Raw genomic sequence first — 114161 nt, 5'->3', positions numbered from 1 at the left:
AACTATCAGTTTTTTGTCAAAATATGCACGAAGAGCGAACCCAAAAAGAGATAAAGAAAAAGGACGATTAAAATGCGGCCTGAATCCAATTATCTCTTAATGTCTAACCTATGAGCACAGCCTAGGTGGGCACAAGAGATCTCTCCTATAAGTTTGCCATTTATATTTGAAACATTAAAAACACAGCAAAATGAAGTGATGATTTTTGTAAATAACGATGCCGCAGTACAAATATATTCAGGTACATTAACTAACTTAAAACAAGCAGGACCTTGGTATAACGTACTGGATGAGGACTTTAATTTACATATTAAAAGTGATGATTTTGCGCGTGCGTTTGTTGTAATAAAACCAACTGATAATGGCGAAACACTTGTTCATTCTATTGAGTTTTTTGATGAGCAAGGAAACACAGTAATGACTTTATTTGGTCGAAGGGTTGAAGGTAAAAAGCAATCAACTGATTGGGTTGAGTTATGCGAGCAACTTAAAAAAAAGAGCTTAGCTGCTTAGTTTTAACGTAATAATTATGACTTAAATATAGCGATAAATGAGTGCTGAAATTAAGCTTCGGTGCACCTTAAATTAAAGGTTGTGATGTTTATTGCTATATTTTTACTTATATTTATAAAATATTAGCTTACGAGAGATTGAGCTTACTAAGTTAAAGCCTCCCTTGTATGAAAAACATTTCCCTTAAAAGATCTACACCTTTAAAATATATGGCTAAGCTTAAGTTGTGTGTAAAACCTTAAGCTTAACTATTTTTAAAGGAGTAACAATGTTGTTCTTATAGATGAAATTTAAAGCAAAATATATTTACATAGTATACATATCTAATTAAATCGAATATGGAAACCAGCTGTGTGTAAACGAATGTAAATCCCCATTCCTGCAATAAAAAAGTATTGTGAGTAATTCACTTAGTTTTATAGAATATTGATAATGTTGTTTTGTTTTCATTAAAGTTGTTTTAAATCAATTTCTAACATGTTTTTTCTTGTGTTTTATTTTTATTCTATTTTGCTTTTTTACTAATATACCTCTTGTTTTTTTTCATACTAAAAATTAGAACTCTCATGATTCCCTATAAAAGCCTATGCACACTGGATTTACATTTTAATGACATGTGTTATCTTTCGAAAATAACCTCATTTATTTATTTTAATTTAAATCCACTTAAATTTTTTAAATAAATTATCAAAAAATAATAATTAAATGCGTATAAAAGCGCAAGGAGTGTTCAGTGAAGACCCAAGTAGCATTAGCTGTTTCAGCAGCATTATTAACAGTATCATTAAGTTCTGTAGCCGGCGGAAGCAGTGTTCATCAACAAATAGCACTCGCAAAATCAGCAGTTGATAAAACTAAAGCATCATCTAGCTCAATTACTAGCGTAGTTAAAACAGCAAAAAAAATTGTTGTTGAATCAGACCTAGCATCAGGCGAATACACTTATATTGTTCGTTTAGCCGATCTTCCTTTAGCAACCTACGATGGTAGTGTTGTTGGTTTTGCCGCTACAAGCCCTAAAATAGCTAAAAAAGAACTTTTTTCAAAATTAGCTAATAGCAAAATGAGTTCGCAACAAGTACGTAATGAATTACGTTTAGATGTTAAATCTACAGATGCAGTTCAATACACTAACTACCTTGAAGATAAACAGCAAAACTTCCTTTCTAAAGCTCGCCTTTCATTGGGTAAACAAGCAAACGTTGTATATAAATATAAAAATGCATTCAACGGTGTTGCTATGCGCTTAACTCAAGAGCAAGCTGTAAAATTAGCTGCTTTAGATGGCGTAGAATATGTTGAACGTGAACGTATGGAAACAATGGACACTGATACAGGTCCTATCCATATTGGCGCTACTCAAGTATGGCAAGGCGAAGGCAATTCAGCTACTAACATGGGTGAAGGCGTTATTATTGGTGTAATTGATAGTGGTGTAAATACAGACCATGATTCATTTGCCGATATTGGTGGTGATGGCTACAACCATACTAACCCATGGGGCGAAGGTAATTATGTAGGTGATTGTGCCGCTGATTTTGTTGAACTATGTAACGATAAATTAATTGGTGTTCGTTCATACGCAAGTGTTACTGATAACTATGACGATGTAGAAGTGTTTGGTACTACACCGCCAGCTAAAAATGGTGAAGATTACGGCGGTCACGGTTCACATACTGCAAGTACAGCAGGCGGTAATATTTTAAAAAATGTACCGTTAATTGCACTAGAAACTGGTGTATTAGAAAGTGACGGTATTGTTAATGATACATTTTCGTTTGAACAAATATCTGGTGTAGCACCGCATGCTAATATTGTTGCTTACCAAATTTGTAGCCCTGGTAATGCTGATGATAAATATACGGGTTGTCCTGGGGCAGCTATTGTTGCAGCTCTAGACGATGCAGTTGCTGATGGTGTTGATGTATTAAACTACTCTATTAGTGGTGGCGGTAACCCTTGGGCAAGTGCTACTGAACTTGGTTTTTTAGCAGCACAAGAAGCGGGTATTTTTGCCGCAGTATCTGCGGGTAACGATGGTCCAGAAGCGTACACAACATCAAAAAATGCACCTTGGTATACTGTTGTTGGTGCTTCAACGCATGGTAGATCATTAGATAGCTTTGTTACATTTAACGATGAAGCGTTTGCATATTCAAACGGCACAGGTCCTGTGTTTACTGAAATTGTAACTGCTTCTCCTATTACCTCTTTATCTGTTGATGCAAATAACTTTGAAGGCTGTAGTGCTTTCGCTGCTGATTCATTTAAAGATGCTGTTGCTGTAATTAGTCGTGGTGCATGTGCATTCTCAGATAAAGTTGCTAATGCAACTGCTGCAGGTGCTGCTGCCGTTATTGTTTACAATAATACTGATGGTGATACACGTCTTACTATGTCAGGCTTAGAAGGCACAACTATTCCTTCTGTAGCTATATCTGAAAACTCAGGTAAAGATTTATTAGATGCATTAGCTTCTACTTCAGGCATGACAATTTCTATCGACCCTGCAATCACTTTGGTTGTTGGTCAAGCTGACGATATGGCTGACTTCTCATCTCGTGGTCCTAACAGCACTACTGCTGATATTATGACTCCTTCTGTTACAGCGCCAGGCGTATCAATTTATGCAGCTTACAATGACCAAGATTTTGGTAATGATGTAACGGCTCCTTCTCCAGGTGACTTTGCCTTTTTACAAGGTACATCAATGTCAGCACCTCATACTTCAGGCGCTGGTGCGGTATTAAAATCTGCACATCCTACATGGACACCAGATAACATTCGTTCAGCATTAATGATGACGGCTACAACCGATGTACGTAAAGAAGACGGTTCAACACCAGCTGACGTATTTGATATGGGCTCAGGTAGTATTCGCGTTAATTTAGCGACTAATACGGGTCTAATCATGGATGAAACGTTTGGTAACTACATGAAGGCAAACCCAGCAACGGGCGGCGTTCCTTTATCACTAAACATTCCTTCAATGACAAATACACAATGTATTGATACGTGTACTTGGACTCGTACATTTACAGCAACTAAAGATGCTAACTGGATTGCAACGCCAGTATCAACATCTAATAATATGTCATTAACTGTTTCACCAACTAGCTTTGATATTAAAGCAGGCGAAACACAAACAGTAACGGTAACTGCTGATGTAAGCGCATCTGCTGCAGATGTATGGAACTTTGGTAGCCTTGAACTAACTTCAGCCGGTTTACCAGATGCTCATTTACCGATTTTAGTGCAAGTAGCTGAAAGCAACTTACCAGCAGCATTATCGGTAGCGGCATCACGCTCAAGCGGTACTTACACATTTACAGATTTAATGTCTAAGAGTTTAAGTAATATTGAAGTTGGTGTGTTTGATAAAAGCTCTGACTTAGTTGAGCCACAAACAGTATTTGTTGAAGATGGTGATTTAGACTTTATAGTACTTACTTTTGATGAAGTTGTACCAAATGTTGTATTTAGTACTTCATCAGCAACTGCGCCTGATATAGATTTACGAGTTTTAGATGGCGAGTTTAATAACATTGGTAGCAGTGCTGGTCCTAACTCAAACGAGTCAGTTACTTTCCTTAACTTACCAGCAGATACTTACTACATTGTTGCAGACAGCTTTACTGCATCAGCACCAGATGCTATTGATGAAGTTGTAATTAGTGCAGCGTCAATCTTAACAAATGAAGATTCTAAGAGTGATACTGTTAGCGCTAGTGTTGAAGAAAGTAATGGTTCATTTGACTTAACGGTTACATGGTCTGATAACGTAAGTAGCAGCTCATTACTATCATTAAAATCAGGTGATGGCTCTACAGAAGTACAAATTCCATTAACAGTATCGTTTGCAGATGATGAAGTAATTGAAACTGTATCTGACGAGATAAAAGCTGAAAGCCAAGTAATAATGCCTGGTGATGCTCAATCTGTTAGCTTTGATATTGAGCCAAACTTTACCAATGCTGATAAGGTTTACACATTAAAAGCAATGGTTACAGAGGGACAAGAAATAGCTAACGTTGATAACGATGGCGTTGTAACTGAAAACACCGTTGAGTGGACTGTTACACGTGTAGCGGGTGAGTCAACAGAGACTATGACAGTGGGCTTTGATTTAATTCCTAGACAGTCAGGAACTAACAAAGAACTAGTGTTAACTAATACAATTGATGGCAGTACAGTTGAATCTACTTATAGCTTTGGCGTTGTAGAAGTAGCACCAGTAGCTGCAGCTAACGATGTATCAAGTGCACGAGAAGGCACTAGCGTAACTATGGATGGCTCTATCTCTAGCGATGCTAACAACGATGCATTAACTTACGCTTGGAAACAGTTATCAGGAACCCCAGTTAGCTTAAGTGGTAGTGATTCATCAATTAGCTTTGAAGCACCACAAGTTTCTGGTGATGAAGTAATTGCTTTCCAACTAGAAGTTAGTGATGGAAACGGTAACTCAGATACAACAGTAGCAACTGCAACTATTACAGAAAACAAAGGTAGTAGTGGTTCATTCGGTTGGTTAATAGCATTATTAACTCCTGTGTTATTTGCTCGTCGCAGAAAAAATAACTTATAATTTTTATTAATAAATAAAACTTTATAAACAAAAGCCATTAACATTGCGTTAATGGCTTTTTTAGTTTGCTTATCTTTAAATTTATTTATAGGTTTAAAAACTAAATGCAAAAATTTTACTCTATCTACTTATACAGCACTCAAGCGTGATCATTTACAAAGCTTCAAATTATTAATCAAATACATGTGTAACTTTAATGTTAATATTTGATGTGTAAATGTTCGCATAATATTATTTTAACCGTTATAATTGAATGTTTTATACACATTTATTAGCGTCAGTAACTTTAACTTCGCTTTGGAAGATAACACTTTGCGGTATAGACTATTACCTGCTTTAAACCTCCGACTTCTTATTTTACTTTTAGCGTTAACGGCTTCTTTGAGCACTCTTGTAAGTGGTTTTTATTCGACTTACCAAGTACAAAAAGAGCAATTAATAAATTATACGCTCAAAAGTAATTACGCTTACGCCAGAAAATTAGCCTCTGCAACTGACAGCTTTTTAGAAGCCGCAATGCAACAAGTCGCTTATTCTGCAAAAATAGTAGAACAACAAATTGAAGACGATAATTTGTTAAAACAAGAAGTCATTCGGTTAAATCTCCAAACAAATAGTTTTAACTCTGTTGTTATTAATAAGGGCGGAATTGTTGTCGCTACTTCCCCTGAGCTTCCTGAACTAATCAATCAGCCTATTTCATCTACCGGTGCACTCCAGGCTGCAAAAGAAAAACGACCTTTAATTAGTAATCCTTATATGTCGGTTGCAGGAAATTTAATCATCTTTATTTCGCATCCATTATTTAATACCCAAGGTGATTATTTAGGTTATATAGGCGGGACTTTATATTTGAATGAGCCAAATACTTTAAATAACTTACTTGAGCAGCATTACTATCGACAGGGAACATACATCTATGTAATAGATGCGAATAAACGCATTCTTTATCACCCTGACCCTAAATATGTTGGTTTATATGCGGGGGATAACTCTATTATTAATAGCGTTATAGCAGGTAAGGCTGGTACTTCTGAGACGACAAACAGACAAGGTGAAGGAATGCTAGCGGGTTTTGCACCTGTTACGCGTGCAAAGTGGAGAATTGTAGCGCAGCGCTCTGTTAGAGCCACACTCACTTCGCTTGATTTACTGATAGTTGAAGTAATTAAACGTACCTTACCTCAAGCTATTATTACTTTTATTTTAATAGGCTTTTTTGCTCACTTTATTTCAAGACCGCTTAAACAACTTGCTGATAGAGTAAATACCCTTGATGATCCTGTAAGTTTTGAAAAGCTCAAAAATGTTAAATCGTGGTATTTTGAAAGCCAAAGATTAAAGCTTGCGATGCTTAAAGGTGTCAATATTTTACAAATGCAAATAGGGCAATTACGCCACGATGCAGAAACAGACCCTTTAACCAATACCCATAACCGTAGAAGCTTAAATGGTTTGCTTAACCAACTTATGGTTAAACAAACACCGTTTGCGCTTTTAGAAATTGATATTGATTTTTTTAAGCGTGTAAACGATACCTTTGGGCATGGCGTTGGCGACGAAGCACTTAAATCACTCACTAACATAATTAAAAACTTGTCACGAAAAGACGATATTGTTGCTCGAATTGGTGGCGAAGAGTTTGTGCTTGTTTTACCTAATGAAAGCAGTGAAAGTGCTTTAAAAATAGCTGAACGACTGCGCATGACCGTTGAATCAACAAATATGAAAACCATTGGCTTTATTACTATTTCTATTGGGATTGCAACATGGCCTAAGCATAGTAATGATATAGACCAAGTATATAAATGTGCAGATAAAGCGCTTTATCACGCAAAAGAGCATGGTCGAAACCGTTGTATAGTGGCACAAGGAGATTAAAGTTAGCCTTTTAAAGGTTTAATATTTTAATTAGCCCTGAGCTTAAATATTACTCTATAAGTACTTGACATACATTTTTAATTCTATATAGTAAGCCGCAGCTAGAAAGAAAGCATGTAAGCTATAAATCTCCATTTCGATGTTGTATAAGTAATACTTGTAGTACCGTCCTGAAGTTTTTAAAGTACCATCTCATTTTTTGCTACACCCGCTCATATGAGCATATTTTTTATTTTATATCAGGATATTACAATGTCTAACATCGTATCAGGTACAGTTAAGTGGTTTAATGAGTCTAAAGGTTTTGGTTTCATCGAGCAAGAAAATGGTCCAGACGTTTTCGCACATTTCTCAGCAATCAAAAGCGAAGGTTTCAAAACTTTAGCTGAAGGCCAACGTGTAGAGTTTACTCTTTCACAAGGTCAAAAAGGTCCACAAGCTGATAACATCACAGCTGTATAATTTTACTTTTTAAGTAAAATGAAAAAAAGCGCTTAAGGCGCTTTTTTTGTGTCTAAAATTTGACTGTTAGCTACCGGAGTCTATTATTTAAGGATATAAATTAACTCGGTAAAACTCCCATTCTCAAATGTATTCTTTTCCTCGTTGTTTTGTTTACGGCTCATACCTTAAAGGCTGAGAGTTTTAAACTTATTATCTACACAGAACACTTTGCACCTTATAACTTTAAAAATGACAGTGGTCAGCTCGTTGGTATTAATCTTGATATTATAAAAAGCGTGTGTGTATCAGCTCAAATAATATGCGAGTTCCAATTGTTTCCTTGGAAGCGGGCTTATAGCTCTGCTCAAAAAAATCCCCATTCTGCAATAATCTCAATAGCTAAAACCAATATTCGTGAGCCTTTATTTAATTGGGTTGGACCACTTGCATCTAGCCAAACTTTTTTCTATAAGCTAAAAACTAATCAACAACTCACAATGAGTAATTTAAAAGATGCAAAGCAGTACTCTTTAGGAATAGTTAGAGGTGATATATATGAATCGTTAGTAGATAAAATAGGTTTTAAAGTGGGTGAAAATTTACTAACATTTGGAGAAGAAAACCAATATATGAATTTGTTTTTAAAAAAGAAAATAGATCTTATTTTAGGTTCTGAATTTACTATTAAGTATCAACTCGAACCCTTTGGTTATAAAGTAAGTGATGTAGTGAGGCTTCAAGAGCTACCTATTCCTGAAGTAACAGGAAATTACATCGCATTTAATAAGTCAGTTCCTGATCATATTATAAAACGCTTTAACAAAGAGTATAAAAAGTTAAAAATGAAAGATAGTTTTGCAGTGTATAAGCACCGCTATATTTACTAACCTATTTTTTGTAAGGCAACTCTTTTGCTTGTTTTACTGACATAAATGCAGCTTGTAATGCTTTAATTAAATGAGGATCTGTTTGTTTATTTGCCGCCAGGTAGGCGTCTACAGTTAACTCATCTATTTTATAAATAAAGTTTAAATGCCCTTTTTTTAGTCCTAAGTAGTCGCTCATTTGCTGCATATAAAGGGGATCGTCTACAATTAAATCTACTTTTTTAGCGAGTAGTAAATCATATGATTTTTGAATGTCACTTGTTAGCACCACTTCAAAACCATACTTTAAAAGGGTTTGCGTAGAAAAGTCATTTCGTTGCATGGCGATTTTATAGCGCTTAGCTTGTTCTAGTGTCTCAACACTAATATCTAAACGCTCAGAAAGAGTAATAAAGCCCATATAAAACTTACCTACAGGTGCTATCCAATAAAACTCGTCTTCTCTTTCCTTAGTGCGTGCTAGGCTATATATAAAGGTGTTTTTTATCTCACTAGCAACCTTATAGGCACGTGCCCAAGGATACATACGAATGTCAGGTGTTAACTTTGCTGCGTCAAATAAACCTCTAACAGACTCTGTAACTATGCCGTTTACTTTACCATTAACCAAGGTTTGGTTAGGTGGAGATAATTCAGTAACAACAAGAAAAGTCTCTTTTGCCTGACTAAATACAGCGCTCACTAAACACATAAGATAAAAAAGATATTTCAAAATAGAGAGCCATTTTTAGTTAATATAACAAGTAATAAGTGTGGCTTAAAATATTAAAAACACAAAACAGAGAGAGTAATAAAATGAGTTCTATACGTTGATTTATAAAATATTGATACAGAGCAGAGGGTAGAGCGGTGCAGAGAGGATTGCTGAGAATAACCAAATAACGAAGTTTTTATCTTATTACATATACGATTTACTTACCTTAAAAAAGCACACTTAATTAAGCTAACTGGCATTAAAATATAAAGCCCTAAAACGATAAAAGGGCCTTGCGGCCCTTGGTGAAGTATCGTTCAAATCAGATAGTGCTTTAACCCCTTAAAGCGCTATCCTATTGTTTTGCAACACCGGTGTTCGTCTCAATAAGTTTCTAAGCTAGCGAGAGGAAAAACCCAGCAATTGCTGCGCTCATAAGGTTAGCCATAGATCCTGCTAACACTGCTCTGAGCCCTAAGCGTGCGATATCCTTTCGCCGACTAGGCGCCATACCGCCTAACCCACCTAGTAAAATGGCTATCGATGATAAGTTAGCAAACCCACATAAAGCAAAAGTAACGATTGCCTGTGTGTGCGCGCTTAACGTATCGCGATAATTTATAAAGTCTAAGTAAGCAACAAACTCATTTACTACTATCTTTTGACCAATAAAGCTGCCGGCTATAATCGCTTCATCCCATGGCACACCTAGTAACCATGCAACTGGAGCAAATACATAACCTAATATTTCTTGAAGCGTTAATGTTGGGTAATCAAACCACCCGCCAATACCGCCTAATAAACCGTTTAATAGTGCAATTAGCGCTACAAAAGCAAGTAACATTGCACCTACATTAAGTGCTAAATGCATACCGTTTGCAGCACCTGATGCAGCTGCATCAATTACATTTACAGGCTTATCTTCGTCATCTAAATCTAAATCAGCTAAGTTATCTCTAGGCGTTTCAGTTTCTGGCACAATCATTTTTGCCATTAAGAAACCACCTGGTGCAGCCATAAAGCTCGCTGCTATTAAATACTTAAGATCTACGCCAATAATTACGTAACCGGCCATTACAGAGCCTGCTACAGTGGCTAAGCCACCTACCATTACTGCAAACAATTCCGATTTTGTCATCGTTGCTATAAATGGCTTAACTATTAACGGTGCTTCAGTTTGGCCAACAAAAATATTTGCCGTTGCTGAAAGCGATTCTGTGCGAGAGGTCTTCAATAATTTTTGTAAACCACCGCCTAAAATCCTAATTATCCAATCCATAATGCCAAGGTGATATAACACAGCAACAAGCGCTGAGAAAAACACGATAACGGGCAAAACTTGAATTGCAAAAATAAAACCTAATGTGTCTTGTGAGGCGAGTGGACCAAATAAAAACCCAATACCATCATTAGCATAACCAATTACGGATGAAACGCCTTTCGATACACTTGTTAATACATCTTTGCCTGCTTCAAAAAACAGTACAAAACCGCCAATGATAACTTGCAGAGCAAACGCTATACCAACGGTTCTTAAATTAATTGCCTTGCGATTAGTTGACGCAGCAAAGGCAATGCTTAGTAGCACACACATGCCTACTAAGCTCATAAATGTTGTCATACAAATGTTTCCCGTTGTTATTCTTGTAGTAAATATTTAATTTTACTTTTTATTATATCAATCGCAACGCGGTTCATGCCGCCTCGAGTCACAACTAAATCAGCGTTATGCTTAGAAGGCTCAATGAATTGATAAAACATCGGTCTAACAGTTGCTTGATACTGCTCAACAACAGATTGTAATGTTCTGCCTCGTTGTTCCATATCACGTTGCATACGACGCATTAAACAAATATCTAAAGGTGTGTCTATAAACACCTTAATATCAAATTCTTTATTAAGCGCTTTATCACTCAATAGTAAAATACCTTCAACAATGAGTATTTTAGCAGCAGGCACTCGACGTGTAGTTGCGCTACGTGTGTGCTGTGCATAATCATAAGTTGGTACTTCAACTGAGTTACCACAACGAAGTTGCGTTAAATGCTCAAGCATTAACGCGTGTTCAAATGCATCTGGATGGTCGTAATTTGTTTGCGTACGATGAGCCATCGGCAAATGCGACTGATCCTTGTAATAAGCATCTTCTTCAATAATGGCGATAGCGCCTGGTTCAAGCTCATTAACCAGTTCATTGTAAATTGTTTGGCTAAAAAGAGATTTGCCCGACGCCGATGCGCCCGCAATGGCTATAATAGTAGTTCGTGTCACTAAAGTTCTCATCCACACAGAAAGATATATTGTTGGTAGATCACAATAGCAAAAAAGACACGATTAATCTCTTTTGCTTCGCTCAAGAGTGCAAATTTATAATGTTTAGGTTTTATGAAACAGGACTTTTGTCCTGTACGGAAAATTCCAAGAGCGGATAAAGTAACCACCTAGAAACAAAGTGAGGTCAAAATGGCAAGAGCAATTATTTTAATGGCAGATAGCCTAGGAATCGGTGCAGCACCAGATGCAGATAAATTCGGCGATCTTGGGGCTAATACATTCGCTCACTTATTAAAAGCATATTACGACGAAACAGGCAGTGCACTGTCGCTTCCTAATTTATCTAAACTAGGATTAGTGGATGCATGTGAAGCTGCCGGTGGAGAAACCTGTTTAGTATCTGACCGCCAAGCACCAGAAGGTGCATGGGGTTACGCTAAAGAAATTTCTAGCGGAAAAGACACACCATCAGGTCACTGGGAAATGGCAGGCGTGCCTGTATTGTTTGAGTGGGGATATTTCCCAAAAACACAGCCAAGTTTCCCACAAGAATTTATAGACGAGTTTATTGCTCGTACAGGTATTCCTGGCATTTTAGGCAATTGCCATGCATCAGGAACAACCATTTTAGAACAGCTAGGTGAAGAACACGTAAAAACAGGTAAACCAATCTGTTACACCTCAGCTGATAGCGTGTTTCAAATAGCCGCGCATGAAGAGTCATTCGGTCTAGAAAAGCTTTATCAAGTCTGCGAAATCGCACGGGCGCTACTTGATGAAATGAATATAGGACGAGTGATTGCGCGGCCATTTTTGGGTTCAAATAGTCAAGACTTTGCCCGTACGGGTAATCGTCGTGATTATTCAGTACTTCCGCCAGCACCAACATTGCTAGATGTACTAGCAAAAGACGGCGGCGAAGTAATTAGTATTGGTAAAATTTCAGATATTTACGCGCATCAGGGCATAACCCAAAAGCACAAAGCACCAGGGCTTATGAACTTGCTAGAAAAAACCAGCGAAGTAATGAAAAGCGCGCCAGATCACAGCTTAATTTTTACTAATTTAGTTGATTTTGATGAAAAATTTGGCCATCGACGTAATCCAGTAGGATACGCAAAAGCATTAAAAGAATTTGATGACTATTTACCAACTATACTAAGCCAGTTAAACGCAGATGATGTATTGTTGATCACTGCAGATCACGGCTGTGACCCAACCTTTCCAGGTTCTGAGCACACCCGTGAATACGTACCCGTTATTGCATACCAACCAGGTATGAGTAACACACCATTAGGTGAACGCAACAGCTTTGCAGATATAGGTCAAACACTGGCTCAGTGGTTTAACTTATCTGCGCTTGATTACGGCGATAGCTTTTTAAATAAGCTAACAACGCCAACTAAAAAGGAAAACAATTAATGAGTACTCCGCATATCAGTGCAAACGTTGGTGATTTCGCCGAAACAGTATTAATGCCAGGCGATCCGCTACGTGCGCAATATATTGCTGAAAACTTTTTAGATGATGCAGTACAAGTTACAGGCGTTCGTAACATGTACGGTTTTACTGGTACTTATAAAGGTAAACCAGTAAGCATTATGGGTTCAGGCATGGGCATTCCATCAATGTCTATTTATGCACGTGAGCTAATTGTAAGCTTTGGCGTTAAAAATATTATACGTATTGGTACGTGTGGCGGTATTGGTACCGACATTAAAATTCGTGACGTGATTTTTGCACAAGGTGCAAGCACCGATTCAAACGTAAACCGTGCACGTGTGCGTGGTTGTGATTTTGCAGCAATTGCAGACTTTGACCTACTTTTAAACGGCGTAAACGCAGCTAAAGAGCTTGGTATTAAAGCTAAAGTTGGTAACGTATTTACTACCGACACATTCTACCAAGCAGACGACTCGTTCTATAAAGATTTAGACAAGTTAGGTATGTTAGCAGTAGATATGGAAACAGCTGGTTTATACGGCGTTGCAGCTGAGTACGGCGCAAAAGCAATGGCATTATTCACAGTAAGTGATCATGTGATCACTGGCGAAGCAACACCAGCTGACGAACGTCAAAGCACGTTTAACGAAATGGTTAAAATTGCATTAGAGTCTATCTAATCTTAGCAATTGAATTAGCAAACAGTTCCTTGGTAACGTATTCACTAAGTTTTGGAGACACGCCCAAAGTGAAGTGAGACTAAACCTCCAAAGCCGCATTTATTGCGGCTTTTTTTATGCCTGAAGAAAATCATTTATTACAAACTATATTCCAAATTACATTCCAGATATAAAACCTCACCTACCAAAACACAAACACCAAACCCGTAGGTGTGATTTTACATCGCGCTCATGTAACGTGGCTTCAACGCTTAACGCCTCAATGCATTAAAAACGAGGTATAAAACCTCACCTACAAAAATGCAAACACCGACCCCGTAGGTGCGATTTTACATCGCGCTCATGTAACATGGCTTCAATACTTCAACGCATTAATAGCGAGGTATAAAACCTCACCTACTAAAACACAAACACCAAACCAGTAGGTGCGATTTTACATCGCGCTCATGTAACGTGGCTTCACGCTTTAACGCTTTAACGTCTTAAAGTAAAAGCGAGGTATAAAACCTCACCTACTAAAACATAAACACCGAACCCGTAGGTGCGATTTTACATCGCGCTCATGTAACGTGGCTTCAATGCACCAATGCATTAAAAGCGAGGTATAAAACCTCACCTACCAAAACATAAACACCGAACCTGTAGGTGCGATTTTACATCGCGCTCATGTAACGTGGCTTCAATGCTCCAATGCATTAAAAGCGAGGTATAAAACCTCACCTACCAAAACACAAACACCGAACCCGTAGGTGCGATTTTACATCGCGCTCATGTAACGTGGCTTTAATGCTTTAAAAGCGAGGTATAAAACCTCACCTACTAAAACGTAAACACCGAACCCGTAGGTGCGATTTTACATCGCGCTCATGTAACATGGCTTCAATGCTTCAATGCATTAAAAGCGAGGTGTAAAACCTCACCTACCAAAACACAAACACCAAACCCGTAGGTGCGATTTTATATCGCGCTCATGTAACGTGGCTTCACGCTTCAGCGCATTAAAAGCGAGGTATAAAACCTCACCTACTAAAACACAAACACCGAACCCGTAGGTACGATTTTACATCGCGCTCTTTACTTAATTTTCTCCTATAAGTCTCTATCACTTAATGCTAATGTTTAACTTATAAAATGCACCTCTAAAGTAAGCAACTTTATTGGATTTGAATAGCTGAACTCTGGAGTCAAATATGTCTAACTGGGTTGATGCAAAAGTAAAAAATGTAACATGGTGGAGTGAAACACTTTTTAGCTTAACGGTTCATGCCGATGTAGAGCCATTTAAAGCAGGGCAGTTTACAAAGCTTTCAATAATGGATGGCGACAAACGCATAGCGCGTGCTTATTCATACGTAAACGCGCCCGAAAATCCTGACCTAGAGTTTTATCTTATTAACGTAGCTGATGGACTTTTATCGCCTTGCTTAGCTAAATTGCAACCTGGAGATACCGTATTAATTGAACGCCGAGCCACCGGCTTTTTTACTCTTGACGAAATACCACAAAGCGAGCAGCTTTGGATGCTCAGTACAGGCACAGCAATTGGTCCATTTTTATCAATGCTGCAGCAACCCGAAGTGTGGGAAAAGTATCAGCATATAAACTTAGTGCATGGTGTACGCTTTAATAATGATTTAAGTTACCAAGCGCTTATTAACGAGCTTTTAAAAGTATATCCCGATAAGTTTAACTATATTCCTGTTGTAAGCCGTGAGGAGCCATTACAAGGGCTTAATGGGCGAATAACTAACGCTATTGCCAACAACACTTTATTTACGCACGTAAAACTAGAGCCAACACCTAATAATGCTCAATTTATGATTTGCGGCAACCCACAAATGGTAAAAGATACAACTGAGCTTCTTATAGGTAAAAACTTTAAACGAAACCGACGCAGAGAGCCTGGCCATATAACAGTCGAACAGTACTGGTAAGGGTTTTGTGCGTACATAATCACTACCCGCAAACTCTAAAATTTGCTATGTTGCACCACATTACGCGTTTAGTGTTTATATTAGGAAAGTTATGAAACCGTTACCAATTATTTTAGCTGCATTAATCACCACCGTAGCATTAATTACTTATGCCGCAGATCAGCAACCTGAGCCAAACGAGCCTGAACAAAAAAGTACAGAGCAAGCTGTTGTCCAAAAAGAAAATGTGACTAACGAAGATAAAAATACGCAAAACAGCAACACGCAAAGCGTTAGCGCAGAGGTTGAGAAACCTCAAAAAGTAGAATCGACTTCAGAACCCATAACTAAAAGCACTAATATTGATAAAACAGATGCTGATAAAAAAGTAGACGATAAACTAAATACAATTGAATACACAGCACCTGAGCTTAAAAAGCCTGTAATCGACACCACTAAAGCAGACGATTCAAAAGTATTAGGTAACGAAACACCAAAGCCAGTAGAAAAACCTAAAAATAAAATAGAAAAAGCAGTTGCGGTAGCCGAAGCTGAAAAAGCAGTTACACAAGCAAAAGAAGCACTCACCGTTAAGCAACAAACTAAAGCTAAACAATCACGCGAATCACTCGCAGTGGTAGAACAATTAGTTAAAGCATACAACGCACGTAACATAGAAGAATTTATTCGAGTATATGATGAGGACGTAGAGTTTTATATTTTCCCAGATGAGCTATTATTTAAAGGAAAGGAAAAACTAATAGCACGTTACGGGCTTATGTTTAAAAAACTAAAGTGTATTCACTCATCACCAATTAAGCGCATAGTGCATGGTGATATAGTAATAGATCACGAGCTATCAGAAACCTGTTCAACCGATGAAAAGGTGATAGATAAGCGCTCAGAACTCATTTCGAGCTATCAAGTTAAAAATGGTAAAATAATACGCGTATTATTTTTTAGATAAGGGTTAATATGCAAGTAAGCGACGAGAAAAAAATTCATTTAATGTACCGAGTCGAACCGGGCTGTTTGGGTCCTGATGGCGTAAACCATATTGAAGATTTTTGTCGCTTTGCTAATAAGCATATTAAGTCACCTTACTACAGTCAGTTTGTATTTTTACCGCGTTACGATAAACAAAAAAATGAACGTCAATATAGCGTAAATAGCCGTAACTTATCGCAAGTTCAAGCAAAGGCTTATTTAAATCACTTTGAAATACATATAGATCATTTTGAAGAACAACTAGACGAATTAATCGCTAAATCAATTGATTTATACTTTAAGCGTTAACGCTTAAAGTATTTTCATCACTTATACCTTTCTGCTAACCATCAACATCTATATTTACCCAGCGCGATATAAAATCGCACCTACAAAAAAAGGGCCTAAGCCCTTTTATGTTTATACTATTTTTTTGTATAGCTCAATTTAGCAAGCTAACAAAGCAATAATTTAATAGCGTGTTAAACCTGCTCGCCTTCAACAATAGTATTAAAGCTATCGTTGTCGTGTAAGCTTGCAAACGCACTTTCGTGCAATAGCTCATTACGTAAGTTAGGTGAGTAGTCTAATGCCATTTTTATATCGGCTAGTGCATCGGCATGTTTATGTGTAAGTGCATAAGCACAAGCTCGTTGCCAGTACGCATAACCATAGTCACTGTCTATATCAATAGCTTGGTTGCAAAGCTCAATAGCTTGGGCTGTCTCGTTTATTTCAAGTAATGCATCGGCTTTATACGCAATTGCTTCTACGTCTTCTGGCTTGCGTTTCAAAATTTCGTCAAAAATTTCAATTTTATTTGCAAAATCACTTTCTAAATTTGCACGCATCCACAATGAATGAACCTCGTTAGTAACCGAAATACGTTCTTGGTTGCTGAGTATTTCTTCAGAACGTACACGTAGTTTTTCTTCAAGAATTTTTAATCGGTCTTCATATTCATCAGTAATTACACTTACTCGTGTATTTACAATGTCTTCTACTTTATTTTTAACATCGCGCAGCGAGTTCCAACCAACTAATACCAAAATAGATGCAGTTGCGGTAATAATAAAAAATACATTATTAATAGTGTCGGTAGTGTACGTAATCGCACGATCGGCAGTATCTAGTTGCGCGTGGGTAACTTGTTTAGTTACATCTTCACGAAGTTTTTGCTGATCTTGGCGTACGGCTTTAAGTTCATCTAAAACATAACGCTCAAGAAGCGGTTTATACATAGGCTCTTTTAATTGGTCTAGGGCTTGTTGTTTGTCTTGTTCAGTAAGAGCGTCTGCTCTTTGCTCTGCTGCACTGGTAATGCCCGAAAAAAATGTAAAACAAATAAAAAGTAGTGATATGTAATAACGCATTCGTACGCCTAATTTAATTAATTGCAATAGCAACTTTAACATGCACGACCAAAAGTCACTAGAGCTGGGGGGCGTTTATATGTGTAAGCTAAATTAACTTGAGCGTGGTATTTATCGCAGAGGCAAAGTGATATAGCAAAGTTGGCTACATTTAATACGTTAATGCTTTAACATAAAAAATAAGCAAAAAAAAACCAGTTCAAAATGAACTGGCTAAAACTGCTTAAAACAACAAAAGTTGCAGGGATTCACAGGAGAGAAACTACATACTAACTAAATTTAGCTGAACAATTACTTAACTTAATTCAATTAGTTAAAAATAACGGGATACATTAAACAATGTGTAAAAAGTAAAGGTGCATTGGGCTTATTTAATGCACCTTTAATAACTACAATTTCATGGTGAAGGGGGGTATTCCAATGTGCGATTTGGTAAAACCAAAGCCACTTTCAAACCCTTCACATACCATTACGCCGGCATTTTCAAATTCGATCAGTCTTTATCAATAAGTAATTAAATAATGCAAAAGTATATCCGTAGGTGCGATTTTACATCGCGCTCATGTAACTGCATGTCACAGATCTTTATATCCAATTTTAAGAATATGATTTGTAGATACCATCTCTCATTTTAAGCTTCAAGGTCGTATTTAACTTTCTTGGAGCTTAAACGCTTCTTGGTTTTTTATTACACCAAAACATATATGAATTAGCTTTCGCATATTTGCACACACAGCTTGCATCGGTGTTTTACCATTATTTATTAACGTTAACTTATGTCGTTTTATTGTTTTATTCCATTGCCCAGCAACAATGGCTGCCATATAAAGTTTACATCGAATTCTGGCTGGCCCAAGTTTACTGATTGATGTTCGCCCTTTTAATTTACCCGATTCATTATGCCGTGGGATTAATCCACAATAAGCCGCCGCTTCTTTGGCTTTATTAAATTTTTTAGCCGCAAATAAATACGTCAGCTCTCTCGATAATACGGGCCCAATGCCAGGGATAGACTCAAGTAGTTTCCTGTTTCTTTTTAAATCAGGTTCATTATCTATGTGGTTATCAATGTCAGATTTAAGCTGTTTAATTTCATTATCTAAAAACGCGATTGTCACTTTTATCGATTGGCAAACACGCGCGGAAACGTTGCTGAATTCACTTGCTTCTAATCGGTTAGCTTCTCGTTGTCGGTTACTCTCAAGCGCATCTAAACGACGAATAAGGGCTTTAAGCTCTCTAATTTCTAATGCATCAGGTTGCCAATAATTAACGACTGCGTGCTTAGCACAGCCATAATGAGCGAGCATCGTTGCATCAGATTTGTCTGTTTTATGAATTATGTTTAAAGCGTCTGCATACTTTTTAGCTTTACCAGGATTCGCTAAAATAATATTAAAGCCTTGCTCGTGTAAAAAATACATCAGCGCCTCATGATAAACACCCGTTGGTTCGAGTGTGATAACGAGCTCACTAGCAGCGCTTTTTGTTGTATTTAAAAGCCATTTTTCTATTGCTAAAAAGTCTTGGCGCTTGTTTTTAAAGACTTTTGTTTTAATTTTATTTGTAAGCTGGTCTCTCAACCATGATAAATCAATCTTCTCTTTGCTAATATCAATGCCGATAAACATCATCTCTACTTACTCCCCTTGTACATACAGCATCTACTTAAATAAAAGTGTGCTTGGATACCATTCAGTTTCTGAGAATAGAAAGTCAGGGCTTTATCTACCGAGCAGTATTAAATACTAGACGTCGAGGCAAGCTCACTGACTTCGATGTGATAAATGATAGCTAATCATTTATCAATGAGAGATACAAGACGTCGAGCTTGCTCACGTTAGAAGCGTAGCTTCTCAGTGTTTAGGTATAGAGTTTTGTATATATAGTTTGATGTATATGTGGCTTAACAATTTTGTAAAAGCGTTGCTTTTAAATGCCAGCAAGCAGTGCATCACAGATCTTTAGACCAAAGTGCCTATTTTAATCACGCATAAAAAAACGGCGCTAAATTTAGCGCCGTTTTTATAAGTAATTAAAAAATGCTTACGCTTTTTTCTCTTCACAACTTGCAAGGTATTCGTCAAACGTACCTTGGAAATCGACTACTTTTTTATCTTTAATATCAATAATACGCGTAGCCAATGACGATACAAACTCACGGTCATGGCTTACAAAAATTAGCGTACCTTCAAAATCTTTAAGCGCGTTATTAAGCGCTTCAATGGCTTCCATATCCATGTGGTTAGTTGGTTCGTCCATAACAAGCACGTTAACGTCTTGCATCATTAACTTACCAAATAACAAACGGTTTTTTTCACCACCAGAACAGTTACGTGCTTTTTTGTTTGAATCGTCTGCTGTAAACAACAAACGTCCTAACATGCCACGTACCATTAAATCGTTATGGTTAACTGTGCGCCATTGCGACATCCAATCAAATAACGTTAAATCGTTATCAAAATCTTTAGTGCTGTCTTGCGGGCAATAACCAAAGGTCGCATTTTCAGACCATTTAATTTCGCCTTCATTACTTTTAAGCTCATCTACCAAACAGCGTAAAAAGGTTGTTTTACCAACGCCGTTTTCGCCAATAACAGCAAGCTTAGCACCAGCTTCAAGTAACAAATCGCCACCAGTAAATAACATTTCGCCATCAAAACCATGACCAATCTTGTTAACTTCAAGCGCTTGGCGATACATTTTTTTACCTTCGTCAAACGAAAGTGATGGGCTCATACGGCTCGAAGATTTAACTTCATCAAGCTTAATTTTATCCATTTTTTTAGCGCGCGAACTTGCTTGTTTAGCTTTTGACGCGTTAGCACCAAAACGGTTAACAAAGTCTTGTAGTTCGTCAATTTCAGCGCTCTTTTTAGCGTTCTCAGCTAAAAGCTGTTCACGTTGTAAGCCAGCCGCGTCTAAAAACTTCTCGTAGTTACCAGGGTAAATACGCAATTCGCCGTAATCTATATCGGCCATGTGTGTACATACCGAGTTTAAAAAGTGACGGTCATGCGAAATAATAATCATCGTGCATCTACGTTTATTTAGCTCGTTAGCTAACCACGTAATGGTATGAATATCCAAGTTATTGGTAGGCTCATCTAGTAGCAAAATATCAGGGTTTGCAAATAATGCCTGTGCTAAAAGCACACGTAATTTCCAACCTGGTGCTACGTTAGCCATTAATCCGTAATGGAATTCTTTATCGATACCCGCTTCAAGCAAAATTTCTTCAGCGCGGCTTTCTGCCGTGTAACCGTCCATTTCTGCAAATACGCTTTCAAGCTCAGCTACTTTCATACCATCGTCTTCGCTCATTTCTGGCAAAGAGTAAATACGTTCGCGTTCTTGCTTTACTTTCCAAAGCTCTACGTCGCCCATAATTACAGCATCAACTACGCTGAATTCTTCAAACGCAAACTGGTCTTGGCTTAGGTTACCTACTTTTAACCCTGGAGTAATAGATACATTACCCGCACTTGGTACAAGTGCACCGCTTAAAATTTTCATGAAAGTCGACTTGCCGCAGCCGTTCGCGCCAATTAAACCGTAACGGTTACCGTTACCAAATTTAGCTGAAATGTTTTCAAACAACGGCTCTGCGCCAAACTGCATAGTAATATTTGCGGTGGAGATCAAAAAAGGTAATCCTAGATTAGTACTGACAGGAGTACGCTGCAGCAACACGCCACAAACAAGAACCAGACAATAGGGTAAATTAGCTGGCGAATTATACAGATCAGCCACAACGAATGAAAGATAAAAGGAAGCTAATTTATAACCAAGCGTAAATAACCACCATTGTGGATATTAAGCCGCGCTGATTAATATCAACTAACGCGAATGTAATTGCACTATTAACGGCGCTAACTAATGATTTAAGAGCAGATTTAAGAACAAATTTAGATACGGTTTTAAGTATAAAAATAAGTATTTGTGGTGAGCTGTATAAAAGGTATGTTGAATATTACTTACCTACTAAAATTCATGAATTAATAAGCCTGATAAATTAACTCTATAGTCGCTAAGTTTTTTATAATTAATTTATTAATAGTCGCTACATCATCTAGGGTTAACGACTCCTTACTCAGCATAAAATGAACGTTGTTAACGTTAATAGGTGCAATAGAGTTTACTTTTAAAGTAGTATCGTATTTTTTAGTAAAGTACTGAGCAACTATCGAGTCTTCAATTACATAATCAATACGTTTTTTATCTAACATACTAAACCGGTTATTTGCTTGAGCTGTAAGCACTACTTGTTTGGCAAACATAGTTTTTAGTTGCTCAAACTCATCACCAAAAAAGCTTCCTCTATTAATGCCCGCCGTAAAGTGTTTATTAAAAAGATCAGACAAACTGGTTACATTAACTGAGTCTTTGTGTTTATAAAGCAGCATTATTTCTTCGCGATAAGGCAAACTAAAATGGGCATATTGTGCGCGCTGTTCTGTATAACTAGCTGCAAAGGTCATATCTACTCGTCCGTGCTTAAGCTCTTCTTGAACGCGCGATAAACTCGGAAAATAAACCCATTTAACACAAAAAGTCGAATTTTTAAAAACAGCCTTTACCAGCTCTACCTCAGTACCTAAAAACTCATCTCCCTTTTTAATAAGGTAAGGCGGCCAGTTGGTTTCGTTAGTACCCATCACTAACGTTTTAGAACATGCCAATGCATTAAATTGTATAAATAACAGCGGTATTAACGTTAATAATAAAGTTTTCATTACATTCCTTTACTGTTTATTCAAATAACGTTCTGAGGGCTGCTTTATTCTTTTTTATATGTGTATTTATTATCGCAATTTCTTCAACCGACACCGTTTTTTTGCTAAACATTAAATAAACATCGTCTTTATTTACAGGCTCAATATTGCTGACTAATTTTAAATAAGATCCTCGTTCACTAAAATATGCACCTACTAGCTCGTCTTCAATTGCAAAATCAATACGTTGTTTATTAAGCATTTCAAAGCGCTTACTAGTTGCACTTGTGTATTCAATTAATTTTTTATACGTGGTTTTATATTGCTCAAACTCTTCACCGTAATAACTTCCAAAATTAGCGCCAACGGTAAAACCCTGTTTAAAAATATCTTCTAAGCTTTTAACACTGTGTGGGTTATTTTTATTTTCGTATAAACGCATCACCTCAGTACGATAGTTATCAGTATAGTAAACATACTTAGCGCGCTCATCGGTATAGCTGCCAGCCCAGCCTAAATCAAACCGACCGTGTTTAATTTCAGTAAAAGCACGTTTTGAGTTAGGTAATAGTTCAACTTTGAAACAAAAAGGCGAGTCTTTAAAAATAATATTAAGCGCATCTACTTCAGTGCCTTTAAATACATAACTCATACCCATTACATAAGGCGGCCAAAAAGCATCGTGCGATGCAACGCTAAATGTTCTTTCGCATGCAAAAGCAATTAAAGGCGCAATAAACAGAATGTAAAAAAATAGGTTTTTCAGTTGCTTCATTGCGCCTCAAATTTAGCTATTTTGATGTAATATTAATACAGTATAAACTAGCCTGAATATTTAGCAGTGCCGATTGTATAAAGATGTTTATAGCTTATTAAACAATTTAATTTAGCAATAAGTAACTAAGCACTAGCAACGGCTCAATTAATTTAAACATGGCACTTATTTATAAAAAATTTAATAGTGGTATTGTCGGTAAAGTTATCAATCATTACACTAACAAAAAAATAAATATTGCAGGGCAAGTTATGTCACCAGCTAAAATGCGCAGTGAGGTTATAAAACTCAGTGAATTGAGCACTAAAAAACCAGATTATTACTTTATTCAAGGTTACTTAATGGGGTTAGGTGTATTACCGCAGATGCTCGCCCTGAGCGAGTGGCAACCAGACTTATTTGGAGAGATAAATCTTCAAAATAAGTCTGAACTTAAATATACACAAAGCTTAATGGCTCTGTATAACCAAAGCATGGATAAAGTAATTCAAAACGAATTAAAAATGCCAGCCAAATGTAGCTTATCTAAGCAAGACTACCGCGATTCACTAAAGCCGAATATGCCCCTACCAAACTACTGTAAAGGGGTATTACAGGCACTCAAACATATAAATAAACGCATGCTTGATACAGCGCAAAAACAAGCTTTTAATAACCTAAACAAAGTATTAAAAGCATTTTCTAATGAAAAAGCCGCTGCAAAAGAGTTTGGTGAATTTGCTCAATACAACGCTCAAGAATATAAACGTAATTATGTTTACTTTATGGCCGATTCTATTTTTGAACTTCGTTTTAGTAACGACCTAACTCTAAGCGCTGACGAGGAGGCTGAGTTTAACAACACCTTTTTAGACGAAGAACCCAGTGAATTAGATGAGCTTGATGAATTACTTGAGCTAGTACTCGCCGATACAGAACTAAAAGCACTTGAGCCAATACAAATGTTTTTAGACATAATGGAAAACGCGCTTATAACCAAGCAATTTATAAAAAACAACACAGGGCACTTTTGGGGCTTGCACGAAACCCGACCCTACATGATGCTACGTGCGCATAGAGCAACAATACACGCGCTGCATGGCTATACTCAAAAAGCGCAGTCAGAACTCGAAGCGCTATTAACGCTAAATCCAAACGACAACCAAGCAAACCGCTTTTTATTAATGAACTGCCTAATCATTAATAAAGAATGGGAAAAGTTAGATGCTCTATTAGCCGATTTTGATAGCCAAGAACTACACGCAACAGCAAGCCGTGCGCTGAGTGCGTTTGTAAAGCATGGTGATTCAAAACCAGCTAACGAATATAAAAAAATGCTTCAGCAGCAAAATAAGCACTTTACTAAAATACTCACCGGACAAGAAAAACTAAAAGAACAACAACCGCCATATTACAGCCCAGGCAGTAAAGATGAAGTAGGTGTTTATCTTGATTCGTTAGGTAAGCAGGCGTGGATTTCGGTGCCTGCCAGCCTTTTTTGGTTGAGAAAAAAGTAATAACAATTCGCTTATTTAAGTGATCTATTTTGAGGTAAGAAAATTGTGTAAATAACAAAGTAAAACTTCTGTTATTTAGTTGCTCTCGGTAGTTGTTTTCGGTAATTGATCCTGTACTTATGCAGTTATATATCAGTAGTTTTTAACGCAACTAGCGCCGGGTTTTATAGTGCGCTTAACATACCTCAATGACTGTTTTTTAAGTTTTTATTGAATAGTAGGGATCACACTTGTTAAGCGTGCAATGTCAATGTCGGTTATGTTCGCAAAGCGTTTAAAGTGCGTAGGCCATTGTTGCGTATATAATTTAACCTCATTTATTATTTTATTTGCTTGTGAGGTATTCAAACCAAAACGCTGTGTTTGAGACAATAAATTGTCAATGCTGGCATATCGTCCATCATCGCCTAAGCCAATACCGTGTTGTTTTGAATTATTAATTGGCGTTATGTCATAAGCAGGGCTCATACGCCATGCTTGCTCAGTAAAGCAATATAAAAAAGCATGGTTACGGGTATGGTCATCTGTATTACCTATAAACGCGTTAAATACCATACGCTTGTAAAGCTCAATCGAATCATCCGCAAATACCCCTGTATTGTGGCGAATAAACTCAGCAAGCTCCCCATACGAGTAATACGTAGCCAAATCACTTAACGCCACTTTAGATTTTTGTAGCAAGCTATTGGCACTTAAAAAGTGATGAGTCGGTAAACCTTCGCCTACATCAAATCGTTCAACTAGCAAAACATCACCATTTTTGGTTGCATGAACGCAGGTATTAGCAGCACGAATACCTAGCTCTTTTGCCATACACATGGTCGCGTGCTCTGCTCTTACTAAATTAAATAGATCGTCAGGGCGATTAAACTTAGCTAAATAAAGTTTGTTTTCAATTTGTACTGATGTTTTAGGCCTAGCGCCACCCATACTTTGACCAAATTCAAACGCCTTTTTAGCTTCATTCGAAATTGCTTTGTTTTCTAATAAATCATTTTTTGCTTGATCAAGTAATGCTAAGTCAGCCAAAGTATTTTTATTCGTTTTATGTTTTGATGCGCTACGCGACAAACTAAATACCAATGCGCCTACACCAAAACCCGAACCCGCCAGCAAAAACTCCAACTCGTTTTGTGGTTTAGTAGTGTGTAATGACAAAATGAGTTTACGCCCCCACGAATCAGCACCGGCATCACTTAATACACCAAATACTCCCTTGTTTGCAGAGTAATTAAATATGCCAGGCTTTAGCGGTAAGTGAATAGGGTCGAGCGCAAACGCATCTGCACGTGCTAAATAGCTTTTTCCGTAGTTAAACTCACCACGGCCTATTTTTGTATCTAATTTATAAAAGCCACAAATAACGGGCTTGCTTTCAAGCCCATCAATAAACACATAACATTCAGAAGTCATCGTTAATAACCTGCGCTTTATTGGTTTTACGTTGCCGTGTATTGTAGCCACCTACATCGGCGGCTAATTCATTAATTTCATCAAGGAGCGATCCTTGTAATTGCAACACAACTAAAGCTTCAAATAAAATATCGCTTTTAACTGTCTCGCCTTGCTCAAGTTTTTGCACCGTAGAACGCGACACACCAATCATTTTTGCAAAGGTGCTTTGCGTGTAATGCAAAGTGCGGTGCTGGCGTATTAAATCCCCTAATCTCTGCGCCATTTTTAAAGCTTGTTCCGATCTCATTAATGATTACCTAATCGGTCATTAAGGTGTTAATGACTATTTTAGCGGTATTTGGCTTGTTTGCAAATAAAAGTGATGATTTAAAGGTTATTGGTAATTTTTTTGTTGGTGTTTTTAATTTTATACCGCGTGTGTCACTCATTAGAGCTTAATAACAGCAGCGTACTAATTTAAAAGTATCTATTTATTAAGCCTATATTTTTTGTGCTTGTTCCTGTAGATTAAACAAATAATGAATGCAGCATTAACAGCGCCTTAGTTGTTAAATATTAGCCAAGGAGCGGTGAGTCTCGTGTCAAACACCACACTTACTTATTACAATCAAAATGCCAAAGCCTTTAGCGACTCAACACTTAACGTTGATATGTCGGCGATTTACGCTGAGTTTTTACCGCACGTTGCACAAAAAGGGCATATTTTAGATGCCGGTTGTGGCAGTGCTCGCGACGCCGCATTTTTTAAAACGCAGGGTTTTACAGTTAGTGCGTTTGATGCAAGCCCAGAGCTGGCAGAGTTGGCAAGTAGTTACTTACAACAACCTGTAGCGGTTAAAACATTCCAAGATCTAAATTGTGTAAACCAATACGATGGTATTTGGTGCTGCGCTAGTTTATTACACGTTCCAAAAGCTGAGTTACCGCAAGTATTTTTAAACCTACAAAATGCACTTAAACCAAATGGTGTTTTGTATGTATCGTTTAAATATGGCAATACAGAGCGTGTGCATAATAGTCGTGAATTTACCGATTTAAACGAAAATGCTTTAACTCATTTGCTTAGCCATACGCAGTTAAAAGCGATTAAGCAATGGCAAACTGTCGATCAACGCCCAGAGCGTGAAAGTGAAGTATGGTTAAATGCGCTTATTAAAGTAGTTCACGTTTTATGATTGGAGCAATGCAGCAACAGCTCGACTTTATTGCGTATATTCAGCGTTTATTAGTTGAAGGCGATTTTAGTGCTACTTATAAATATGCATTGTTACATGCAATTGCTGATGTGTGTGTAGAGCACCAAAATAGTAATCCCGTTGGTCCATTGGAAATTGAAATCGACACTCTGGTTGATAAATTTATTCAACTGTATTGGAATCATTCAGTGCCATATGCATCGGGCACAACAAATATAGTTACCAATACCGAAGATATGTTACTTAAGCAAAATAGCTCAGGGCAAGCAAAGTTCATCACAGAGATATTTAAGCTGCAAAATACAGGTATTAAAAGTTATAACGCGTTCAAAAATTATAACCAATACAGCAAAGTAATAAGCTCATTAAGGCGTACATTTATTGATGGACCCCTTTGGCGCTTGCAGCTACTTTCGGGAAAAGAAGAATGCTTTTTATACCCTCATACACTTTTAGGTAAAAGCAGAGAGCCAAAGCGAATTGTTTTAAATGCAGGTATAGCTCAGTGCTTTAGGCGTTTTTACGATTTGGTTGTGCATCTTAGTGTTACTGAATGGGTAGAAAAAGTACAAACAATAAAAGCGAATCAAACGTTATTGGGATCGCAAAGCCAGCTACAAGAATTTTTGTTTGGTACCAATAGAGCTGCTTTAAAAGTTGTTACCCCGCTACTTATAGATATTCAAAAAGGGCTTTGCTTTTACTGCCAAAAGCCAATGAATCTAAAAAACGAAAAAGAAACTAAAAAAACGCCAGAGGTCGATCACTTTATCCCTTTTAAGCGCTATCCAAACGACTTAGCACATAACTTTGTTGCTGCACATGCTGATTGCAACAACAATAAACGAGATCACCTTGCAGCATTTGCTCACCGCGACCGTTGGCTAGAGCAAAACCTCGATACTCATAAAGCTGAAATAACAAATAAACTCCAACCTTACTTTTATTGTGATTCAGATAAGTCACTTGCAGTAAGTAATTGGGCATATCAAGTAGCCGAATTAAGCAGTGCTAAATTATGGCTTGGCAAAAACAGTTTTGAAGAAGCAAAACCGAAAGCTGAGATTCTTAAATTTTCAAAAGTTGTAAATAAATCAGAGCAAACAAACTTGGCGGCTGAGCCGAAGGCTAATTTAAAAACTATCATTAATACATTGAAATTGCGTTACTTCCCAAATATTAAAATTGCATGTGGGCATTTTAAAACAGGCGATAGCAGCGATGTTGAATATTTAGATGCACCATATGGAGCTGGCAAGCTCGATCCTGAAGTTCATTTTTTAGCGCGAGCATCAGGTAACTCAATGAACGGCGGTAAAAATCCAATACACGATGATGATTTACTGCTACTTGAGCTGATAACGCCCGACAAAGCCGGATCGCTACGTGGTCAAATAGTCGCAATAGAGCGAGATGATATAGGCGGCGACGGGCAGTATTTACTGCGAAAAATTAATAAATTACCCAATGGGCAATATGAGCTAATCGCTCAGAACCCAGATTACGAAGTAATGATTGCAGATGAAAGCATGCGAACGTTTGCACGGTTTAAACAAGTAGTTGTGGAATAAGAGTAGGCGCGATTTTACATCGCGCTGTGTATTGTAGACGCGTAGCTTGCTGGCGTTAAAAGCGAAGCTTTTGAATGTGTAGGTGTGATTTTATATCACGCTTATAAATTGCTGTTTTGGTGTGGATTTAAGGGACTAAAAACCTCTATTCGAGGTTCAATCGCGTTGGCGATGGCAACCAAAGGGCGGCTGCCGCCGACCGCCCTTTGGAATCCCACGGCGCACCCGAGGATCACACTTTATCCTCAACTTACGTTAATGATGTGAACGTAACCAGCGTAGATAGGCCATCCATGGCCAAGCTACGCTTTGTACAGCATCCATGCTGTAAATTACTCATCATTAACTAAGTTTCAGGTGTGATCACGGGGAGTTGGAGTGTGTTGTTAGATTGTTGATTATGAATATAGGCTAGAGTCTTGTTTAAAAAAATATATTATAAAAAACTGAAAGTTAGTTAATTCGACTAACTTGTAATTTTAAGGGACTAAAAATGGCAATACAGCCAATTAAATTTAGTAAATCTTGTATAAAGACATTAACTGCCGTGGAAGCGGATGAAGCACGCTCAAATCAGCATGAATTTCAAGGAGTTGCTCCTTTAAAAGAAATGTTTGGTCATACCAGATTAACTACAAAAGCTACTTTTTCAATTCGAGGTAGTAGTGATTCATACTCAGTAGACCTAACATGGTATGACGCTAGAGAAGGTAAACCAAATCGTTCTGCAGAATATAGGTTATATTTTCAAAGCTCGCCTGTAATGGAGGCGGCTCAAGAAGGTGATGTAATAGCAATTGGGTATGATAATAATAATAATATTCACTGTGAACTTATCCAAAGCCAAAGAGTTACAAATCGAAATACTCAATGGCAGGTATCTCAGGGTACTGCATAGCTCTATTATGGATAAATACGTTTAATTAAATTAATTAGACATACTCCTAATTTTGCACTTAATAACGGCGGTACAGCATTACCTACTTGGGTATATTGTGGAACTTCAAATTTTCGCATTTGTCCGCCAGTTGTTATTTTCGAACGAAATTCGAATTGATCTGGAAATGATTGAATTCGTGCCATTTCCCGTACGGTCAGAACGCGAAGTTCATTCTTATCGTAATGACAAGCATCATCAGGTATTGAAAGTGCGGCAGGTGCAGGTGCATCTGCAATTAAAGCTTTTTGAGTCTGCTTTTTGGTTGGGTGCTCTAATAGGTATTTAACTAGGTCAAACTTGCTATTAAATTTAACTAATCGGTTTTGCTGATTTAAAAATTCTTTATCAAGTAATAAAGTTGCGCTTTCATTACTAAGGGTAGCTATACCTCTCTTGAGTACATTAAATACGTCTTTTGTGACCTGCTTATCATCTACATCTTGTAATATTTGATAAATTCTAAATCGTCTTTTTACAATGTCACTGTTTACTCTTTGTTCGTGGTTTTTAAGCTCGGTAACATTACCTAAAACATCTGAAAATTGAGTATTTAACTGTTTAATATAAGATGACTGTTTCGAGGGGTGACTCAATTTTAAATCATCAAGCGCATCTTTCACTGATGCTGTTTTATCTGCTATTAGGGAATTTAGAAAACTATTTTTAAATAACTTATGGTGCTCTGCTTTTGTTATATCAAAATAGGGGAGATCACCAAACTTTACAGTGTTAATACTCTTTTTAGCTTTTTTGAAAAAGGTAATTGATTGCTCAAATAATTCTGTTTCAGCTTCATTTAAATGTTTAAGCTTTTCAAAATAGTCCTCACGTATTGCAATCATGATAAAGCGAGGCCTGTTTTGAGCTATTCCGGCATATTTAGCATTAACGTGTAAACAAAGAGGAATATAATCTTTAGTTGCAAACACTTTTGCAACTTCATGCCACGCATGGAATTTTTCTCCTTCTTCGTCTTTAAAAGCACGTAAAATTCCCGTTACATTTTCGAGCATTGCAATTTTAGGCCGAACTAAAGATACGAAGGTCGCGAACTCCCACGGTAATGTATTTTTATCACAATCTTTTTTACGCATGCCCGCCATACTAAAACTTTGGCATGGTGGCCCGCCAGAAACGAGATCTAATTCACCTTTACCGAATGAATTATGAAGTTCATCGCATAACTTTGAGTTTGTAGTTAACAGTTTATTTAGCTCTACAATGCTGCCGACAATCAGCTTATTCTGTATGCTTTTTAGATCATATGGGAGGTCAGAGAATCCATTCTTATTATTAAACTCCGGGAAGCTAAAAGGATTTTCTCTTAATCTAGGTTTTAAATCTTTATAGTTACTATTTAACCACAAAGTACTTTTCGGCATTAATCCATCTTCAGCTAATTGCGCTAAATTCTCTTTAAAAAAATTATAAGCAAAAGTTTCTGCTGCCATAGGCGAAAGTTCATTAGCAAGTACAGTTTCAAAGCCGACACTTTCTAGCCCTAATGTTAAGCCACCGCAGCCTGCAAACAATTCTATATGATTCAAAACACATCCAACAATAAATGAAAACCATCGAATTTTACGGGAATCACTGTCAAAAGTCCAGGTAAGAATCAACTATTTTATGTATTGACTTAGGAACAAGAAAAGTATAATTTAATTAAAGGCTTATGAGAGTAGCCCTCCTTTCTGTAAAGACCCTTTGTGTCCTCTCTGTAGATAAAGTTGTGAATTCGCAGCTAGGTTTACAGTGTTCGGACTGAAATCAATTTATAACTCTAACTACACATATCTTCGGCGCGGGAAGCGCCATCCTGATTGTAGGAAAAGCATTAAGCATCACCCAATTAACCTAAATTTATTCTAGCTGCGGTGAATTCCAAAATCTTTGGTCCATCGAAAATGATAAATGAAAAAAGACTCAAGCAAGAAGCAAAGCTTTTAAAGAAAAATAATAATAGTTTAAACCAAGCACGAGCACTAGAAATTATTGCTCGTAAGTATGGTTATTCTAGTTGGCCTGATATTTCAAAAGAGTTAAAAAAGCAAGCTATAGAAGGTATTCCTATTCCCAGTATTTCAACCAATTTTGTTGAATACAATGAAGTTGAAATGTCAGATAAGGATTATGAGGTTTATGATCAAGAACGGGTTGGTGATTTACAGTTAGAACAAAAGTTATTACTGAGAAGTAATACAGTTGCTTTGACTAAGTTAGGCGTAGAATTCTCTCTTTTTGAGCCTACAAAAACAGGTTTAAATAAATCTATTCTGGATGCAACTCAGTCTGTTAGAGATCATTTTGAGTTAGAGAGATTTCATTACTACTTCCAACAAGAACAAGGTGTTATAAGGAAAGAAGTTAGTTATTTAGTTAATAAGAACGAAATAAAAGAAGTTGTTGGAAGTTTTTACCGCCCTAAAACTAAGCTGGGTGATCCAAGAATGTGGTACCGGCAATTACCCAAATTTGCCGACGCTGGTGAGCAAATTGCTATTATTATTTACCAAGGTTCCCCGCACCTCATTAACCTTAGCCAAGTTGATTTAGAAAATGAATTACAGAATCCCTATAGCCATATATATAAATTAATAAAAAGCTATATAAATAAAGAGTTTTCTTATTCTGCAGAGTTACTTACTAAGATAAAAGAATTAGCTATAAAACCTTTTAAAGCACTGCGAAGTGGTGATACTGCAATTGGTTTTACATTAGAGACTTTACTTGGTATTGAGGCAAATTCATCAAAAGATCCGGATTACCATGGTATTGAAATTAAGTCGGGTAGAGGCGGTAAAAATCGGACAACTTTATTTGCCCAAGTTCCTGATTGGAATTTAAGCCCTTGTGGGTGCAAAGAAATAGATTTTGCTAAAGGCTCTAGTGCAAAAATTTTGGAAAAATATGGCTATGAAAGAGAAGAGGACTTTAAATTGTATTGTACGGTCAGTACTCAACGTCAAAATTCTCAAGGACTACATTTCATATTTAACAAACAAAAAGACCAGCTTGAAGAATGGTATCGTAATGAGGAATTAGTTGCTGTTTGGTCAGCGAAGCTATTGAAAAGACGTTTAGTTGAAAAGCACTCTGAAACATTTTGGGTTCAAGCTAAGAGTTTTAAAGAAAGTGGCGAGGAATTTTTTCAATTAGAAAAAGTAGTACACACTAAAGCACCTGTTTTAAGCCAACTAATACCGTTGATATGTTCAGGTGTCATTACAATGGATCATCTAATAAAGCGTTCTGGCGAAACCGGTCGAGTTACAGAAAAAGGACCGCTTTTTAAAATAGATAAAAGAAACCTAGAGTTGCTTTTTCCTGAGCCGATAGAGATTAACTTATAAATTGAGCAGTAAAAATTGGGAGTAATTAACTGCTCGTAAATACCAATCTGCTGCATTAAACCCACTCCCTATTTGCGAGTAGTTAGTTTACTTAAATACGGTACAGCTACAATTATTAGTCGAGAGTGCAATTAAAGGATGATGCTAAGAAATTTCTCCTTTCGACTTCACCTATGAACAGATAATTAAAACGTGTATTTTTTTGGAAACGTAGATATTATTTAAGTTATTAGTAAATCAATTTAAAGGATTAAAGTGTGAGTTTATCGAATGTAGCAGTTGAGATACTGAATGATTTCAAAAGAAATACTGGGATCTTGTTGCCGATAACTAAGTTTATATTAAGCAATGCTGTATTGCTTGGTTTACTTTTGGTAGTACCATTCAAGATACTATTTTGGGTATATCAAATCGGTTACTTATCGACTTTCGGAATTAATTACGATTTAATTTTACGAAGTAGCTTTGAAGCTCAAGGTTTATGGGGGGAGATGTTTTCTTCATTTTTAGTGCCAGTTTCAAATGTTGTTTGGTTTTTTCTAATAATATTTTCTTTAGCGTCTTTTTTAGGTGTTTTTTATAGTAATTATTTATTAAGAAAGCGTCAAAAACGTCTTTATAAAGGTGATTGGCCAAGTCTATGTAAATATTTAAGGGTGGGTAATTTAATATTTTTTAAACCTATCAAAACGATATTTTCTAAGCTTCCTATGATAAAAATTAAAAGAAATAAGTTACTAAGGAGAATAGTGCTGATTGGTGAGATCGGAAAATCAAAGGCAAAAAGGATATTTTTCTTTGCTGCTACTTCCTATTATATGTCAGTTATATTTCTCGCTGGAGTATTAGTTTTTCTTATGGCGATTATGTTTATCCACGATAAGGGAAAGGAACGCGCTGAGCTACGACTAAATAATTTTTTAGAGAATGATATATGTAATGACGGTTGGGGGCAGTCAGGCTGCTATGAAATTAAAAAAGATAAAAAAACATTTAAAGGTTACATTGTTGCTATGAACGATAATAGTATTTATTTAATAACTAACAAAGAGTTATTGATATTACCTAGAGATAAAAATGTCATAGTATCGAGAGAATTTTTGCATAAAAGAAAAATGTCAGTAATTGAAAAAGATATGACTGATTAAATATACATAACTCAACTAAGAACAACAAACTTTGTATGAAGCTGTTGTAAGATAACTTCTCCCTTCAATTTCACCTGCAAACACATAATTAATGAGTAATTACCTCGCATGGCGGAATTTTGTTCCCGACAAATTCGAAGGGGGTCGGCGGTATCTGTTTTTTTGTCGTCATTGCCGACGTGATATTAAGTAAAAGCTACGCTTTTAAACGCCAGCAAGCAGCGCGTCTACAGGTGTTTAGGTCAGTTTTAGTTGTTAGCGTTGGCTGGGTGTTGTGACTACATACCTAAAGTTAAAAACCAAAGCGCGATGTAAAATCGCACCTACGGTTTTGTTGAGTGCGGTGTTTGCATTGATGTAGGTGAGGTTTTATCCATCCATGGCGTTTCATAAAAAACCGAGAGCAAAGCGCGATGTAAAATCGCACCTACGGTTTTGTTGAGTGCGTTGTTTGCGTTGATGTAGGTGAGGTTTTATACCTCGCTTATGCCTTTGTATACTTTAAAAATAAATATAAATACATCTACAATTTAAAGCTCAATTTTAAAATATTTAACCTAAAACACATTTAAATATTGAATAAAAACACTACTCAAGATTGATTTATTATCCAGAGTTTAGGTTAGTTACTAAGCGTAATAATTTGCCCCTGCAAACTGGGTTGCGTGGCTATGCAATCTTGAATTAACTCAATTAAGGTATTTGTAGAGCTGCTTGGTGTGCGTGAATGCGACCACAACGCATAAATAGGGCGAGAGGGTAGCGTTATATTTAAATCTACATACTCAAACTGATGTTTACTGGTTAGGCTTGCTATTTCGCTCATTGGTAATAAACCCGTTCCCACACCCGATTGAACGAGTTGGCGTGCAATGGTTATGTCGTAGCAGTAGGTTATATTTTCAAAACAGTTTTTTAAATCGCTAATAAGTGCCGGCGATAGTTGTTTGTTGGTGTAGGGTAAAATTAATCTGTTTTTAGATTCACTTTGTTTTTTAACAACTAAAGCGGTGGCAATTGTGCCTAAACGTTTTTGATAAAAGCTTGAGTCGTGCTGCTCTCCCACTCTTATAGCTAAGTTAAAGCGTTGCTGGCTTAGTTGGCTGTTCATGTTACTTGGGTAAATATGTAAATTTAGGTGCTTTTGAGTTGTTTGAAACGCTGTTATTGCGGGTATAAGCGGCCCAGAAATAATATTTTGTGGGCAGAGTAGGTAAAACTCTTCTACTGTATTTTGCTTATTAATTACCTGATTTACTTGCGATGAAAGTGATAATACATTTTCTGCGAGTGAATCGTAAATGTGTTGCCCTGCTGCGCTAAGCACTATTCCCCGAGCGCTACGTTGTAATAATGGTGTGCCAAGTTTTTCTTCTAGAGTTTGTATGCGCCTCGATAGTGTAGATAAATTTAAGTTAAGGTCTTTTGCTGTTTGGCTCATGCTTTTACGGCGGGCTAGTTCTATAAAAAGATATATGTCGTTTAGCATCTTATTTTCTCAAACTTAGTTTGCATATTGGTCACTATTTATATTGCCACTATAAAAATATAGTTACGCCCTCATTAGCATTAACTATTAGGAATCGAATGAAAGTTCATTTTACATTTACAGTGTTGTTTTCGTTTTGTATGTCGTTTTTACTTTCGGCGTGGGTAACGTACGTTAACTTAGGTTTTACGGTAACGTTTTATCATACTTGGTTCAATGCATTTGTTAATGCGTGGCCTATCGCTTTTGTTGTGGCGTTTTTAGTGGCTTCGCCAATTAGAGTTTTAGTCGTTAATTTTTTTAAAAATAGAGAGGCTTTATGATTAATATAGTGGCAAAAATAACCCCCAAAGCGCATTTGTTCGCAGAATGTAAAGCGCATTTACAGCATCTTTTAGTACCGACTTTAGCTGAGCCTGATTGTATTCGATTTGAGTTATATACCAATACTGAGCAGCAATGTTTGTTTTTAGTCGAACAGTTTTCTTCGCAAGCTGCGCTTGATGAACATTATTTACAACCGTATGTAAAAAGCGTTTTTTCTTTTTATGAAACAGCACTTGCTTGCCCTGTCGAAATAAACAAGTTAGTGGGGCTTGAGAAATTATAAATTTATATTTGGTCTATTTTAAGTAAATCATTTAGTTGGGTGGTTTAGTTATTAGAGCGTGCTTTGGTTGCCATTACCAGCGCAATATTAAGTAAAAGCTACGCTTTTAAACGCCAGCAAGCAGCGCGTCTACGGGTGTTTAGGTCAGCCTTGGTTGTTAACGTTGGCTGGGAGTTATAACTAATCACTTAAAGTTAAAAGCCAAAGCGCGATGTAAAATCGCACCTACGGGTTTGTTGAGTGGGGTGTTTGATGTTGTTTATTTTTTTGTAGGTGAGGTTTTATACCTCGCTTTGTATTGTGTTTAAGCTGTGCTTTGGTGGTGGGTGTTAGATGAGCGCGATGTAAAATCGCACCTACGGGTTTGTTGGGTGTGGTGTTTGTTGTTGTTTATTTTTTTGTAGGTGAGGTTTTATACCTCGCAGGTTTTTTTAATCTGTGCGTTGGTACGGGTTTGGACAAGCGCGATGTAAAATTGTATCTACGGATGCTTAGGTGGGCTATCGATCTCGAAATTTCATTAATTTATCATAAGTAAGTTATATTTTACTTATGATGTTTAGGTTTGATTTTATTGCCTATAAGTAAGTTGTGGTTAACTTATGGGTGATGAAAATACATTTAAGCTTAAAAGTAAGTTATATTTGACTTTTGGTTAGGCTAACTTAAAATAAATCGTATAAGTAAACTATGGTTGACCTTTAATGAGCGAATTACCAGCAAAAAAAACACTTGGAAGAGTTGTTAAACGCACTGAAATGCCTGATCTATCAAAGCCATTTTCGTCGGTGCGACTCGCTAAAGCGATTACTTCAAAGCGGACAGGCATGAAGCTTACGCTGGTTGATGTATCGCAAGCACTTAATATTTCAAAGCCCACGCTGATAAAAATAGAAAAAGGTGATGTTAATGTGCAGTTTTTTAATGTGCTTAAAGTGATGGAGTACTTGGGATTGTCGTTTAGCCTTGTTAGTGATGACGCGTCACACCACAATAACAGCGCAGAGGTGAGCGATGAGCAGTGGTACTAAGATTAACAGCTTAGATGTGTTTATTGGTAATACACAAAAGATAGGTGAGATAACTCTCAATGTAGGCTCTGAAAATGAAATTTCATTTAGCTATGAGCCCGAGTGGATTAATAAGGGGTTTGCTATTTCACCACACTTACCGCTCAATGGTCATTTTAACTCGCGTGCTGTGCGTAATTATTTACAAAATTTATTGCCAGAAGGCAAGGGCCTTGATGAGATTATAAGTAGTACTACTATCTCTAAAAATAATACGTTTGGTTTAATTAAAGTAATTGGCGAGGAAACATCAGGCGCTTTGTCGTTTAGAGTAAGTCGCAGGGCTTCAAAACAAACATCTTTTCGGGAAGTAACTCATGACGAACTAAGCCAAAAACTTAAACGGTTTAAACAAGTCGGCGAGTCAATCACCCTTTGGGATGGTCGGACTCGGCTCTCTGTTGCTGGCGTTCAAGACAAGCTAAACCTACTCGAAATCGATAGTAAATTAGGGTTTGGTGAAGGGGAGCTATGTTCCAATAAAATTTTTAAATTTGAAACAGGTACAGCTCCTTTCATTGCAGTAAATGAACTATTTACGATGCTTTTAGCAAAAGAGTCAGGGCTCAATGTTCCCGATGTAGAATTACGCACCTATGCAGATGTAAGGGTATTTGTAATAGATCGCTTTGATAGGCGCGTTACGCAAGATCAAAACCATGTATTACGTCGTCATATTATTGATGGTTGCCAAGCCACTAATTTACCTCCTTCTTATAAATATGAGCGTCAGCATGGTGATGAAGGGGAGGGTATTTATATTCGAGACGGCGTTTCTTTTGCTAAACTCTTTAATATTGAAACAACGAATGTACAGGCGTATGAGGCTCAGCTTATTCGCTGGATGACATTTAATATTTTAGTACGTAATTACGATGCACATGGCAAAAATATCAGTTTTTTTGTTGGTAAAAATGGTTTAGAGCTTACGCCGTTTTATGACTTGGTAAATATAGAAGCGATTATTGAGCAGGGAGGCATTGACTGTGATGAGGATTATTTACAGCCCCAAATTTCAAGGTGTTATGCTATGTCAGTGGGTGAGCATAATTCACAAAGTGCAGGCAATTTTACTAATGAGATTACGGCTTATATGTTAGCTGATTTTGCTGATGAATTTGCTATTTCACTACCACGGATGCAACTACTTATGAGTCAAACCGTTGACTCTGTATTAGCTGCAATAGATGCGGCTAAAGTTTCTGCCGTTAAAAATAACTTATCTACTGCTGAATTAGCACACATTGATTTATGCATAAAAATAATTAATGAAGCTGCAAATAAGCTGAGTGAGCAAATAATACAATTACCAAATATGGATGCATTTATTTAAGTTTGAAAAAGTAAATACATGCATTTTGAGTGAAAAATTTCTATCTTGGTTACCATTGCTAACCCGATATAGGTGTTTTAAATTACAAACCAAAAGCGCGATGTAAAATCGCACCTACGGTTTTGTTGAATGCGGTGTTTGTATTGATGTAGGTGAGGTTTTATACCTCGCTTTAAAATATATTTTTTATCGCAGAAAAGTGAATTATTGTTCTCGATGTAGCGAGCCGCAACTCTGTGCCCTTGGTGATAAAAAGTGCTGTTGCATGAGCGCTATATAAATTTGTGCCTACGTTTTTGGTGTATAAATTTATATAGGTGGAGCTTTATAACTCACATGGCGTAATTTTGCTCTTTAAGTTTTAATTACTAAAATGCCTTAGTTAACAGTAACAGTAACAGTAACAGTAACAGCCACTAGCCAGTTATATGTATAAATGAGGTTACTTTAAACAGGGTATTTTAGTTGTGTTATCAACGAGCCATATTCGGAGGGTACCAAATATGCCTTTAACCACTAAATTGTGAACTGAAAGGTTTGCGTTAATAAAGGCTGTATCTCTGCTTTTATTGGTATTGGTTTACCATTGCTGAATCGCGTTGGATCAACGCTAATGAATCCCCAAAACTGTAAGCAGCGATTTATAAATCGAGATTCTATTAATAAGCCCAGTAGAGTTTTTGAATCATGATATTCACTAGGCGTAAGTTGCAATAGTAGATCTGGAAATGCGGTAGTTACTTCTTCAATTAACCTTTCAATCGAACTGTGGCTTTGTATTCGCCAAAGCATGAATAGCCAAAAATCACGTAAATCCAAATCATCGGGAAAACTGTCGAAGTAAGCCCAATTATATTTTGTGGTTGCAGCTTCAAACATAGGTAAATAAAAGGCTTTAAGACCATGAGTTTGATACTGCTTTTGCGCTGTCTTTTTTATATGTAAACGCCCACTTTTATTGTAAATAATGCCTGCTGCAATCGCTAAAGTACGTGTGTAATGTAGCGCATTAAACTTATCTTCATTACTACCAGCAAACTCACTAATACTAACAGGGGTAGAGTATTCGGCAACTGCAAATTTAGGAAGTAACTCTGTAGCTTGTTTTACTAATTTAGCTGGTAAATTGCCTTTGCTTGTTGTTTTAAATGAACCACCTTGTTGCATGGCTTCGTCAATAATCAACGCTAAATAACACATTACAGGGGACGTTGATAAATCATCTGGAGTATTAATTATAACGCCTTCCAGTTCGCTAAAGGGGGCGTATATCCAATTGTGCATTTGGGCTGGCGAAAGCCCAGCAAAGTCTGCATTAGCTTTATTATTACGCTCTGTATTTTTATGCTGTACCACAAGGTTTAGTTCATCAAGGCTTAGCTCTGGGCTCATTGCTACAGTTTGGGCTATATCGTCAAATATTGAGGCATGCTGTTTTGATATATTATCCATACAGCAGTGTTTATATTTTTTACTGCTGCCGCAAAAACAAGGATCGTTTCTTCCTGGTGCCATTTAAAGTTACCTTTAACCCTGCTACATTTTTAATTATATTGACTTATTATACTCAAATCATTTAGTAATACCCAAGCCTCAATTTTAAACTAACCCTTACTTATCGATGAGTTATCAAACAGAGTTCTATACTTGGCAAACACCAAGTGCTTAATCTTTTTAGGTAATGCTTTTAAAAGCGATGCTTGGATATGAACGAGCTTTTATCGCGTTTAGATTTATATTAATTATTTGTTTAAAGATAAGTGAAATTGAGAGTTCTGGTTCCTATCGCCAGCGCAATATTAAGTAAAAGCTACGCTTTTAAATGCCAGCAAGCAGCGCGTCTACAGGTGTTTAGGTCAGCCTTGGTTGTTAACGTTGGCTGAGAGTTATAACTAATCACTTAAAGTTAAAAGCCAAAGCGCGAAATAAATTCGCACCTACGGGGTCGGTGTTTTCTGCTGGGGTTGGCATTTATTGTAGGTGAGGTTTTATACCTCGCTTTTACTTTAAAGCATTAAAGCCACGTTACATGAGCGCGAAGTAAATTCGCACCTACGGTTTTGTTAAGTGCGGTGTTTTCTGCTGGGGTTGGTATTTATTGTAGGTGAGGTTTTATACCTCGCTTTGCTTTTAAAGTATTAAAGCCACGTTACATAAGCGCGAAATAAATTCGCACCTACGGTTTTGTTGGGTGCAGTGTTTACGTTTTTGTAGGTGAGGTTTTATACCTCGCTTTTACTTTTATAGCATTAAAGTCATGTTACATAAGCGCGATGTAAAATCGCACCTACGGTTTTGTTGAATGCGGTGTTTATGCTGTTGTAGGTGAGGTTTTATACCTCGCTTTCACTTTAAAGCATTGAAGCCACGTTACATAAGCGCGAAATAAATTCGCACCTACGGTTTTGTTGGGTGCAGTGTTTACGTTTTTGTAGGTGAGGTTTTATACCTCGCTTTTACTTTAAAGCATTGAAGCCACGTTACATGAGCGCGATGTAAAATCGCACCCACGGTTTTGTTGAGTGCGGTGTTTACGCTTTGGTAGGTGAGGTTTTATACCTCGCTTTTACTTTAAAGCATTGAGCCACGTTACATGAGCGCGAAATAAATTCGCACCTACGGGGTGGGTGTTTTCTGCTGGGGTTGGTATTTATTGTAGGTGAGGTTTTATACCTCGCTTTTACTTTTAAAGCAGTGAAGCCACAATACATGAGCGCGATGTAAAATCGCACCTACGATTTTGTTGAGTGCGGTGTTTATGTTTGGTAGGTGAGGTTTTATACCTCGCTTTTAATGCAATTAAAGCCATGTTACATGAGCGCGATGTAAAATCGCACCTACGGGGTGGGTGTTTACGCTTATGTTTTATGTGTAAGTACCAAACAAAGCTATTAATACAGAGTGAGGCGAATAAAGTGGGTAATCGCCTTATTAAATAAGGCAATTACCGAATTTTAAACTTATTCTTTAGTTTGCATATTTTTAGCGCGTTCTTCTGCCTCAATTAATGCTTGAGATTTTGGGGCGCGTTTTTTCTCTTCTATTACTGGCTTTTCAGTTGATTCAGGATCCCAACTTGAGTCTAACGATAAGTTGGCAAATGGGTTGCTGTTGCCTACTTTAGCTGGCTCTGGTGTTTCTTCTATTTTTGTTTCTATTTGCTCAGTTTTAGTTGGCTCAGCTGCTGGCGTAGGTTTTACTTTTTCTCCAGGTAATGGTGCTTCTGGATCAAATACACGTACTTCAGGCTCTTTAAAGTCATGTTCACTATTAAATGAAGTTGCTTGTGGTGCTGGTGCATCATCTGGCGAGTGTAAATCTACTATTGGTTCATCAGGCGTTACTGGCTCTGGAGCACTAATAACTGGTTCTACAACTGGGGCTATGTGTTGTTTACGTTGCTTTTTAACAGGTAATGCTTCAGGGTCGAATTTACGCACTTCTGGCTCGTTAAAATCACTGGCGCTTTTTATGCGCTGTAAAGTGGTTTTAGCTGCCGCTTCAAATTCGGCTGTATTTGGTTCTGGTTTTTGCTTTGTTTTGGTAAACGTTGCGTCACTTGTTTTATCTAAAGCATTTGTTTGTTCTTCAATACTTTTTTGCTCTGTAGTCGCTATTTGAGACTCAGGCTCTATTTCGTCAATTTGATTTTTTGCCACAGCAGTTGTAACAACGTGTTCTGCTTTTGCTTCAACGTTTTCTACTTCAACATTTTGAGTAACATCGTTATTTAAGAGTGTTTTTTTAGCATCTGTTGGCTCATCAGTTACGTGTACTGTTTGCGTGACTGGCGTTATAACAGGCTCTGCAGGTGCTTGCTCTGTTTCTGGTTTATCAGTATGTGTATTTAAAGGCGCACTTTGTATTACTGGATCCGATTTTATTGGCTCTGGCTTTATTGGTTCAGGTTTTATAGGTGCTTTATCTTTTTGTAGATTAACCACCGATACTTTGGCGTTTGATGTTGCCGATGAATTTGCATCTGGCGCTGCAGTTGTTGGCTTAATAGGCACTGTTGTTGCAGGCGGCGAGGTGTCTTTATTTTTCTTGGCGCGACGTAAACGTACTATTACCATAGCGCCAATAAGTACCACTATAACCAGTATTAAAGTGGGTAAAAGTAATGAGCTCGGACTTTCGGCGATTGGTGCCGGCACCGGTGTGTAAACAGGGGCTGGCTTTACCGCCGGTTTAGGCGCTGGAGCTATATTTTCAATTGGCGTACTTTGTGTTTTTACCGGTTTATTTACTTGTTCTGATAGAACATCGTCTGACTTTACAGGTGGGGTATTTAGTTCGGTATTTTCTGTGCTTGTTTGTGTGTTAGCTGCGTTTAACTGCTCGATCACTTGTTGTTTTTGATCATCGGTTAGGTTTATAGCCGCATCAGTTGGTTGATTTGTTACTTGTGTTATTTCTGTTGTTAAAGTTGAGTCTATTTCTGGAATAGGTGCAGGCTCTACAATTTGTGGTTGTGGCTGCGTTATTATTATAGGTTTAGGTTCAACGATTTCTGGTTTAGGTTGAGTTTTTACTTCTACAGGCTTATTACAGTTTTTACTGTAATCGCGCGCTGCACTGCGGTATTTAGCGCTTGTTTTGTTATTACTATATTGCTGCATTTCTTGTTTTATAAGTATGCACATAGCTGAATTATAAGCAGCGCTGTTAAAGCTGCTTAATAAAGCAAAACAAAGGGTAAGGCGTGTTAATAAAGTTATCATAAAAGTTAATAGCACTTAAACATCAATAGTTTGATTTTAAGCGCAAAGTTAAAAATTATCTAGGGCAAGTTAACTTATGTTAGTTAGTCAATTACCATTAAGCTGCGATATTCATCGTAGGCAAATTGGTCGGTCATGCCGCTTATATAATCTTGAATTAATCTACAGCGGTAGTAAAACTCGTATGCCGCAAAATGATCGGGCTCTTCTTGCATGGCATCTATTGCGTGTTGGTAGCTATTTAAATGTTTTTTAGAGAGCTTTTTAACTAGGCGCGACTCTATTAATAAACGTGAGTCGCCATTGAGTGCACGCTTAAAGTCATCTTTGTTTAGTAGCAGTAGTGGTTTATAACAGTCGAGCAAACCGTTAATTATACGATACCCTTGTAGCTCTAATTTTTCGACTTCTTTGTTTGAAAATACATGCTCAAGCGCTACCTGCTTTAGTGTTTTAGTTACTGCATGTAGATGGCTTCTATCTTCTAAAAGCGCTTGGTTAAAATCGCCGTGGTAAATAGGTTCTATATTTTCGATAAAGCGTTTTGCGGCGTGATTTACTAGCGGATGTAGTAATGCAACGCGCAAATATATAAAAAATTCACTATTAAAATTATACGGTTGTGCTTGTGCGCGCTCTAGTGCGTAGTCTACGGCTTTATCTACAAAATTTTGATGTTGAGTGTCGTCAATTAACAGGTTTATTAATACTTTTTTGTAACTGAGTTTAAGTTTTTCGCACAACAACTCAGTGCTTATTATGTCTTTTTCTACAGCGTCTTCTATGTCGGCTAGGCAATACGAAATATCGTCGGCGGCTTCCATTATATAACTTGCTGGGTGGCGGCAGTAAGGCTCAATAGTGAGCTCTTTTTGCAATGCCTCAACAAAGTTTTTTTCGCTGTAGTAGTAACCCACTTTTTTCATTAAGTAGTTTTTATTTTGCGGTATGTCTTTTGTATCAAGCCCAGCAGGGCGAGTGTATTTTAAAATACCGGCGCTTTGGCTGTAGGTTAAATTAAGCGTTTGCAAAGAATGAATTATACGTATGCCTTGAGCGTTGCCCTCAAAGTTACAAATATCGAGTGCAAGGTGTTTAAAAACAACACCTATACCGGTGTTTGGCTCTTTACAGCGATCGGGTGTTACGCTTGCTAGGTTGTTGTTAAACCAGTGGTTAATAGCCGCTTCGCCAAAGTGCCCAAATGGCGGGTTGCCTATGTCGTGCATTAAGCAGGCCATTTCTACTAGGCTTTCTAGCGGGCGCTCTAGCTCGGTTAAGCCGTAATCTTTTTGTTGCTCGTAGCTTAAATTAGCAAAAATACGTTGCACTATAAAACGACCAACTTGTTGAACTTCAAGCGAATGGGTAAGGCGAGATCGTACAGCTGCGTTGCGCTCAAGCGGAAACACTTGTGTTTTTTGCTGTAAACGACGAATAGCTGCGCTATTTATTATTCGACCACGATCGCTTTCTAGCGCCATTTGTAAGTTTGCTGTGGTGCGGTACATACGCGCTGGCGTTATTTTTTTACTAAAATCTATGGTCATCTTTGTCCTTTTAAACCCGCTTAAATGCTTAATTTAATCTAAAGTGTGTAAATTAAACTTGTTCGTTTTATTGTTGTTTTTACTTTATATTAACCGCATATTCATATAGCCTTAAGGGACTATTGAAATCATTTCTTTTTCAGGGAGTTAAAGCCGTTTGGCTTAATAAGCATGATGCGTCCACTATCCCATTTTTATATATTATCAGTCTGTATTTTAACCTGCTCATTATCAGCGTGTAATAGCACACCTGAAAATAATTTAAACAATAATCTATCTGTTGCAGCGCAGCAAGAACTTAGTGCGCGAGCTGATGCACTGGCTGCTCGTGGCTTTTATCAAACTCAATTAGGCAATATTAACTATTTAAATGCGCGCCAATGCAGTGAGTTTAATTTACAAAGTCATCGGGGGGCTATTCGTTACCCTGAAAACTCACTCAAAGCGGTTATTGATTCTCTCGATAATAATTTTGATGTGATAGAAATTGACGTACGTATTACCCGTGACGATGTGTGGGTTGTGCATCATGATGCTCACACAGGGCGAGAAACCGGTACTGTTGATAACAAACGGCGTAAAATAGAGTCGATTCGTTACACTAAAGAATGGGGGGCTTTACGTCATCGCGATCAAAACACGGGGTTGTTAACCGCAGATATGCCACCGTCTTTTAAAGCGTTGGCGAGTACGTTTTCGCGTTATCGTAAATCGCATCAAAAGCTAAATATTGAAATTAAATCGCGGGCATCTGTCGATGATTTAAAAATGCTCGACTACTTGGCGTATAAATATGTTGGGGCAAACAATTATTTTTTTAGCAGCTTAGAAATGCGTAATTTAACGCGCCTACGTGAAATAAATCCCGATGTGTACATGATGTTTATTCAATCCCCTTCAAAGGTGTCTATGAATAAGTTGGCTGCCGATTTAAAGCGCGGGGCAGGGAGCGATCCTATTTATGAGCGCAATAAAGAGCAACTAGAAAGTATACAGTCGTATGGTAATCGTCGTCATCGCGAAACACGTTTTGATAGACCGCTAAAGCTAGATACGTTAACTAAAAAGTTAAAACGCAATTTTGGCTACGTGTTAGATATTCGCCATTATAAACAAAGTGCAGCCCAATTATTGCCCAGAGCCAAAGCGCGTGGCATTAATATTGCCACTTATTCTATTAATGGGCACGACTACCACGAACGCAGCTTATTAGCGCAATCAAGCATGCTACGCCCTAATTCTGTAATAATAGATGACACGGTGTATGGCTTTTGTTCTGTGTTTGGCTTGCCAGCGGTTAAGCCATACCAAGGTAATAACGCTTTTGCTAAGCGTATAGCAAGTATGCCCGATGATTTAGATTTAACGCGTTTAGATGAGTTATCTACTTATCAACAAAATCAGTTGTACCCTGCCACAGGTGGGCATTTAAAGTCGCTTACACCGGTTTCGCATACAAAAAAAGCGTTACACATTTCAAATGCGCCAAACCTTGAAATAGGTAAACGAGAGGCTGATGAAGAGTTTAGTCTTGAGACTGACCCTGTAGTTGAACTTGAACTTCGTAAAAAATAACAATAAGACGACTCATAATGAAAGTAACCACTAAACCATCATGGTGGCATTTTTTAATGCTGCTATTAGCTACCTTGTATTTATTACCAGAGGCTATTTTTAATGCTCAGTTAGTGTCTTTAGTCGGGCAGGGTTCTCCCTCAGCAGAGGATTTAGAGCACCTAGAAATATACGGGCGCGCTGTATCGGGAGTTGGAGTTGCATTGCTATTGGCTGACTTTTTACCAAAGGCGATGGTGGCTAAAGTAGGACGAGGCATTATTTCACTAATAGCTTTAATATGCTTAGTATGGCCGGTGGTGTTTTATGGTCAAAAGTATGTAATAGAAAAAACATTAATTGAGCCTTCTTCACCAGAGCAACGCCAGTTTGCAGTTTATAGTGCGGCACTAAGAGACGCTTTAGCTATTAATTCAATTAAAATTAATGGACTTGATTACAAAGCTGATGAGTTACATAGCTCAGAAAACCTAACCTTTTTAGCACTGTTTGGTGGGTTGTTATACAGCGACGCGGCTTTATCTGACAACCTTGAACAAGACAAACGCAAAATTATAGCTTCTTTTGTTCAAAAAAAGGCTTACCAAGATTTTGACCAACATTACACTCAGTACAGCCAACTTTATAATGAGTTAGTTGGTCAATATAAAATGTATGCCAATGGGAGTAAAAAATATAACCAAACGTTAGCCGGAATTGATCAGCGCGAACAAGGCTATTGGCAACAAATTGAGCAGCAAGTAAATGAAGGTTGGGAAAAGTACCAGCAAGCACAAAAAGCACATATTGCTAAAGCGTCTGCAAGGGCACAAAAATATGGTCCTAAAATTTATAATTACCATGAAAAAATAGCTAAGTGTTCAGACCGATATAAAAAAAGCAGCCAAAAAGATCGCCTTAGTAAGTGTTACGACAGAGCTGGCGCAAATTATCGCAGTGATATTTTAAAAGCAGGAATTGGCTATATTCCCCCCGATTATTGGTTAATTGTAGAAGATATTTCGGCGGCAGAAAACGCAACTAGCAGTATTTTAATGGGAGTGCTTACCGGTGGTTTTTATACTGCATTACAGGCCGTTAGCCTTGCAAGCGGTGGCGATGGTGGCATAAAAGACAAACGTTATAAGTACACTGACGATCCCGATCATTACCAGATGCTATTTTTAAAGCACCCTAAATTTACACAGATGTTTGTTAACGAAACGGGTTACGAGTTTAATATTAATAGCTCATTCGCTTTTCGAGGCCATGACACAACAGCTAAAAAGCTACGAGCACACTTTTTAGCAAAGGGATTAAAACTTAATAATAATTGGAAAATTAACGACCGACCTGAGTTTGCCCAAGCAGTTGCCAATAAAGTAAAAGCAGAGGCTAACCGACAATGGAATAGTGAGATGGCAAAGCACAATTTAAGCTTATCACCAAATTTGTCGTGGGTAGCGTTTCAGTTAAACCCACAAATACAAGCCAAAATTTCAGACCGTATGGGTGACTTATATGTAAAAAACATACGCGCTGATTGGAATAAAAAAAGCTTTAAAGAAAATGTACTCGATCCTAATATCGAAAAGCGTACCGATAAATATTTAGCAATGCTTAACAGTTCAAAGGGCAAGTTTGTAGATGGTGGTGAGTACGCTCAATATGGTAAGCAAGCGCTGCGCTCGGTTATTATTCCGCCTATTTCTATGTCGTTGTCGTTATTTTTAATCTGTTTAACCTTTAGCAAGCTACCACTTAAATTGTGGCGCCTTATTGCTCCACCTAAAAACACAGATAAAAAACACCCTATTACGATGTTACAAAAGCTGATAATGCCGTTATTGATTTTAATTTTACCGGTGATATTTATAAGCAATACTTTTACAAAAGATGAGCAGAGCCCAGTTAATTACTTTTTAACTAAAGTAGAGGAGTCGAGCAACCCTGTATTTAGTTACGCAATTCGTTGGACTTTACATGCTCAACCAGTGCTGCACCCTTTAGGGCTCGCATTTGAAGATAAGTTAAAAATTTATCAGCATTTTTCCCCATTGAGCAATGCGTTAGCTAACGTTGATATTTTACGCCATAGCGATGCCTCACTTGATGCTGAACAGCAGCAAAATAGGCAATATATGGTTGAACAAAAAACCAAGTTAACAATTACCACAAATGTGCCAAATGCGAACATACGCATTATGAACATTGGGCCTAAATATCGTTCGGGTATGGTACTTAGAGCGAGCCGCTATGATATTCAAATATCAGCTGCGGGTTATAAAACGTATCGCCGTTGGCATCAAATTGATGCGGGTGAACAAACTCTTTCTATTGAGCTAAAAGCGCAGTGATTATGAGAGAGAAGATGATGTTGCTAAATACTTATGGCGTGTTGTTCTTTTAAAGTTAAAGGTTTTTAATCTGGGGACGATTTAATTTATGCGTTACTTCAACGTTGAGAAAATAGTTGAGTAAATAAATACGCCCCAATCTATCAGTTTGTATCATAAAGTAACAACTTGCTTTAAAATAATTTTTTGAGTAATTGTTGTGCATTTTAAGGTGTTTATAATGAAACAGTGGATTTTAAAGGCAGTATCAATTTGCCTATTATTAGGGATGAACAATGCGTTTGCTGCAAAAGAGCAAACAGTGGTGCTTATATCAATTGATGGTTTGCGTTGGGATTACATTGAAAAACACGGAGCACCCAATTTAAAAGCAATGGGTGAGCGCGGTGTACGTGTAGGAAAGCTAATACCTGTTTATCCAACTAAAACGTTTCCTAATCATATTTCTATTATTACGGGCTTACTGCCGGTAAATCATGGCATTGTCGATAATAATTTTTGTGATAAAGCACGTAATAATGATTGCTACAGCATGGGTAAAGCGTTTGGCGATAGCACGTGGGTAAAAGGTATTCCGCTGTGGAATTTAGCAAAAATGCAGGGGCTTAAGTCGGCTACTTATTTTTGGCCTGAGTCGGATGCGTTATTTAATGGTATGACCCCAGATTATTACTACCACTATTCTAAATACAGCGATTATCAAGACAGAGTAGATCAAATTGTTCAGTGGTTAAGTTTACCTAAAGCACAGCGTCCACGATTTGTGGCAAGCTATTTTTCACTTGTTGATAGCATGGGTCATAAGTATGGACCAGACGCGCCTCAAACACGCGATGCAGTTAAACAACTTGATGAATTAATGGGGCAATTACAAACACGTTTAAGCAAATTAGAGCAAGACGTAAACCTTGTTATTGTGTCTGATCACGGTATGGCGAGTGTAGACCCTGAAAAAAGCATTGATGTAACAACACTTCCTCAAGATGAAAACTTTTTAGTTAAAAACACCGGTCCACGTTTACTTATATACACTCAACCCGATGCAATAAATGCGGATATAGCCGGCTATAAAGCTCGTTTACAAAAAGCAGCAAACGGGCGTTATACCGTTTTAACTGACGAGCAATTAGCAGCGTATCATTATAATAAAGGTACTCGAGTGGGCGATATTGTTGTGCAAACGACAGCGCCAGCAGTGTTTACAAACTCAGGTAAGGCACATGGTTTAGGCACACATGGTTATGCTTATACCGATGATATGGCAGCATCATTTATTGCTGTTGGTCCTGCGTTTAAGCAAGGTATGAATATTAAAGAGGTAAGCAATCTTGATATTTACCCTGTACTTGCAAAGGTAATGGGGCTAAAACTATTAAACAAGGTAGATGGCGACGGTAAAGCGTTAATGCCTGGTGTTAAACAAAAAATGGTTGTGCATTAAGCCGATCGGTCTTGTGATATTTAAAGCGGCTAATAGCCGCTTTTTTTATGTTTAACTGGAGAGTTATTTAAGTTCATTACCTGTGCTAGTTATCCGTACTAGTTATTCATACTAATTAACAGTGCTAGTTCTCCTTACTAGTTTTCCTCACTAGCTACATACACTTATAGTGCTGGTAAAGCCGCGTTCGTCGCTTGTTAAAGTAAGCACAAGTTGGTGGCGCTCGCATATTGCTTTTACGGTGGCTAAACCTAATCCAAACCCTTCTTTTTGCCTTGCGGGGTCGCCCCTATAAAAACGCTTAGTGAGTTGTGATAATTGTGTGGGCTCTACGCCTTTGCCATTATCGCTAATATTTATATGATTGCTGGTAAGCGTAATGTGTATAGTTGCTCCATTACCTGCGTATTTAATAGCATTCTCGACTAGGTTAAATAAAGCCTGAAAAAGTAAGTTTTTATCGCCTTGAAGTACTAACTCCCCCTGATTAATTACGTTTATATGCTGCTGATTTTGCTGTGCACTGGGCTCTAATATGTCTATTAAGTCATTAATAAGTGTTTGGCAGTTTATAGGTTCTAACTTTAACGGAAATTGCCCGTACTCAAGGCGAGTCAATTTAAGCATGGCATCAAAGGTATGTAATACGGTATCAAGCTGTTCTATTTCAAGCCCAAGCTCTGGTTGTTGCACTGCTTGGCGCTCTAGTTGTAAGCGCAATCGAGTAAGTGGGGTTTTTAAATCGTGCGCTATGTTATCGGTAATGCCTTGCACTAAGGCAAAGTTTTCTTCGATGGTGTCGAGCATGGTATTAATATGTTTGGCTAGTTTTACAAACTCATCACCTTGTTGTTTGTGAACTACACGCGCCGATAAATCGCCTTTTTGAACTTGTTCTACTACATCATTAAAATAATTTACACGCCTTAAATGCCTGCGCGCAAAAATATAGCCAAACAAACAGGTAAGTAACAAGCTGACTAAACAAGCCCAGGCTGCAATGGTTTTAAATTCAGTAATTAAGCGGCTTAAATGCTCGGTGGCTGTGGCAATAACAATATTGCCATGTTTGGTGTTTACAATACCGGTGGTAAGTAGCCTAATTTGCCCACGTTGGGTGTCGAGCACAGGAAACTCAAGGGTGTTTGGCAACTTTGGAATATCGTTAGGTAAAAAGCTTAATTGCTGAAATTGCTCGTCATCGCTTTGCCAAAATATTAAAATTTCGCCCTCGTTACGAAATACTGCTAGTTGCTGAAAAAAAGACGCTTTATCAAATTCATTAGCAAGCCCTTCAATACGAACTTGCTCGGCGTTTAAGCGCCTTTCTACTTGGCGTGTTTGCTCGCCCAATAACAGCTGATATATAAGCACAACGCATAGCACTAAAACAACCGATGTAATGGTGGCAAACGCGAGTGTAAGTCGCCATACAGAACTAAAACGCGGGTTAAATTGTTGCCAAAGGTTGGAGTTAACAATCATTATTTTGCTCTACTTGTAATCGGTAGCCAACGCCTCGTATTGTTTCTATTTGTACTTTTGCACCAAGCAATGTTAGCTTTTTACGTAACCTTGCTATGTGTACATCTATTACATTTGTGCCAGGGTCAAAATTATATTCCCATACCGACTCAAACAACAAAGTGCGCGTAACGAGTTTATTTTTATGATCGAGTAAAAAATGTAAAAGTTTAAATTCTTTAGGTTGTAAGTTAAGAGTTTGCCCAGCTACATTTGCTTTGTGATGACGAAAATCGAGGTTTACGTTTGCTAAACTTAATGCGGTTTGTGGTGGTTGGTTATGAAAAGGGCGCTTAATTATGTTTTCTACACGAATAGCTAATTCTGAAAAGGCAAAGGGTTTTATAAGGTAGTCGTCTCCACCGGCTTTTAGCCCTGCAACTCGGTCGTCTACTTTATCAAGCGCCGAGAGTATTAGTACAGGTGTTGTTTTACCTGTTGCTCTAAGCGCAGCAAGTACTTGCAAACCATCTAACTTTGGCAGCATTCGGTCTAGTATAATCGCGTCGTGCTCTTCGCATGTGGCAATTAATAATGCTTGTTGACCGTCTTGTGCGGTATCTACGGTGTAGCCTAGCTCGCTAAAGGCTTTGTATAAAAACTCGCGGTTTTGTTTGTCGTCTTCAACCAAAAGTAATTTCATTAATTGCCCCAACGCAGTAGTGGTAGGTTTTTACCTGTTGCGAGATCAATGGCTTTTTTATGACGCCCTTTTAGCGATACAAATGTGGCAACCATATAAGTTACGCCCATATCTTGCTCAAGTTGAGCTTCTATTAAGTATTGTGTTTGTGTTGAATCTAACGATTGGACAAGTTGATACATGCGGTAATTTTTTTTACGCATTAATTTAGCAGCTGCAACTTCGTCGTCTTCATCAAGTTCTGGCGGGGCATATTCAAGCTCAATTAGTTTACCTTTTACATCAACTAGCAATTCAATAAAGCGATTATGTTTTTGTTCAAAAAGTGTTACCTCGTAGGTGGTTTGTCCTTTTTCGAACTCTAGCTCAAACTCTACAATAACGGCTGTATTTAGGTATTCGGTTTCTATGTTTTTTAAAATACTTTGTGGTGATGGCTCGTTTGCATTATTAAGTTTGTCAAAAATTGCAGAGCTACTTGCATTAGATAAGCAACTGCAAAAAAATAAGGCGCTCAAAAAAATATGTTTCATATAAGTATGCTCTTGTTTTGATGTGTTTAGCCTACCAAATAAGAGGGCTAAACACATTTATTTAGTCGTATGATTTACTCTTTATATCAGCGCTTTATATTGCTTATGGAGATTAGTCATCTAAAACGCATGCTCTTACTTGGTTACTAGCAACCCATTGGCATTCTAATTCTACGGTTTGATTTAAATACTGCGTTAATGAGTTATCTTCACTTATGTAACCCCAAAGCGTTGCTTGCTGATTTTGATTTGCTGACACTAAGCCTGTTAAGTTAATTTCACTTGTATCGTCTTCTAACTCAACTTCGCTTACGCTATTTTGCTCGTTGTTATAAGTGCCTTCAAGTTCAACCCACTGACCATCAAGGGTATTAACCGATAGCCCATCTTCAAATACAGTTTGGCTATTAAATGTAAATTCAATGCCATTTATTGTCGCCATATTTTGGCTGTAACTAATAACGCCGGCTACCGAAAACTGTTGATTATATGTACTTGGATTGGTATTTGTTGATTCAAACTCTATTTTTTGAGCGAGTAATTTATTGTTGGCTTGTTGCCATACACCATCAACTTCAACAGCTTGACCAACAACAAGATTAGCTGTGGTGCCATCTTCAAATTGAGTTTGATCATTAATGCTTATTTGCCACTGCGAGTTTAGTGTTATTAAGCTCATATTGTTATTTACAAAGGTGATTACGCCTTCAAGCTCGGTGTCTATATTATCGGAAAAACTGAGGCTTTGCTCTGCATCTACTTCGGTTGCTGTAAATATTGCATTATTATAAAAACCATTAACCTCAACAAGTTGACCATTACTTAGTGTGCCGTCTATATCAGCTTGTTGGTAGTTAATAACTAAATCACCTAAAGTAAATGTACGCAACTGCTGGTTTAAATTGGTAATACTACCTTGTACTTCAAGCTCTGATTGGCTGTTAGTAATAGGGGCTTGGTAGGTAACCGTTAATGAGTTTAATGAATGACTGTAGCCACTTATTTCAAATAATTGCCCTTGACTAAAGTCGCTGCTGTTTAAGTTACTGAGTGTTATTCCTGCAATATTTACTTGATCATTTTTTATATTAATAGGACCTTTAAATACGGGGTCGTAATCTATTTCTGTTGCGCGGGCACCATTTGTTTCTACTTCTACCATCATCCCTTGTTTTATATTAGCAAGAGTTGCGTTGTTGCCCTCTATTTCTACTTCTGCTGAGCCTGCTGCAATAATATGATCGTTTACAGTAATTGAATCCGACGTTACACCTGTTACTTGCCCTATGATCACACTCGGTAAATTAGCTGAAGCAGCTAGCTCGTTGCTGTCGTTATTTGACGAACTACTGCCGCATGCTGTTAACGCAAGTGTAATAGCACTTAATGAGATTAGTTTTGCTGTATTTTTAATTGATTGGTTGGTCATGGGAAACTCCAAGTTAATAGCTATTGCTGATGGAGTAAGTGTACTTAACCATGTATATCAAGAAGGTGGACAGAACATTAATTTTTGTTAATGTTACAAAAAAGAGCGCCGAGGCGCTCTTAAGGGAAGAATCTTTACAAGTAATAATTATTTAAAATTAGCGATACTTGTTTTTGTTGCTGTAACAGTACGAATTGCATACGACTCATTAGTTACACCAAACGGGTATCCACTAACTGTCCAATTAGGATTAGAGAAGTAGTCGTACTGTGTTGCACTACCAAACACATGTGGGTAGGCCATAATACTTGCAAATACATTTTGTTGACCATGACCCATACCGTCAGTGTAAACGCCACCTGAGGTATCGCCTTGCTGACGCGAATGCGCTAAACCTTGGTTGTGACCTAGTTCGTGTAAAAATGTAGTTGCGCCACAATCAATCGCACTAATTGAATACATACGGCTGCTCATTGAGCTATATAAGTTACCATTGGTACCTTGACCAACCCATGCTAAACCACACGAAATAAGACCGTTACCAGCGCTTTGACCTGTGCCAAGTACAGCAACCATATCGGCTTTCCAATCGTCACGTAGGTCATTCACATAAGCGCTATCAGTGATCGAATCTAACCATTCTTCTGAAGGGGTTACTGCGTAATCGCCTAGGTTTTGTTTACCAACAAGGCGCAACGTAATATCTACACCATTTTGGCTATATACTTGATTACTAAAAGCAATTAGCTGACTTATTTTCGTATCAATATTACTTGTTGCTGCTGCTGATTGGTCAGTATATAAAATACCAATATCAATTGTTTCTGCTTGTGCAACACTTGCCATACATAATGCAGTTGTTATAGCCGCTGTTGTGATTATTTTTTTCATTGTTGTATTTCCTTACTTTTTTTGTGGTTGGAACTATTTTTAATATTTGTGATGCTGGTAAAGTATTCATTAAAGCTATAATTACGTTGCTTTTTATAGGTGTATCCACCTATTTTAAATATTTAATTAACCGTCTGTTTTGGGGGCAAAAATATCTACACCTTTTTCTCTTTTTGGTTTTAATGCGCTAACGTCGTGTTCAATGTGGCTTTTATACAAATCGCGTTTAGCCGCTATCCAACCGTATTTTCCTTTACTTTCGAATACATAATTACCGCTTGGTGCAGTAAATTGCCCATATACAGCATCTTTTCCTACGGTTAAAACGGTGTTGTGCATTTGTCCGTCTACTCCGGTTACCTTACCAAATATACTTTTATCGCCGTTTTCGGCGCTTACTACATTGGTTACTTCTGCGGTATAGGTTTCGGCTGTTTGAGGAATTGCTAAGTCAAAGTTCTCACCCTCTTTTAGGGCTTGAAGCGAGCTTAAATCAAACTCAACATAGGCTTCGTTGTGTAAGTCAGTTGGTAGTACTTTTGCGTTTATAAGCACTTGTTTGGCTTTATCTGATAGTCGGTTTACAGCATCAAACTCATTAAATGGTTCACTTTGTTCTACTGGTAGGTTTGATTTAACATTTATAGGATCTTTACTCATATCTATAGGTGCTGGTGCATGTGTATTTTTAGTCGATTGAGTATTAATAGGTACTATATCAATAGCAATTGGAGCGCTCGGTTCTGCTGCTTCATCGGTGTTAATAAATAGCTGGTAAATAGCAAATGCCGATAGTGGGATCACTAAAATAAAGACAGAAGAACGTTTCATTTGTTTCTCTTTTGGTGTTTTTGGTTAAATCAATGTTACTTTTTATAGTATAAGTTTGATTAGATCAAGTTAATAAATGTAATTAAAAAGTTTGAAGGGTTTGTTTTTTAATTCCTTATAAAATATAATGATATTTATTTTTGGCATGTTTTATGAGCTTTTTAGTATTAGTTTTTGTAGTGTTTATGCGGGGTTTGGGGGTTTTATAGGTACTTATTTATTTCGTTAAATACAATACTGAAATGTTTGTTTTTTTAGTTAACTTAATTGAAAAATAAAAGTGAATTAATTTCACCCTTTGTAGCGTAATGGCTAATTGCCAATAAATTATTTGCCACGTATGTTGAAGAGTCAAACATATTGCACAAGAGGGATTTATGACGCTATCTGATCAGTTGCTTAACCGAATTACTGCAGGGTTAGTTGCCGTAATTATTGGTTTTTCAAGCTCAATTGCACTGATTTACCAAGTGGTGATCACTCTAGGTGGCACACCTGATTTAGTGGCAAGTTGGATTTTAATGCTTGGTTTAGTCATGGGAACAACCTCAATTGGCTTATCATATTATTACAAAGTACCCATTTTAATTGCCTGGTCGACCACCGGGGCTGCATTACTTATTTCAAGCGCACAGGGATATCATTTAAACGAAGCGATAGGTGCGTTTATGTTTTCGGCTTTGCTTGTGTTTTTGTCGGGCATTACTGGCTGGTTTGAAAAAATAATGAACCGCATTCCCAGTGAGCTTGCCTGTGCCATGCTTGCTGGGGTATTAGTAACATTTGGTATTGATGTGTTTAATTTTATGAACGGTATGCCGTTAGTAATAGGTTTAATGGTGCTTATGTACTTTATAGGTAAGCGTTTGTTTGCGCCCTTTGCCATGCTAAGTGTGCTTATAGTGGGCGTACTTTTGTCGTGGAATATGGGGCATATTGATACAAGTACGCTGCACTGGAAAATGAGCGAATTTGCTTATATTGCGCCAGTATTTAATTTACAAGCATGTATTAGCATAGGTTTACCGTTGTTTATTGTAACAATGACCTCGCAAAATTTGCCAGGAATAGCCGTGCTTAAAGCACATAATTATAAAGCACCTATTTCAGCAACGCTTAATGTGACTGGGTTTTTAAATATTATTACTGCGCCATTTGGCGCGTATTCTATAAATTTAGCGGCAATTACAGCGGCTATTTGTATGAGTGAAGAAGCAGACAAAGCTTCTGATAAACGCTATTGGGCAAGCATTGCCGCAGGCGTGTTTTATATAATAATGGCGTTATTTGCCGCTACATTAGTAGGTTTAGTCGCAAGTTTACCGCAAGCACTTATTTTGGCTTTAGCGGGTATCGCGCTATTTGGCACTATTGCTAATAGTTTGCAACAGGCACTTAACGGGTCGCAATATACCGAAGCCGCCATAGTAACGTTTTTAGTAACGGCATCTGATTTAACATTACTGTCGGTAGGTTCAGCCTTTTGGGGAATTATAGCGGGTGTGTGTACGGTGTTTGTTACCCGTAAAGATTAAGCTGTAGTTTAAAAGTGACGAGCGCGATGTAAAATCGCACCTACGGGATTGGTATTTTCTGCCGGTGTTTGTGCTGTTGTAGGTGAGGTTTTTTACCTTTGTTTATATTAATGTAGGTGAGGTTTTATACCTCGCTTTCACTTTTAAAGAATTAAAGAATTAAAGCCACGTTACATGAGCGCGATGTAAAATCGCACCTACGGGGTCGGTGTTTTCTGCCGGTGCTTATGTAGTTGTAGGCGAGGTTTTATACCTCGCTTTTATTTTTAAAGAATTAAAGAATTAAAGCCATGTTACATAAGCGCGATGTAAAATCGCACCTACTGGCCTGTGTTTTCTGCCGTTGCTTGTGCTGTTGTAGGTGAGGTTTTATACCTCGCTTTTATTTTTAAAGAATTAAAGAATTAAAGCCACGTTACATGAGCGCGATGTAAAATCGCACCTACGGGGTCGGTGTTTTCTGCCGGTGCTTGTGTAGCGGAGTTTTTCAAGTTAGTTGTCGCATCAAATTAAATTTTATGCCGCCCGCATTGCTTCTTTTTTCTCTGGATTTAAATTTACTTCATTGATCATCGTCCAATCTCGAGACTTTCCTGACCAACGACTTGGATTCTGTAATTTCGCCATCTCATTTACCTGATGACGTTTCGCTAGTATCGCTTCATCGAATCCTAAATGACGCTGGTTTGGCGTGACAAATTTAATACCGCTGTGCAAGTGCTCATCGTTGTACCAATCAACAAATCCGCTAACCCACTTTCTTGCGCTACCCATGCTTTCAAAGGCTGTCTCAGGGTATTCCGGGCGATACTTTAACGTCTTAAATAGCGATTCAGAATAAGGATTATCATTACTCACAGACGGTCGGCTAAATGAAGGAATAATGCCTAACTCCTGCAATGTCGCTAATAACGTTGCCCCTTTCATTGGACTGCCATTATCCGAGTGCAGCGTGACTTGCTCAGGCTTTACCTGCTCTCGCCTGCAAATATCTACCATTAAATCAGCCGCCAGTGTGCTTAGTTGTGTGTCATGAACCTGCCAACCAACTATTTTTCGACTATAAATATCCATCACTAAATATAAGTATAAAAACTGACCTTTAACAGCTGTTGGCAAATACGTGATATCCCATGTATAAATTTCGTTTACACGTATTGCCTTGAGCGCTTTTGGCTTTTTTATCTTTTTATTTGGTTTAACTTTTTCTCTGTGTGTTAATAATTTATGTGATTTCATAACGCGATAAAACGAGCTTTCTGATGCTATCCACACACCTTTATCCAATAGTTTAGGGACTATCTTACTGGGTGGTAAATGGCCATATTCTATTGAATTAACCGTCTTAATTATACGCTGTTGCTCTAATTCAGTTAGCCTGTTAGGTGGTCGCTTTATCGTACTTGTTCGCTTATCTGTCATATCATCAGCTTCAATCCAGCGTTGAATTGTTCTTGCCGTTAGACCAAGTAACTCACATGCTTTTTCTTGCCTTGCCCCTGATTTCTGCGCGTCGGTAATGAGCTTTATCAGTTCATGACGTTCAGTTGAGCTGGTTAATCGTCCTCGTTGAAACCCCAAAGCGCATCTGCTTTTTTTTTGAGTACAAGTAAGGCGGCTGTTTCTGCTAACGCTTTGTCTTTACGATTAAGCTCTTTTTGAAGCTGCTTAATTTCTTGTTTGAGCTGTTTACTGTCTGATTTTACGGGCTTCGTTGAAGGCCCTTTAGCAAAATCTTGCTTCCATTGTTTAATATGATGCGGGTAAAGCCCCTTAGCACGGCAATATTCATTAAGAGCTGCTTCATCTAAACTCGCACATTCAATAATGGCGTTAAGCCTTTCTTCTAAGCTCCAGTCATGAGGGCGTTTTTCTATTGTCATGTGACTACCATTATTTTTAGTTTCAAGTTCATGGTTTTTAGCAAGCGCGATCCATCGTTGCAAGGTTGAATAACCGATGCCTAAATCAAGCGCAATATCTTCTAGGCGAACATCATCACATTGAAATAATGCTTTTTCAACAGCTTGAACTTTAAATTCTTGTGTAAATCGACGTCTCATTTTATCTGCCTCTATTAAAAATTAGAGGCGACAACTATCCTGACACAGGGGGGTAGTTGTAGGTGAGGTTTTATACCTCGCTTTCATTTTTAAAGCATTAAAGCCATGTTACATAAGCGCGATGTAAAATCGCACCTACTGGCCTGCGTTTTCTGCCGGTGTTTGCACTGATGTAGGTGAGGTTTTATACCTCGCTTTTAAATTGTTTTTGGCTGTATAAAAAAACAAAAAGCGATGTTAAAATTAACACCGCTTAAAGTTTACTGTTTTTTATTAAAGCTTTATAGCATTGGTTTTATTACATCAAATATAGCTTTAATGTGGTCATCTCTATTATTTAATGCCGCTATGTAACGGTATTTTTCGCCACCAGCTTCTTCAAAAATTTCTCGGTTTTCGTGCTCTAACTCTTCAAGTGTTTCTAGGCAGTCGGCGCTAAAAGCTGGGCTTATTATTGCTACGTCTTTTATACCCTCATCAGGGAGGCTTTCAAGAGTTGCATCTGTGTAAGGTTTTAACCACTCAGCTTTACCAAAACGGCTTTGAAACGTGCTTATTACTTTTTCTTTATCTAGACCAAGTTTTTCGACCACTAAGCGCGTAGTTTGCAGGCATAAACAGTGGTACGGATCGCCTCGTTCTAAAAACAGTTTAGGCATACCGTGATACGAAAAAACTATTTTTTGCGGCATACCATTCGCTTCTAAATCTTCACTAATACTGTTAGCTAAAGATTCAATGTAACTGGTGTTTTTATGATATCCATTTATAAAATGTAGTTCTGGTACCCAACGCCACTTTCGCAACACGTTTGATACCGCATCGAAAGTAGAGCCGGTAGTTGGGCTAGAGTATTGCGGATACATTGGCATTATTATAATACGTGTTAAGCCTTTATCTCTTAGCTCTTCCAGACCTGCCTCAATTGATGGATTGCCATAACGCATTGCCATAACAACTTCGGTATTTGTGTAACCTTGCTCTTTTAACAGGGCATTTAACTTAATACTTTGTTGGCGAGTAATATGGGTAAGTGGCGAGCCATCTTTGGTCCATATGCTTTCGTATAATTTTGCCGAGCGTTTTGGGCGCACACGTAAAATAATTCCGTGGAGTATAATCATCCATACTAAGCGTGGTATTTCTACAATGCGGGGATCTGATAAAAACTCACGTAAGTAAGTACGTAAAGCAGCAGCAGTTGGCGCGTCAGGGCTACCTAAGTTAGTAAGTAATATTCCCGTTTTTTGGTTAAAACGCCCATCGTGGGGATTGTCGGTAACGGCAGAAAATCGCGACACGTTATGCTCCTTTAAGCAAAAATTAATGATGTAGTTGGTATAAACCTAAACTTAAAATAAAATTATTTCAATTTAGTTCAAACTATTGAAGCACATTGTAACGAATAAAAGCCCGCTTTAGATCAATCATTTAGAAGTTTTAACCATTATTCTAAACGGCGTTGGTTTTTTGGCTTCGAGCTGTTGAAGTTTTTCGATTGATTTGCGAATAAACACATGACCTTTAGGTAGTAGCATAATACCAGTGTGGTTATGTAATGCATGCCCAAGTACCATGTTTTCTTTAAGGTCTTGCGCTGAACAAATAAGCACAGAACCTGATGTACTTTTTTGCTCCTGCATTTTTACTTGGCTTACCTCCAAGGCGCGCACAATTTTTGGATGATAAAAAGTGCCGCTATAAAGCTTTACGTTTTCGAGAGCCTGTTCATGCCTCTCTTTTTCATTTTTAGCAATGCTTTGCTCAAAGGCATCCCAGTAGTCGCGCGCTAGTCCTAATACCATAGCACCAATAGGAATATCATTTCCGGCAAGCCCTTTAGGTATGCCATTACCATTGTAGCGCTCAAATTGATAATAAATCGCGTCTGACAGGTCGTGTAAGTGCATTGCGGGCATTAGCATTAGTTGCGCCGTACTAGGGTGGGTATAAAACGTTTTACGTTGTAATTCGCTTAATTTGTTAACCGGTTTTTTGTAAAGCTCGGGATCCATAGCAAGTAAACCTATTTGCGCTAAATAACCTGCCATAGGCGCAAGATCGATACTTTTTTGCGATAAGTTTAAATAAAGCGCTATTTGGGTGCAGGTATTTGCAATGTTCTGTGCTTTGTTACCATCGAGGTGCGGATTTGCATTAACAAAGTTATACAGTAACTCCACAGTTGATTTATGTTCGTGTTTTTCTCGCTCGTTTGCATCTTCTAGTTTTTTTAAAACTTGCTTGATTTGTTTAGTGCGCTTTTCTACCCGTTGCTCTAACGTGTTATTTAGTTCAAGCAGCTCTTGGTTTTGTGTTTTAACTTGGGCTTCTAATAGTTGGTTTTGCTTTTTTAGTTCGAACTTTTCGAGGCTGTTATTAATACTGCGCAGTAGTAAATCATTTTGCCATGGCTTTTGAATATAACCATTAATTTGCCCTTGGTTCACTGCTGCAAGTGTGGTTTCTATATCTGCATAGCCTGTTAATAAAATACGCTGTGTATCGGGTGCTAACGCCCGTGCTTTTTCTAAAAATTGCGCGCCATTCATTTTTGGCATACGCATATCACTAATAATTAAACCAAACTCATGGTTTTTAAAAAGCTTTAAAGCACTCTCAGGATTGTCGCAAACTATGTTTGTTAACCCATTCGTTTTAAGTAACCGTGTTAAAGAGCGCAATACTATTTCGTCATCATCAACGCACAATACATCAATACGATTTATTGGTGCGCCTGGTATTGTGTTTATCATTGGTTCACCTTTATTTGACTAATGTAGAGGGTAAATTTTCAAAGCTCTTATTAACGCTTGTTGATAACTGCAACGATGATTACCAATTTTGCATTTCGATTGAATAAATTAGTTAAGATAAACTTAGCTCTGAAAATGCTTTTTCCTTAATTAAGCGTAGCTTAAAAAACTATTAGAGTTGCATTATTGTGCTCGGGCGACTAAACGTTAGTTACTAAAGCTATAAGGATACAAGCTATGAATGGATCAGATAATTTTGAGCACGCTTTTTTAGAAGAAAAAAAACAACGATTAACTGCCGAGCAGCTACTGAAAGATAAAAGCTGCGTTTTAGTTGCCATTAACAATGAGCTACAAAAAAAAGTAGCTGATTTAGAACATCAACAAAAAATGTTTATTCAAACAGAAAAAATGGCAACCTTGGGCACGCTGTGTGCAGGTGTTGCACACGAAATAAATAACCCCCTTGCTTATGCCATGAGTAATATTGAAAGCCTTCAACATGTAGCACCTACCTTATTTGCAATGCTAAAGCTTAACGATCAATACCTAAATAACGACATTCCCGAGACGTGTTATAAAAGTGAATTAGCGCTTTTAAATAAACAACAACATTTTTCGTGGATTGGTAGCGAATTTTTAGCACAAATAAACGATAGTTTAGAAGGCTTAAGGCGCATTAAACACATAGTTCATAATTTATTAAACTTTACTCATTCAACCGCAAATCAAGATAAACAATATATTGATGTAATTGAAGCCGCAAATAACGCATTAAAGTTATTGAGTAACCAACTTAAATTATGTGAAGTTAAAACGCATTTTGATCTGGTGCCCGAGATATTCTGTAATTTGTCGTCTATTAATCAAATTTTTATAAACTTATTAATGAATGCGCGCCAAGCATGCGAGTTCAATACAACTAAAGGCAGTATTCTTGAAGTTAATGTTTTTGAAGTAACAGAACACATATGTATTGAAGTAAAGGATAACGGCTGCGGTATGAGCGAAGAAGTTCAAGCGCACATATTTGATCCATTTTATACAACAAAGGATATTGGAGAAGGAACTGGAATGGGTATGACACTTGTGTACGCTATGGTACGCGATCACCACGGAAAAATAGAAGTTAATAGCATAATAGACATCGGTACGACTATTCGTTGCCTGTTACCCCTAAAAGTAATGAATAACTCATAAAACAATAATGTAAACAAACTGCAATCTTTCGGTTTTTTGATGTTTTATGCTTTAGTTGTGTGTATTTCAATCTATTTAATGTGATTTATTCTTATCTTGAAATTTATTTGCATACTTAGACCAAAAATTTAGTTTTTTTCATTTCTTTTTGTTTGCATATGTTGCTAGGATGTTTGCAACAGGTTATGAATACCATAACTGCACACATATTATAAGAACACAAAACAGGGTCGTCACTATGCCAACATACCGTTTAAACACAATTGCTGTTGCAGTTGCTTTCGCGTTTAGCGCACCAAGCATTGTTAACGCAGAAGAAGCACCAATACAAGCAGCCAAAAATATTGAGCAAATTTCTGTATTAGGATCGCGTGTATCTAACCGCACCTCTACAGAGTCTTCTTCTCCTATTGATTTAATTGATGCGGATGATCTAACTAAAGGTGGCTTTACTGAGCTTGGGCAAAGCTTACAAGCTACAGCGCCTTCATTTAACTTTTCACGTACTCAGGTTTCTGATGGTTCTGATTTATTTAGACCCGCAACCCTTCGTGGCTTACAACCAGATCAAACGCTTGTATTAGTAAATGGCAAGCGTCGTCATAACCAATCAATTTTTGGTCTTAACGGTACAGTAGGCGCAGGTGCTGCAGGTACAGACATGAATGCTATTCCGTTAACTGCACTTAAAGGCGTTGAAGTATTACGCGATGGTGCAGCGGCGCAATATGGTTCTGACGCTATTGCGGGCGTTATTAACTTATCACTTAATAACTCAACAGGAATAACTACTGGCTTTGTGCAGTATGGCGGCACAAGCGAAGGTGACGGCGATACTATTTCAGCCGGTTTAAACCGTGGTTTTGATTTAGGTAACGAAGGCGGTTTTATTAATTTATCGCTTGAATATCGAGATGCAGATGGCACTAACCGCGCCGAGCGCGATACAGGTGGCTCGCTTAATGTTGAGCCTGGTACGCTTAGTGAGGATGTACGCTGGAGCCAAGGTAATTCAGAAAGTGAGTTTACTTCGTTATTTTATAACATGGCCTTACCAATGGGTGGCGGTGAGCTTTACTCATTTGGTGGCTACTCTGAACGTACGGCATTGGGTAATGGTTTTTACCGTAACTTTAACGAAGCCTCTAAAAATGTAACACAAGTATACAGTGATGGCTTTTTACCGCGCATATACAACGAAGCACAAGACATTTCATTAGCGCTTGGTTTTAAAGGCGATATAAACACAGATTGGAATTACGATGTATCGGCAGTGTATGGCGAAAACCAATACGATTTTACATCGCGCAATACATTAAACGCCTCTTACGCGGCTGAGTACTTATTTAACAACCCAAGTGCGAGCGATGCCGATATTGCAGCTAATGCAGGTCCTACGGGCGGTTACTCAGGTGGTTTTAGATTTGATCAAACAACCGTTAATCTTGATGTAAACGGTGTTGTAGATATTGGTCGCAGCGAGCCTCTTTATGTAACAGTAGGCGCAGAGTACCGTAAAGAAAACTACGAAATAGTTGCAGGCGATGAAGCATCATACGCATGTGGTTTTGCAAATACAGATACCTCTTACCCTTCAGTAAACGATCCGGATCAATTTGCTGAGTGTGGTTTTCAGGCTTATAACGGCTTGCGCCCTGAGGCAACAAACGACAGCGATCGTAACAGCTATGCATTTTATGTAGATGTAGAAACGATGATCACCGATGCATGGAACGTAAGTGGTGCACTGCGCTATGAAGACTTTTCAGACGCTGGAGATGATCTAATTGGTAAATTAGCAACACGTTATGAGTTCTCTGATGACTTTGCAGTACGTGGTGCAGTGTCTACTGGCTTTAGGGCGCCATCGCTTCAGCAAAGTGGTTATACAGCATTTACAACTAATCTAGGATCAGACGGTACATTAACGCAGTCATTCACTGCAAACACTGGAAGCGAATTCCCAAGTGCGTTAGGCGTTGATAGCTTAAAGCTTGAAACATCAACTAACTACAGCGCTGGCTTTGTTTACGATGTAACGAGTGAGCTTTCGTTAACGGTTGATTTTTACCGCGTAGAAATTGAAGACCGCATTACTCTTGGCAGCTTACTAAGCGCTGACGATGTATCGTTCAGCAGTGAGGCAGTCGCTGCCCTACAAGCCACTGGTGCAGTACAAGCTAACTACTTTTCAAACTCAGTTAATTCGACTACGCAAGGTGTTGATATTATTGCATCGTACCGTACTGATGTTGAGGGCGGTAATTTTGGAGTAACCTTTGCGGGTAACTTAAACGATACTAAAATTGATAGCGTAAACGCAGAAGACGGTATACCTGAAGAAGTTGCTTTTGATGACCTACAACGTAGCTTTTTTACAGACGGACAACCAAGCGAACGTGCAACGCTTACTTTTGACTATGAGCGCGATGCGTACACATCAACACTTCGCTTTAACTACTTTGGCGAAACAGACGTAAAATACTTTGGTAACGACCATATTTCACTACCTGGTGAGCTTTCTCCAACGGGGTCGTTTAAACCAACAAGCACGGTTGAGTCGGCTGTGTTAGTTGATTTAAATGTTAGTTACCAAATTAACGATATGTTTGCGCTTTCGGTGGGTGCCGATAACGTATTTGACGAAACGCCAGACGAATTAGGTGACGACGAAGTACTTAACTTTATCACTAATGGCGCGTTTAAATACCCTGTACGTGCATTGCCTTACGGCTTTGATGGCAGAACGTATTACGCAAAAGTAAGCTTTAGTTTTTAATTTATAAAGCAAATTAAAACAACATTAAGCGCAGTTATTAACTGCGCTTTTTTTATTATTAAAAAAGCACAAAAAGGCTACTAAAAACACTTGCGCGGTTGAAAATTAAGCCTACAATCGCCATCTCTTAATTAGGCTAATATAAAAGCCTTTTTATTATTTAACTTAAAATAACCAATTAGTTTATAGGAAATGTATGACTAAAAAATCTAAAGCAAAAACCGCAAGCAACAGCGCGGTAGACACAGGGCGAGGCGTTATAAACCACAATGCACTAGCGGCGTTGGTAACCTCTAAATTATTTAAACCACAAGTTGTTAAAGCTAAAAAAGGTAAAGGCTCGTTTAAGCGTAGCAACAAACATTCAGGACAAGAGTCCTATTTAATCGCGGCTTAAATAGCACCGATAAAATAGGGCTTTTGTCGAATTACTCACGCCAGCAAGCTGCGCGTCTTTTATCTATCATTTATCACATCGAATTTGACGTGAAACGCTGTGTTGTAGACGTAGAGCTTGCTCACGTTAGAAGCGCAGCTTCTCTGTGGTTTTTTATTATTTAACCCCGAAGCTCTCCTCTAAAAGTGCAGCTCCTCTAAAATCGCAGCGCCTCTAAAACCGCAGCGCTTCTAAACCTCTTTGTGAATAACACTCCTTAAAAAATATGAATGCACATAGATAAGAAAAAGAGCAGTAAATGAGAAAGGGAAACCAATGCTGCCCCGTGGTTATTTAACCACGACAATTAAAGTAAAAGCGTTGCTTTTAAACGCCAGCAAGCTGCGCGTCTACGATGTTACACCCAAGCTTAAAAGTATGTGTTGTAGACGTAGAGCTTGCTCACGTTAGAAGCGTAGCTTCTCATTATTTTTTATTATTTAACCTCGAAGTTCTCCTCTAAAAGTGCAGTTCCTCTAAAAGTGCAGCGTCTCTAAAACCGCAGCGCTTCTAAACCTCTTTGTGAATAACAGCCCTTAATAATATGAATGCACATAGAGAAGAAAAAGAGCAGTAAATAAGAAGGGTAAACCAATGCTGCTCCGTGGTTATTTAACCACTGCAATTAAAGTAAAAGCGTTGCTTTTAAACGCCAGCAAGCTGCGCGTCTACAGGTTTCTATTATATCGAATTTGACGTGAAACTCTGTGTTGTAGACGTAGAGCTTGCTCACGTTAGAAGCGCAGCTTCTCATAATTTGGCGTATTGGGTTTAATATTTGTGTAGTTCAAATACTTCTGCAAAGCGCTTTTTAAGCGCCAAAAGTGTTCGTTTACACAAATATTGCAAATTAAGTTAGTTAACTCAAACGTGTTACTTTTATTTTAATTTTACCTGCATTAGCACCGTAAAAGCGGTTTAAGTCGTTTGCAAACGGGCAAAACTCACCAGATTTTTCTATTTTAATATCTGCGCCGTCAGCTATTTCAAATAAGTGATCGTCGTTTTTATTAATAGCACCAACCAATGAAAACCACTGTGCGCTTGCAAGTCGTCTAAAGGGTTCTAGCAAAGCAATAGGGATTTCTTTTACGCCAAGTTGTACGTTATCGCGATGCCAGCCCGAAGGTGGGCATTTTATACCATCATCAAACCAATACTGATCAGGATAAGGTGTAAAGCGATAAGTCGCGCCTTGCTCTAGCATTAGCCCTGTGCAGTTATAAAGCTCAGAGGCAAATGCCATAACATCTTGGCTTTGGTTTGCTGCCAATACACTCATGTTTTGATTTGCGAGCATTATATGTGCGCTAAGACCGGTAAAGCGCAATGTACTACTATCGCTATAGCTAATTTTGTAATGTAGTTTTTTAAGCGATTCAGGTCGGTAACTGGTTAGTTTGTTTATTCGCTCAGCTACGCTGTGATGTACTAAGGGCTCAAGCTTGCTGGCTTCGTTATCAACGAGTACATGGCAGTCTCTATCAATTAGCTTAAATAGCGGATTAAACCAAAAGTAGTTTTGTTGATGGCTCAACGCGAGTGGATCAGGAATAACGGTTACATCATCTTGCGCTATTAAGTTGCTATTAGGCAGCAATGCTTCGTAATCTATATCGTAACTGGTTAACAAGGATATATTAAGAGGCTGTTCTATTAACCACTCTAATGCAAAGCGCAAGCAAATATCAGCTAGCCCATCGCGGTAATAGCCGCCACCAATGTCAGAGTGCGCGCCAGCAAACCACAGCTCGGTAATGTTGCTTTGAGTGTTCATTAATGTGGGTTCAAACGCGCGGCGTTTTTCATCAACGGCTACACAGTGCAAAGCTTGAGTAATATTTGTGGCTATAGTGTGGTTTTCAAAAATAACATGTTCTGCGCCAATAGCGGCTTTACTTATTTTTGAAAACCCAATAGACGCAACGGTATCAAATACACAAAGGTATACACGCTCGCTTATTAATAGCTCTAAGCATTTTGCAAAGCGCCTAGCAAGTGCCGCGCCTCGGCTAAAACCAGTTAAAAGTAAGGTATCGCCTAGTTGATAGTGAGCTTTAAAGTCGTTTAACGCTTGATTTAAAATACTTGCCACGTCGTCACCACGTGGCGCAAGTGTTTGGTTTAATACACGCTTTAAACGGCTACCTTTAGTGCCAATACCTTGATAATAAAAACTGAGTTGGTTTGGAAATGGAGTAACAGGGGAGCCTTCTAATTTACCGCCAAGTAGTAAGTGCAATTTTAGAATGTTAGAAATACTGGCGTCTTCTTTAAAGTGTTCTGAGCTAAATTGCTCTGCGTCACGGGGCTCGTTTCCTGTGCCGTCAAAGTTAAAAATTAGCGTTTTACCCGTCATAACCCAAATTCCCTTAGTTGTTTTAAATACTTTATACAGTCAATGTTAAAAATTAAAGACAGCAATACCGCTAAAGCTGCATTACTGGCTTTAATATTAGTTAGTGTAATTTCATTTTTGGACGCACTACACGCAGCACTTTTTCACTTATCCATAATGCAAAGGTTTTTGCGCTGCCGTGTATAGCACGCTGGTGCATGCGATAAAGGGATATATACATAAAGCGGGCAATTTTACCTTCAATAAAAAAGGTATTGCTGGTTAGGTTACCCATTAAGTTACCCACGGTGCTGTAGCTTGATAAGTTAACTAACGAGCCATGGTCGCTGTATTTAAAGCCACGTAGTGGCTGTTGCTTTAACGTTGCTATGAGGTTTTTTTCGACGCACTGCGCCATTTGATGTGCCGATTGTGCACGTGGCGGTACTTGCTTACCATCGGCTTGGGTAAATGCGCAGCAATCGCCTAATACAAAAATGCTTTCGTCAACGGTGCTTTGTAAAAACTCATTTACTTGAATTTGGTTGCTGCGAGTAAGCTCAAAAATACCTAAGTCTTTAATAAAGTCAGGTGCTTTTACGCCTGCTGCCCACACCATAATGTCAGCATCAATGTGTTCTTCATCTTTGGTGATAAAGCCTTGTGCGGTGCCTTCTTTTACCTGAGTTTGCTCACGCACGTTTACGCCAAGCTTTAATAGCTCGCGTTTGGCGCTAACAGCAATACGCTCTGGTAATGCAGGTAAAATACGCGGGCCGGCTTCTATTAAATGAATATGCAAACGCTTAGACGACATATTTGTTAAACCATAAAGCTTTAATAGCTCAGATACATGGTAAAGCTCAGCTGAGAGTTCAACACCCGTAGCACCGCCGCCTACAATGGCAATATTAAGTGATTGTTGTTGGTTGTCGTCTTGATGAAGTCGCGTAAAGCTATCTAGTAATGAATGCTGAAAGCGTTCTGCTTGTTGGCTTGAATCTAAAAAGTAGCAGTGCTCTTTTATACCAGGGGTATTAAAGTCGTTACTTACGCTGCCAATGGCAATAACAAGGTGATCGTAACGTACTGTACGACCAGGTAAAATAGTGTGACCTAACTCATCGTTAAGTGGGGAGAGAGTAATTGTTTTATTGCTTTGGTCTATATTGCAAAAAGTACCAAGTTGAAAACGATAATGATGCTTTGCGGCATGTGCTGAATACACAACGCCATCTAAATCAGGGTCAATAGAACCTGTCGCTACTTCGTGCAGTAACGGCTTCCATATGTGGGTACGGTTTTTGTCTATTAACAGTATATCTGCTTGTTTTTTTTTCCCTAGCTTATGCCCTAGTTGGGTTGCAAGTTCTAATCCGCCAGCACCACCGCCAATAACGACGATTTTAGGTATTGTAATACTCATAACGTTGCCCTTAAAAATAATATACCCAAGTGATCTGTATTTTTTATTAGTTTTTTAAGGTGACTTGGGTATCAATAAATTATTTTGGCAACAAGTAGTTACTACTCATTTTATGGGTGCCTAGTTTGCGCCTAAAAAAAACCGATGTCAGCAATAAATAATGTTATTTGTTGTATACTGAGTTGCAAATATTTCATCTGCACCGCATTTTTATAAGCATGACTATTGTTTAGCCACCTAAAGGACATTTATGACCACGCCACTAATTCAATCACTTGAGCAGCACTTTGGTTTTAGCCAATTTAGAACAGGGCAACAACAAACCATAGAGCAGCTTTTAAATGGTCAATCGTCGCTGGCTATATTTCCGACCGGCTCGGGTAAATCGTTGTGCTATCAATTAACTGCGTTGCATTTACCAAATTTAACGTTAGTGGTTTCGCCTTTACTTGCGTTGATGAAAGATCAAATTAGCTTTTTAAATAGCAAAGGTATTTATGCAGCTAGCCTTGATTCGAGCCAAGATCAAATGCAAAGCAGCACTGTAATGAATGATGTGCGAAATGGTAAAATTAAAGTATTAATGGTGTCGGTTGAGCGCTTTAAAAACGAGCGTTTTAGAGAGTTTATAAGCCAAGTGGCGCTTTCGATGTTAGTTGTAGACGAAGCGCACTGTATATCTGAGTGGGGTCATAACTTTAGACCCGACTATCTTAAACTGCCACGTTACCGCGAAGAGCTTAATATTCCTTTAGTGTTGTTACTTACGGCAACGGCGACTAAAAAAGTAAAACGCGATATGGCAGAGCGATTTGCTATTGCGCCTGAGTGCATTGTGCAAACGGGCTTTTACCGCGCTAATTTAGATTTAAGCGTGCTGAGCGTTAAAACCGCCGATAAAAACACCGAGCTTGCCAACATTGTACGCGCGCAAAACGGGCCAGGTATTGTGTATGTAACCCTACAGCAAAGCGCCGAGCAAGTAGCTAACGTACTAAGTGCGCAAGGTTTGCATGCCGTTGCTTATCATGCAGGGCTTGAAGATACGCTACGTTGGCAAATTCAAGATGACTTTATGGGCGGTAAAATTAATGTAGTGGTGGCAACCATTGCCTTTGGGATGGGCGTTGATAAATCGGATATTCGCTTTGTTATACATTACGACTTACCTAAATCGATAGAAAACTACAGCCAAGAAATTGGCCGAGCAGGGCGCGATGGCAATCCATCAAACTGTTACACGCTTGCTAATCTGGATGGCCTAAATACGGTAGAAAACTTTGTATATGGCGACACCCCTGAGCTTAGCGGTATTGAATATGTAATTAACGATATTCGCCAAAGCCACCAGCAATGGGAAATGCAAGAATACAGTCTTTCAAGCGAAAGTAATATTAGGCAACTAGCACTTAAAACCTTACTAGTACAACTAGAAATACAAGGCGCAATAACGCCGCAATATGCTTACTACGCCGATTTTAAATATAAATTTTTGGTTAATAAAAACGAGCTACTTGACCATTTTGATGAGCAACGCCAAGCGTTTTTAACACAAATATTTAGCCATACCGATTTTAAAAAAATATGGGGCACGCTAAATTTTGACTCCCTGACGCAAGCCGCGCAGGTTGATCGAAAACGTGTAGTGGCTGCTCTTGATTACCTAGCTGAAAAAAACTTAATAACGCTTGAAACCAAACGTATTACCCAAGTATACAAAGTGCATGGAGAGGTTATAAATAACCCTGAACTTGCCCAGCAACTTCATGATTACTTTACCGATAAAGAACAAGCCGAAATTAAGCGTATTGCTGCATTAATAAGATTTTTTGAGCTACAAAGTTGCTTAAGCTATAATTTAGCGCGCTATTTTGACGATCAAAATGCACCTGAGCAATGTGGGCATTGTAGTGTATGTAGAGGTCATGCCGTTAAGCTTGAATACTCTATAGAGCCTACATATATTGACGAGCAACTTATTTATCAAAAGGTTGGCGAGTTTTTAGCGCATATGGCAGGCAAGGGTAATCATAATGTGGGTATTGAAACCCAATGCCGCTTTTTAGCGGGGATGAGTGTGCCATTATTTGCGCGTAATAAAGTGCGCCAGCTGAGTGGCTTTGCACTGTGCGAGCAGATGCGTTACAGCGATATTAAAGCAAAACTACTAGCGCGTTAAACTAGTTACTGTATCCTAGTGGCTTATTCAATAAAGTAAGTCACTATGCCTCATATTGTTATTCCCGTTGAAAATATTTCTACCACCCCAGAGCCTGTTACGTGTGCTAACTGCCAAGCTTGTTGCTGCCAATTAGAAGTACGTATAGTGACCGATACTGGCGTGCCATTTCATTATATTGAATACGATAAATGGGGCAGCGAAGTGATGAAACGCGCTGACGACGGTTGGTGTCAAGCACTCGATCGCAACACGCTTATGTGCTCTATTTACGAAAACCGTCCATTAGTATGTCGCGAGTTTGAAATGGCGTCGGGTGAGTGTATTACCGAGCGTGATTTAGCGGGTATATAGTTATACCATTTAGGTTAGTTAACTAAATTATACTTACATACAACTTATACCTACAAAAAAGGGGCTTAAAGCCCCTTTGTTAATTACTGTAAAACGCTAAACAGTTACACTTTAAAGTAACTAATATACTTTTTAAGCGTACTTGATAGCTCTGCTAATGCAACGGCTTCTTGCGCGTTACTATTTAACGACAAGCTGGTTTCTTTCGACATACTGGCTATTTCTTCAACGCCACTGCTAATTTGCGACACTGTTGCTACTTGGTTTGATGTTGCCTCAACAATTTCAAGCACATTACTTAATGAGTCGTTTGCTTGTTGCTGTATTTGATTTAGTAGCTGATTGGCTTCATTGGTTAGCGTTAGACCGTTTTCTACCTGCGGTACTGTGGCTTCCATTGCTGTTACCGATGCTTGGGTGTTTTCTTGCACTTGTAAAATCATTTTTTCAATATCGCCAGTTGCGTCGCCAGTACGCTGGGCAAGTTGTCTAACTTCATCAGCAACAACCGCAAATCCTCGACCTGTTTCGCCTGCTCTTGCTGCTTCTATTGCAGCATTTAGTGCAAGTAAGTTTGTTTGATCTGAAATACTACGGATCACACCTAAAATATCGCCAATGTGTGTAACATGCTCTTGTAATACATTTACTTGAGAAACGGTTGCTTTTACAGCCATCGAAATCTGTTCAATTTCGGCTGCCACTTTTTGAACAGCTTCGCTGCCTTGCTGAGATAACTGCGCGGTTACTTTTGAGTTATCTTCTGTTTGCCTTACACCATCTGCTACCGAGTGAATACTACGACTCATTTCTTCTAGGCTACTTACCGCAGCGTTTGTATAAGTCACTTGTGTATCTGCTGCAGCAAGTGCTTGTTGAGAGCCCGAGGCAACACTTGCAGAAGATGTTGATAGCTTATCAGACGAATCAATAATACTGTTTACAATGTCTTTTAGCTTAGTTTGCATTACTTCTACCGACGCCATCATGCTGTTAGAGCAACACGAGTGAACCTCGCCTCTTAAATCACCCTGTGCAATAAACGCAATTGCTTTAGCTGCTTCTTGTGGTTCTCCGCCTACAGAGTTTCTAATTAATTGGCTTATAACATAAGCAACGCTTGCGCCTATTAAGATGGCGAGCGCCGTTAACGAGATCATCCAAACTTTAAATGGGCTGGCTATATCGCGTGTTTCTTGTGTTGTTGTTTGATTAGCTTGTTCTTGTAAGTTTATAAAGAGGTTTATCGTATTAAGCCATTGTGTAAATGCAGGACGAGCTTCGGTTAATAAAATATTGGTGGCTTGATTTAAATTCCCCGCTTTTTTTGCATTTATTACGTTTTGTATTAAAGGTTGAGTACGTTGCTCTATTTGATTTATTTTATTAATAAGAGAACGCTCTTCGCTCGACATGTCGGTGGTTAACTCGACCATAGAGCGACTCGATGTTTGATAAAAAGCGTCGAGCTCTTTTATATTATTGTAAACCTGGTTTAAGTCACTTTGCTCTGTCATTAGTACAACATCGCGAACTGCAATTGCTCTGTCGTGTACGCTACCTCTAAAGTTAATAGCATAACGCTGCTTTACTGAATTAACGTCGGTCATATATGTAATATTAGCGTTAATAAGGCTAACGCGTGAAACTCCGATAATGGTTAAAATAAGCATCATCGATAAGATCACACCAAAACCAGTAGCTAAGCGCATATTTATTGTCATGGTTTGTTCCAAATGTAGGAAGTACTAGCTTTTAAGCTCTACCAGTACAATTAAACAATTTATAATAATTAATACATTATGCATCATGACTACTAGTTTTAGCACAACAATAAGTTTTTTTGTCAAATATATGTATATAAATTTATGAGGAAGTTATAAAAACAAAAAAAGAGGCCAAAGGCCTCTTAAGTTTATTTATGTTATTTTACTTCAAATGGTTAGTCGTATTTAGCTTCTAACTCATTAGCTGTATGAAATTTTTCGTGGCTTTGTAGTTGCTCATCGTATTTAACCAGGTTTTTAAAGTGTGCTAATTGACCTGCGTTTTTAACAACTTCAACAATAAACGACATCATAAAATCAGCGCCGGTTAGGGTATCGCCCACTAAATAACGTTTGCCTTCAAGGCGGTCGTTAAAGTAACTAATTACTTTAGCTGTTTCAGCATCTGCGTAACCTTCTAAAAACTGTGTTTTAGCGCCGTCTTTTAGTACAAACATTTTAAGTAAAAGCGGTAAAATTGCTGAGCTTTCTGCAAAGTGTAGCCATTGCTGGTAATCAACGTATTCAGCTGTATTTACTTTTGGAGCAAACTTACCGTTACCATATTTAGTAATAAGGTAGTCGGTAATAGCGCCTGATTCAGCAATAATTAAACCGCCGTCTTCAATTACTGGCGACTTACCAAGTTGATGAATATGCTTTAGTTCGTCAGGAGCTAGGAAGGTGTCTTTATTACGCTGATAAGCAATAATTTCGTAATCAACATTTAGCTCTTCTAAAAGCCAAATTATACGTTTAGAACGGGATTTATTTAAATGGTGTAGTTTGATCATGTCAGTCCTAGTTAACTTATAAGGGCTAAGCCCTTATAAGCTGTTTAAAATTAAAGTGGGTTATTAATTTTAACCACAGTTTTACCAAAGTTTTTACCGCAGATCATATCGTTGAACGCGCCTACTGTATTTTCAATGCCTTCTACCATGTGTTCACGGTATTGAATTTTTCCATCTTGTAGCCATTTTTGCATGTCTTGTGCAAACTCGTCGTAACGGTCGCCGTAGTCATCAAAAATAATAAAGCCTTGCATTTTAATACGCTTAGTAAGCAACTGACCCATTAGCATGCCTAAACGGTCAGGACCTTCTGGTAAGCTAGTTGCGTTATATTGCGATACTAAACCACACAGTGGTACGCGCGCTGCGGTATTTAGTAGTGGTAGTACGGCGTCAAATACTTTACCGCCCACATTTTCATAATAAACATCAATGCCTTTGTCGCAGGCTTTTTCTAATTGCTCTGCAAAGTCATCAGCTCGGTGATCAATACAGGCATCAAACCCTAGTTTTTCAACTGCGTGTGCACATTTTTCACTGCCACCAGCAACACCCACTACTTTACAGCCTTTAATTTTAGCTATTTGACCAACCGTTGCGCCCACTGGGCCTGTTGCTGCTGCAACAACTACAGTTTCACCTTTTTTAGGCTGACCAATATCAAGTAAACCCATGTAAGCAGTAAAGCCAGGCATACCCATAATGCCCAATGCGTACGAAGGGTTTGCAGGTTCTTTACCTAATTGCATTAAGCCTTCGCCGTTACTAACGGCGTAGTCTTGCCAACCTGTGTATGCAAGTACCCATTCGCCTTTGCTAAATTTATCGTTTTTAGATTCTTCTACTTGGCACACAGTTGCACCAACCATTACATCGCCTAAGTTAACTGGGTCAGCGTACGACTTAGCATCGCTCATACGACCACGCATATACGGGTCTAGTGATAGGTAAATAGTACGAAGTAAAACTTCATCGTCTTTTAATGCAGGAAGCTCTACTGTTTTTAATTTAAAGTTTTCATCTGTTGGAGCGCCATTAGGGCGTGATTCAAGAGTAAGTTGGCGACTAGTCGTAGACATAAAAAAATCTCCTATTAATATAAATAAACTACTTACCGAATGTTTACGCTTTTAAAATCGTGTTCAGCTAAACAATAATGCGCGGCTAAGCAGTATGAATATGTACAATGCGTACCTTAATACAGGAGTTTTGGGCGGGTGGTTGATAATTCAACCTTTAAAACGAGTATTTATTCTAATCGCTTTATTTTAGCTTGCTAAAAATGTGGCTACTATAAAACTGACCATTTTTATAAATAGCCTGCTTAAGCACCGCCTCTTGCTTAAAGCCACTTTTAGTAAGTACTTTCATTGAAGCAACATTATCTGAAAATACCGCACCAAAAATACGATTTAAATGAGAGTTTATAAATGCTTCGTTACATATAAGGTCAATAGCGTGAGTAATAATACCTTGCCCCTAATAGGCTTTGTTTAGCCAGTAACCAATTTCGGCACTGCGGTTATATTCAAACTCACCAGGGGTAACGCCAATACACCCAGCAAACTGCCCGTTTACCTCGATGGCTTTGACTAAACCATTTTTTGAGCCTTGGTTTATCCACCACTCAGCATCGGCTTGCGTATACGGAAACGGAATTTTTGACGATAAATAACGAGTTACGTGTTCATCGTTTAAAGTGCTAATAATAAAAGGTGCGTCTTGGGCTTTAAACTCTCTGAGTACTATCATGTTTTTAGGTTAATTATTGTAATGTGAGCAATAACTTAGCAATCATTTAATTACTAAACAATTAAAAAGGCAAATGTAAGCATCTAAACTTAGTACTCAGGATAAGCACTTAAATAAATATAGTACCGCTATAACTTTGTTTTAAAGTCATCTAAGATAGCCGCACTATTTTAGGTCGAATCATGCGAGTAATCATGCACCCACACATAGCCGCCCTTTATAACAGCGCTCAAAAACCAAGCCGATTAATTATTGGTTTAATGAGTGGAACCTCGTTAGACGGGCTCGATGTAGCACTGTGTAAAGTAACGGGCGCAGGCTTAAATACACAAATAGATGTATTAAAGTTTAAAACAATTGAATACAACGACGACTATAAAACTAAAATAAAACAAGTTTTTGCAAAGCGTGAATGCGATTTAGAGCTTGTTACTTTATTGCACCCTTGGGTAGGTAAGCTGCACGGTAATATGGTTAATCAGTGCTTAACTAAGTGGAATATAAACCCAGCAAATATTGATGTAATAGCCAGCCACGGTCAAACTATTTACCACTGCCCACAATCGCAGCATAACCATAAAGACTTTAATAACGGCACCTTACAAATTGGCGACAGCGACCAAATAGCAGTCACTACCGGTATTACTACCATTGGGGACTTTAGGCAAAAACACATAGCCGCAGGAGGCGAGGGCGCGCCACTTGCTGTGTATGGCGATTATTTATATTTTTCGAGCGCGGTCGAAAGTCGTATTTTGTTAAATATGGGCGGCATAGCCAACCTCACATTTTTACCTAAAAGTGGTGATGTGAGCGATGTATTTAGCTCAGACATTGGTCCTGGTAATACCATTATGGATGCTTACGTACAACGTTACTTTAATGGTATGCACTACGATAAAGATGCAATGTTGGCAAAAGCGGGAACGGTCAATAAATTATTATTAGAAGCGTTATGCAACAATGAATTTTTTAAGCTCGACATGCCTAAAACAACAGGTCCAGAGGTGTTTAATTTAGTCTATTTAGAAGCCGCTCATACCCGTTCAAATACACATAATTTAAAGCATGAAGACGTTATTGCAACGCTCAATATATTTACCGCTCACGTTATTAGCCAAGCAATAAACGAATGCGTTAAAAACGCACCCAACTGCGTGGTATATGCAAGTGGCGGCGGAATACACAATCCATTATTAATGGATCAATTATTAGCACTCAGCCCAGATGTAAAAGCATTTAAAAACACTCAAGCCCTAGGCGTAGACCCTGATGCAAAAGAAGCCGTGCTTTTTGCCATTTTAGCAAACGAATGCCTAGCAGGAGAGCAACTTCATTTAAATAATAAAGCGCAAGGTATTGCGGGCGTTACTATGGGTAAAGTAAGTTTTGCTGATTAATAATCTATAAGTGCTGCAGAGCTATTAAGTGATTATTTTAGTGTTGCTAAGTACAAGCAGCACTAAAATAAAGATAAAAACATCGCCCCCATACTTGCAAAGTATCTGCGTATGCCTTGTGGCTTGCTGCGCTCTATATTTATAAGTGGCGCGCAATAACCTTGCTCAAATGCCTTTATATGCATATCAAATTGCAGGCTATTTTTTAAAGTCGCGTGTTTACCGTGCAGCATCATTTGCATTACAAAGCACTGGCTTTGCGTAATGTGGTTTAAAGTTAGGTTGACTAAACCACTTTCAAGATCTGCATTAGTGAGTACTTTTTCAGTAAAATACTGAGCCCCTCTAGCACTTGGATGTGTAGCACTAAGCGAAATTATATCACCCTCATGTGCCGCATCGGGTAGTACACATTGTAGTGTAATATTATGCGCAGCATCAGCATGTAGCGAAAGCTTTTCATATTCCATGGTGTGGCTCATAGCCGCAGACATAGGATCTTCGAATGATTGCAGTGCAAATGTTAATTGCACTAAAGGTGTAGTCATTTTGCTTGGTCTTCTTGAATTTATTAACTCATCGGATAGAAATTATCCACCATCAAGATTACAGAATTATGACTATTGCAGTAAAGCGTATGATTACTGAGTGGTTTGATCAAAAAGTTGTTTTTTCTCATCCAATTTGGGAATCGTTTCTCACACATCTGGAATAGAGAGTGAGATGCGAAAAGCTACTCGCATAATTTTTATACTATTCAGTAAAAAGTTAACACTGCATCATGTAGTCATTTCTATGCGTGTAGTTTTGGTTTAATAACGATAATGGTTTATTTAACGGGTTAAATTAAAATAACCCATTAGAAAAGATAAATTATTAACCTAAAAGTAGATTTTATGGCGCAGTTTAGCTTGTACAATTAGAGAGGCTATCGAGTTTAATTTATATTGAAAAACACTATGCTAAATCGCTCAGCATGGAAACTATAGAAAGGGCGCCTAGCGTTTACGAAGCGAGGATCCCAAAAGAGGAAGCTGCGCTAGTCGCCAAGGCTATTCGAATAGAGACTGAAAACTATTTTGATGTAGCTGGGGTTGATAAAGATGCCAAAATGTCTAATTTAGTTGGTGGCGGGGATGTATATAGAGATAAAAATGGCAGGAAATATGAAAAATTCTAACAATAAAGGCAGCTTTATTTATGCGAGATAATTATGAAATAGTACATGTAATTGATATTACTTATTGCAATTTAGGCGAGCAGGCGCTTATTACATATTATAACGAGTCAGATGCATTGGGGGCTGTGGGAGGGGTTAATTTAACATTAGATGATATAACTGAAACTTGTTTAGGAGTTAACTTCCAGCTTAACGCTATGTGGTCATCACAAAACGGTCATTTATGGGTTGTAGATGATCAAGGTGACGTATTTACAAACGCCAACGTTAATTTTAAGCAGCCGCCTTTTGAGCGATTAAAATTTAATTCAGGTAGCTTTGATATTAACTGGAACGTTACTGAAGTATTCAAAGGGCAATTAAATGCTATTTGGGGAACAACCGATGACGATGTTTGGGTGACCTCCTTTGCAGGACCTGCATTTCATTGGGATGGGACATTATGGGTAGAACATTCACTCCCCAAAGCGCCCAACGCAATAGATGGCTCCGCCAGCGATGATGTTTATGTTGTTGGTTATGAGGGAAATATACACCATTTTAATGGCAATGAATGGGTGAAAATAACCTTACCTTCAGGTATTCCGCAGCAAGATGCATTTACCGATGTAAAAGTGCTTTCACAAGATAAAGTGTTTATCACGGGTCGAAGTGGTTGTTTGTTAGTGGGTAATGCCAAAGAGGGTTTTACTGATATAGGCTCCGCTAAGTATTCATGGTATGGCATAGGAGCAATAGAAGAACGTATTTTTCTTGCAGGTGGCGAGCAAGGTATATTCGAATTGATTGATGGGCAATTTGTATGTCTAAAAGATAAAGGGCAGCCTGTAGGTGTTTTTGAAACGCCTAACGCCATTAATTTTATTCCAGCAGAGCAACAACCAAACCCATGGTTTGTAAGGTATGAACCTGGAGCTAGTAGAGAATGGACAAAGGTAAATACTTAATTGTTTAGCAAAACTTAATCCCATATTACTTCAATTTTTTAAAGTATACTTTGAAAAGTTGATTCAGGGAGGTAATTGCAGAATCTCGTTTTTTTAATTGAATTTGGTTGTTTGAGTTATTCTACAGCCTCGTTAAGTACCCAAAGAATTACTTATGAAGCATAGTAAAAAATCGACACTTGAATATCTTAAAGAAAATCACTTCCCATTGGTTTTTATTAATATGTACGAAGGTAAGGAGATACCAAAGAATTTCGATATTTCATTCGGAATACCTGAGGAGCTGTTTTTATGCTCAGAGTCGCAACAAAAAAGCCTATTGCCAGAAGGGTATCAACCTCTATGGGACGATGGTAATTTTAATGCGATATTTTGCAGGCCACCTGAAAGTGAAATGATTGTACAGGTTTATGTAGGGGGTGGTGAAAAGACCTACTCAAGCTATCTACATTTTGTTGCCCATATGTTCGTTTTATTTTGGGAACTAGAATGGGATGACCTGTTTGTCGAGTATGCTAAGGTATTGGACTTTGATTATCTAGATTCTATGTTGGTTTTTCTAGAGAGATATCATGAGGAACTTCCCCCTGAAGAGCTAGAAAACAAGATAGATGCTTTAATTTCTGACTTAGTGGCAAGCAATGCTTAGTAAAGCATAAATTTAAAGCCCGCTCACAGCACTCAGCCATTCCTCGGCTTTGAGCGGATAGCGGTTGTTATATATTAAGTTAAAATCTTATTATGTTGAAACGACATAAATGTAAAAAGCCACAATCAGTAATACCTTCCAAAACGCTAATTAAAACAACATCAAACTCTTTTATATCCAGCGTAAAAATACAGTAATCGATTGAACCAAAATAGGAACTCAGCTATGGTTTTTTGATCAATAGAAATAAATAAAAACGAGTTGAGCCACTATGGAAAAATTACTTAAACTTATAGATAAACATCTTGAAGATCCTGAAGTTGTAAGGTTTTTTAATGATTATTCTTTGCAATTCGAGTATGACGAGGATGAATACTATATATCCTTTACCGATGTTGGTTTGGAATTTATTGCAGACAATGCTAAACGAATAACTACTGTATTTATATCGTCGTTATCAAAAGGCGCTATAAAAGAGTACTCGCCAATTAAAGAAGGCGTGAGCTTTCGTTCAACAAGATCCGAAGTACGTAATGTAATGGGGAGCCCTACTAGCTCAGGAAATCCATTAGCCGATACAATTCTTGAACCAACAGGCGGATATGATCGGTATGATAACAAACAGCATGCAATACATTTCGAATATAACAGTAAAAACAACACTATTTCATTGATTACGCTAATGAGTATTAATGATGCTCCTTAATTAGTTAACAGAAGCGTCATGTTCGAAAGCCCGCTCACAGTACTCAACCATTCCTCGGCTTTGAGCGAATAGCGGTTGTTATTATTGTGATGTATTAAATCAATATTTAGCCCTTTGATTGCTCAAAGCTAATTGTTGGTGCAATGCTTTTAAGTTATAAAATCGCTTTGTAGTACAAAGCGATTTAAACTTTAGTCATTCATACCTGCAGCGAAATAAATGGTGAACGAATCGTAATATAATGGAAGATGGTCACCGAGCAGCATGTAAAACTACGTGTTATATAAATACTAAAATGTTATGAGTTACAGGATAAATTATGGATATCTCTCACTTTAAAAACTCAAAAACACACATTTGGTTTTGTGATGTTTTGGGGTATGAAATTATGGTTAAACTAGAGGTAGAAAAAGATGAAACTGTGGAAAGTTATTCTGATTTAATAAGATGTATAAATAAATGGGATGTTAAATTATTAGGTAAATTGGAACCCATCATCTTTGATTATTACGAAGACACCCTTTTAATGTGTGGTGAAACTGAGCCACACATTGAATCACTAAAAGATATATGGTCACATCTCAAAATCAGTTCGTTAAAAATCTTTACTCATGGTTCGGCATTTTATGTTATGGCTGATGGTTTTTGTGATTGGGAAGTTGAGCACGGGTTAGAAATTGATTTTAATGAGTTTTTTGACATTTTATATGTAGGTTCATTTATAGGTAATGGTTTTTATGAAGATCCTAAAAATCCTAGCTACGGTAATTATGTGTGTGAGTGACTCATTTATAATAAATATTCAAACTGCAATTATGCAGTTTTTTTATGCCTCAAATTTAATATTTACGGTAATAATTGTTTATTTTTATGGTGAAATAATAATGTGCAATTAACTACTGGTTAATCTGTATGTAAAAAGTAAAATTTTATAGCCCATTTTTATAGAGCGGTAAGATTGAGTGCCTAGTTTGCTTTATGGGTACGTTATGAACCCATCTAGTTTTACGGTATTATAAAAAGGCATAGTCATTTATTAAGTGACTACTTACTACTGTATAAAACATTAATAATAATGTGTTTTTAACTGAAATTACGCGACTCGCGTACTATTAATTTTTATTAATCAATCAAGGAATGTTATGAGAAGTGTTTATTCTCCAGTTCAAATTATAGTCGCCACTCTTATAGGTGGACCCTTGGCCGCCGCCTATTTTTTAAAGAAGTCATTTGAATCAATAAATAAAAATGATTTGGCAAAAAAATTGTTTTATGGATACCTAATACTTAGCGCAATTATCATCGTAGTTGCACCTTTTCTGCCAGATGAAACGCCTGATATGTTAATTCTAATCGCTTACTTAACTCCTATGATTGTAATACTTAAAGAACACTACCTTACTAAAACACAAATATCAGACTCAGAAGAATATGCGTTTGAATCAAACTGGAAAGTATTTGGGATATCTTTAGCGGCGGGTGTATTATTCGTGGGGATATTTGTTGGAGTTACATGGGTCACAATGCCAGAAGAGGATGTTGCTCAATATTTTGTAGAAGACGTTAACAGTACGAACTTTGAGCTTAACCCTTACTATTACTCAAGCATTGAAGCAAAAAAAGGTCTTAATGATGCTGATGTAATTTTAACTATTACTTTGGCCAACACAGCGGTTGATGAGTTTAAAGATGCTGACGAAGATGAACTCAGAATAATAGCAATGGATTTTATAGCAGATAATTACTTAAGTTATCTCGCTGAAAACAATGTGCGTGTAATTGTTGATTTTCAAAATTTAGCACATGAAACTGTTAAAAAAATCACATTATGACTTTCTAATTTAGATATTAATTATTAACGGTCGTTGCTGTGGTTAATAAAATTTGACCACAGTTTTAAGGGTTATGTATTTAATTTTTGACTCACCGGACATTAAACTAGCCTGTTAATGATGGTTTAGCGTTGCTCTTACATTTACGTTTTACCACCTTCAATTCTGCTCACTGCTTTTTAAGTAAGGACTACTAAATAATATGTTGACTATACATTCTCATATACAAAAAAATATTGAGTCAATTCGTGACCCTAATTTTGGTGCGACTCAAAAAGGCACACCTGACAAAAAAAATAAAGCGACAGTAAAAAATATTCATGCGCAATGGAAAAAATTAATCCAAGAGCAGCAAGGCACTATTAAAAGGCAATATGAGCGAGGGCTTATTAATGGACTAGAGTGTCGTAGTTTAATGGAGGCTGATTTTAGCGTTGAAGATGAAATATACAGCGCAATGATAAATTGGCTTACAACTATAGATTTATCAAACTCGGTTGAAGTTGAGTATCTTGCTACGTTTATTGAAATTGTGTGCAGTTCAGACTATTCGCCAAATGGATTAGTAATATTAAAGTATCATCAAACAATATTAGCTAAAATAGAAGAGCTCATTGAGCATCAACGAGTTCATCAGCAAAATACAAAAATTAACGTGGTTGTTTCGGGTTTAATAACACTCTATTTTTATCATTCGGTGAACAGTTATGCCTCTGGCTTTGTTGAGCAATATGAGCTCGATAAAGTGGATGTGGCGTTATTACTTCCTGCTTTTTATCGAGTATTTCCAAATGAACATAGCAACTTGATAATGAGTATTTTTGAAGAGTATCACCCAGATGTTATAAACGAGTTTACTCATCTATTGCATTTGAGCATTGTTAGGCACGCTAAAAATAGCAGCTACGGCTGGATGCACTCAGAACTATTAAGTATGTTTGCAAAGCCTGCAGATGTGCTTTATAAAAACGCACCAGTAATTTTAAAAAAACTGCTCAATACCTACAACTTTACCATGAGTGAGATGGATTATTTAATTGAGAATTTAATGCTAAGCCCGCTGGGAATTGAAGGTAAAAAAACACACCAAGGACATATTCAAGAACACTTAAATCATATTAAAGCAAAGGGTGCAAAACAAAGTATAATTAACGATTATCAACAAAAATTAGATAATATAGATGCAGTTAGCCAAGATGAATACCACAAAAATATTAAAACAGCACTGCGTAGAATTACCGTTTCGGCTCCTACTCGAAAAAGCGTGGATATATTACTTAAAGCCACCACTGATGAGGCGAAAGTAACACATTTAAAATCATTACTTTTAGAAGCTGATGCTTTAAAAAATACACCTAAATTATTTAATATTAATAATAAACTCACCGTTATATTTCGTGATTTTAATTTTAAATTACTCGTTATTGAAGAACTGATGTATCGACAAGAGATCCTCTTACCAAAGTTTGATTTAGACTTATTTGCCAAAGAGTATGTAAAACGCGAAATTGACCGAGAAGAAGATGGATATGAGTGTATTCCTGAAGTTAAAAAGTACTTTAAAAACGTAGAAATACCGATGACTTTACTCGAAAAAGTAACGCAGCTTTATCAAGACAGTGGTTTAAATGGTGGAGCTGTATTTTTAGAGCACATGCATCCATTTTGGGATCCCGGTATGGGAGATGAAGTACCCAAAGTAACGAACAAAGCAATTGATGATTTAGCTCTATTACCTAATCTTACTAAAATAATTGGTTTAGAAAATAGCGAGCCGAGTAAAAAATTATTAAATGCCTTAGCTGAGCGAAATATTGAGTTGGAAGAGGAGGAATAATTTAGATTACGCCTTTAAATTTTTAGATTAAAAGCAGGCGATTATTTGAATCAAAGTATTAATTTGTTTCCTGTTTTTAATTTAATTAACAGCTATTAGCTTGAGCATAGCGATGTGAACATTATTAAAAATAAACCCTAGCTAAAGCTTTTAGCAAAATGACCGATAAATTACTTAATAGGGTTTAGCGATTAAGGATAATCATGGTCAACAGTACACTTGGCAATCACGACAATTTAAGCACTTTACTTGCCCAATCAGTCAATAACGCTAACCAAACGTCTGTGACTCCTGTGCTGCACACCAGTAGCGACCTTCAAGCTATTAATGATTTACAAACTAACGCGCCAAAAATATCCGAAAAACAACTAAGCCAGCTAAATAACGAAACTATTGATGAAGCACTAGCCAGCAATCAAAAAGTAGGGGACGTTTTACAGCAGCAACTTACCTCGTTATTTACTATTTCAAGCACGCCTAGCATGCTTAACTATAAACTCTCCGATGAAGAACTTGCCTTGCGCACCGTAATAAGCTCTCAGCATGAAGGGTTATTAAAAAACGAAAACAGCACCCAATTAATTGAGCGATTAAATGCGTCGGTTAAAAATATTCAGGGTGCTTATGCTAATACCAGCGATATTTTATCGAGTTTAGGGCAGCTTGGGCATGAGCAAAAAACGTTTTTAGCCTCAAGCCAGCAACGTGTAGAGCGCTCACTTAATCCTTATATGGAAAGCCTTAATCGCGCTAATTATGAAAACGACGATAACTACCTGTTTGAGCTCTCGGTAAAAACAAAAGAGGGTGATGTTATAAACATTACCTTTAACTCATCGCAAGGTTACGATGAAAACACGGGCGAAGCCGTTGATGGTTTTAGTTTAAGTTACGAAGTAAATGGCGATTTATCTGAGGCTGAACACAAGGCGCTTTCGCAGGTACTTAGTGGTGTTGGCGAAATGGCCGATGAGTTTTTTAAAGTAAGTGAAAATTCATTTAATCCTCTTATAGTGCCAAACCAAACAGACATGAGCTTAGACTTTTTAGCAGGCTTTAACAGTGAACAACTGGCAGGTTTTAATGTATCGTTTTCAACAACGCAAAATAAAGATCTTGATTCGAAAGAGAACAATCTTGATTTAAGTTACTCCATTGATGAAGCATTAAACCAGCAAGCACTTGTGTTTAAAGCTGCAGGTGGGCAAAACGACATTGATTTTGCACTCGATATGTCAACCATTGGCGCTAAAGACACACAGCAATTGCAGCAATATTTAGCGTCGCTCGATCAAAGCTTAGAAGATAGCCAAGTAAACAGTACCGAAGACGATAAAGAGTCGGCATTTGGGCGAAAAGGCGACGAAGCAATGCAGCAAGGCTTTGCATTGTTCAAAGGCGCGTTTACAAGTATGTCGTCGGCGGCTGAGCGCTATAGCAATATAGAGTCGCTTGCAGATCAGCAATTTAATGACGGGCGCGCCATGGTTGCCGATTTGGTTGATAACATGATCACAAACGATACCCGTTATCAAGGGCTAGGCAATAAAGCCCCAAATACATTAGGAGCTGGTATTTCTAAGCTCGCTGATTTTGATGCTACGTTTTCTTATGCGCTGGATAACGGCGACTATCAGCCTAAAAGTACAATTGAGCTAAGCCAAGCGACTGATCAAACCCAGTTAGGGGATCTTAGCGGTGTAACACAAAGTAAAAATGTAAGTAGCCACTTTGATTATCAATACAGTCGTCCTGATTATTACAACAAAGAAGAGAGTTATAGCGTAGGGACTGCGGTTAAAAATAAAGAACTTGTGGGGCTTGATCAGTCTCACGAGGTTGATGTTGATACAAAAATGTATGCCTTTAACCCGCAAACAAACCAATACGAGCTGCAAATGGCGATGCAAGAGCAAACCGTTAGTAAAAGCGACATTCGTTTAATTGACGATATTTGGCTCGAAGAAAACGAAAACAGCTACAACATGAATAAAAAAGAGCGTGTTGAGAGCGATGAAAAGCAAGACGAATTTAAACAAACAAGCAGCCATTCTCACAATAAGTTAGTCACTTTAATTGGTGATTTAGATAAGCTTGCTGAGAATAAAGACGTAAGGCGAGAATATTTAACTAACTTATCGCAAGTTAACTTTTTTATGGATAAAAAGTAACGGTCTTGAGTTGTTCACTCCACACTCAATATTGGGTATAGTCGTTAAATGCTTTATTTAATACCTAACTTTAATACCTAACCTTAAGAGTACCTTATGTTTAAACAATTAATTTTATTGTGTGCTTTAAGCATGCCGCTGGTAGGCTGTGCTGCTGATGCGCCGTTTTCGGGCGGAATTACCGCCGATGTACTGCTAAGCGACTACGACAAGTTTAGCGAAGAATACAAAGCATTTACGCCAACAACACAAGATATTGCGCTAATGCAAAAGCTAGAAGGCAAAGAGCTTATTGTATTATTTGGTACATGGTGCCACGACAGCGAGCGCGAAGTACCGCGTTTGGTTAAGCTGCTAGATGAATCTAAAGTTCAGCTTGCTGATATTAAATTTGTTGCAGTAGGTTACAACAAACAAGACGATGCAGGCATTGCACAAGCTAACGACCTGCAATATACCCCTACGTTTATTGTTAAGCAAAATGGCAAAGAGTTAGTGCGCGTAATTGAAAAACCAACGGGTACATTGGCGCAAGATTTAACGAAGGACTTATAAATTTACTTGCCCATATCTGACCTTAGCGTTTTAGCTAATTGATTTATAAGTTAGTTGGTGAGCTGCAATGAATATTTTATTGATACATTAATGCGTGGGTGGTGTGTACTAACACAAAATGAAGTCATTACTAGGTGCGTAATTATTTTTAAACTGAATTTGAACATTAAAAAATACTTGGTTTTTGTATAAAAAATACAGTGTCTGCTTGCTCGTGGCTTTCTAATGGGTGGTCCATTGGTTTTTAAAGTGTCTGCTTGTAGTATTTTTACTTGTAAACATAAGATGAGCCAACTACTTAATTTTTATATATTAGGAAATAACTCACTTATTAGCTGAGAATTAGAAAATTGGAGAGTACGTTGAAGGATAAAGAAAAGATTGCGTTATTTATTGACGCAGATAATGCGCCAGCGGGAAAAATTGATACCGTTTTATCAGAACTCGCAAAGTTAGGTGTTGTGACGATAAGAAAAGCATATGGAAACTGGAAGTCCCCACGGCTAAAAAGTTGGGAAGATATGCTGCATGAATATGCAATCCAACCAATTCAGCAGTTTGATTTAACTAAAGGCAAAAATGCTACTGATATGGCACTTATAATAGATGCGATGGATATTCTGTATACAAAAGATATTGATGTTATTTGTCTCGTGTCTTCTGACTGCGATTTTACCCCACTTGTAACTAGAACTTTAGCTGATGGTAAGTTGGTTATAGGTTTCGGTGAACGTAAAGCTCCATTAGCATTTGTAAATAGCTGTTCTAAGTTCTTATATTTTGATCATGAAATTATAAATGCTGAAACTGAGGAGGTCCAAGGCATAGAAGAAATAAAAATAACCTCAAAGAAACAAGTTAAAACACTAAATAGAGACACAAAGCTAATTAATTTATTGAGACAAGCAATTGATGCTGTTGAAAGTGATGATGGCTGGTCAATGCTGGGTCACATAGGCACTCATATCTCTAACCACACCTCATTCGATCCAAGAAATCACGGCTATAAGAAATTAGGTGATTTATTCAGTGCAATAGATCTATTTGAGATGAAAAAAACACATGGTTCAGTTCTTTGGATTAGAGACAAAAAGAAAGCGAATAGACAAAATTAAGAAGCTATCAAGTTTGAGTTATCAGAGTCATAGTATTTTTAGTGTTCAGAGCATTAATTGGCTGTCAAGTTATAGAGAAGGTTGGGTGTAGCAATTAGTAATTGCAAACTTTAAAAGTGGTGAGTCTCTTCGCTTTAATCTTGTTAAATACCTCGATTCATCTTAGATAATACTACCATGGGCTATTGCCCATAATATAGAAAAGCCGTAAACACGATGCATTAAGAAGAGTAAGTCCTTTTAACCTCACATAGGTCACTCAACACCTGTAATACTTTTCAAAAACTATTTAACCTGCACTCTGGATAATAAATCTATCTCAAGCAGCTATTTTCAGCGCTAACTGCGTTGAATTTACTTGTAATAGACCCGCTATTGACGCTTAAACTCGCTTTGTTTTCACTAAAAATCTCTAGCTAGAGAAAATAAATTTAAATATCACTATGATTCACTATATTAGTAAATCTCTTAATCAGAGTTCAGGTTAATTAAAATAACGCCAAACACTTTTTATATTCTGCATAAAAATACAGTAATCGATTGAACTAAAATAGGAACTCAGCTATGATTTTTAAATAATTAAAAGTAAATAATTAAAAGTAAATTAATAGGCTCATTCGGCTGTAGTAATAAGCATTCTGTTTATTTATATGTTTTATAATTTTAATAGGCATAAGAGACTACTCATAAAAGGAATTTAATAATGAAAGTTGCAGACAAGTTATCTAAAAAAATAGACATTAATAAGCATCCATTACGTTTAAATAAGGTAGTTGCTAGTGCAACAGATAGTTACTTAACCCCCACATATAGCTTTAATGATCCTTATTTACCAGGTAGTCATAATCCCAAATATGGTCAAGATATTTCTTTTGCAAGCAATCGTGCCTCACCTCAAAATCAATCAGTGGGGGAGAATGCTAGTGATTTAAAAACAAAAATGAAGGCATTACTTGATATTTTTGCAGATGGGGATAATAGCGGAGTGGCTAAGCGGTTGTTTGAAAAATACTTGAAAAAGCAATCTCATGTAGTTGTTTTTTCTGATGATTCGTTAAATATGTCAGCTTCTCGTCATTCAAATATCAAAGAGTTTTGTAGTCGAGCGCTATCAGCTCCAAATTCACCCTTTAGAACTGCTGGTCAGGTCAGAATTCACCAAGCACTTAAAAATGCAAATTGGGATATAAATAAAATTGTGGCACCGACAAATTTAGGTGTACCTGCTTTTAATTTAGGTAGTAAGCTCTTTTCCACTCAAGATTTTGATAATGGCTTGGGGTTAATGATTAATGGTGTGCAACATGTTTATGTTATTGCAACCCATTATTACTATGATAAATTAAATGCTAAATATTACATTAAGTTAAGGTTTGTGTTTTATGATGTTTTTGGATTGGATGATGAAGACTTAAATGAATATGGAGCTAAATCTGATAACTGGATGTCTTTGAGTAAAGCGAGTGTAGGTATTACTGCGTGGTGGCAATTACAACATCAGCATGCTTATGCACCGTTAGTAACTCGTATTGTATTAGAAAATAGCTATGAGGTACCTGCAAAATGACAGTAAATACTAATGCGATGACTCGTCGTAGTTTGTTAGTGAGTGGCGTCGTATTGGGTATTAATACGACCCCGCTTATCTATATTATGCTTATCACATTATTTGGTGGTGGTGCTTCAGTGATGTTTTATGTGATTGTATTACCAATTTATCTCGTTTTATTGGGAGTTATAATTCAAAAAAGAGTCATATTAAAAACAACTCTTAAAAAAAATATTTACAAAGCAATTGAATATATTGGCTTTACTGTAACGATTATTCTTCTCTTCTTGATGTCAAGTTTTAATCTACAAACAACTACTGAACAAATTCAGAATGTCAGTGTTTTTACCATAGCGTCGATAATAGTTTGGTGGACGATATTAATTATAGCCAAAGTGATCAAATCCTGACCTCACATACTTTAAGCCATTAGTATTGGCAAATTTAGCTTTATAAACATAGCTATTATGATTTTCCGATAATATTATTAACCTCCTTTTGGAGGGAATAATCCCCCTAAATAGTGTTTAAAAAGCTGTTGTTATACCAATCTGCTTATATAGGGTCTATTTAATGTTAAGAAAATTACGCTAGAACTAGGCAAAAATTTTTGTATCTAGTTGTTCTAAACAAAAAATTTTTAACGACGTGATAGTGCAATTTAATTCGTTAAATTGATCAAAGATTTATGCAGGTTGGTATTACCTTAATTAGGAGTCATTTTCGTGTATCGAGTTGGTTTTGACCATACTAAATCCTCAACGGTTGATGTTGTAAAACACCATGATGGCGAATTCGTACAAGTGTGGGACGCGCCTTTTAAAACACTGGGTAGGAAGTTACTTCTAACTTATATTCGATGCGAGGATAACGTTTCAAATATTTCCACTTATGAATACCCTAAAATTGGTGCTTTTTCAATTATCGTAAAAAGTAGTACGCAGATTAAAAAACAGTACAGAAATAGTAATCAAAAAAGTCGTGTAGAAATGACTCTTCAAAATGGGAATATTTTAATAAGTGATGAATTAGAAAACCTAGCAGTTGAGACCGTATTTACAGTTGATTTTAATTTTGAAAAGTTGTCGCCCAAAGGAAGAAAGCTTGGAGACCGCGCTGTAATGAACCGACAAGCTGAAAACAAAAGGTATTTTGTTTCCACTTACCAAAAGGTGGATGATGAGCCAAGATTGGCGATGGTAAAAGAGTATTTAGGCAAAAATGTTGTCAATACGGTTTTATATGATTTTGCAACAGACAACTAAAAAGAGCGAGCCAAAAGGGTCATAGCTTGGCTTCATACATTACAATTTCTGACCGCCTAGCTCCCTAAGAGCTGTGAGTTGAACCATTAGATGCAACACACTGGTTAAAGTTAAATTAGCCTTGTTTTGTTGAGCTGGCTTTTAATTTTTCCGATAATATTGCTCACCGCTGTTTTGGTGCAAAGTAACAAGCCATGATTTTCGATTATTTTAATTAGCTGCTTATAAAGGTAATTATGGTGGAATGATTATAGGATGTAATATACGCCATTTTGGGTGTTAAAAATCACTAAAATGGAGGCAGTTAGGATGACTCCTCATTCTAACTGTTAAATAAATCGCTCATTAAAACAGGGCGATAAGTGCAGTTTGTAAATAATGAATCCCGCAAAAAGCTGAGCTATGCAGATAAAGTGAAAATAGATAGCTCAATAGGCATAATAACTTTTATTAAAGGGTGGTAAATGACTCTGCTTTATTGAACCCGCTTTCCTTTAAATAAAATACAGAACATTATAATGGATAAAGGCGTGAATAAATTAACCTTACGCGGTGAAGCGAAAGTGAATGCCTTCATTGCATTATACGGCAATTGTATTGCCTTGTTCATAATATAGAAAAGCTGCAAAATACGATACATTAAGAATGGTAAGCCCTTTTAACCTAAAATAAAGCTAATCAAGTACCCGTAATCCCGTCCAAAAAGCTAATTAAAATAATGCCAAACACTTTTTATATTCTGCGTAAAAATACAGTAAACGATTGAACCAAAATAGGAACTTAGCTATGGTTTGTTTATCAATTAAAACAAATAAAAAAATGAGTTAATCTACAAGCTGGTTACAAGCAAGGAGAGTGTATGGATATAAAAGACGTAGTTTTGATACTGAGAGATAAAAATGAGCCTGTTCCCAAACCTCTTCGCCTACCTACTGAGCAAGAAGTTAACTTAGCTGAGAACGATTTATCTTTTAAGTTTCCTGAGCAGTATAGGTACTTCGTTTTGAATGCTAGCAATGTAGTATTTGGAGTCCGTGAACCAGGTTTAGTTCTCCCAGATATGCCGCCGTACCTAAACTTAAGAATAATTGCTGTCGATGGATGGGAGGCAGGTGTCCCTAAAGATTTTCTTGCGTTCTGTACAGATAACGGGAATTACTTTACGGTTAGTGATGGTGGTGACATCGGTTATTTTGATCATGACGATGGCTGCCATTCTATCTTGGGTGGTGAATTTAAAGATTGGATAATTGAAGATTGGTTAGAATTAGAGAATCACTCATAACGAGCGAATCAAGTATATCGTAGGCTCGTTGGGGCACCAAAAATTACGCTGCGGTTAGTTTGGGGCTTCCTCAAGTTTGACCAACCGCGCTATTATTTGAATACAAGTCAATTTCACCATATAGTTCCATACTAAGTTCCTCGAGGTACGGTTTATGTTTTGGTCAACACAACTGTATCGAAAAACTCGAGGAACTTTCCATATGATTATCAAATTTTGAATTCATTTTATCGCAATTTATCAATGTTCGTTATTTGCACATAGATGACTTACAGCTCAGATCTAAATTTACTTATATAAACATTATTCACTAAATAGGCTTTTTTCGAATGCTTGCGCAGCATGTGAAGAGGGTCTGTCTTTGTAGTGTAATTGGTATAATGGTCTTGATAACTCGACGTTATTTGGCTGCTTTAGCCGTGTTAATTTACCCAATTGGACTAAATCGTCTGTTACCACATTAGGTAGTAACGCAACGCCCATTCCTTGTGCTACTGCCCTTGCTATTGCCTCGTTACTGCCCAATTGCATACAGTTTTTTGCTGTAATGCCGTGTTGCTGTAATAGCTTAACCGACATCTCTAAAGTGCCAGAGCCTGGCTCTCGTAGTAGCCAAAATTGATTGTTTAACCATGTTTTTAAGTTTGTAGCAGGTGTTAAATTACTTGGTATAACCACACTCATTAAATCGTTTTTCCAGTGCTTACTTATTATATGTGGCTCGGTGGGTGTGCCTTCAACCAGTGCTAAATCGATGGTGCATTCAAGTAGGGCGTGCTCAATTTGCGCAGTATTAGCCACTTGTACTTCCACTTTTATATGTGGGTACTGCGCGCAAAATTTAGCTAAGTAAGGAGGCAACCAATAACTGGCAATGGTTGTGCTGGTGCCTATAACGAGCGTGCCGCGTTTAAGCCCTGTGCGTGATTTAATATCTTCAATTGCGGCTTTTTCAATGGCAAAAATACTACGCGCATGTTCAAAAAGTGCTTGCCCGCCTTCGCTTAGGGTTAGTTTTTTGCCTTTAGATGCACGTTCAATAAGTTGTATATTTAGTTGATACTCAAGCTCTTTTAATGCCTTTGATACCGCAGGTTGGCTTATAAAAAGCGCCTCAGCTGCTGCTGAAAAACTACCCAATTTAGCAACCGTATGAAACACCCGTAGTGCATGCAAGTTCATTGTATAATCCTAAATTGCATAACCTAAAGTTATTAAATCATGATTTTAATGTATTGGAGTTATATTTTGACCTTTCTTAAAATGAAGTCAACTAATTACGATGACTTTATTAAGGAATGATTATGCTTAGTGCAATTAAAAATACACGACAGCCTTTTGGTATAAATACTAAGCAATACACCGATTCGCGTTGGTGGTTGGGTATGTTATTGGTTATTGTTTTAGCGGGTGTTTCTGTAGTGCTTAGTAAGCTTGAAGTAATGCAAGGCGCGCAGTTTAGCTCTTTAACTATTGGTATTGTGCTTGGCATTATTGTGGGTAACAGTGTTTTTTCGCGCATAGCGACTCATACCGATGTAGGAGTTGATTACGCTAAAAGTATTTTGCTTAAAGCGGGCGTTGTATTGTTTGGTTTTAGAATAACCTTTACGCAAGTCGCGGGAGTAGGTTGGCAAGGGCTGTTAACCGACATTGTTATGCTTGTTGGTACGTTTATGCTGGCAATTCAACTTGGTAAGCGTGTATTTAAGTTAGATGAGCAAACAACTATATTAATTGGTGCGGGCAGCTCTATTTGTGGCGCCGCAGCGGTAATGGCAACCGAGTCTGTAATAAAAGCGCAGGCACATAAAGTATCAGTAGCGGTAGCAACGGTGGTAGTGTTTGGTACGCTAAGTATGTTTGCCTACCCATTTATGTTTGAGTACATGGGACTAAGCGAGCACGCGTACGGTATTTTTGTAGGCTCAACCATTCACGAAGTAGCGCAGGTAGTAGCTGCCGGTACAGCGGTAAGCGCTAATGCTGCCGACACCGCAGTTATTGAGAAAATGCTAAGAGTGATGATGCTTGCGCCATTTTTAGTGGTTTTATCATTTTGGCAAAATAAAAAAGCGAGTAAACAAAGCACACTAAATCAAGGGGCTCACAAAGGCGGCGTAACCATTCCTTGGTTTGCTGTATTGTTTATTGTGGCAAGTGGTATTTACTCGCTTGCTATTATTCCTAAAACGACCACCGACGTAATAGTACAGTTCGACAATATACTGCTTACAATTGCCATGGTGGCTCTAGGATTACGCACCCATATTGGAGCAATTCGCCAAGCGGGTATTAAACCATTGTTACTGGCGCTGTGTTTATTTATGTTTTTAACCTTGGGTGGCTTTGCTATTAATATAGGTATTGCTGAGCTGTTTTAAACGTTATTTGGTAAAAGTTGATTGGCGGCTTAAATTGGCCAATCAACTTCGTTTAAGTTATCGAGTTGTGTACTTGTGTTTTTATTACCTTGCCACTTATTAGTGTAAATACCGTGCGGATCAAACTGCGCGGTTTGTTTTTCAATATTAAAATGCCTACCGCCACGCGGATCTACGCCAACGCCAGCAATATATTGCCAGTTGCCCCAATTAGCTGCCACATCGTAATCAATTAGTTGTTGTTCAAAATAAGCCGCGCCATAGCGCCAATCAAGGCTAAGTTCGTTAACTAAGCAGCTTGCTGCAACTTGCCTTGCTCGGTTTGATATATAACCAGTAGCATTAAGCTCATGCATAATAGCATTGACTAAAGGATAGGGCGTTGAGCCATTACACCATGCAGCAAAGCGATTTGGCATAAACGTAGTAAGGGGTTTTGTTTGCTTTTGACCTTTAAAACTAAACAGGCTTTTACCTGCCTTAAGTGCATGCCATTTAAAATATTCTCGCCATAGCAATTCAAATTTAATCCAGTAGGTAGACTCGTTTGTTATTCGGCTATGTTCGTACGCCTCGACTGCTTTATAAACTTGCCGTGCACTTATACAGCCAAAAGCAAGCCAGGTACTAAATTTTGTGGTGTTATTAAAGCCATCAAGCTCGTTTCGAGTTGTTTTATACGTGCTTGGCAGTGAGCCCGAAAAGTACTGCGTTAAATGTGTTTGCGCACTTTTAAATCCGCCATGCATTACTGCGTTGTTACAATTAGTATGCTCATTAAGATCAATTGGGTTTGCAGCACATAATGTTATAGGCTGAGGAAGTGAACCTTTAGGCAGAGTTGAGGTTGTTATAGGTATGTTTATCGCTTCTACCTTTTTTTTAAATGGGGTAAAGCTTTTAGGCAGCTCGGTTAAATCAAAAGGGAGGTCGCTTTGTTGAAATAAAGTATCTTGTTGAGTTGTTTTAAATATGACGTGTGGGCAATGTGCTTTTAGTCGCGCGAGTTGGCGCTGCTCATAGGTTCCAACATGTTCACTGCACACCACTTTGTCAATGTATTGCTCAGCTATGCGCTGCTTTAAAACACTAACAGGTTCACCCTCTAGTACGTGCAGTGTTTGCCCGCGTTCAATAAGCGCTTGTTGCAGCTCAAATAAGCTTTGCATTAAAAACTGTTGTTTATGTACGCCATATGGCTTTTGTTGGTAGTTATTATTTTTAAACCAATGCGGATTTATTACAAATACAATATCGAGCGCACATTGCCCAGTAGCAAGTTCGCTTAAAATAGGGTTGTCGTCTATTCGTAAATCGTTTTGTAGCCAATATAAAATACGTTTGCTCATAGGTTTGCTCAGGTTTTAAAACTCTAAAGTGGTACGAAGTAAAAGCGGGTGGGGATTAATGGTTAGGTATTTTAATTAGCTCGGCAGTTTACTTAACTAATAGAGGCGGCTAAATAAGCCGCCTCTATTAAAATTTAAATAACTGATTTTTGCTCTGCAATCCAATCGTTTATTACATCTTCAAGTACCGACATAGGGAGCGAGCCTTGACCTATAACAGTGTCGTGAAAGCTGCGAATATCAAACTTAGCCCCTAGTTCTTTTTCAGCTTTTGCGCGCAGTTCGCGTATTTTTATTTCGCCCATTTTGTATGAAAGCGCTTGGCCTGGCCATGAAATATAACGATCTATTTGATCCTCCACCGCGCTTTGTGGCAAAGCAGTGTGATCTGCCAAGTAGTCAATAGCCTTTTGGCGGCTCCAACCAAATGCATGAATACCGGTATCAACAACAAGTCTCACTGCACGCCACATTTCGTAACCTAAACGACCAAAGTCGCTGTATGGGTCTTGATAAAAGCCGGCTTCTTTACCTAAACGTTCGGTGTAAAGTGCCCAACCTTCGCCAAATGCTGAGTGGCTAAGTGTGCGTCTAAACTGGGGTACGTCTAACTCCATTGCAATCGCGTTTTGTAAATGATGCCCTGGTATTGCTTCATGTAAGCTAAGTGCTTCTAAATTATACAAAGGCTGTAGCTTAGGTGTTGAAGCTAAAAAGTAAGTGCCAGGGGAGCGATTATCAGCAGGTGGCATATAAAACGCGCCGCGACTCGCTGAGCCTTTTATTGTAAAGGTGTTACGCGGTAAATGATTGAAGTAGGTTGGTAACTTGCCATACATTTTTTGCGTAATAAAGGCTGTTTTTTCAAGTAAGTCTTGCGCGTCTGTTGAGTAAAATTGCTCGTCGGTTGCTAAAAATTCTAAAAAATCGCTGTAAGTGCCATCAAAACCTACTTTATCAATGATGTTTTGCATTTGCGTTTTTATACGCGCCACTTCTTTTAAGCCAAGCTCATGTATTTGCTTTGGTGTGGCATTGGTTGTGGTGTAGTAATTAACTGCATATTTGTAATACTCAAGCCCGCCTTTAACGCTTGAAATACCTGGCTCTGTTCTACAGTTAGGCATGTAATCGTTTTCAAAAAAGTCGTAAAAGTGTTGATAAGCCGGAACTACTTTTGAGCTAATTAAGGCTTTTGCTTTGTTTTGGTATGTTGCCTTTTGCTCTGCTGTAAACGTATTTGGTATACGTGTAAAGGGCTCGTATAAGGCGCTGTTTTCAGGTTGCTTAACTATATGAGCGTTAATGCTCTGGCTGTAATTTTCAAATGTTTTACAGTAGTGCGTATACCCTAGTTCAATCCCTTCCTTCATCAAGTTAATGTTTTCTTGATTAAAGCGAGGGTAGTCGGCAAGGCTTACTAAAAATGCGTTGTAATCATCGGTTGTTAAAAATGCCATATTAGCTGGTGCTTCGGCAAAGTAGGTATGCCAGCCACTTAAAAAGTTAACCTGAAAATACTTATCTTGAAAAAGGTAGCTTTGCTGCTCTGTTTCTCGCTCGTATTTAAATAAGCGGTAGTTCATCAGTTGCGAGCCGCTTAGCATTTTAGAATCTATTTTACTTAAGCTTTTTAATACACTGTTATTATAAGCTTGGCGCTTTGCAATGGCTTGCTCGGTCCAATTTGGTAATGTACCACTGGGTTTCCAACCATCAGGGTCGGTACGAAAAAATATTTTTTCGGCTTTTGCATTTTGCCAATGGTTATCAATAATGGTTTTTAAGTCATTGTTACTATCGGCAATGCTTGGCAGTGATGTAACCGCCAAGCAAATAGCTAAAATTGTTTTTTTAAACATAGTCATCCATTATAGCGCGTTAATTTTTGTTAGTTTTCGCGTATTTATCGTTTTTGTTTTTAATATAGTACCAAGTTAACTTTATTAATGCGCTTAATTTTATAACCTGTAACTATTGGTTTTTCTTTTTGATTGAACAAATTTCACTGTGCAAGTGAGTGGCGCACTAGTTTATTGTTTTATCAGCGTTTAGAATGATTAAAACTAATTATAATAAAGGTCGTCATGTTTAATAAAGTAATAGCGCTGATTGATGAAGCGAATAATCAAGATCCTAATAGCGAACAACACAATGGCGAAAATTTCCCAAAAGAAAGTTTATACGCCTTACGCATGAGCGAAATGCTAACTCGTTTTAAACCAGATGCCGATGAGCTAATGCAAATTGCAGTGCGTGCACAACATATTCAGCGTTGGAGGTCGCCACGTAGTGACTTTGAAATGAATAAGCAGGGTTATCATCAATGGCGCAGTGCTCTTTATATATTTCATGCAAGTAGTGTTGTTACGCTTATGCAGCAAGCTGGTTACGGTGAGGCTGAGCAAAACCGTGTTTACGATGCGGTTGCTAAAAAAGATATTAAACGTAACCCAGACAGCCAATTAGTAGAAGATGTAGCAAGCCTTGTATTTATTGAGCATTACATGCTTGGGTTTGCAAATGCAAAGCCAGATTATAATGAAGAAAAGTGGATTGGTATTATTCGCCGTACATGGCAAAAAATGTCAGATGAGGCACATGAGTTTGTACTTGCAGGTAATATTACATTGCCCGCGCCTTTAGTTGGCCTTATTCATAAAGCGCTTGAGTAAAGTAGTATAAGTTAAGTATTAAAATAAAAAGGAATTTTAAATGTATTGCCCTAGAACTAATACGCCACTTGAGCCTTTACTTGTTGGCGGTATTACTGTTTACACTTCAGCGCAAGGCGGCGTATTTTTTGATAACAGCCAAATTTTTAAATTTAGCTCACCAGAGTTAAAGCATGGTCAGGTATTGCTAAAACATTTGAGTGAACATAGCGAGAGTGAATACGATGTATCGCTACGAATTAATTGTCCACAGTGCAAAAGTATTGTGATGATGCGCAGGTATTTTTCACCGCTCAAAGTGGTTGAGATAGATGAGTGTCCAGGTTGTGCAGGAATATGGCTTGATAGCGGTGAACTGGCAAAAATACACGAAAACCATTTAACCCCCCGAGAGCGAAAGCTGTTAGCCCACGAAATGGCAACCAATCATGGGTTTATAACTATTAAGCCTCCAAAATCAAAGTATTACCCTAAAGCGCCTAAAAATGTTCAAGGCACCACAGTTGAACGGCTGGTGCAATTGGCATTACTTAACTTTGAATAATAAAAAACGGCGTACTAAAAAAGTACGCCGTTTTTATTGCAATAAACTAATTTTTAACGAATTTATTTATTACGATTTTCTTTAGCAAATGCACGTATTTTACGCTTTTGCGACAGTGTTACTTTATTAACACGGCCAGCAAATGGGTTTTCACCTTCTCTAAATTCAATTTTGATTGGGGTGCCCATAATTTTAAGCGCTTTACGGTAGTAGTTCATCAGGTAGCGTTTATAGCTATCTGGTAAATCTTTAACTTGGTTACCGTGAATAACAATACGTGGTGGGTTATAACCACCGGCATGTGCATATTTGAGCTTAACACGGCGACCACGAACAAGTGGCGGCTGGTGATCGGCTTGAGCCATGTCCATAATACGACGCAGCATTGCAGTACTTATACGCTTAGTAGCGGACTCGTAAGCTTCATCTACAGACTCGAATAAATGACCAACACCTGTACCATGTAGTGCAGATATAAAGTGTAAGCGTGCAAAGTCTATAAAGCCTAAACGACGATCTAGCTCTGATTTAATACGATCTTTAACGTAATCATCTAAGCCATCCCATTTGTTCACTGCAATAACCAATGAACGACCTGAGTTAAGAGCAAAGCCAAGTAAGCTTAAATCTTGATCTGAAATACCATCGCGGGCATCAACAATCAATAACACAACGTTACAATCTTCGATTGCTTGAAGCGTTTTTATAACTGAGAACTTCTCAACTACGTCACTTACTTTTTTACGCTTGCGAACACCTGCGGTGTCGATTAGCACGTATTCTTTTTCATTTCGCGTCATTGGTATATAGATAGAGTCACGCGTTGTGCCTGGCATATCGTATACAATTACGCGTTCTTCACCAAGTATGCGGTTAGTAAGTGTAGACTTACCAACATTGGGACGACCAATAATCGCAAGCTTTACAGGTTTGTCTGCAAATGCTTGATGATCTGTATCGCCGTCTTCGCCTTCTTCGTAAAGATCAATAAGCTCTTCGTCATTGTCGGTTACGTCTTCATCTTGCGCTGCTAATTCAGCGATAAGCGGCTGAAGTGTTTGCTCAAGTAATAACGTGATACCACGACCATGCGATGCAGCAATATGATGAATTTCACCTAATGATAATTGGTAAAACTCGGCACAGTTTGAATCGGCATCAATACCATCTGTTTTGTTAGCAACAACAAAGCATTTTTTATCTTGTTTACGCAAGTGATTAGCAATTGCTTGGTCAGCTACGGTCATACCTACACGGGCATCTACCAAGAACAAAACGATATCGGCTTCTTCAATGGCTAGCAGAGATTGATCTGCCATTTCGATTTCGATGCCTTCTTCTGAGCCATCAATACCGCCCGTGTCTACCACGATAAATTCATAGCCATCGTAGCTAGCTTGACCATATTTTCTATCTCGTGTTAAACCTGGAAAATCGGCTACGAGTGCATCACGAGTACGTGTTAAACGGTTAAATAATGTGGACTTGCCCACATTGGGTCGCCCAACTAGAGCGATCACGGGAAGCATAAACTACCTCTTTAAAAAACAACAAAAGGCTTCGCAGTGCGAAGCCTTACAAAAAACCTTTTAGTGTTAGCTACTTAGTTCGGTATTTTTACCGCACTAACTTCACCATCACGGGTGTATAAAATCAGTTTATCGTCGGCAACAACAGGCTCAACAAAAAATCCTGAGCTGTCAAAGTCTTCTCGAGATACTAGCTCGCCAGTTTCTTTATTTAACCAGTGTAGGTTACCTTCTTGGTCGCCTATAGCCAAATAGCTACCTGCAACAGTAGGACCTGTTAAGTACCAACCACGTAGAGCGGGTTGGCTCCAACGTTCAATGCCTGAATTTTTATCTAATGCGTAAATAACACCATCGCTATCTACTACATAAATACTTTGTGCGTCCATCGCAAGGTCGCGGTAGCTGCTGTATTCACGTTTCCATACAACATTACCAGAGCGAATGTCGATAGCGGCTAAGTTGCCATTATAGGCAATAGCGTATGCGTATGGACCACTAACAAGTGGCTGAGTGTCTACATCTACAAGGCGTTCAAATTCTGATGCACCTTTAGCAACGGCAATTTCTGCACTCCATGCAGAGTAACCACTTTCTGAAATTAAAACATTTAGCTTGCCTGTTTCAAGACCAACTAGTACACCACCGTTAGCAACGGTTGGTGAGCTTTGTCCACGTAATGTTAGCGGTGGTACTTCTTGTTCAAAGCTCCAACGTTCTTCGCCCGTATCTGGGTGAAGCGCTAATAGTTTACCTGAACTTAAATTAACAAATATTAAGCCATCACCAGCGGTTGGTTTAGATAGAGATTCGCCAGGGACGTTTTTGCGCCAAACTTCTTCACCTGTTTCACGGTCAAGTGCAACAATGAAACCATGCTCAGAGCCTATGTAAATTTTACCAAAAGCTTGTAAAATACCGCCAGATAATTTTGCAGTACCATTGTCGCTCCATGGCCAAAATGAGAGATCTTGACGTACGTCTGTTTCCCACTTGGTGTCGCCATTTGTTAGTGAAAGCGCTTCAACTTGTCCTTCACGGCTTGCTACATATACTGTGTCTTCATAAACGGCTGGTGTTAAACGAGAGAAATAATGTTCTACACCGTCACCAACCGATTCTTGCCATACAACGTCTGTTTCAAACTGGTTTACAATTTCAGGAAGTACTAGTTCCTCTTCATCACTTGATGAACAACCCATCAATGTTGCCATACATAAGGCAAGGGTTGCGGTAGTTAATTTTCTCATGCCTAAAACCTTATGCCGCTGGGCTAGTTACTGCTAGGTCATCTAACTTAACTTGTAATAGTGGATTACTTGTTAGTCCACCAGCATCTACAGCTGCTTGATAAGCAGTGCGAGCTTGATCTTTATTACCTTGCTCATTGTAAATGTCGCCTTTAAGTTCGGCAACATTCGCATTGAATGCTTCTGGTAATGGTGCATTTAATGTATTTAATGCGTCATCATAATTAGTTTGTGCAATTTGAATACGTGCTAAACGTGTAATTGCAATTGCTTTTAATTCTGTGTTTTGCGTATTAGATACAATCCAGCTTAACTTTTCGCTTGCTACATCTAATTTTTGCGCTTCTACAGCATCTTTAGCGGCAACAAATGCAGCAAGTGTTGCATAGTTTGTATCTTTATTTTCGCTAATAAATGTATCGGCTGACGATAATACGTCATCACTTTCAACAAGCGTTGTAAATGAATCTGATGCTTGCTCAGCTGTTGTAATTTGGTTTTGGTTATACGCTTTCCAGCCATATAAACCGCCTAAGCCAACAGCTATACCTAACGCAAGTGAAATACCGTTTTCACGGAAAAAGCGCTTAATGGCTTCTGCTTGTTGTTCTTCTGTTGAATAAATATCCATTATTACCTCTAATGTTCGCTTAGCTGTTGATAAGCTCTGCTAATAGCGCTTTAGCTTGTTCTAATTCTAATGTGACTTGTTCTTTACGTTCACGTAAATACTTTATGGTCACGACGCCTTTTTCTAATTCATCTTCGCCGATAATAATAGCAACGAGTGCATCGCTCTTATCAGCACGTTTTAATTGTTTTTTAAAGTTGCCGCCGCCAGCATGCACCATAACGCGTAAATTAGGCACATCGCGTCGTAATTCTGAAGCAATAATAGGTGCTTGAATACTCGCTTTGTCGCCCATTGCTGCTAAATATACGTCTGCATTACGACGAATATCGCCAACACATTCAAGCGCTTGTAGTAATAATACTAAACGTTCTAGACCCATTGCAAAACCAACTGCTGGCGTTGCTTTGCCACCTAATTGTTCTACTAAGCCATCGTAACGACCACCAGCACACACAGTACCTTGCGCGCCTAAACTATCGGTTACCCATTCAAATACAGTACGGTTATAGTAATCTAAACCACGTACTAATTTATCGTTAACCGTGTATATGACGCCTGCAGCGTCTAAACGTTCACATAAATTTTCAAAATGTTCTTTAGACTCTGCATCTAAATTTTCAGATAATTTAGGTGCATCAGTTAATATTGCTTGAACGTCAGGGTTTTTGCTATCAAGTACGCGTAACGGGTTTGAATACATACGACGTTTTGAATCTTCGTCAAGTACGTCCATATGCTGTTCAAGGTAGGCTACTAATGCATCACGGTAATCTGCACGCGCTTCATTAGACCCTAAAGAGTTAAGCTCTAAACGAACATGATCGTTAATACCAAACGCTTTCCATAGTTGGGCTGTTAATAAAATAACTTCAGCATCTATATCAGCGCTAGCAATACCAAATGTTTCTAAACCAAATTGGTGAAACTGACGGTAGCGACCTTTTTGAGGACGTTCGTGACGAAACATTGGACCCATATACCAAAGACGTTGCTCTTGGTTATACAGTAAACCGTTTTGATTACTTGCACGCACACATACTGCGGTACCTTCTGGACGCAATGTTAGTAAGTCGCCATTGCGATCGGCAAAAGTGTACATTTCTTTTTCTACTATATCGGTTACTTCACCAATAGAGCGTTTAAATAGGTCGGTTGATTCTACAATAGGAAAACGAATTTCTTGATAACCGAACGATGCCACTGTCTCGCGTAAAATGTTTTCTACTTTCTGCCAAACTTGTGTATCGCCTGGCAGACAATCGTTCATACCGCGAACTGCCTGAATTTGTTTTGCCACTGATAAATCCTAAAACTGTTTTTTTGTGTAATAAAAATGACTACACAACAAGAATGCTAAAAATTGACCCGCCATTATAGCGTTTTAGCTATAAAGGTAAACGGCAAACCGCGCGGTATGCCATCTTAAACGGTATTTATTCGACTATTTTTATGTCGATGGGTGTTTGTTTTTGCTTTTGGGCTATAAAGTCACGTACATAACCTTCAAGTTGGTCAACAATGTTGTTGTTATCAATACGTGCTTTTTGGCGCTCGCCATTTATATATAAACCTGAACGGCGGTTTGCACCGGCCAAACCTATATCACTCACAAGCGCTTCACCTGGGCCATTTACTACACAGCCGATTACAGATACCGATACCGGCTCTATAATATCTTCAAGGCGCTCTTCTAGTTGATTCATGGTGCTTACAACATCAAATTCTTGTCGTGAACAACTAGGGCAGGCAATAAAGTTAATTCCACGAGAGCGAATACGCAGTGAATTTAAAATATCAAAGCCAACTTTAATTTCTTGTACCGGATCAGCTGCAAGTGACACTCGCAGGGTATCGCCAATACCTTCGGCTAATAACATGCCTAAACCTACAGCAGATTTAACCGAGCCAGAACGCATGCCGCCAGCTTCGGTAATCCCTAAATGCAGTGGTTGGTCTATTTCTTTAGCGAGTAAGCGATAAGCGCCTACCGCTAAAAATACATCTGATGCTTTTACCGAAATTTTAAATTGATCAAAATCGAGGCGACGTAGTATGTCTACGTGGCGCATTGCTGATTCTAATAGAGCTTCTGGTGTTGGTTCGCCATATTTTTCTTGTAAGTCGCGCTCTAATGAACCACCGTTTACACCAATACGAATAGGAATGTTGTGCTCGCGTGCTGAGTCTACTACGGCTCTAATACGCTCTTCACTACCTATATTACCTGGGTTTATACGTAGGCAATCTACACCGTATTTTGCTACTTTTAAGGCAATACGATAATCAAAATGGATATCTGCAACTAGCGGAATCGTTACTTGCTCTTTTATACTTTTAAACGCTTCGGCTGCATCCATTGTTGGTACTGAAACACGCACAATGTCGGCACCAGAGGCCTGTATTGCTTGAATTTGTGCAACGGTTGCATCAACATCCATCGTGTCGGTGTTAGTCATTGATTGCACTGCAATAGGGGCACCATCACCAATGGGAACATTGCCTACATTGATGCGGGTGGACTTTCTGCGTTTAATTGGAGATTCTGAAAACATAGCGACTACTCTGCCAGTGGTAATGTAAATTTGGCTAAACGATTTTTAGGAAAAGTCGATACATCGACTGCTTCACCGTCTAGTGTAATGCTTACAACGCTGTGCTTACCAAGCACAACCGAAAAAGGAGGTTTACCGGTTACAGTCATTACGTAGCCTGCTTTTTTAACACCAAATGCAACTTTTTCACCTTCTGCATCATAAATTTCAACCCAGCTTTCGTCGTTAAAGCTCATTTCAATAGTGCTGTCGGTTGCTGAGTCGGTATTTGCTGTGAGCGGCTTATTAGCAGCTTGCTCTACCGTTGCTTGAACAGCCGCTGCATTTTCGCTAGGTGTAACCGTATTTTGTAATAATGCTTTATCAGCTGATTGTTGTTGCTGAATATTTGTTGATTGAACAGCTTGGCGCTCACTCATTATTGAATTACCAACATTAATATTGCTGGTTTGCTCTTCAATAGGAGTCGCATTTTGCCAAAACCATAAAGCTGATGAGCCAATAACAATCGCTAAAATTACATAAGTAACTAGCATTAGTCGGCTATCGCTGGCTTCTTTTTCTGTACGACGTGAAAAGCTTTGCATATTAGCTGGTTTTGCAGGCTCTGGTGGCGCTGGCATCATAGCTAAAATTGGAGCGCTATCAACTTTGAGTTCTCGGCAATAATTTTTAATATAGCCCTTAACAAAGGTAAGCGGACCAAGTGCTTGAAACTCGTTATTTTCAAGACGTTGTATTTGTAATTCAGATAATTTTAACGGCTTGGCAATAGTTTCAATACTAACGTTTGCTTGTTCGCGGTGTGCTTTTAATATTTGGCCAACAGTTTGTTGTTCGCTCGGTGTTTGCGTATTTTCTTCATTCATAATATGTATGATTCTGGATCCACTAGTAAAAGTCTATGTCCTGGCGTAAGTGCTATGTCAGGGCTTAATTTATTCCATCGCATTAATTCATCAATTAATACATGCCGCTGGGTAGCTATTTCATAAAGGGTGTCGCCAGCTTTAATTTCGTAATAAATATTGGGATCGTTAAGGTAAATTTTACTTCCGTTCATTACCCGATCTGACTCTTTTAAACCATTCCATTGTAGGAGTTTTTGTAGTTTAACATTGTATCGCACCGAAATGCTAAATAGGTTTTCACCAAACTCAATAATATGAAAAGGTACCTTTAAAGTAGACACCTTAGGATTAAGCATTGGGAGTTGTGTTTGGTTACTTGTTCGGTAGTTTTTAAACTCTATATCGTCATTATTTTGGGCATTATTACCGGCAAATACGCCTTCATCTTTTGTTGCTTCGTAAAAAACCACATTAGGTCCGCTATTTCTTACAGGACTTTTATAGTTTGAGTTAGCTGTTTGACTAACTTGTTGTGTGTTGAAGCTTGTTGATTTTGGCGCACCAAAAGAAATAATTTTAACTTCATCAGGTGCTTTTGGCACTGTAGTTTGGATAGGTTGTTTTTTTGCGATTGTAGTTTGTGCAATAGTTTTAGGTTCTGAGTTAGATGCCACTGTTTTTTTTACCACTGCAGGCATTGCTGAGTCGTGATCTGTTGTTAAAGCGAGCATGACAGCAGATATGTCTGTTGCGATACTTGGTGTATCTGGTGTCGTTGTTTGCTTTGTTACTATTGCAGGCTCTTCAGGCGTTTTAGTTACTTGTGCTATTGCTTTATCTGTATCATTGTTTGTAGTATTTTTGGCAGCTTCAACAGCTTCAACAGCAGGGATGTTTCTGGCAATCACTGGGTTTGCATCAACGCCAACAGGACTTAATATTTCAGCCTCTGGTTCATTATAATCATTGCTAATTAAGCTCGTTGAGCTATCTGTCGTTGATCTTTTTTTTCGGATAATTTTTATTTTAGGTTTGGCATTAATTTGACCATCGCTACTTTCTTTTTGCAGCTCATTGAGAACAGAATTTCGGTATTTTTCTCTTAAAATCTCGAATTCACTTAATCGCATTTTCTGTTCTCGTATCGAGTAAGCTTCATTACTTGTTGGGTAAGTTTGTAAAATAGTTGTCGCAATTTTTTCAGCGTCTTCTATTTTCCCCATACGGTTTTTAATTAAATAATTAAGCATTAAAGCGCGAGATGAAACCTGACCTGTATCGTCGTATCGTTTTAAAAGCTCACTTGCTTTGTACAAATCACTTTTAGCATAAAATAATGCAGCCAAACTTATTAAAGTAGAGGTACGTTGTGAGCTGTGGTTCATTGCTTGTTGAAAATAACTTTCAGCATTATCAAAATCATTAAACTCAATAGCACAAAGTGCTAAGTTTTCGTAGCTTTCGGCAACACGAATATAACTTGGAATTTCAATCGCTTTTAAAAACTGATCCGTCGCGCGGTCGTATTCGTTAATCCCACACAAAAACACGCCGTAGTTATTTAGCGTATTAGGATCGTCTGGTTTTATAGCGAGTGCTTTTTGATAGGACTTATCAGCAAGTGTGTTTTCACCTACTTGTTGATAGTAATAAGCAAGGGAGTAGTGTACTTCAGGTAAATTAGGAGCAAATTCGGCAGCTCGTTCTAAATTATATTTAGCTTGAGAGTTATTGCCGGTATTTAGGTATTGTAGTGCTAAAGCAATACGCGTTCGCGCTGCGCCTGTGTTATTAATTTTATTTTCGACGACGGGTTTGTCACTGCCGTTATAACTATTTTCGGTTACACAACCGCTTAAAGCAATTGCCGATATAGTTAAAGCAAGTAAAGATCGCATTACCTTGTCTCTTTGTTTTTATCCATGGGGTCTATCTTACCTAAAAGCCCTTATGTTGCATCAATTATTTAAAAATAAACGATTTAACATGAGGGCTTTAGGTATTTTTAGCTAAAATTTACGCTTGGTGGATATTAACGGCAATTGCGTTATCGTCACGCATTTTCTTTTTAGCTAAACGTTTGGTACGGTCAACCACGTCACCGACTAACTGTCCGCATGCGGCGTCAATATCATCACCGCGAGTACGACGAACAATACAGGTAACGCCTGCTGCTTGTAATACTTTTGAAAAACGGTCAATACGGCTATTACTTGAGCGTGTGTACTCGTTACCCGGGAACGGGTTAAACGGAATAAGGTTGACCTTACAAGGTGTGCCTTTTAACGTTTGCACTAATGCATGCGCCTGATCGGTGCTGTCGTTAATACCGTTAAGCATCACGTATTCAACCGTTACATCTTTATTTGCTTTTGAGCCATCGATGTAACGACGACATGAGGCTAAAAATTCTTCAATAGGGTACTTTTTATTAACGGGCACTAAAATGTCACGCAGTGCGTTATCTGGTGCGTGAAGTGAAATAGCCAGTGCTACGTCAATTTTCTCTTTTAGTAAATCAAGAGCAGGTACAACCCCTGAAGTACTCAATGTTACGCGGCGCTTAGATAAACCAAAGCCCCAGTCGTCCATCATTAGCTCCATTGCTGGCACTACGTTTTTAAGATTAAGTAAAGGCTCGCCCATACCCATCATTACAACGTTAGTTACTGGGCGCTTTTCGCTATGACCATCAAGGCCAATATCTTTAGCTACACGCCAAACTTGACCAATAATTTCAGATACTTTTAAGTTACGGTTAAAGCCTTGTTGCGCAGTAGAACAAAAAGTACATTCAAGAGCACAACCAACTTGTGATGATACACATAAAGTAGCGCGCTCTTTTTCAGGGATCCAAACTGCTTCTACTTCTTGGCCGCCTTCCAGAATAAGTGCGTACTTAATAGTACCGTCGCTTGCTTGCTGGCGAACGGTGATTTCTGGCGCTACAATTTCGCATTCAGCTTTAAGTTTTTCTTTAAGCTTTTTGTTTACGTTGCTCATATCGTCGAAGTTATCTACGCCAAAATGATAAATCCATTTCATCACCTGGTCACTACGAAACGGCTTTTCACCGAACGATGCAAATAGCTCGCGCATTGCATCTCGGTTTAAATCTAATAAGTTAATCTTTTTTTGCTCGGTCATGAAACAACCTCAATCGGTGACGGTGGAGATAAAAATTTACGAGGACGAATTGTACACAATTCACTCACTTTAATCATTAAGTAAAACATTATTAGTTTACTGATTAATACTTTACGTAATGACTAAAAAAGGGCCCGAAAGCCCTTTTCAATATGTTAACGAATTCGAATTAACGAGTACGTGAACAAAGCTCTTCGTCAGCGAAGAAGTAAGCAATTTCGCGAGCAGCAGATTCAACAGCATCAGAACCGTGAACAGCATTTTCGTCGATGCTATCAGCGTAGTCTGCACGTAAAGTGCCAGCTAGTGCTTCAGCAGGGTTAGTAGCACCCATGATTTCACGGTTTTTAAGAACAGCGTTTTCGCCTTCAAGAACTGTAACCATTACTGGACCAGATGTCATGAAAGATACTAAAGCACCGAAGAAAGGACGTTCGCTATGTTCAGCGTAGAAACCTTCAGCTTTCTCTTGTGAAAGGTGAACCATTTTAGCTGCAACGATTTTAAGGCCAGCAGATTCGAAACGGTTGTAGATAGCGCCAATGTGGTTTTTAGCAACTGCATCAGGTTTTACGATTGAAAAAGTACGTTCTAAAGCCATCTTTATGCTCCAATAATTTTAAGTAAAAGTGTGAATATTAACGGGCGCGAATTATACGCGTTTTAAGTAAAAAATCCTAATTATATTAAAAACCAATTTGATTGCAGTTTTGTGATCTCGATCAAATGTAAATTATTAACCGCATTTATACTGCCGCGCTTCTGTTTACTTATTTGTTAATGACAAGTCATGCAACTGGCTTAAACCCAGTTCGATGTATGGAGCGCACATGTTACCAGCTACTTCTTCAACGCTATTTATTCCTGAATTATTATGCCCTGCAGGCAGTTTAAAAAACATGCGCTACGCTTTCGCTTACGGGGCTGATGCGGTTTATGCTGGACAACCTCGTTATAGCTTGCGTGTACGTAATAATGAGTTTGACCTAGACACTCTGCAAGTCGGCATTAGTGAAGCCCATGCGCAAAATAAAAAGTTTTATGTGGTGTCTAATATTGCGCCGCATAATGCCAAAGTTAAATCGTATTTACGTGATATAGAACCAGTTATTGCGATGCAGCCCGATGCGCTGATTATGTCTGATCCTGGTTTGATTATGCTTGTTCGTGAAAAGTGGCCTGCCATGCCAATTCACTTATCGGTACAAGCAAATGCGGTAAATTACGCGAGTGTACAATTTTGGGCAAAACAGGGGATTGAACGCGTTATTTTATCACGGGAGTTGTCGCTCGAAGAAATAACTGAAATACGCACACTCTGCCCAGACACCGAACTTGAGGTATTTGTACATGGTGCGCTTTGTATGGCGTATTCAGGGCGTTGTTTACTTTCGGGTTATATTAACAAACGCGACCCAAACCAAGGCACGTGTACTAACGCATGTCGTTGGGATTACGATATAAAACCTGGTGTTGAGAACGAAACCGGCGAAATGGTGCATAAAATTGACCCAAAAAAGGTTATTCCTACACTGGGTGAAGGCGCGCCAAGTAACGATGTATTTATGCTAGAGGAACAAGGTCGCCCTGGTGAGTATATGCCTGCATTTGAGGATGAACACGGCACGTATATTATGAACTCAAAAGATTTACGCGCTGTGCAATACGTAGAGCAGTTAACAAAAATGGGGGTACATAGTTTAAAAATAGAAGGGCGTACTAAGTCATTTTATTATGTAGCGCGTACAGCACAAGTTTATCGCAAAGCAATAGACGATGCAGTTGCAGGTAAACCATTTGATACTAACTTATTTAAAACTCTCGAAAATCTAGCACATCGGGGCTATACCGAAGGTTTTTTAAAACGCCACGCTCACCAAGATTATCAAAACTATGAGTACGGTCATTCTGTATCAACTAAACAGCAATTTGTAGGCGAGGTGCTAGGACGTAGCGAAAATGGCTTAGTTGAAATTGACGTTAAAAATAAATTTTGTACAGGTCACTCCTTAGAGCTTATGACACCACAAGGTAACATTACTTTTAAGCTTGAATATATGGAAAACAAAAAGGGTGAAATTATTAGCGATGCTAAAGGCTCTGGTCACATTGTAAAAATACCACTAGATGAAGGCATTAACTTAGCGCATGCTATTTTAATGCGCAATCTTGAGGATCACCAAGATACTCGTAATCCATTTAAACAAGCTGTTTAGCTACAGCTGAATATAGTTTTTCAAAAAAATCGGGGTTATAAAAACCCCGAGTTTGCGTCTTTATTTAAAATAACATTAATTATTTTTCAAGTTGCTTTAGCTTATCTCTTCGCTCTTTACGTTTTTGTTTTAATGTTTTGCTTGCATGTTTTTTAGGCTTTTCTTTACTCATTACAAATAACTCCAATTAAATATATAAAATTAATAAATAAAAATTGAAATAATTTACTCTATATTTCCTCCTTAATATTAATGGCTATTATTTCCCAAAGGTGGGATTCCCCAGCTTCTTTATATTCAATAATATGATTTATTTTATGCCCTAAAAGAGCGACCCCAAGAGGAGAGTGAAATGATACGTCACTAATAAAGTGCCTTCGTTGGCTTGGAGGCACTAAAGTTATGCGGCGCTTAAAACCGGTGGTTATATTTTTAATAACCACCGTGCTATTAATTTGTACATGCGGATTGAATTTTGACCAAGGCCGCTGTGAATACTCGACTTCTTGTAGTAAATACGCAAGCTTCAGCGGTTGTAATAGTACAGCTGCGTCTGTGAAGTCATTTTTAGACAGGAAAGGTTTTTTACGTTCGAACAGAAAAGAAAGCACGGACTAATCCCCACAAAAACTAAATCGAATTTAAATATATAAAGGTACAGTGTAACTGCCGAGTGTAAGGGTTACACTCAGGGCAAGATCACGAACTTTACCTTGACTTAAAAGTATGATCTTATACTCCTTTTTTCAAGGAGCATTCTCATGCTTGATATTCAGCTATTTAAATATTTCGAATCAATCGATGATCCTCGCCAACAAGGTAAAGTGGTTCATAAACTATTTGATATCATATTCTTAGCCGTCAGCGCTGTTGTGTCTGGATGCCAAGGCTGGGAAGA

91 protein-coding genes and 2 pseudogenes are annotated in these 114161 nt (G+C 38.0%); 49 read left to right on the top strand and 44 right to left on the bottom strand.

Annotated features, from left to right (window positions below; translation table 11 throughout):
* Nucleotides 1-132: 132 nt before the first annotated feature.
* The 5 genes and pseudogenes from I6F65_RS06890 to I6F65_RS06870 form a co-directional block, all read left to right on the top strand.
* Nucleotides 133-513, top strand: a pseudogene (locus tag I6F65_RS06890) (ChuX/HutX family heme-like substrate-binding protein); the annotation flags it as partial.
* Between the two features lie 733 nt (nucleotides 514-1246).
* Nucleotides 1247-5101 carry a S8 family serine peptidase gene (locus tag I6F65_RS06885; protein WP_197112146.1) on the top strand — a complete coding sequence of 1285 codons (3855 nt, stop codon included), beginning with the start codon at nucleotides 1247-1249 and terminating at the stop codon, nucleotides 5099-5101.
* A 312-nt stretch (nucleotides 5102-5413) separates the two neighbouring features.
* A complete protein-coding gene (locus I6F65_RS06880; protein ID WP_206018185.1) occupies nucleotides 5414-6982 on the top strand; it encodes a sensor domain-containing diguanylate cyclase in 1569 nt (522 codons plus the stop codon).
* A gap of 252 nt (nucleotides 6983-7234) precedes the next feature.
* On the top strand, nucleotides 7235-7444 hold the full coding sequence (locus I6F65_RS06875) for a cold-shock protein (protein ID WP_002959120.1): 210 nt from the start codon (nucleotides 7235-7237) through the stop codon (nucleotides 7442-7444).
* A 149-nt stretch (nucleotides 7445-7593) separates the two neighbouring features.
* Nucleotides 7594-8313 carry an ABC transporter substrate-binding protein gene (locus I6F65_RS06870; RefSeq protein WP_197112145.1) on the top strand — a complete coding sequence of 240 codons (720 nt, stop codon included), beginning with the start codon at nucleotides 7594-7596 and terminating at the stop codon, nucleotides 8311-8313.
* A 1-nt stretch (nucleotide 8314) separates the two neighbouring features.
* Here the strand turns inward: I6F65_RS06870 and I6F65_RS06865 are convergent, their stop codons facing one another.
* From I6F65_RS06865 to udk, 3 genes are all read right to left on the bottom strand, one after another.
* The gene (locus tag I6F65_RS06865; protein WP_197112154.1) at nucleotides 8315-9004 is read right to left on the bottom strand and encodes an ABC transporter substrate-binding protein; all 690 of its coding nucleotides are present in this window, start codon (nucleotides 9002-9004) and stop codon (nucleotides 8315-8317) included.
* Between the two features lie 397 nt (nucleotides 9005-9401).
* Complete coding sequence (locus I6F65_RS06860; protein WP_024613088.1) at nucleotides 9402-10628, bottom strand: NupC/NupG family nucleoside CNT transporter; 1227 nt, start codon at nucleotides 10626-10628, stop codon at nucleotides 9402-9404.
* Between the two features lie 17 nt (nucleotides 10629-10645).
* Entirely contained in the window at nucleotides 10646-11278 is a 633-nt protein-coding gene (gene udk / locus I6F65_RS06855; RefSeq protein ID WP_007583533.1) for a uridine kinase, read from the bottom strand.
* A 192-nt stretch (nucleotides 11279-11470) separates the two neighbouring features.
* Between udk and I6F65_RS06850 the strand changes: the two genes are divergently transcribed.
* The 5 genes from I6F65_RS06850 (at nucleotide 11471) to I6F65_RS06830 (ending at nucleotide 16613) form a co-directional block, all read left to right on the top strand.
* Nucleotides 11471-12703 carry a phosphopentomutase gene (locus tag I6F65_RS06850; protein ID WP_166112728.1) on the top strand — a complete coding sequence of 411 codons (1233 nt, stop codon included), beginning with the start codon at nucleotides 11471-11473 and terminating at the stop codon, nucleotides 12701-12703.
* Nucleotides 12703-13404, top strand: a complete 702-nt coding sequence (gene deoD / locus I6F65_RS06845; RefSeq protein ID WP_008166941.1) for a purine-nucleoside phosphorylase — start codon at nucleotides 12703-12705, stop codon at nucleotides 13402-13404. Before I6F65_RS06850 ends, deoD begins: the two co-directional genes overlap by 1 nt.
* A 1190-nt stretch (nucleotides 13405-14594) precedes the next feature.
* Complete coding sequence (locus I6F65_RS06840; RefSeq protein WP_166115283.1) at nucleotides 14595-15338, top strand: ferredoxin--NADP reductase; 744 nt, start codon at nucleotides 14595-14597, stop codon at nucleotides 15336-15338.
* Nucleotides 15339-15429: 91 nt separating this feature from the next.
* The gene (locus tag I6F65_RS06835; protein ID WP_231613124.1) at nucleotides 15430-16284 is read left to right on the top strand and encodes a nuclear transport factor 2 family protein; all 855 of its coding nucleotides are present in this window, start codon (nucleotides 15430-15432) and stop codon (nucleotides 16282-16284) included.
* An 8-nt stretch (nucleotides 16285-16292) separates the two neighbouring features.
* The gene (locus tag I6F65_RS06830; protein WP_197112144.1) at nucleotides 16293-16613 is read left to right on the top strand and encodes a hypothetical protein; all 321 of its coding nucleotides are present in this window, start codon (nucleotides 16293-16295) and stop codon (nucleotides 16611-16613) included.
* A gap of 173 nt (nucleotides 16614-16786) precedes the next feature.
* Here the strand turns inward: I6F65_RS06830 and I6F65_RS06825 are convergent, their stop codons facing one another.
* The 5 genes from I6F65_RS06825 to I6F65_RS06805 form a co-directional block, all read right to left on the bottom strand.
* Nucleotides 16787-17677: a tetratricopeptide repeat protein gene (locus I6F65_RS06825; protein ID WP_024613082.1), complete on the bottom strand. Its 891-nt coding sequence runs from the start codon at nucleotides 17675-17677 to the stop codon at nucleotides 16787-16789.
* Nucleotides 17678-18327: 650 nt separating this feature from the next.
* Nucleotides 18328-19311 carry an IS110 family transposase gene (locus I6F65_RS06820; protein WP_197112143.1) on the bottom strand — a complete coding sequence of 328 codons (984 nt, stop codon included), beginning with the start codon at nucleotides 19309-19311 and terminating at the stop codon, nucleotides 18328-18330.
* Between the two features lie 412 nt (nucleotides 19312-19723).
* Nucleotides 19724-21322: an ABC-F family ATPase gene (locus I6F65_RS06815; protein ID WP_197112142.1), complete on the bottom strand. Its 1599-nt coding sequence runs from the start codon at nucleotides 21320-21322 to the stop codon at nucleotides 19724-19726.
* A 353-nt stretch (nucleotides 21323-21675) separates the two neighbouring features.
* Nucleotides 21676-22413 carry an ABC transporter substrate-binding protein gene (locus I6F65_RS06810; protein ID WP_197112141.1) on the bottom strand — a complete coding sequence of 246 codons (738 nt, stop codon included), beginning with the start codon at nucleotides 22411-22413 and terminating at the stop codon, nucleotides 21676-21678.
* A 16-nt stretch (nucleotides 22414-22429) separates the two neighbouring features.
* Nucleotides 22430-23167: an ABC transporter substrate-binding protein gene (locus I6F65_RS06805; RefSeq protein WP_197112140.1), complete on the bottom strand. Its 738-nt coding sequence runs from the start codon at nucleotides 23165-23167 to the stop codon at nucleotides 22430-22432.
* Between the two features lie 251 nt (nucleotides 23168-23418).
* Between I6F65_RS06805 and I6F65_RS06800 the strand changes: the two genes are divergently transcribed.
* Nucleotides 23419-24663, top strand: coding sequence for a UPF0149 family protein (locus I6F65_RS06800; RefSeq protein ID WP_197112139.1), 1245 nt, complete (start codon nucleotides 23419-23421; stop codon nucleotides 24661-24663).
* Nucleotides 24664-24870: 207 nt separating this feature from the next.
* On the opposite strand, the gene I6F65_RS06795 is transcribed toward I6F65_RS06800, so the two are convergent.
* Both I6F65_RS06795 and I6F65_RS06790 read right to left on the bottom strand, forming a co-directional pair.
* Nucleotides 24871-26076: a type II toxin-antitoxin system HipA family toxin gene (locus I6F65_RS06795; protein WP_197112136.1), complete on the bottom strand. Its 1206-nt coding sequence runs from the start codon at nucleotides 26074-26076 to the stop codon at nucleotides 24871-24873.
* A complete protein-coding gene (locus tag I6F65_RS06790) occupies nucleotides 26066-26365 on the bottom strand; it encodes a helix-turn-helix transcriptional regulator (RefSeq protein WP_121954146.1) in 300 nt (99 codons plus the stop codon). Before I6F65_RS06790 ends, I6F65_RS06795 begins: the two co-directional genes overlap by 11 nt.
* 292 nt (nucleotides 26366-26657) lie before the next feature.
* Here I6F65_RS06790 and I6F65_RS06785 point away from each other — a divergent pair, with 292 nt between their 5' ends.
* From I6F65_RS06785 to I6F65_RS06775, 3 genes are all read left to right on the top strand, one after another.
* Entirely contained in the window at nucleotides 26658-27254 is a 597-nt protein-coding gene (locus tag I6F65_RS06785; protein ID WP_197112134.1) for a bifunctional 2-polyprenyl-6-hydroxyphenol methylase/3-demethylubiquinol 3-O-methyltransferase UbiG, read from the top strand.
* A complete protein-coding gene (locus I6F65_RS06780) occupies nucleotides 27251-28846 on the top strand; it encodes a S24 family peptidase (RefSeq protein WP_197112132.1) in 1596 nt (531 codons plus the stop codon). The genes I6F65_RS06785 and I6F65_RS06780 overlap by 4 nt, the downstream gene beginning before the upstream one ends.
* A gap of 493 nt (nucleotides 28847-29339) precedes the next feature.
* The gene (locus tag I6F65_RS06775) at nucleotides 29340-29744 is read left to right on the top strand and encodes a type II restriction endonuclease (RefSeq protein WP_101217469.1); all 405 of its coding nucleotides are present in this window, start codon (nucleotides 29340-29342) and stop codon (nucleotides 29742-29744) included.
* Between the two features lie 5 nt (nucleotides 29745-29749).
* On the opposite strand, the gene I6F65_RS06770 is transcribed toward I6F65_RS06775, so the two are convergent.
* Complete coding sequence (locus I6F65_RS06770) at nucleotides 29750-31333, bottom strand: DNA cytosine methyltransferase (protein WP_197112126.1); 1584 nt, start codon at nucleotides 31331-31333, stop codon at nucleotides 29750-29752.
* A gap of 357 nt (nucleotides 31334-31690) precedes the next feature.
* Between I6F65_RS06770 and I6F65_RS06765 the strand changes: the two genes are divergently transcribed.
* Both I6F65_RS06765 and I6F65_RS06760 read left to right on the top strand, forming a co-directional pair.
* A complete protein-coding gene (locus I6F65_RS06765; protein WP_197112124.1) occupies nucleotides 31691-33136 on the top strand; it encodes an MvaI/BcnI family restriction endonuclease in 1446 nt (481 codons plus the stop codon).
* A 257-nt stretch (nucleotides 33137-33393) separates the two neighbouring features.
* A complete protein-coding gene (locus I6F65_RS06760; protein ID WP_197112122.1) occupies nucleotides 33394-34284 on the top strand; it encodes a hypothetical protein in 891 nt (296 codons plus the stop codon).
* Nucleotides 34285-34906: 622 nt separating this feature from the next.
* Here I6F65_RS06760 and I6F65_RS06755 read toward each other — a convergent pair.
* Complete coding sequence (locus I6F65_RS06755) at nucleotides 34907-35773, bottom strand: LysR family transcriptional regulator (RefSeq protein ID WP_197112120.1); 867 nt, start codon at nucleotides 35771-35773, stop codon at nucleotides 34907-34909.
* A 98-nt stretch (nucleotides 35774-35871) separates the two neighbouring features.
* On the opposite strand from I6F65_RS06755, the gene I6F65_RS06750 reads away from it, so the two are divergent.
* The 4 genes from I6F65_RS06750 to I6F65_RS06735 all read left to right on the top strand — a co-directional run bounded on the left by I6F65_RS06750 (nucleotide 35872) and on the right by I6F65_RS06735 (nucleotide 38786).
* Nucleotides 35872-36096: a DUF2798 domain-containing protein gene (locus I6F65_RS06750; protein ID WP_197112118.1), complete on the top strand. Its 225-nt coding sequence runs from the start codon at nucleotides 35872-35874 to the stop codon at nucleotides 36094-36096.
* Nucleotides 36093-36383 carry a putative quinol monooxygenase gene (locus I6F65_RS06745; RefSeq protein WP_197112116.1) on the top strand — a complete coding sequence of 97 codons (291 nt, stop codon included), beginning with the start codon at nucleotides 36093-36095 and terminating at the stop codon, nucleotides 36381-36383. Before I6F65_RS06750 ends, I6F65_RS06745 begins: the two co-directional genes overlap by 4 nt.
* 704 nt (nucleotides 36384-37087) lie before the next feature.
* Complete coding sequence (locus I6F65_RS06740) at nucleotides 37088-37414, top strand: helix-turn-helix domain-containing protein (RefSeq protein WP_029880494.1); 327 nt, start codon at nucleotides 37088-37090, stop codon at nucleotides 37412-37414.
* Complete coding sequence (locus tag I6F65_RS06735) at nucleotides 37398-38786, top strand: HipA domain-containing protein (protein ID WP_197112114.1); 1389 nt, start codon at nucleotides 37398-37400, stop codon at nucleotides 38784-38786. Before I6F65_RS06740 ends, I6F65_RS06735 begins: the two co-directional genes overlap by 17 nt.
* A 516-nt stretch (nucleotides 38787-39302) precedes the next feature.
* Here I6F65_RS06735 and I6F65_RS06730 read toward each other — a convergent pair.
* From I6F65_RS06730 to dgt, 3 genes are all read right to left on the bottom strand, one after another.
* Entirely contained in the window at nucleotides 39303-40301 is a 999-nt protein-coding gene (locus I6F65_RS06730) for an SEC-C domain-containing protein (protein ID WP_197112112.1), read from the bottom strand.
* A 1445-nt stretch (nucleotides 40302-41746) separates the two neighbouring features.
* Nucleotides 41747-43510, bottom strand: coding sequence for a cell surface protein (locus tag I6F65_RS06725; RefSeq protein WP_197112110.1), 1764 nt, complete (start codon nucleotides 43508-43510; stop codon nucleotides 41747-41749).
* Nucleotides 43511-43593: 83 nt separating this feature from the next.
* A complete protein-coding gene (gene dgt, locus I6F65_RS06720) occupies nucleotides 43594-45060 on the bottom strand; it encodes a dGTPase (protein ID WP_166114639.1) in 1467 nt (488 codons plus the stop codon).
* Nucleotides 45061-45231: 171 nt separating this feature from the next.
* Here dgt and I6F65_RS06715 point away from each other — a divergent pair, with 171 nt between their 5' ends.
* The 3 genes from I6F65_RS06715 to I6F65_RS06705 all read left to right on the top strand — a co-directional run bounded on the left by I6F65_RS06715 (nucleotide 45232) and on the right by I6F65_RS06705 (nucleotide 50412).
* Nucleotides 45232-46635 (top strand): glycerophosphodiester phosphodiesterase family protein, encoded by a 1404-nt coding sequence (locus tag I6F65_RS06715; protein ID WP_197112108.1) that lies wholly within the window; start codon nucleotides 45232-45234, stop codon nucleotides 46633-46635.
* Nucleotides 46636-46652: 17 nt separating this feature from the next.
* Nucleotides 46653-48971 (top strand): carboxypeptidase-like regulatory domain-containing protein, encoded by a 2319-nt coding sequence (locus I6F65_RS06710; protein ID WP_197112106.1) that lies wholly within the window; start codon nucleotides 46653-46655, stop codon nucleotides 48969-48971.
* Nucleotides 48972-49191: 220 nt separating this feature from the next.
* Nucleotides 49192-50412, top strand: coding sequence for an alkaline phosphatase family protein (locus tag I6F65_RS06705; protein ID WP_197112104.1), 1221 nt, complete (start codon nucleotides 49192-49194; stop codon nucleotides 50410-50412).
* 150 nt (nucleotides 50413-50562) lie between these two features.
* On the opposite strand, the gene I6F65_RS06700 is transcribed toward I6F65_RS06705, so the two are convergent.
* From I6F65_RS06700 to I6F65_RS06675, 6 genes are all read right to left on the bottom strand, one after another.
* Nucleotides 50563-51897, bottom strand: a complete 1335-nt coding sequence (locus tag I6F65_RS06700; RefSeq protein WP_197112102.1) for an ATP-binding protein — start codon at nucleotides 51895-51897, stop codon at nucleotides 50563-50565.
* Nucleotides 51887-52579 carry a response regulator transcription factor gene (locus I6F65_RS06695; RefSeq protein ID WP_197112100.1) on the bottom strand — a complete coding sequence of 231 codons (693 nt, stop codon included), beginning with the start codon at nucleotides 52577-52579 and terminating at the stop codon, nucleotides 51887-51889. The genes I6F65_RS06700 and I6F65_RS06695 overlap by 11 nt, the downstream gene beginning before the upstream one ends.
* Nucleotides 52579-53112 (bottom strand): hypothetical protein, encoded by a 534-nt coding sequence (locus I6F65_RS06690; RefSeq protein ID WP_197112098.1) that lies wholly within the window; start codon nucleotides 53110-53112, stop codon nucleotides 52579-52581. The genes I6F65_RS06695 and I6F65_RS06690 overlap by 1 nt, the downstream gene beginning before the upstream one ends.
* 112 nt (nucleotides 53113-53224) lie before the next feature.
* The gene (locus tag I6F65_RS21745; protein ID WP_231613123.1) at nucleotides 53225-54541 is read right to left on the bottom strand and encodes a DUF5666 domain-containing protein; all 1317 of its coding nucleotides are present in this window, start codon (nucleotides 54539-54541) and stop codon (nucleotides 53225-53227) included.
* A gap of 147 nt (nucleotides 54542-54688) precedes the next feature.
* Nucleotides 54689-55432 carry a zinc-dependent metalloprotease family protein gene (locus I6F65_RS06680; RefSeq protein WP_197112096.1) on the bottom strand — a complete coding sequence of 248 codons (744 nt, stop codon included), beginning with the start codon at nucleotides 55430-55432 and terminating at the stop codon, nucleotides 54689-54691.
* A 126-nt stretch (nucleotides 55433-55558) separates the two neighbouring features.
* A complete protein-coding gene (locus I6F65_RS06675) occupies nucleotides 55559-56263 on the bottom strand; it encodes a hypothetical protein (RefSeq protein WP_024611724.1) in 705 nt (234 codons plus the stop codon).
* 359 nt (nucleotides 56264-56622) lie between these two features.
* Between I6F65_RS06675 and I6F65_RS06670 the strand changes: the two genes are divergently transcribed.
* Nucleotides 56623-57798 (top strand): benzoate/H(+) symporter BenE family transporter, encoded by a 1176-nt coding sequence (locus I6F65_RS06670; RefSeq protein WP_331461419.1) that lies wholly within the window; start codon nucleotides 56623-56625, stop codon nucleotides 57796-57798.
* 516 nt (nucleotides 57799-58314) lie between these two features.
* On the opposite strand, the gene I6F65_RS06665 is transcribed toward I6F65_RS06670, so the two are convergent.
* The 3 genes from I6F65_RS06665 to I6F65_RS06655 all read right to left on the bottom strand — a co-directional run bounded on the left by I6F65_RS06665 (nucleotide 58315) and on the right by I6F65_RS06655 (nucleotide 62617).
* Nucleotides 58315-59861 (bottom strand): IS3 family transposase gene (locus tag I6F65_RS06665; protein WP_197112094.1). Its coding sequence is split into 2 segments (ribosomal slippage): nucleotides 58315-59402 and nucleotides 59402-59861, totalling 1548 coding nucleotides; the frame shifts between segments, so codons are not numbered across the junction.
* A 281-nt stretch (nucleotides 59862-60142) separates the two neighbouring features.
* Nucleotides 60143-61162 carry a ferrochelatase gene (gene hemH, locus I6F65_RS06660; RefSeq protein WP_166114569.1) on the bottom strand — a complete coding sequence of 340 codons (1020 nt, stop codon included), beginning with the start codon at nucleotides 61160-61162 and terminating at the stop codon, nucleotides 60143-60145.
* 126 nt (nucleotides 61163-61288) lie between these two features.
* A complete protein-coding gene (locus I6F65_RS06655) occupies nucleotides 61289-62617 on the bottom strand; it encodes an HD domain-containing phosphohydrolase (RefSeq protein WP_166114572.1) in 1329 nt (442 codons plus the stop codon).
* 237 nt (nucleotides 62618-62854) lie between these two features.
* Here I6F65_RS06655 and I6F65_RS06650 point away from each other — a divergent pair, with 237 nt between their 5' ends.
* The 3 genes from I6F65_RS06650 to arfA all read left to right on the top strand — a co-directional run bounded on the left by I6F65_RS06650 (nucleotide 62855) and on the right by arfA (nucleotide 66993).
* Nucleotides 62855-63817, top strand: a complete 963-nt coding sequence (locus I6F65_RS06650) for a sensor histidine kinase (protein WP_197112093.1) — start codon at nucleotides 62855-62857, stop codon at nucleotides 63815-63817.
* Between the two features lie 238 nt (nucleotides 63818-64055).
* Nucleotides 64056-66596 (top strand): TonB-dependent siderophore receptor, encoded by a 2541-nt coding sequence (locus tag I6F65_RS06645; RefSeq protein ID WP_197112092.1) that lies wholly within the window; start codon nucleotides 64056-64058, stop codon nucleotides 66594-66596.
* A 196-nt stretch (nucleotides 66597-66792) separates the two neighbouring features.
* Nucleotides 66793-66993, top strand: a complete 201-nt coding sequence (gene arfA, locus I6F65_RS06640; protein WP_024591136.1) for a ribosome alternative rescue factor ArfA — start codon at nucleotides 66793-66795, stop codon at nucleotides 66991-66993.
* An 898-nt stretch (nucleotides 66994-67891) separates the two neighbouring features.
* On the opposite strand, the gene I6F65_RS06635 is transcribed toward arfA, so the two are convergent.
* Together I6F65_RS06635 and I6F65_RS06630 are read right to left on the bottom strand one after the other, a co-directional pair.
* Entirely contained in the window at nucleotides 67892-69391 is a 1500-nt protein-coding gene (locus I6F65_RS06635) for a DUF2235 domain-containing protein (protein WP_197112091.1), read from the bottom strand.
* A 100-nt stretch (nucleotides 69392-69491) separates the two neighbouring features.
* Nucleotides 69492-70796, bottom strand: coding sequence for an NAD(P)/FAD-dependent oxidoreductase (locus tag I6F65_RS06630; RefSeq protein ID WP_076924960.1), 1305 nt, complete (start codon nucleotides 70794-70796; stop codon nucleotides 69492-69494).
* 250 nt (nucleotides 70797-71046) lie between these two features.
* On the opposite strand from I6F65_RS06630, the gene I6F65_RS06625 reads away from it, so the two are divergent.
* Together I6F65_RS06625 and I6F65_RS06620 are read left to right on the top strand one after the other, a co-directional pair.
* Nucleotides 71047-72975: an ATP-dependent DNA helicase RecQ gene (locus I6F65_RS06625; protein WP_197112090.1), complete on the top strand. Its 1929-nt coding sequence runs from the start codon at nucleotides 71047-71049 to the stop codon at nucleotides 72973-72975.
* Nucleotides 72976-73020: 45 nt separating this feature from the next.
* Nucleotides 73021-73329: a YkgJ family cysteine cluster protein gene (locus I6F65_RS06620; protein WP_033024250.1), complete on the top strand. Its 309-nt coding sequence runs from the start codon at nucleotides 73021-73023 to the stop codon at nucleotides 73327-73329.
* Nucleotides 73330-73433: 104 nt separating this feature from the next.
* Here I6F65_RS06620 and I6F65_RS06615 read toward each other — a convergent pair whose 3' ends face one another.
* The 4 genes and pseudogenes from I6F65_RS06615 to I6F65_RS06600 form a co-directional block, all read right to left on the bottom strand.
* On the bottom strand, nucleotides 73434-75053 hold the full coding sequence (locus I6F65_RS06615) for a methyl-accepting chemotaxis protein (RefSeq protein ID WP_197112089.1): 1620 nt from the start codon (nucleotides 75051-75053) through the stop codon (nucleotides 73434-73436).
* A 218-nt stretch (nucleotides 75054-75271) separates the two neighbouring features.
* Complete coding sequence (locus I6F65_RS06610; RefSeq protein ID WP_197112088.1) at nucleotides 75272-75889, bottom strand: glutathione S-transferase family protein; 618 nt, start codon at nucleotides 75887-75889, stop codon at nucleotides 75272-75274.
* A gap of 50 nt (nucleotides 75890-75939) precedes the next feature.
* Complete coding sequence (locus I6F65_RS06605; RefSeq protein ID WP_197112086.1) at nucleotides 75940-76968, bottom strand: NADP-dependent oxidoreductase; 1029 nt, start codon at nucleotides 76966-76968, stop codon at nucleotides 75940-75942.
* A gap of 184 nt (nucleotides 76969-77152) precedes the next feature.
* Nucleotides 77153-77641: pseudogene (locus I6F65_RS06600) on the bottom strand (GNAT family N-acetyltransferase).
* 194 nt (nucleotides 77642-77835) lie between these two features.
* Between I6F65_RS06600 and I6F65_RS06595 the strand changes: the two are divergent.
* Nucleotides 77836-79041, top strand: a complete 1206-nt coding sequence (locus tag I6F65_RS06595; protein WP_197112148.1) for an anhydro-N-acetylmuramic acid kinase — start codon at nucleotides 77836-77838, stop codon at nucleotides 79039-79041.
* Nucleotides 79042-79103: 62 nt separating this feature from the next.
* Here the strand turns inward: I6F65_RS06595 and I6F65_RS06590 are convergent, their stop codons facing one another.
* Entirely contained in the window at nucleotides 79104-79589 is a 486-nt protein-coding gene (locus I6F65_RS06590) for a hypothetical protein (RefSeq protein ID WP_197112084.1), read from the bottom strand.
* Between the two features lie 428 nt (nucleotides 79590-80017).
* Between I6F65_RS06590 and I6F65_RS06585 the strand changes: the two genes are divergently transcribed.
* The 14 genes from I6F65_RS06585 (at nucleotide 80018) to I6F65_RS06520 (ending at nucleotide 94132) form a co-directional block, all read left to right on the top strand.
* The gene (locus tag I6F65_RS06585) at nucleotides 80018-80221 is read left to right on the top strand and encodes a hypothetical protein (RefSeq protein ID WP_197112082.1); all 204 of its coding nucleotides are present in this window, start codon (nucleotides 80018-80020) and stop codon (nucleotides 80219-80221) included.
* A gap of 20 nt (nucleotides 80222-80241) precedes the next feature.
* Complete coding sequence (locus tag I6F65_RS06580) at nucleotides 80242-81168, top strand: hypothetical protein (protein WP_197112080.1); 927 nt, start codon at nucleotides 80242-80244, stop codon at nucleotides 81166-81168.
* 154 nt (nucleotides 81169-81322) lie between these two features.
* Nucleotides 81323-81817 carry a hypothetical protein gene (locus tag I6F65_RS06575; RefSeq protein WP_197112078.1) on the top strand — a complete coding sequence of 165 codons (495 nt, stop codon included), beginning with the start codon at nucleotides 81323-81325 and terminating at the stop codon, nucleotides 81815-81817.
* 271 nt (nucleotides 81818-82088) lie between these two features.
* Nucleotides 82089-82523, top strand: a complete 435-nt coding sequence (locus tag I6F65_RS06570) for a hypothetical protein (protein WP_197112076.1) — start codon at nucleotides 82089-82091, stop codon at nucleotides 82521-82523.
* 319 nt (nucleotides 82524-82842) lie between these two features.
* Nucleotides 82843-83307, top strand: coding sequence for a hypothetical protein (locus tag I6F65_RS06565; RefSeq protein WP_197112075.1), 465 nt, complete (start codon nucleotides 82843-82845; stop codon nucleotides 83305-83307).
* Between the two features lie 358 nt (nucleotides 83308-83665).
* Nucleotides 83666-84355: a hypothetical protein gene (locus tag I6F65_RS06560; RefSeq protein ID WP_197112073.1), complete on the top strand. Its 690-nt coding sequence runs from the start codon at nucleotides 83666-83668 to the stop codon at nucleotides 84353-84355.
* Between the two features lie 202 nt (nucleotides 84356-84557).
* Nucleotides 84558-86192, top strand: a complete 1635-nt coding sequence (locus I6F65_RS06555; protein WP_197112071.1) for a hypothetical protein — start codon at nucleotides 84558-84560, stop codon at nucleotides 86190-86192.
* Between the two features lie 203 nt (nucleotides 86193-86395).
* Nucleotides 86396-88363 (top strand): hypothetical protein, encoded by a 1968-nt coding sequence (locus I6F65_RS06550; RefSeq protein WP_197112069.1) that lies wholly within the window; start codon nucleotides 86396-86398, stop codon nucleotides 88361-88363.
* Between the two features lie 96 nt (nucleotides 88364-88459).
* Nucleotides 88460-88918: a thioredoxin family protein gene (locus I6F65_RS06545; protein WP_197112068.1), complete on the top strand. Its 459-nt coding sequence runs from the start codon at nucleotides 88460-88462 to the stop codon at nucleotides 88916-88918.
* A 362-nt stretch (nucleotides 88919-89280) separates the two neighbouring features.
* Nucleotides 89281-90033 (top strand): NYN domain-containing protein, encoded by a 753-nt coding sequence (locus tag I6F65_RS06540; RefSeq protein WP_197112067.1) that lies wholly within the window; start codon nucleotides 89281-89283, stop codon nucleotides 90031-90033.
* Between the two features lie 703 nt (nucleotides 90034-90736).
* Nucleotides 90737-91600, top strand: coding sequence for a hypothetical protein (locus tag I6F65_RS06535; protein WP_197112066.1), 864 nt, complete (start codon nucleotides 90737-90739; stop codon nucleotides 91598-91600).
* Nucleotides 91597-91992, top strand: a complete 396-nt coding sequence (locus I6F65_RS06530; RefSeq protein WP_197112065.1) for a hypothetical protein — start codon at nucleotides 91597-91599, stop codon at nucleotides 91990-91992. Before I6F65_RS06535 ends, I6F65_RS06530 begins: the two co-directional genes overlap by 4 nt.
* A 315-nt stretch (nucleotides 91993-92307) precedes the next feature.
* Complete coding sequence (locus tag I6F65_RS06525; protein ID WP_197112064.1) at nucleotides 92308-92847, top strand: hypothetical protein; 540 nt, start codon at nucleotides 92308-92310, stop codon at nucleotides 92845-92847.
* Nucleotides 92848-93706: 859 nt separating this feature from the next.
* Nucleotides 93707-94132, top strand: coding sequence for an SMI1/KNR4 family protein (locus I6F65_RS06520; RefSeq protein WP_269435954.1), 426 nt, complete (start codon nucleotides 93707-93709; stop codon nucleotides 94130-94132).
* A 303-nt stretch (nucleotides 94133-94435) separates the two neighbouring features.
* Here the strand turns inward: I6F65_RS06520 and I6F65_RS06515 are convergent, their stop codons facing one another.
* The gene (locus I6F65_RS06515) at nucleotides 94436-95314 is read right to left on the bottom strand and encodes a LysR family transcriptional regulator (RefSeq protein ID WP_197112062.1); all 879 of its coding nucleotides are present in this window, start codon (nucleotides 95312-95314) and stop codon (nucleotides 94436-94438) included.
* Between the two features lie 122 nt (nucleotides 95315-95436).
* On the opposite strand from I6F65_RS06515, the gene I6F65_RS06510 reads away from it, so the two are divergent.
* Nucleotides 95437-96516 carry a YeiH family protein gene (locus I6F65_RS06510; RefSeq protein ID WP_166114265.1) on the top strand — a complete coding sequence of 360 codons (1080 nt, stop codon included), beginning with the start codon at nucleotides 95437-95439 and terminating at the stop codon, nucleotides 96514-96516.
* 29 nt (nucleotides 96517-96545) lie between these two features.
* Here I6F65_RS06510 and I6F65_RS06505 read toward each other — a convergent pair whose 3' ends face one another.
* A complete protein-coding gene (locus tag I6F65_RS06505; protein ID WP_197112060.1) occupies nucleotides 96546-97865 on the bottom strand; it encodes a DASH family cryptochrome in 1320 nt (439 codons plus the stop codon).
* 134 nt (nucleotides 97866-97999) lie between these two features.
* Nucleotides 98000-99727 (bottom strand): DUF885 family protein, encoded by a 1728-nt coding sequence (locus I6F65_RS06500; protein WP_197112058.1) that lies wholly within the window; start codon nucleotides 99725-99727, stop codon nucleotides 98000-98002.
* Between the two features lie 225 nt (nucleotides 99728-99952).
* On the opposite strand from I6F65_RS06500, the gene I6F65_RS06495 reads away from it, so the two are divergent.
* Together I6F65_RS06495 and I6F65_RS06490 are read left to right on the top strand one after the other, a co-directional pair.
* Nucleotides 99953-100540, top strand: coding sequence for a DUF4202 domain-containing protein (locus tag I6F65_RS06495; RefSeq protein WP_197112057.1), 588 nt, complete (start codon nucleotides 99953-99955; stop codon nucleotides 100538-100540).
* Nucleotides 100541-100580: 40 nt separating this feature from the next.
* The gene (locus tag I6F65_RS06490; protein WP_197112056.1) at nucleotides 100581-101084 is read left to right on the top strand and encodes a zf-TFIIB domain-containing protein; all 504 of its coding nucleotides are present in this window, start codon (nucleotides 100581-100583) and stop codon (nucleotides 101082-101084) included.
* Between the two features lie 62 nt (nucleotides 101085-101146).
* Here the strand turns inward: I6F65_RS06490 and der are convergent, their stop codons facing one another.
* From der to ndk, 9 genes are all read right to left on the bottom strand, one after another.
* Entirely contained in the window at nucleotides 101147-102613 is a 1467-nt protein-coding gene (der, locus tag I6F65_RS06485; RefSeq protein ID WP_166114277.1) for a ribosome biogenesis GTPase Der, read from the bottom strand.
* A 74-nt stretch (nucleotides 102614-102687) separates the two neighbouring features.
* Nucleotides 102688-103863, bottom strand: a complete 1176-nt coding sequence (bamB, locus tag I6F65_RS06480) for an outer membrane protein assembly factor BamB (RefSeq protein ID WP_197112055.1) — start codon at nucleotides 103861-103863, stop codon at nucleotides 102688-102690.
* 10 nt (nucleotides 103864-103873) lie between these two features.
* Nucleotides 103874-104494 (bottom strand): tetratricopeptide repeat protein, encoded by a 621-nt coding sequence (locus tag I6F65_RS06475; RefSeq protein WP_024610649.1) that lies wholly within the window; start codon nucleotides 104492-104494, stop codon nucleotides 103874-103876.
* Between the two features lie 19 nt (nucleotides 104495-104513).
* Nucleotides 104514-105794, bottom strand: coding sequence for a histidine--tRNA ligase (gene hisS / locus I6F65_RS06470; protein WP_024610648.1), 1281 nt, complete (start codon nucleotides 105792-105794; stop codon nucleotides 104514-104516).
* Nucleotides 105795-105930: 136 nt separating this feature from the next.
* A complete protein-coding gene (ispG, locus tag I6F65_RS06465; protein WP_024610647.1) occupies nucleotides 105931-107049 on the bottom strand; it encodes a flavodoxin-dependent (E)-4-hydroxy-3-methylbut-2-enyl-diphosphate synthase in 1119 nt (372 codons plus the stop codon).
* Between the two features lie 5 nt (nucleotides 107050-107054).
* Nucleotides 107055-107918 (bottom strand): RodZ domain-containing protein, encoded by an 864-nt coding sequence (locus tag I6F65_RS06460; RefSeq protein WP_166114283.1) that lies wholly within the window; start codon nucleotides 107916-107918, stop codon nucleotides 107055-107057.
* Entirely contained in the window at nucleotides 107915-109798 is a 1884-nt protein-coding gene (gene pilW, locus I6F65_RS06455) for a type IV pilus biogenesis/stability protein PilW (RefSeq protein ID WP_197112054.1), read from the bottom strand. The genes I6F65_RS06460 and pilW overlap by 4 nt, the downstream gene beginning before the upstream one ends.
* A 118-nt stretch (nucleotides 109799-109916) precedes the next feature.
* Nucleotides 109917-111047: a bifunctional tRNA (adenosine(37)-C2)-methyltransferase TrmG/ribosomal RNA large subunit methyltransferase RlmN gene (locus tag I6F65_RS06450; protein ID WP_024609525.1), complete on the bottom strand. Its 1131-nt coding sequence runs from the start codon at nucleotides 111045-111047 to the stop codon at nucleotides 109917-109919.
* 169 nt (nucleotides 111048-111216) lie between these two features.
* Complete coding sequence (gene ndk, locus I6F65_RS06445) at nucleotides 111217-111648, bottom strand: nucleoside-diphosphate kinase (RefSeq protein ID WP_007377442.1); 432 nt, start codon at nucleotides 111646-111648, stop codon at nucleotides 111217-111219.
* Between the two features lie 229 nt (nucleotides 111649-111877).
* Between ndk and yegQ the strand changes: the two genes are divergently transcribed.
* Complete coding sequence (gene yegQ, locus I6F65_RS06440; RefSeq protein ID WP_197112053.1) at nucleotides 111878-113263, top strand: tRNA 5-hydroxyuridine modification protein YegQ; 1386 nt, start codon at nucleotides 111878-111880, stop codon at nucleotides 113261-113263.
* 230 nt (nucleotides 113264-113493) lie between these two features.
* Here yegQ and I6F65_RS06435 read toward each other — a convergent pair whose 3' ends face one another.
* Nucleotides 113494-113874 carry a GreA/GreB family elongation factor gene (locus I6F65_RS06435; protein WP_024609523.1) on the bottom strand — a complete coding sequence of 127 codons (381 nt, stop codon included), beginning with the start codon at nucleotides 113872-113874 and terminating at the stop codon, nucleotides 113494-113496.
* 150 nt (nucleotides 113875-114024) lie between these two features.
* Between I6F65_RS06435 and I6F65_RS06430 the strand changes: the two genes are divergently transcribed.
* On the top strand, nucleotides 114025-114161 hold a 137-nt coding region (locus I6F65_RS06430), incomplete at its 3' end, for a transposase family protein (RefSeq protein ID WP_197111189.1).

Origin of the sequence: Pseudoalteromonas sp. SWXJZ94C (assembly GCF_015864385.1) — a bacterium.
Taxonomy (GTDB): domain Bacteria; phylum Pseudomonadota; class Gammaproteobacteria; order Enterobacterales; family Alteromonadaceae; genus Pseudoalteromonas.
This window is presented reverse-complemented; position numbering and strand designations above follow the sequence as displayed.

Bases quoted from the DNA above. Each gene is read 5' to 3' on its own strand.
- I6F65_RS06875 (WP_002959120.1), top strand. From the start codon at position 7,235: ATGTCTAACATCGTATCAGGTACAGTTAAGTGGTTTAATGAGTCTAAA.
- I6F65_RS06865 (WP_197112154.1), bottom strand. From the start codon at position 9,004: ATGTGTTTAGTGAGCGCTGTATTTAGTCAGGCAAAAGAGACTTTTCTT.
- I6F65_RS06860 (WP_024613088.1), bottom strand. From the start codon at position 10,628: ATGACAACATTTATGAGCTTAGTAGGCATGTGTGTGCTACTAAGCATT.
- I6F65_RS06850 (WP_166112728.1), top strand. From the start codon at position 11,471: ATGGCAAGAGCAATTATTTTAATGGCAGATAGCCTAGGAATCGGTGCA.
- deoD (WP_008166941.1), top strand. From the start codon at position 12,703: ATGAGTACTCCGCATATCAGTGCAAACGTTGGTGATTTCGCCGAAACA.
- I6F65_RS06840 (WP_166115283.1), top strand. From the start codon at position 14,595: ATGTCTAACTGGGTTGATGCAAAAGTAAAAAATGTAACATGGTGGAGT.
- I6F65_RS06835 (WP_231613124.1), top strand. From the start codon at position 15,430: ATGAAACCGTTACCAATTATTTTAGCTGCATTAATCACCACCGTAGCA.
- I6F65_RS06830 (WP_197112144.1), top strand. From the start codon at position 16,293: ATGCAAGTAAGCGACGAGAAAAAAATTCATTTAATGTACCGAGTCGAA.
- I6F65_RS06825 (WP_024613082.1), bottom strand. From the start codon at position 17,677: ATGCGTTATTACATATCACTACTTTTTATTTGTTTTACATTTTTTTCG.
- I6F65_RS06820 (WP_197112143.1), bottom strand. From the start codon at position 19,311: ATGATGTTTATCGGCATTGATATTAGCAAAGAGAAGATTGATTTATCA.
- I6F65_RS06810 (WP_197112141.1), bottom strand. From the start codon at position 22,413: ATGAAAACTTTATTATTAACGTTAATACCGCTGTTATTTATACAATTT.
- I6F65_RS06805 (WP_197112140.1), bottom strand. From the start codon at position 23,167: ATGAAGCAACTGAAAAACCTATTTTTTTACATTCTGTTTATTGCGCCT.
- I6F65_RS06800 (WP_197112139.1), top strand. From the start codon at position 23,419: ATGTCACCAGCTAAAATGCGCAGTGAGGTTATAAAACTCAGTGAATTG.
- I6F65_RS06795 (WP_197112136.1), bottom strand. From the start codon at position 26,076: ATGACTTCTGAATGTTATGTGTTTATTGATGGGCTTGAAAGCAAGCCC.
- I6F65_RS06790 (WP_121954146.1), bottom strand. From the start codon at position 26,365: ATGAGATCGGAACAAGCTTTAAAAATGGCGCAGAGATTAGGGGATTTA.
- I6F65_RS06780 (WP_197112132.1), top strand. From the start codon at position 27,251: ATGATTGGAGCAATGCAGCAACAGCTCGACTTTATTGCGTATATTCAG.
- I6F65_RS06775 (WP_101217469.1), top strand. From the start codon at position 29,340: ATGGCAATACAGCCAATTAAATTTAGTAAATCTTGTATAAAGACATTA.
- I6F65_RS06765 (WP_197112124.1), top strand. From the start codon at position 31,691: ATGATAAATGAAAAAAGACTCAAGCAAGAAGCAAAGCTTTTAAAGAAA.
- I6F65_RS06755 (WP_197112120.1), bottom strand. From the start codon at position 35,773: ATGCTAAACGACATATATCTTTTTATAGAACTAGCCCGCCGTAAAAGC.
- I6F65_RS06750 (WP_197112118.1), top strand. From the start codon at position 35,872: ATGAAAGTTCATTTTACATTTACAGTGTTGTTTTCGTTTTGTATGTCG.
- I6F65_RS06745 (WP_197112116.1), top strand. From the start codon at position 36,093: ATGATTAATATAGTGGCAAAAATAACCCCCAAAGCGCATTTGTTCGCA.
- I6F65_RS06740 (WP_029880494.1), top strand. From the start codon at position 37,088: ATGAGCGAATTACCAGCAAAAAAAACACTTGGAAGAGTTGTTAAACGC.
- I6F65_RS06735 (WP_197112114.1), top strand. From the start codon at position 37,398: ATGAGCAGTGGTACTAAGATTAACAGCTTAGATGTGTTTATTGGTAAT.
- I6F65_RS06730 (WP_197112112.1), bottom strand. From the start codon at position 40,301: ATGGCACCAGGAAGAAACGATCCTTGTTTTTGCGGCAGCAGTAAAAAA.
- I6F65_RS06725 (WP_197112110.1), bottom strand. From the start codon at position 43,510: ATGATAACTTTATTAACACGCCTTACCCTTTGTTTTGCTTTATTAAGC.
- dgt (WP_166114639.1), bottom strand. From the start codon at position 45,060: ATGACCATAGATTTTAGTAAAAAAATAACGCCAGCGCGTATGTACCGC.
- I6F65_RS06715 (WP_197112108.1), top strand. From the start codon at position 45,232: ATGATGCGTCCACTATCCCATTTTTATATATTATCAGTCTGTATTTTA.
- I6F65_RS06710 (WP_197112106.1), top strand. From the start codon at position 46,653: ATGAAAGTAACCACTAAACCATCATGGTGGCATTTTTTAATGCTGCTA.
- I6F65_RS06705 (WP_197112104.1), top strand. From the start codon at position 49,192: ATGAAACAGTGGATTTTAAAGGCAGTATCAATTTGCCTATTATTAGGG.
- I6F65_RS06700 (WP_197112102.1), bottom strand. From the start codon at position 51,897: ATGATTGTTAACTCCAACCTTTGGCAACAATTTAACCCGCGTTTTAGT.
- I6F65_RS06695 (WP_197112100.1), bottom strand. From the start codon at position 52,579: ATGAAATTACTTTTGGTTGAAGACGACAAACAAAACCGCGAGTTTTTA.
- I6F65_RS06690 (WP_197112098.1), bottom strand. From the start codon at position 53,112: ATGAAACATATTTTTTTGAGCGCCTTATTTTTTTGCAGTTGCTTATCT.
- I6F65_RS21745 (WP_231613123.1), bottom strand. From the start codon at position 54,541: ATGACCAACCAATCAATTAAAAATACAGCAAAACTAATCTCATTAAGT.
- I6F65_RS06680 (WP_197112096.1), bottom strand. From the start codon at position 55,432: ATGAAAAAAATAATCACAACAGCGGCTATAACAACTGCATTATGTATG.
- I6F65_RS06675 (WP_024611724.1), bottom strand. From the start codon at position 56,263: ATGAAACGTTCTTCTGTCTTTATTTTAGTGATCCCACTATCGGCATTT.
- I6F65_RS06655 (WP_166114572.1), bottom strand. From the start codon at position 62,617: ATGATAAACACAATACCAGGCGCACCAATAAATCGTATTGATGTATTG.
- I6F65_RS06650 (WP_197112093.1), top strand. From the start codon at position 62,855: ATGAATGGATCAGATAATTTTGAGCACGCTTTTTTAGAAGAAAAAAAA.
- I6F65_RS06645 (WP_197112092.1), top strand. From the start codon at position 64,056: ATGCCAACATACCGTTTAAACACAATTGCTGTTGCAGTTGCTTTCGCG.
- arfA (WP_024591136.1), top strand. From the start codon at position 66,793: ATGACTAAAAAATCTAAAGCAAAAACCGCAAGCAACAGCGCGGTAGAC.
- I6F65_RS06635 (WP_197112091.1), bottom strand. From the start codon at position 69,391: ATGACGGGTAAAACGCTAATTTTTAACTTTGACGGCACAGGAAACGAG.
- I6F65_RS06630 (WP_076924960.1), bottom strand. From the start codon at position 70,796: ATGAGTATTACAATACCTAAAATCGTCGTTATTGGCGGTGGTGCTGGC.
- I6F65_RS06625 (WP_197112090.1), top strand. From the start codon at position 71,047: ATGACCACGCCACTAATTCAATCACTTGAGCAGCACTTTGGTTTTAGC.
- I6F65_RS06620 (WP_033024250.1), top strand. From the start codon at position 73,021: ATGCCTCATATTGTTATTCCCGTTGAAAATATTTCTACCACCCCAGAG.
- I6F65_RS06615 (WP_197112089.1), bottom strand. From the start codon at position 75,053: ATGACAATAAATATGCGCTTAGCTACTGGTTTTGGTGTGATCTTATCG.
- I6F65_RS06610 (WP_197112088.1), bottom strand. From the start codon at position 75,889: ATGATCAAACTACACCATTTAAATAAATCCCGTTCTAAACGTATAATT.
- I6F65_RS06605 (WP_197112086.1), bottom strand. From the start codon at position 76,968: ATGTCTACGACTAGTCGCCAACTTACTCTTGAATCACGCCCTAATGGC.
- I6F65_RS06595 (WP_197112148.1), top strand. From the start codon at position 77,836: ATGCACCCACACATAGCCGCCCTTTATAACAGCGCTCAAAAACCAAGC.
- I6F65_RS06590 (WP_197112084.1), bottom strand. From the start codon at position 79,589: ATGACTACACCTTTAGTGCAATTAACATTTGCACTGCAATCATTCGAA.
- I6F65_RS06585 (WP_197112082.1), top strand. From the start codon at position 80,018: ATGGAAACTATAGAAAGGGCGCCTAGCGTTTACGAAGCGAGGATCCCA.
- I6F65_RS06580 (WP_197112080.1), top strand. From the start codon at position 80,242: ATGCGAGATAATTATGAAATAGTACATGTAATTGATATTACTTATTGC.
- I6F65_RS06575 (WP_197112078.1), top strand. From the start codon at position 81,323: ATGAAGCATAGTAAAAAATCGACACTTGAATATCTTAAAGAAAATCAC.
- I6F65_RS06570 (WP_197112076.1), top strand. From the start codon at position 82,089: ATGGAAAAATTACTTAAACTTATAGATAAACATCTTGAAGATCCTGAA.
- I6F65_RS06565 (WP_197112075.1), top strand. From the start codon at position 82,843: ATGGATATCTCTCACTTTAAAAACTCAAAAACACACATTTGGTTTTGT.
- I6F65_RS06560 (WP_197112073.1), top strand. From the start codon at position 83,666: ATGAGAAGTGTTTATTCTCCAGTTCAAATTATAGTCGCCACTCTTATA.
- I6F65_RS06555 (WP_197112071.1), top strand. From the start codon at position 84,558: ATGTTGACTATACATTCTCATATACAAAAAAATATTGAGTCAATTCGT.
- I6F65_RS06550 (WP_197112069.1), top strand. From the start codon at position 86,396: ATGGTCAACAGTACACTTGGCAATCACGACAATTTAAGCACTTTACTT.
- I6F65_RS06545 (WP_197112068.1), top strand. From the start codon at position 88,460: ATGTTTAAACAATTAATTTTATTGTGTGCTTTAAGCATGCCGCTGGTA.
- I6F65_RS06535 (WP_197112066.1), top strand. From the start codon at position 90,737: ATGAAAGTTGCAGACAAGTTATCTAAAAAAATAGACATTAATAAGCAT.
- I6F65_RS06530 (WP_197112065.1), top strand. From the start codon at position 91,597: ATGACAGTAAATACTAATGCGATGACTCGTCGTAGTTTGTTAGTGAGT.
- I6F65_RS06520 (WP_269435954.1), top strand. From the start codon at position 93,707: ATGGATATAAAAGACGTAGTTTTGATACTGAGAGATAAAAATGAGCCT.
- I6F65_RS06515 (WP_197112062.1), bottom strand. From the start codon at position 95,314: ATGAACTTGCATGCACTACGGGTGTTTCATACGGTTGCTAAATTGGGT.
- I6F65_RS06510 (WP_166114265.1), top strand. From the start codon at position 95,437: ATGCTTAGTGCAATTAAAAATACACGACAGCCTTTTGGTATAAATACT.
- I6F65_RS06505 (WP_197112060.1), bottom strand. From the start codon at position 97,865: ATGAGCAAACGTATTTTATATTGGCTACAAAACGATTTACGAATAGAC.
- I6F65_RS06500 (WP_197112058.1), bottom strand. From the start codon at position 99,727: ATGTTTAAAAAAACAATTTTAGCTATTTGCTTGGCGGTTACATCACTG.
- I6F65_RS06495 (WP_197112057.1), top strand. From the start codon at position 99,953: ATGTTTAATAAAGTAATAGCGCTGATTGATGAAGCGAATAATCAAGAT.
- I6F65_RS06490 (WP_197112056.1), top strand. From the start codon at position 100,581: ATGTATTGCCCTAGAACTAATACGCCACTTGAGCCTTTACTTGTTGGC.
- der (WP_166114277.1), bottom strand. From the start codon at position 102,613: ATGCTTCCCGTGATCGCTCTAGTTGGGCGACCCAATGTGGGCAAGTCC.
- bamB (WP_197112055.1), bottom strand. From the start codon at position 103,863: ATGAGAAAATTAACTACCGCAACCCTTGCCTTATGTATGGCAACATTG.
- I6F65_RS06475 (WP_024610649.1), bottom strand. From the start codon at position 104,494: ATGGATATTTATTCAACAGAAGAACAACAAGCAGAAGCCATTAAGCGC.
- ispG (WP_024610647.1), bottom strand. From the start codon at position 107,049: ATGTTTTCAGAATCTCCAATTAAACGCAGAAAGTCCACCCGCATCAAT.
- I6F65_RS06460 (WP_166114283.1), bottom strand. From the start codon at position 107,918: ATGAATGAAGAAAATACGCAAACACCGAGCGAACAACAAACTGTTGGC.
- pilW (WP_197112054.1), bottom strand. From the start codon at position 109,798: ATGCGATCTTTACTTGCTTTAACTATATCGGCAATTGCTTTAAGCGGT.
- I6F65_RS06450 (WP_024609525.1), bottom strand. From the start codon at position 111,047: ATGACCGAGCAAAAAAAGATTAACTTATTAGATTTAAACCGAGATGCA.
- ndk (WP_007377442.1), bottom strand. From the start codon at position 111,648: ATGGCTTTAGAACGTACTTTTTCAATCGTAAAACCTGATGCAGTTGCT.
- yegQ (WP_197112053.1), top strand. From the start codon at position 111,878: ATGTTACCAGCTACTTCTTCAACGCTATTTATTCCTGAATTATTATGC.